The organism is Enterobacter cloacae complex sp. CARB60 (genome assembly GCF_036487345.1).
GTDB lineage: Bacteria > Pseudomonadota > Gammaproteobacteria > Enterobacterales > Enterobacteriaceae > Enterobacter > Enterobacter asburiae_D.
Genome location: NZ_JAZKLC010000002.1, coordinates 2644710 through 2757133 on the forward strand (window position 1 = coordinate 2644710; position 112424 = coordinate 2757133).

Annotated in this window: 117 protein-coding genes, 2 tRNA genes, 1 other RNA gene and 1 other annotated feature (2 of these 121 cut by a window edge); of the genes, 62 read left to right on the top strand and 58 right to left on the bottom strand. The window is 55.9% G+C overall.

The window, feature by feature from the left end; all coding sequences use genetic code 11:
* Positions 1-290, bottom strand: partial view of an anhydro-N-acetylmuramic acid kinase gene (gene anmK, locus V4835_RS13545; RefSeq protein ID WP_331412480.1) — the start only. Its footprint begins 835 nt before the window's first position; the window shows 290 of its 1125 coding nt (coding positions 1-290); it begins with the start codon at positions 288-290; the stop codon falls past the left edge of the window.
* A gap of 255 nt (positions 291-545) precedes the next feature.
* Between anmK and slyB the strand changes: the two genes are divergently transcribed.
* Both slyB and V4835_RS13555 read left to right on the top strand, forming a co-directional pair.
* The gene (slyB, locus tag V4835_RS13550) at positions 546-1013 is read left to right on the top strand and encodes an outer membrane lipoprotein SlyB (RefSeq protein WP_063142969.1); all 468 of its coding nucleotides are present in this window, start codon (positions 546-548) and stop codon (positions 1011-1013) included.
* A 198-nt stretch (positions 1014-1211) separates the two neighbouring features.
* A complete protein-coding gene (locus tag V4835_RS13555; RefSeq protein ID WP_331412481.1) occupies positions 1212-2573 on the top strand; it encodes a GGDEF domain-containing protein in 1362 nt (453 codons plus the stop codon).
* Between the two features lie 36 nt (positions 2574-2609).
* Here V4835_RS13555 and slyA read toward each other — a convergent pair whose 3' ends face one another.
* A complete protein-coding gene (slyA, locus tag V4835_RS13560; RefSeq protein WP_063142967.1) occupies positions 2610-3050 on the bottom strand; it encodes a transcriptional regulator SlyA in 441 nt (146 codons plus the stop codon).
* 186 nt (positions 3051-3236) lie between these two features.
* Between slyA and V4835_RS13565 the strand changes: the two genes are divergently transcribed.
* Genes V4835_RS13565 through V4835_RS13575 form a run of 3 tightly spaced genes read left to right on the top strand, consistent with a single transcriptional unit; the run spans position 3237 to position 6369 of the window.
* On the top strand, positions 3237-3473 hold the full coding sequence (locus V4835_RS13565; RefSeq protein WP_023335444.1) for a DUF1656 domain-containing protein: 237 nt from the start codon (positions 3237-3239) through the stop codon (positions 3471-3473).
* A 2-nt stretch (positions 3474-3475) separates the two neighbouring features.
* Positions 3476-4336, top strand: a complete 861-nt coding sequence (locus V4835_RS13570) for an efflux RND transporter periplasmic adaptor subunit (RefSeq protein ID WP_063142966.1) — start codon at positions 3476-3478, stop codon at positions 4334-4336.
* Entirely contained in the window at positions 4336-6369 is a 2034-nt protein-coding gene (locus V4835_RS13575; RefSeq protein WP_331412482.1) for an FUSC family protein, read from the top strand. The genes V4835_RS13570 and V4835_RS13575 overlap by 1 nt, the downstream gene beginning before the upstream one ends.
* Here the strand turns inward: V4835_RS13575 and sodC are convergent.
* The 3 genes from sodC to V4835_RS13590 form a co-directional block, all read right to left on the bottom strand.
* Positions 6348-6866, bottom strand: coding sequence for a superoxide dismutase [Cu-Zn] SodC (gene sodC, locus V4835_RS13580; protein WP_331412483.1), 519 nt, complete (start codon positions 6864-6866; stop codon positions 6348-6350). The genes V4835_RS13575 and sodC overlap by 22 nt on opposite strands.
* An 81-nt stretch (positions 6867-6947) precedes the next feature.
* Positions 6948-7844, bottom strand: coding sequence for an aldo/keto reductase (locus V4835_RS13585; protein WP_331412484.1), 897 nt, complete (start codon positions 7842-7844; stop codon positions 6948-6950).
* Between the two features lie 48 nt (positions 7845-7892).
* A complete protein-coding gene (locus V4835_RS13590) occupies positions 7893-8132 on the bottom strand; it encodes a DUF1289 domain-containing protein (protein ID WP_023335439.1) in 240 nt (79 codons plus the stop codon).
* A gap of 149 nt (positions 8133-8281) precedes the next feature.
* Here V4835_RS13590 and eptA point away from each other — a divergent pair, with 149 nt between their 5' ends.
* The 5 genes from eptA (at position 8282) to rnt (ending at position 12953) form a co-directional block, all read left to right on the top strand.
* Complete coding sequence (eptA, locus tag V4835_RS13595; RefSeq protein WP_331412485.1) at positions 8282-9907, top strand: phosphoethanolamine transferase EptA; 1626 nt, start codon at positions 8282-8284, stop codon at positions 9905-9907.
* Between the two features lie 41 nt (positions 9908-9948).
* Positions 9949-10548: a TetR/AcrR family transcriptional regulator gene (locus V4835_RS13600; protein WP_331412486.1), complete on the top strand. Its 600-nt coding sequence runs from the start codon at positions 9949-9951 to the stop codon at positions 10546-10548.
* Positions 10549-10601: 53 nt separating this feature from the next.
* On the top strand, positions 10602-11699 hold the full coding sequence (locus tag V4835_RS13605) for an alkene reductase (protein ID WP_331412487.1): 1098 nt from the start codon (positions 10602-10604) through the stop codon (positions 11697-11699).
* A 100-nt stretch (positions 11700-11799) separates the two neighbouring features.
* Positions 11800-12207, top strand: a complete 408-nt coding sequence (gene gloA, locus V4835_RS13610) for a lactoylglutathione lyase (protein WP_063142959.1) — start codon at positions 11800-11802, stop codon at positions 12205-12207.
* 95 nt (positions 12208-12302) lie between these two features.
* Positions 12303-12953 carry a ribonuclease T gene (rnt, locus tag V4835_RS13615; RefSeq protein WP_331412488.1) on the top strand — a complete coding sequence of 217 codons (651 nt, stop codon included), beginning with the start codon at positions 12303-12305 and terminating at the stop codon, positions 12951-12953.
* A gap of 44 nt (positions 12954-12997) precedes the next feature.
* On the opposite strand, the gene grxD is transcribed toward rnt, so the two are convergent.
* Entirely contained in the window at positions 12998-13345 is a 348-nt protein-coding gene (grxD, locus tag V4835_RS13620; protein WP_003832760.1) for a monothiol glutaredoxin 4, read from the bottom strand.
* A 338-nt stretch (positions 13346-13683) separates the two neighbouring features.
* Between grxD and V4835_RS13625 the strand changes: the two genes are divergently transcribed.
* Positions 13684-14457, top strand: a complete 774-nt coding sequence (locus tag V4835_RS13625; protein ID WP_331412489.1) for a C40 family peptidase — start codon at positions 13684-13686, stop codon at positions 14455-14457.
* Between the two features lie 122 nt (positions 14458-14579).
* On the top strand, positions 14580-15161 hold the full coding sequence (gene sodB, locus V4835_RS13630) for a superoxide dismutase [Fe] (RefSeq protein WP_023311353.1): 582 nt from the start codon (positions 14580-14582) through the stop codon (positions 15159-15161).
* Between the two features lie 38 nt (positions 15162-15199).
* Here the strand turns inward: sodB and V4835_RS13635 are convergent, their stop codons facing one another.
* A complete protein-coding gene (locus V4835_RS13635) occupies positions 15200-16366 on the bottom strand; it encodes an MFS transporter (protein ID WP_121423486.1) in 1167 nt (388 codons plus the stop codon).
* A gap of 163 nt (positions 16367-16529) precedes the next feature.
* A complete protein-coding gene (gene cydH, locus V4835_RS13640; RefSeq protein WP_008500596.1) occupies positions 16530-16619 on the bottom strand; it encodes a cytochrome bd-I oxidase subunit CydH in 90 nt (29 codons plus the stop codon).
* A 297-nt stretch (positions 16620-16916) separates the two neighbouring features.
* Here cydH and purR point away from each other — a divergent pair, with 297 nt between their 5' ends.
* Entirely contained in the window at positions 16917-17942 is a 1026-nt protein-coding gene (purR, locus tag V4835_RS13645; protein WP_023335431.1) for an HTH-type transcriptional repressor PurR, read from the top strand.
* A 17-nt stretch (positions 17943-17959) separates the two neighbouring features.
* Here purR and punR read toward each other — a convergent pair whose 3' ends face one another.
* On the bottom strand, positions 17960-18871 hold the full coding sequence (punR, locus tag V4835_RS13650) for a DNA-binding transcriptional activator PunR (RefSeq protein WP_023311350.1): 912 nt from the start codon (positions 18869-18871) through the stop codon (positions 17960-17962).
* A 114-nt stretch (positions 18872-18985) separates the two neighbouring features.
* Here punR and punC point away from each other — a divergent pair, with 114 nt between their 5' ends.
* The gene (punC, locus tag V4835_RS13655; RefSeq protein WP_331412490.1) at positions 18986-20185 is read left to right on the top strand and encodes a purine nucleoside transporter PunC; all 1200 of its coding nucleotides are present in this window, start codon (positions 18986-18988) and stop codon (positions 20183-20185) included.
* Between the two features lie 297 nt (positions 20186-20482).
* Complete coding sequence (gene cfa / locus V4835_RS13660; protein WP_331412491.1) at positions 20483-21631, top strand: cyclopropane fatty acyl phospholipid synthase; 1149 nt, start codon at positions 20483-20485, stop codon at positions 21629-21631.
* Between the two features lie 30 nt (positions 21632-21661).
* On the opposite strand, the gene V4835_RS13665 is transcribed toward cfa, so the two are convergent.
* Entirely contained in the window at positions 21662-22306 is a 645-nt protein-coding gene (locus V4835_RS13665; RefSeq protein ID WP_331412492.1) for a riboflavin synthase subunit alpha, read from the bottom strand.
* 225 nt (positions 22307-22531) lie between these two features.
* On the opposite strand from V4835_RS13665, the gene mdtK reads away from it, so the two are divergent.
* The 4 genes from mdtK (at position 22532) to V4835_RS13685 (ending at position 25930) form a co-directional block, all read left to right on the top strand.
* Positions 22532-23905 carry an MdtK family multidrug efflux MATE transporter gene (gene mdtK, locus V4835_RS13670; protein WP_331412493.1) on the top strand — a complete coding sequence of 458 codons (1374 nt, stop codon included), beginning with the start codon at positions 22532-22534 and terminating at the stop codon, positions 23903-23905.
* A 153-nt stretch (positions 23906-24058) separates the two neighbouring features.
* Positions 24059-24135, top strand: a tRNA-Val gene (locus V4835_RS13675).
* Positions 24136-24139: 4 nt separating this feature from the next.
* Positions 24140-24216 (top strand) — tRNA-Val (locus V4835_RS13680).
* 118 nt (positions 24217-24334) lie between these two features.
* Positions 24335-25930: an FAD-NAD(P)-binding protein gene (locus V4835_RS13685; protein WP_331412494.1), complete on the top strand. Its 1596-nt coding sequence runs from the start codon at positions 24335-24337 to the stop codon at positions 25928-25930.
* A gap of 28 nt (positions 25931-25958) precedes the next feature.
* Here the strand turns inward: V4835_RS13685 and V4835_RS13690 are convergent, their stop codons facing one another.
* Together V4835_RS13690 and V4835_RS13695 are read right to left on the bottom strand one after the other, a co-directional pair.
* Positions 25959-26594, bottom strand: a complete 636-nt coding sequence (locus tag V4835_RS13690; RefSeq protein ID WP_023335425.1) for a carbonic anhydrase — start codon at positions 26592-26594, stop codon at positions 25959-25961.
* A gap of 72 nt (positions 26595-26666) precedes the next feature.
* Complete coding sequence (locus tag V4835_RS13695) at positions 26667-27449, bottom strand: MBL fold metallo-hydrolase (protein ID WP_331412495.1); 783 nt, start codon at positions 27447-27449, stop codon at positions 26667-26669.
* A gap of 125 nt (positions 27450-27574) precedes the next feature.
* Here V4835_RS13695 and V4835_RS13700 point away from each other — a divergent pair, with 125 nt between their 5' ends.
* Positions 27575-27715, top strand: a complete 141-nt coding sequence (locus tag V4835_RS13700; protein WP_003857665.1) for a hypothetical protein — start codon at positions 27575-27577, stop codon at positions 27713-27715.
* 46 nt (positions 27716-27761) lie between these two features.
* On the opposite strand, the gene V4835_RS13705 is transcribed toward V4835_RS13700, so the two are convergent.
* Both V4835_RS13705 and V4835_RS13710 read right to left on the bottom strand, forming a co-directional pair.
* Positions 27762-29168, bottom strand: coding sequence for a DUF1996 domain-containing protein (locus V4835_RS13705; protein WP_331412496.1), 1407 nt, complete (start codon positions 29166-29168; stop codon positions 27762-27764).
* A 144-nt stretch (positions 29169-29312) separates the two neighbouring features.
* Positions 29313-29480, bottom strand: coding sequence for a hypothetical protein (locus V4835_RS13710; protein WP_331412497.1), 168 nt, complete (start codon positions 29478-29480; stop codon positions 29313-29315).
* A 245-nt stretch (positions 29481-29725) separates the two neighbouring features.
* On the opposite strand from V4835_RS13710, the gene V4835_RS13715 reads away from it, so the two are divergent.
* From V4835_RS13715 to V4835_RS13730, 4 genes are read left to right on the top strand one after another with little or no spacing between them, the layout of a single operon-like run.
* Positions 29726-30556, top strand: a complete 831-nt coding sequence (locus tag V4835_RS13715) for an ABC transporter substrate-binding protein (RefSeq protein WP_331414129.1) — start codon at positions 29726-29728, stop codon at positions 30554-30556.
* Between the two features lies 1 nt (position 30557).
* The gene (locus V4835_RS13720; protein ID WP_331412498.1) at positions 30558-31373 is read left to right on the top strand and encodes an amino acid ABC transporter ATP-binding protein; all 816 of its coding nucleotides are present in this window, start codon (positions 30558-30560) and stop codon (positions 31371-31373) included.
* Positions 31373-32149: an amino acid ABC transporter permease gene (locus V4835_RS13725; RefSeq protein ID WP_063142947.1), complete on the top strand. Its 777-nt coding sequence runs from the start codon at positions 31373-31375 to the stop codon at positions 32147-32149. Before V4835_RS13720 ends, V4835_RS13725 begins: the two co-directional genes overlap by 1 nt.
* Entirely contained in the window at positions 32133-32819 is a 687-nt protein-coding gene (locus V4835_RS13730) for an amino acid ABC transporter permease (protein WP_063142946.1), read from the top strand. The genes V4835_RS13725 and V4835_RS13730 overlap by 17 nt, the downstream gene beginning before the upstream one ends.
* Here V4835_RS13730 and fumD read toward each other — a convergent pair.
* From fumD to V4835_RS13750, 4 genes are all read right to left on the bottom strand, one after another.
* Positions 32800-33009: a fumarate hydratase FumD gene (gene fumD, locus V4835_RS13735; RefSeq protein ID WP_008500615.1), complete on the bottom strand. Its 210-nt coding sequence runs from the start codon at positions 33007-33009 to the stop codon at positions 32800-32802. The genes V4835_RS13730 and fumD overlap by 20 nt on opposite strands.
* Positions 33010-33119: 110 nt before the next feature.
* Positions 33120-33932 (bottom strand): MetQ/NlpA family ABC transporter substrate-binding protein, encoded by an 813-nt coding sequence (locus V4835_RS13740; RefSeq protein WP_063142945.1) that lies wholly within the window; start codon positions 33930-33932, stop codon positions 33120-33122.
* A gap of 23 nt (positions 33933-33955) precedes the next feature.
* Entirely contained in the window at positions 33956-34624 is a 669-nt protein-coding gene (locus V4835_RS13745; protein WP_063142944.1) for a methionine ABC transporter permease, read from the bottom strand.
* A complete protein-coding gene (locus V4835_RS13750; protein ID WP_331412499.1) occupies positions 34617-35639 on the bottom strand; it encodes a methionine ABC transporter ATP-binding protein in 1023 nt (340 codons plus the stop codon). Before V4835_RS13750 ends, V4835_RS13745 begins: the two co-directional genes overlap by 8 nt.
* 400 nt (positions 35640-36039) lie before the next feature.
* On the opposite strand from V4835_RS13750, the gene V4835_RS13755 reads away from it, so the two are divergent.
* The 5 genes from V4835_RS13755 (at position 36040) to lpp (ending at position 40911) form a co-directional block, all read left to right on the top strand.
* Positions 36040-37410 carry a cystathionine beta-synthase gene (locus V4835_RS13755; RefSeq protein ID WP_331412500.1) on the top strand — a complete coding sequence of 457 codons (1371 nt, stop codon included), beginning with the start codon at positions 36040-36042 and terminating at the stop codon, positions 37408-37410.
* A gap of 11 nt (positions 37411-37421) precedes the next feature.
* Positions 37422-38567: a trans-sulfuration enzyme family protein gene (locus V4835_RS13760; protein WP_331412501.1), complete on the top strand. Its 1146-nt coding sequence runs from the start codon at positions 37422-37424 to the stop codon at positions 38565-38567.
* A 73-nt stretch (positions 38568-38640) separates the two neighbouring features.
* Complete coding sequence (gene ynhH / locus V4835_RS24425) at positions 38641-38937, top strand: protein YnhH (RefSeq protein WP_418921897.1); 297 nt, start codon at positions 38641-38643, stop codon at positions 38935-38937.
* 7 nt (positions 38938-38944) lie between these two features.
* Positions 38945-40366: a pyruvate kinase PykF gene (gene pykF / locus V4835_RS13765; protein ID WP_023335415.1), complete on the top strand. Its 1422-nt coding sequence runs from the start codon at positions 38945-38947 to the stop codon at positions 40364-40366.
* Between the two features lie 308 nt (positions 40367-40674).
* Positions 40675-40911, top strand: a complete 237-nt coding sequence (gene lpp / locus V4835_RS13770) for a murein lipoprotein Lpp (protein ID WP_010430241.1) — start codon at positions 40675-40677, stop codon at positions 40909-40911.
* Between the two features lie 60 nt (positions 40912-40971).
* Here lpp and ldtE read toward each other — a convergent pair whose 3' ends face one another.
* From ldtE to sufA, 7 genes are all read right to left on the bottom strand, one after another.
* The gene (gene ldtE / locus V4835_RS13775; RefSeq protein ID WP_063142940.1) at positions 40972-41985 is read right to left on the bottom strand and encodes a L,D-transpeptidase LdtE; all 1014 of its coding nucleotides are present in this window, start codon (positions 41983-41985) and stop codon (positions 40972-40974) included.
* Positions 41986-42082: 97 nt separating this feature from the next.
* Positions 42083-42499 (bottom strand): cysteine desulfuration protein SufE, encoded by a 417-nt coding sequence (gene sufE / locus V4835_RS13780; RefSeq protein WP_196365924.1) that lies wholly within the window; start codon positions 42497-42499, stop codon positions 42083-42085.
* Between the two features lie 14 nt (positions 42500-42513).
* A complete protein-coding gene (gene sufS, locus V4835_RS13785; protein WP_331412502.1) occupies positions 42514-43734 on the bottom strand; it encodes a cysteine desulfurase SufS in 1221 nt (406 codons plus the stop codon).
* Positions 43731-45002 carry a Fe-S cluster assembly protein SufD gene (sufD, locus tag V4835_RS13790; RefSeq protein ID WP_331412503.1) on the bottom strand — a complete coding sequence of 424 codons (1272 nt, stop codon included), beginning with the start codon at positions 45000-45002 and terminating at the stop codon, positions 43731-43733. The genes sufS and sufD overlap by 4 nt, the downstream gene beginning before the upstream one ends.
* Positions 44977-45723, bottom strand: coding sequence for a Fe-S cluster assembly ATPase SufC (gene sufC / locus V4835_RS13795; protein WP_063142936.1), 747 nt, complete (start codon positions 45721-45723; stop codon positions 44977-44979). Before sufC ends, sufD begins: the two co-directional genes overlap by 26 nt.
* Before the next feature lie 9 nt (positions 45724-45732).
* Positions 45733-47223: a Fe-S cluster assembly protein SufB gene (gene sufB, locus V4835_RS13800; RefSeq protein ID WP_331412504.1), complete on the bottom strand. Its 1491-nt coding sequence runs from the start codon at positions 47221-47223 to the stop codon at positions 45733-45735.
* Positions 47224-47231: 8 nt separating this feature from the next.
* Positions 47232-47600, bottom strand: coding sequence for a Fe-S cluster assembly scaffold SufA (sufA, locus tag V4835_RS13805; RefSeq protein WP_008500631.1), 369 nt, complete (start codon positions 47598-47600; stop codon positions 47232-47234).
* A gap of 470 nt (positions 47601-48070) precedes the next feature.
* On the opposite strand from sufA, the gene V4835_RS13810 reads away from it, so the two are divergent.
* Genes V4835_RS13810 through V4835_RS13820 form a run of 3 tightly spaced genes read left to right on the top strand, consistent with a single transcriptional unit; the run spans position 48071 to position 49328 of the window.
* Positions 48071-48595, top strand: coding sequence for a DUF2778 domain-containing protein (locus V4835_RS13810; RefSeq protein WP_331412505.1), 525 nt, complete (start codon positions 48071-48073; stop codon positions 48593-48595).
* Positions 48567-48836, top strand: a complete 270-nt coding sequence (locus tag V4835_RS13815) for a hypothetical protein (protein WP_331412506.1) — start codon at positions 48567-48569, stop codon at positions 48834-48836. The genes V4835_RS13810 and V4835_RS13815 overlap by 29 nt, the downstream gene beginning before the upstream one ends.
* The gene (locus V4835_RS13820) at positions 48837-49328 is read left to right on the top strand and encodes an Hcp family type VI secretion system effector (protein ID WP_331412507.1); all 492 of its coding nucleotides are present in this window, start codon (positions 48837-48839) and stop codon (positions 49326-49328) included.
* A gap of 161 nt (positions 49329-49489) precedes the next feature.
* Here V4835_RS13820 and V4835_RS13825 read toward each other — a convergent pair whose 3' ends face one another.
* On the bottom strand, positions 49490-50218 hold the full coding sequence (locus V4835_RS13825) for a MerR family transcriptional regulator (RefSeq protein ID WP_331412508.1): 729 nt from the start codon (positions 50216-50218) through the stop codon (positions 49490-49492).
* Between the two features lie 188 nt (positions 50219-50406).
* Entirely contained in the window at positions 50407-51627 is a 1221-nt protein-coding gene (locus V4835_RS13830; protein ID WP_063142932.1) for a diguanylate phosphodiesterase, read from the bottom strand.
* A gap of 338 nt (positions 51628-51965) precedes the next feature.
* Between V4835_RS13830 and ycgZ the strand changes: the two genes are divergently transcribed.
* From ycgZ to fdhF, 4 genes are all read left to right on the top strand, one after another.
* Entirely contained in the window at positions 51966-52205 is a 240-nt protein-coding gene (gene ycgZ, locus V4835_RS13835; RefSeq protein WP_029739771.1) for a regulatory protein YcgZ, read from the top strand.
* Between the two features lie 4 nt (positions 52206-52209).
* Positions 52210-52530 carry a hypothetical protein gene (locus V4835_RS13840; RefSeq protein WP_063142931.1) on the top strand — a complete coding sequence of 107 codons (321 nt, stop codon included), beginning with the start codon at positions 52210-52212 and terminating at the stop codon, positions 52528-52530.
* Between the two features lie 29 nt (positions 52531-52559).
* Positions 52560-52838 carry a biofilm/acid-resistance regulator YmgB/AriR gene (locus tag V4835_RS13845; protein ID WP_045327084.1) on the top strand — a complete coding sequence of 93 codons (279 nt, stop codon included), beginning with the start codon at positions 52560-52562 and terminating at the stop codon, positions 52836-52838.
* Between the two features lie 191 nt (positions 52839-53029).
* Positions 53030-55180, top strand: a complete 2151-nt coding sequence (gene fdhF / locus V4835_RS13850; protein WP_331412509.1) for a formate dehydrogenase subunit alpha — start codon at positions 53030-53032, stop codon at positions 55178-55180.
* 65 nt (positions 55181-55245) lie between these two features.
* Here the strand turns inward: fdhF and V4835_RS13855 are convergent, their stop codons facing one another.
* The 6 genes from V4835_RS13855 to V4835_RS13880 all read right to left on the bottom strand — a co-directional run bounded on the left by V4835_RS13855 (position 55246) and on the right by V4835_RS13880 (position 61284).
* Positions 55246-55887: a helix-turn-helix transcriptional regulator gene (locus V4835_RS13855; protein ID WP_331412510.1), complete on the bottom strand. Its 642-nt coding sequence runs from the start codon at positions 55885-55887 to the stop codon at positions 55246-55248.
* Positions 55888-55938: 51 nt separating this feature from the next.
* Positions 55939-56445, bottom strand: a complete 507-nt coding sequence (locus V4835_RS13860) for a fimbrial protein (RefSeq protein WP_331414131.1) — start codon at positions 56443-56445, stop codon at positions 55939-55941.
* Between the two features lie 20 nt (positions 56446-56465).
* Positions 56466-57413, bottom strand: a complete 948-nt coding sequence (locus V4835_RS13865) for a fimbrial protein (RefSeq protein ID WP_331412511.1) — start codon at positions 57411-57413, stop codon at positions 56466-56468.
* Positions 57414-57423: 10 nt separating this feature from the next.
* Positions 57424-59952: a fimbria/pilus outer membrane usher protein gene (locus tag V4835_RS13870; RefSeq protein ID WP_331412512.1), complete on the bottom strand. Its 2529-nt coding sequence runs from the start codon at positions 59950-59952 to the stop codon at positions 57424-57426.
* 44 nt (positions 59953-59996) lie between these two features.
* The gene (locus tag V4835_RS13875) at positions 59997-60674 is read right to left on the bottom strand and encodes a fimbrial biogenesis chaperone (RefSeq protein WP_331412513.1); all 678 of its coding nucleotides are present in this window, start codon (positions 60672-60674) and stop codon (positions 59997-59999) included.
* A gap of 79 nt (positions 60675-60753) precedes the next feature.
* Positions 60754-61284 (bottom strand): fimbrial protein, encoded by a 531-nt coding sequence (locus V4835_RS13880; protein WP_063143053.1) that lies wholly within the window; start codon positions 61282-61284, stop codon positions 60754-60756.
* A 417-nt stretch (positions 61285-61701) separates the two neighbouring features.
* On the opposite strand from V4835_RS13880, the gene V4835_RS13885 reads away from it, so the two are divergent.
* Together V4835_RS13885 and V4835_RS13890 are read left to right on the top strand one after the other, a co-directional pair.
* Positions 61702-62361: a helix-turn-helix domain-containing protein gene (locus V4835_RS13885; RefSeq protein WP_331412514.1), complete on the top strand. Its 660-nt coding sequence runs from the start codon at positions 61702-61704 to the stop codon at positions 62359-62361.
* A 69-nt stretch (positions 62362-62430) separates the two neighbouring features.
* Positions 62431-63060, top strand: coding sequence for a helix-turn-helix domain-containing protein (locus V4835_RS13890; protein ID WP_063930406.1), 630 nt, complete (start codon positions 62431-62433; stop codon positions 63058-63060).
* Positions 63061-63110: 50 nt separating this feature from the next.
* On the opposite strand, the gene V4835_RS13895 is transcribed toward V4835_RS13890, so the two are convergent.
* From V4835_RS13895 to ydiJ, 3 genes are all read right to left on the bottom strand, one after another.
* The gene (locus tag V4835_RS13895; protein WP_003857766.1) at positions 63111-63305 is read right to left on the bottom strand and encodes a YdiH family protein; all 195 of its coding nucleotides are present in this window, start codon (positions 63303-63305) and stop codon (positions 63111-63113) included.
* 85 nt (positions 63306-63390) lie between these two features.
* The gene (gene menI, locus V4835_RS13900) at positions 63391-63801 is read right to left on the bottom strand and encodes a 1,4-dihydroxy-2-naphthoyl-CoA hydrolase (protein WP_023311321.1); all 411 of its coding nucleotides are present in this window, start codon (positions 63799-63801) and stop codon (positions 63391-63393) included.
* On the bottom strand, positions 63798-66854 hold the full coding sequence (gene ydiJ, locus V4835_RS13905) for a D-2-hydroxyglutarate dehydrogenase YdiJ (protein WP_331412515.1): 3057 nt from the start codon (positions 66852-66854) through the stop codon (positions 63798-63800). The genes menI and ydiJ overlap by 4 nt, the downstream gene beginning before the upstream one ends.
* Before the next feature lie 199 nt (positions 66855-67053).
* Here ydiJ and ydiK point away from each other — a divergent pair, with 199 nt between their 5' ends.
* Entirely contained in the window at positions 67054-68169 is a 1116-nt protein-coding gene (gene ydiK / locus V4835_RS13910; protein WP_063142924.1) for an AI-2E family transporter YdiK, read from the top strand.
* A 210-nt stretch (positions 68170-68379) separates the two neighbouring features.
* An RNA gene (gene rprA, locus V4835_RS13915) (antisense sRNA RprA) lies at positions 68380-68487 on the top strand.
* A 5-nt stretch (positions 68488-68492) separates the two neighbouring features.
* Here rprA and V4835_RS13920 read toward each other — a convergent pair.
* The 3 genes from V4835_RS13920 to ppsA all read right to left on the bottom strand — a co-directional run bounded on the left by V4835_RS13920 (position 68493) and on the right by ppsA (position 74884).
* A complete protein-coding gene (locus V4835_RS13920; protein ID WP_331412516.1) occupies positions 68493-70868 on the bottom strand; it encodes a glycoside hydrolase family 3 N-terminal domain-containing protein in 2376 nt (791 codons plus the stop codon).
* Positions 70869-70871: 3 nt separating this feature from the next.
* A complete protein-coding gene (locus V4835_RS13925) occupies positions 70872-72272 on the bottom strand; it encodes an MFS transporter (protein ID WP_331412517.1) in 1401 nt (466 codons plus the stop codon).
* Positions 72273-72505: 233 nt separating this feature from the next.
* Positions 72506-74884 (bottom strand): phosphoenolpyruvate synthase, encoded by a 2379-nt coding sequence (gene ppsA, locus V4835_RS13930; protein WP_063142921.1) that lies wholly within the window; start codon positions 74882-74884, stop codon positions 72506-72508.
* Between the two features lie 335 nt (positions 74885-75219).
* Between ppsA and ppsR the strand changes: the two genes are divergently transcribed.
* The 8 genes from ppsR to V4835_RS13970 all read left to right on the top strand — a co-directional run bounded on the left by ppsR (position 75220) and on the right by V4835_RS13970 (position 83351).
* Positions 75220-76053 carry a posphoenolpyruvate synthetase regulatory kinase/phosphorylase PpsR gene (gene ppsR / locus V4835_RS13935; RefSeq protein ID WP_063142920.1) on the top strand — a complete coding sequence of 278 codons (834 nt, stop codon included), beginning with the start codon at positions 75220-75222 and terminating at the stop codon, positions 76051-76053.
* A gap of 152 nt (positions 76054-76205) precedes the next feature.
* Complete coding sequence (gene aroH, locus V4835_RS13940) at positions 76206-77252, top strand: 3-deoxy-7-phosphoheptulonate synthase AroH (RefSeq protein WP_023311314.1); 1047 nt, start codon at positions 76206-76208, stop codon at positions 77250-77252.
* Positions 77253-77462: 210 nt separating this feature from the next.
* A complete protein-coding gene (hemP, locus tag V4835_RS13945; RefSeq protein WP_032638304.1) occupies positions 77463-77645 on the top strand; it encodes a hemin uptake protein HemP in 183 nt (60 codons plus the stop codon).
* Positions 77646-77722: 77 nt separating this feature from the next.
* The gene (locus V4835_RS13950; protein ID WP_331412518.1) at positions 77723-79705 is read left to right on the top strand and encodes a TonB-dependent hemoglobin/transferrin/lactoferrin family receptor; all 1983 of its coding nucleotides are present in this window, start codon (positions 77723-77725) and stop codon (positions 79703-79705) included.
* Between the two features lie 35 nt (positions 79706-79740).
* Positions 79741-80769 (top strand): hematinate-forming heme oxygenase ChuS, encoded by a 1029-nt coding sequence (chuS, locus tag V4835_RS13955; RefSeq protein WP_331412519.1) that lies wholly within the window; start codon positions 79741-79743, stop codon positions 80767-80769.
* A complete protein-coding gene (locus tag V4835_RS13960) occupies positions 80766-81587 on the top strand; it encodes a heme/hemin ABC transporter substrate-binding protein (RefSeq protein ID WP_331412520.1) in 822 nt (273 codons plus the stop codon). Before chuS ends, V4835_RS13960 begins: the two co-directional genes overlap by 4 nt.
* On the top strand, positions 81587-82579 hold the full coding sequence (locus V4835_RS13965) for a FecCD family ABC transporter permease (protein WP_331412521.1): 993 nt from the start codon (positions 81587-81589) through the stop codon (positions 82577-82579). The genes V4835_RS13960 and V4835_RS13965 overlap by 1 nt, the downstream gene beginning before the upstream one ends.
* Entirely contained in the window at positions 82572-83351 is a 780-nt protein-coding gene (locus tag V4835_RS13970; RefSeq protein ID WP_331412522.1) for a heme ABC transporter ATP-binding protein, read from the top strand. Before V4835_RS13965 ends, V4835_RS13970 begins: the two co-directional genes overlap by 8 nt.
* On the opposite strand, the gene V4835_RS13975 is transcribed toward V4835_RS13970, so the two are convergent.
* Entirely contained in the window at positions 83318-84241 is a 924-nt protein-coding gene (locus V4835_RS13975) for a LysR family transcriptional regulator (protein ID WP_331412523.1), read from the bottom strand. The two genes, V4835_RS13970 and V4835_RS13975, sit on opposite strands and share 34 nt — an antisense overlap.
* Positions 84242-84381: 140 nt before the next feature.
* Here V4835_RS13975 and V4835_RS13980 point away from each other — a divergent pair, with 140 nt between their 5' ends.
* The 5 genes from V4835_RS13980 to V4835_RS14000 are packed head-to-tail and all read left to right on the top strand — an operon-like array spanning position 84382 to position 89156.
* Positions 84382-85089 carry a CoA transferase subunit A gene (locus V4835_RS13980; protein ID WP_063142912.1) on the top strand — a complete coding sequence of 236 codons (708 nt, stop codon included), beginning with the start codon at positions 84382-84384 and terminating at the stop codon, positions 85087-85089.
* Between the two features lie 2 nt (positions 85090-85091).
* On the top strand, positions 85092-85748 hold the full coding sequence (locus tag V4835_RS13985; protein WP_331412524.1) for a CoA transferase subunit B: 657 nt from the start codon (positions 85092-85094) through the stop codon (positions 85746-85748).
* A 9-nt stretch (positions 85749-85757) separates the two neighbouring features.
* Positions 85758-86939 (top strand): acetyl-CoA C-acetyltransferase, encoded by a 1182-nt coding sequence (locus V4835_RS13990; RefSeq protein ID WP_331412525.1) that lies wholly within the window; start codon positions 85758-85760, stop codon positions 86937-86939.
* A gap of 44 nt (positions 86940-86983) precedes the next feature.
* On the top strand, positions 86984-88375 hold the full coding sequence (locus tag V4835_RS13995) for a GntP family permease (protein ID WP_063142909.1): 1392 nt from the start codon (positions 86984-86986) through the stop codon (positions 88373-88375).
* 10 nt (positions 88376-88385) lie between these two features.
* Positions 88386-89156, top strand: coding sequence for a 3-hydroxybutyrate dehydrogenase (locus tag V4835_RS14000; protein ID WP_063142908.1), 771 nt, complete (start codon positions 88386-88388; stop codon positions 89154-89156).
* 43 nt (positions 89157-89199) lie between these two features.
* Here V4835_RS14000 and selO read toward each other — a convergent pair whose 3' ends face one another.
* From selO to thrS, 14 genes are all read right to left on the bottom strand, one after another.
* Entirely contained in the window at positions 89200-90642 is a 1443-nt protein-coding gene (selO, locus tag V4835_RS14005) for a protein adenylyltransferase SelO (RefSeq protein ID WP_331412526.1), read from the bottom strand.
* A gap of 61 nt (positions 90643-90703) precedes the next feature.
* The gene (locus V4835_RS14010; protein WP_023335378.1) at positions 90704-91420 is read right to left on the bottom strand and encodes an EAL domain-containing protein; all 717 of its coding nucleotides are present in this window, start codon (positions 91418-91420) and stop codon (positions 90704-90706) included.
* A gap of 292 nt (positions 91421-91712) precedes the next feature.
* Positions 91713-92177, bottom strand: a complete 465-nt coding sequence (locus V4835_RS14015; RefSeq protein WP_063142906.1) for a C40 family peptidase — start codon at positions 92175-92177, stop codon at positions 91713-91715.
* A 74-nt stretch (positions 92178-92251) separates the two neighbouring features.
* Entirely contained in the window at positions 92252-93007 is a 756-nt protein-coding gene (btuD, locus tag V4835_RS14020; protein ID WP_331412527.1) for a vitamin B12 ABC transporter ATP-binding protein BtuD, read from the bottom strand.
* The gene (locus V4835_RS14025) at positions 93007-93558 is read right to left on the bottom strand and encodes a glutathione peroxidase (protein ID WP_331412528.1); all 552 of its coding nucleotides are present in this window, start codon (positions 93556-93558) and stop codon (positions 93007-93009) included. The genes btuD and V4835_RS14025 overlap by 1 nt, the downstream gene beginning before the upstream one ends.
* Before the next feature lie 34 nt (positions 93559-93592).
* Positions 93593-94573 (bottom strand): vitamin B12 ABC transporter permease BtuC, encoded by a 981-nt coding sequence (gene btuC, locus V4835_RS14030; RefSeq protein ID WP_331412529.1) that lies wholly within the window; start codon positions 94571-94573, stop codon positions 93593-93595.
* 103 nt (positions 94574-94676) lie between these two features.
* A complete protein-coding gene (gene ihfA / locus V4835_RS14035) occupies positions 94677-94976 on the bottom strand; it encodes an integration host factor subunit alpha (RefSeq protein WP_003857805.1) in 300 nt (99 codons plus the stop codon).
* A 4-nt stretch (positions 94977-94980) separates the two neighbouring features.
* Positions 94981-97368, bottom strand: coding sequence for a phenylalanine--tRNA ligase subunit beta (gene pheT / locus V4835_RS14040; protein ID WP_331412530.1), 2388 nt, complete (start codon positions 97366-97368; stop codon positions 94981-94983).
* Between the two features lie 15 nt (positions 97369-97383).
* A complete protein-coding gene (pheS, locus tag V4835_RS14045; protein ID WP_063142901.1) occupies positions 97384-98367 on the bottom strand; it encodes a phenylalanine--tRNA ligase subunit alpha in 984 nt (327 codons plus the stop codon).
* A gap of 62 nt (positions 98368-98429) precedes the next feature.
* Positions 98430-98554 (bottom strand) — a sequence feature (Phe leader region).
* A complete protein-coding gene (gene pheM / locus V4835_RS14050; protein ID WP_001386830.1) occupies positions 98505-98549 on the bottom strand; it encodes a pheST operon leader peptide PheM in 45 nt (14 codons plus the stop codon). (Overlaps the previous feature by 45 nt.)
* 116 nt (positions 98555-98670) lie before the next feature.
* Complete coding sequence (gene rplT / locus V4835_RS14055) at positions 98671-99027, bottom strand: 50S ribosomal protein L20 (protein ID WP_000124850.1); 357 nt, start codon at positions 99025-99027, stop codon at positions 98671-98673.
* 51 nt (positions 99028-99078) lie between these two features.
* The gene (gene rpmI, locus V4835_RS14060) at positions 99079-99276 is read right to left on the bottom strand and encodes a 50S ribosomal protein L35 (protein WP_003030583.1); all 198 of its coding nucleotides are present in this window, start codon (positions 99274-99276) and stop codon (positions 99079-99081) included.
* A gap of 97 nt (positions 99277-99373) precedes the next feature.
* On the bottom strand, positions 99374-99916 hold the full coding sequence (infC, locus tag V4835_RS14065; protein WP_014069901.1) for a translation initiation factor IF-3: 543 nt from the start codon (positions 99914-99916) through the stop codon (positions 99374-99376).
* Between the two features lie 3 nt (positions 99917-99919).
* Entirely contained in the window at positions 99920-101848 is a 1929-nt protein-coding gene (gene thrS, locus V4835_RS14070) for a threonine--tRNA ligase (protein WP_008500657.1), read from the bottom strand.
* 322 nt (positions 101849-102170) lie between these two features.
* Here thrS and yncL point away from each other — a divergent pair, with 322 nt between their 5' ends.
* Together yncL and yniD are read left to right on the top strand one after the other, a co-directional pair.
* Positions 102171-102263, top strand: coding sequence for a stress response membrane protein YncL (gene yncL, locus V4835_RS14075; RefSeq protein WP_071886547.1), 93 nt, complete (start codon positions 102171-102173; stop codon positions 102261-102263).
* Positions 102264-102361: 98 nt separating this feature from the next.
* Entirely contained in the window at positions 102362-102469 is a 108-nt protein-coding gene (gene yniD / locus V4835_RS14080) for a small membrane protein YniD (protein ID WP_008500658.1), read from the top strand.
* Between the two features lie 80 nt (positions 102470-102549).
* Here yniD and V4835_RS14085 read toward each other — a convergent pair whose 3' ends face one another.
* Complete coding sequence (locus tag V4835_RS14085; RefSeq protein WP_029740435.1) at positions 102550-103308, bottom strand: DUF481 domain-containing protein; 759 nt, start codon at positions 103306-103308, stop codon at positions 102550-102552.
* A gap of 295 nt (positions 103309-103603) precedes the next feature.
* Here V4835_RS14085 and pfkB point away from each other — a divergent pair, with 295 nt between their 5' ends.
* From pfkB to V4835_RS14100, 3 genes are all read left to right on the top strand, one after another.
* On the top strand, positions 103604-104536 hold the full coding sequence (pfkB, locus tag V4835_RS14090; RefSeq protein ID WP_331412531.1) for a 6-phosphofructokinase II: 933 nt from the start codon (positions 103604-103606) through the stop codon (positions 104534-104536).
* Between the two features lie 106 nt (positions 104537-104642).
* On the top strand, positions 104643-104933 hold the full coding sequence (ghoS, locus tag V4835_RS14095; protein ID WP_047648044.1) for a type V toxin-antitoxin system endoribonuclease antitoxin GhoS: 291 nt from the start codon (positions 104643-104645) through the stop codon (positions 104931-104933).
* A gap of 105 nt (positions 104934-105038) precedes the next feature.
* Positions 105039-105899: a fructosamine kinase family protein gene (locus V4835_RS14100; protein ID WP_024909435.1), complete on the top strand. Its 861-nt coding sequence runs from the start codon at positions 105039-105041 to the stop codon at positions 105897-105899.
* 36 nt (positions 105900-105935) lie between these two features.
* Here the strand turns inward: V4835_RS14100 and V4835_RS14105 are convergent, their stop codons facing one another.
* On the bottom strand, positions 105936-106472 hold the full coding sequence (locus tag V4835_RS14105) for a YniB family protein (RefSeq protein ID WP_023311291.1): 537 nt from the start codon (positions 106470-106472) through the stop codon (positions 105936-105938).
* A gap of 148 nt (positions 106473-106620) precedes the next feature.
* On the opposite strand from V4835_RS14105, the gene hxpB reads away from it, so the two are divergent.
* The 3 genes from hxpB (at position 106621) to V4835_RS14120 (ending at position 109503) form a co-directional block, all read left to right on the top strand.
* Positions 106621-107292, top strand: a complete 672-nt coding sequence (gene hxpB, locus V4835_RS14110) for a hexitol phosphatase HxpB (RefSeq protein WP_159513931.1) — start codon at positions 106621-106623, stop codon at positions 107290-107292.
* A 101-nt stretch (positions 107293-107393) separates the two neighbouring features.
* Positions 107394-107984 carry a metal-dependent hydrolase gene (locus V4835_RS14115; RefSeq protein WP_023335366.1) on the top strand — a complete coding sequence of 197 codons (591 nt, stop codon included), beginning with the start codon at positions 107394-107396 and terminating at the stop codon, positions 107982-107984.
* Positions 107985-108111: 127 nt separating this feature from the next.
* The gene (locus tag V4835_RS14120) at positions 108112-109503 is read left to right on the top strand and encodes an L-cystine transporter (protein ID WP_029740442.1); all 1392 of its coding nucleotides are present in this window, start codon (positions 108112-108114) and stop codon (positions 109501-109503) included.
* A gap of 48 nt (positions 109504-109551) precedes the next feature.
* Here V4835_RS14120 and cedA read toward each other — a convergent pair whose 3' ends face one another.
* Positions 109552-109944, bottom strand: a complete 393-nt coding sequence (gene cedA / locus V4835_RS14125) for a cell division activator CedA (protein ID WP_331412532.1) — start codon at positions 109942-109944, stop codon at positions 109552-109554.
* A 50-nt stretch (positions 109945-109994) separates the two neighbouring features.
* Between cedA and katE the strand changes: the two genes are divergently transcribed.
* Complete coding sequence (gene katE, locus V4835_RS14130; protein ID WP_331412533.1) at positions 109995-112244, top strand: catalase HPII; 2250 nt, start codon at positions 109995-109997, stop codon at positions 112242-112244.
* A gap of 89 nt (positions 112245-112333) precedes the next feature.
* Here katE and chbG read toward each other — a convergent pair whose 3' ends face one another.
* A protein-coding gene (gene chbG / locus V4835_RS14135) for a chitin disaccharide deacetylase (protein ID WP_063142896.1) crosses the window boundary here: on the bottom strand, positions 112334-112424 show its 3' end. 659 nt of this gene lie beyond the right edge of the window; 91 of the gene's 750 nt are visible here — the last part of the coding sequence; the start codon falls outside the window, past its right edge; its stop codon occupies positions 112334-112336.

Genomic DNA, 112424 nt, shown 5'->3' on the forward strand with positions numbered 1-112424 from the left:
TGACAGCCGATGGCCACCACGTCCTGCGGGCGAAGATGTTCTTTTTGCATCAAAGCCTGTACCGCATCCGCAAACAGCGCCCCCAGGCGAACATCAAGTTGTCCAAGCTGGGAAAGGGTCAGCTGCTGCCCCTGACAGATACTCAGAATATCCTCTTTCAGTGAAATGGGGATTGGCCAGGTCAGGCTCGCCTGCTGTGCCACCATGTTTTCGTCAATGGCGGCCAGAACTACATCTACCCCATCCAGACTGGTGCCTGACATCACACCAATGTAGCGACCCGATTTCATGCGCTTTCCTTACGTTGCGTGGGCTAAGGATATCCACTCAACCATAAACGGCGCAGCTTTGCCATCCGGCAATAATATTTTTTAACAATGTCAGACGGGTAACACAGGCGGTCCCTGTTTATGTCTCGTTAAGTCAAATTCAAGTACAATTTTCTTATTGTTAGTGCAAAGATATGAACTATGGCTCCTTATGCCATATAATTTAGCCATAACGGATGCCCCCAATCGGGCGTTTTTGGTGAACAGGAGATTCAAATGATTTTACGTGTACTGGGCGTTTCGCTGATTGGTTTAACTCTGGCTGGCTGTGTGAATGACAGTTCACTTTCTGGCGACGTTTACAGCGCTTCTGAAGCGAAACAGGTTCAGAACGTGACTTACGGTACCGTTGTTAACGCACGTCCTGTACAGATCCAGGGTGGTGATGAAAGCAACGTAATGGGTGCAATCGGCGGTGCCGTTCTGGGTGGTTTCCTCGGTAATACCGTCGGTGGCGGTACAGGTCGCTCGCTGGCAACGGCCGCAGGCGCCGTTGCGGGTGGCGTAGCCGGCCAGGGCGTTCAGGGTGCGATGAACAAAACCCAGGGCGTAGAGCTGGAAATCCGTAAAGACGACGGCAGCACTATCATGGTTGTACAGAAACAAGGCAACACCCGCTTCTCTGCAGGCCAGCGCGTTGTTCTGGCAAGCAACGGACGTCAGGTGACCGTTTCCCCACGTTAATTAAAAATGGATGTGGCCATCGGGCCACATCCATTTACAATATACATCACCCTCACAAATATATTTACAAATTATATTCACCCAATCAATTATTAACCACGTCATATATTGTTTCCGCGCAAAGTATTTAGCGCGCTAATTGATTAGACTCTTCGCAATACCCCACCTTAATTCATTATAAAGTCGTTAAAAACGTATATGCTTGCGAATCGTCGTTCACTAAAGAGTCGTTATATCGCGTTCTGCCTCGGTTGCATTGCTGTCATCGGGATATTACAAACTCTGTTTTTAAAACTCGTTGAATGGGTACCTTCCTTTTCACCGCTTTTATTCCCTACGCTCACCATTTTTCTGCTGGTGTTCCACCTGTTTATTGCCTGTTTCATGACGATGAAATACTGGTGTGACAGAAAACGGCTGTATCTGGTGGCAATCGCCTTTGCCTTTGCCGGGTCGGCATTGCTGATGGTCGGAACGCTGTCCAGCTTTCCCGCCTGGCTGGACCTCTATCAGTTCAACGTCGTGAACTACAACGATGCGATGATCTACTATATGTTTCGCCATCTTTTAATGGCGGTGCTCATCATCGTTGCGGCAATACTTTATACCACGCGCAATTATCCCCTTTCACGATTGGCACATATCGCGATTGTGAGCGGCGAATTTCTCTTTACGGCCTGTGCGGTGGGATTAGCCTGGATCTATTCCAGTCATTCACCACTCTTATCAATTGACCTGGTTGATAATGAAACCCGTCAGTTTATGGTTCTCTGGAGCCAGTTCATTAATGTTTCATTAATTGCCCTGTGGGTAGTGACATTAGCAGCGCTGATGTTTATTACGCGCGTACGCAATTTATTCTGGGTGGGCGGTAATTTTTTGTGCGTCTGTTATATCGTCACGCTCTCAATGCTTTTGGTGGGTGGACATGCCGAAGATATCTCCTGGTATCGCGCCCGCTTATTTGAAACCGTCGCCACGCTGCTGCTCATTTTTGTTTTGCTCTACGATGTCTTCAGGCTGTATCGCGACTCGCACGTTAAATACCAGCAGTCTTACCAGAACTCGATTCGCGACCCGCTCACGCGCCTGTATAACCGCAGTTATTTTTATGAATCATTAAAGCAGGCACTGGATATCGCCAACCCCGGCCGCCCTGTTTCCGTCATCGTCAGCGATCTCGATCGCTTCAAGCGTATCAACGACACCTACGGGCATCTTCAGGGCGACAAAGTCCTGCAGTTTGTCGCCAACCTGCTGATGGATTCCGTGCGCCCGCAGGATATCGCGGCCCGCATCGGCGGCGAGGAGTTTGTTCTGATGCTGACCAATACCCCATCAGACGCGGCGTACCATGTGGCTGAACGCATACGGTTACATCTGAGCAGCTTTGATAAGACTAGCAGCGACGGTCAGTTACCGGAGCCGATAACCATCAGCATGGGGGTGTTCACCGCGACGTCACCGACGATAACCGCAGAAGTTTGCGTGGAAAGTGCCGACAAGGCGATGTATGAAGCGAAGGAGACGGGCCGTAACCGTGTGGTCGTCTTTAAGTAAAAAAAAGGCCTTGCTGCTGCAAGGCCTTGTTGTTTGTCAGTCTCGCGACTGCAGCTCATGGATGTTTTGCTCGAGGCGTCCAATGAGGCTGATGAGCATTTCCAGTTCCGCCGGTGAAACACCTGACAGGATTTCACCGCGCGTCTTGGCGATCACGGCTTCCATTTCCGTGATGATAGGCGCCGCTTTCTCGGTGAGTTTAATCCGTTTCGCACGACGATCGCTGGCGCAGGTTTGCCGCGAGATCAACCCCTTCTCTTCCAGCTGGTCAAGCGTCCGCACCAGCGAGGGTTGCTCAATCCCTATCGCTTTTGCCAGTTGAATTTGCGACTGATCGGGCGGCAGCTGATGAATGTTGTGCAGCGTGACCCAATGCGTCTGTGTGAGTTCCAGAGGTTTCAGGCGATGGTCAATCAGAGCACGCCAGACGCGTACCAACCTTGCCAGATCAGAACCTAATGGCGATTCCAATTTCATCTCCTTATAATTAGCTTGCTAAGTTATTATACTGATTTTAGAATAGTGTGCAGCATTTGTATTGCCAAAACAAATGCAATACTGCATTCATCGAACTTAAAAGTATGACTTACACTGAATTGTGATGCTTCATCATACTAAGACAAGCCAACGCGGCATTCTGTTCACTGCAAAGGATTTCTGCCCGTGACGTTTTTTCATCGCTCAGAGGGTTTACCCCTTCAGGACCTGATCTTCGGTGCGTCAGTCTACTTTCCTCCCCTGTTTAAGGCCGTTCTGGTGGGCTTTATACTCTGGCTCATCGCGCATCGTCTGCTTCGCGACTGGATGTATTCCGGCGAAATCTGGCACCCCATGCTGATGGATCTTTCCCTGTTTGCCCTCTCCGTAAGCCTGGGCCTTGCCGTTTTGACTGCGTGGTGAATATGTCCCTGAAAACGCTAAAATACTTTTCCACCCTGTTTGTCCTTGCCCTCGCGCTGGTTGCGGGCTGGTGGATGTGGAATTTTTATATGCAGTCGCCCTGGACGCGTGACGGCAAAGTTCGTGCTGAACAGGTCAGCATTACCCCTCAGGTGTCGGGAAGTATCACGACGCTGTTGGTTAAGGATAACCAGTTCGTCAAAAAGGGTGATGTTTTATTCCGAATCGACGACACCCCATACCACATTGCGATTCTGAACGCCCAGGCACAGCTGGCGAAAGCCCAGTCTGACCTGGCAAAGGCCAACAACGAGGCCAACCGCCGCCGCCACCTGTCGCAAAACTACATCTCAGCGGAAGATTTAGACACCGCGAATATTAACGTTAAGGCCATGCAGGCGAGCGTCAACGTGGCAGAGGCGACGCTTAAGCAGGCGCAGTGGCAACTGACCCAAACCGTGATTACGGCACCGGTCGATGGATGGGTGACCAACCTCTCCGCCCGCGTGGGTAACTACGCCACCACCGGCCAGCCGGTTTTTGCCCTCGTCGACAGCCACTCCTTCTACGTGGTGGGCTATTTCGAAGAGACCAAGCTTCGGCATATTCGCGAGGGATCGCCAGCCGCGATTACGCTTTACAGCGGCTCGCAAAAGTTACAGGGTCACGTATCCAGCATTGGCCGGGCCATTTACGATCAAAGCGTTGAAACGGATTCAGGACTGGTGCCGGACATTAAGCCGAACGTTCCCTGGGTGCGCCTGGCCCAGCGCGTTCCGGTTCGCGTAGAATTTGACCGTTTGCCGGAGGACATTACCCTGGTATCCGGCACCACCTGCACCGTCTCCATCGGAACCCGCTAATGAAGCTGCAGGGGCTCACCTGGCACAACACGCCGTGGATGAAAGCGACGCGTCCCCAGTGGCGTTATGCGCTGCGTAACGGCATTGCCATGTGCCTTGCGCTGACCGTCGCCTACTACCTGAACCTGGATGAACCCTACTGGGCGATGACGTCGGCAGCGGTGGTCAGTTTCCCAACGGTCGGCGGGGTGATCAGTAAAAGCCTTGGCCGTATCGCAGGCAGCCTGCTCGGCGCCACCGCGGCGTTAATTATCGCGGGCCATACGCTGAACGATCCGTGGCTGTTCCTGCTGAGCATGGCGGCATGGCTGGGATGCTGTACCTGGGCCTGCGCCCATTTTACCAATAACGTCGCCTACGCGTTCCAGCTGGCGGGGTATACCGCCGCCATTATCGCCTTTCCGGTGGTTAACGTGCTCGACACCACCGAGCTGTGGGATATCGCGCAGGCGCGCGTCTGCGAGGTGATTGTCGGGATCCTCAGCGGCGGCTTTATGATGATGATCCTTCCCAGCACGTCCGACGGCACCGCGCTCATCACCGCCCTGAGAACCATGCATACCCGATTGCTGGAGCACGCGAGCCTGCTGTGGCAACCGGATACCAGCGATGACATCCGCCTCGCGCATGAAAAGGTTATCGGACAGATCCTGACCATGAATCTGTTGCGCATTCAGGCGTTCTGGAGCCACTACCGCTTTCGCCGTCAGAATACTCTGCTTAACTATTTGCTGCACCAGCAGCTGCGCATGACCAGTGCCATCTCCAGCCTGCGCCGGATGCTGCTCAACTGGCCGACGCCGCCTGAAAACACCCGTGCCGTGATTGAAGCGCTACTCGCGGCCCTTGCGCGCCCGGATGCGGACATTTATACCGTGGCGCGGATTATCGCCCCGCTCGCCCCGATTGATGAGTACGACTATCGCCATCGCGCCTTCTGGCAGCGCCTGAATTACTTTTGTCGGCTGTACCTGCGCAGCAGCCGCTGGATCGCGTCCATCGAAAATGCGACCCCGTTAACGGAGTTCAACGTCCCCGGCAGCCCGGCACTCGCACGCCATACCGACTACCTGGAAGCGCTGTGGAGCGGTTTTCGCACCTTCTGCGCGCTGATGCTGGTAGGGGCATGGAGCATTACCACGCAGTGGGAGTCCGGCACGGCGGCCCTGACGCTTGCCGCCATCAGCTGCGTGCTTTACTCCGTCGCGGCCTCGCCGTTCAATTCGCTTACGCTCCTGCTGCGCACGCTGGTGCTGCTGTCGCTGTTCAGCTTCGTGGTGAAGTTTGGCCTGATGGTGCAGATAAGCGATCTGTGGCAGTTCCTGCTGTTTCTGTTTCCCCTGTTGACCACCATGCAGCTTCTGAAGCTGCAAATACCCAAACTGGCGGGCCTCTGGGGGCAGCTGATTGTCTTTATGGGCTCGTTTATCTCCGTGACGAATCCGCCGGTTTATGATTACGCCGACTTTCTCAATGACAACCTGGCGAAGATCCTGGGCGTGGGGCTGGCGTGGCTGGCTTTCGCGGTGCTGCGTCCCGGCTCCGATGCCCGCAAGAGCCGCAGGCATATTCGGGAGTTACGCAGAGGGTTTGTCGACCAGCTCAGCCGTAAACCGCATCTGGGTGAAAACGAGTATGAATCGCTGGTATATCACCACGTCAGCCAGCTGAATAACAGCCAGGACGCGCTGTCGCGGCGCTGGCTGCTGCGCTGGGGCGTGGTGCTATTGAACTGCTCGCACGTGGTCTGGCAGCTTCGCGCGTGGGAAACGCGTTCCGATCCGCTGTCGCAGGTTCGTGATGTTTGCATCTCCCTGCTGCGCGATGTAATGAGCGAGCGCGGCGTCCAGCAGCGGCCGCTGGAAACCACGCTGAATGAACTGCAGCGGATCTGCGATACGCTGGCACGGCATCATCTGCCCGCAGCCCGCGATTTGGCCTCGATAATCTGGCGCCTGCACTGCTCGCTATCACAGCTGGAACAGGCACCGCCGCCGGGAACGATTGGGGATCAGATCACGCCGCACGCATAGCGTGCCCCGCCGCCACCGAGCGGTTTAGGCCGATCGGACATATTGTCGCCGCCGACATGAATCATCAGCGCTTTGCCTTTCACCTCATCCAGCTTTTTCAGCCGGGGCGCGACGACGGGATCGGTGGCTTTACCGTCGTTATTCACCACCAGCACAGGCAGATCGCCTAAATGCCCCATGCCATCCGGGCCTTCATGCTTGCCGGAATGCTGCGGATCGAGGTGACCCCCTGCCGCTTCCGCCGCCGACGGTTTGCCCTCTTTTAACGCGGGCTGACAGCTGCCTTTGGCGTGGACATGGAAACCATGTTCACCGGGAGGGAGGGCTTTGAGGTTGGGGGCAAACTCCAGTCCTTTATCGGTTTCCGTGATTTTCACCGTTCCGATGGACTGACCCACACCCTGTGGGGTGACGAGATTCATTTCCACTTCGTCGCTGGCTGCCTGCGCCCCTGCGCAAACAGCCAGCGTGACCAGTGCCAGAGCAAAACGCTTCATAATGACCTCCGCGGGTTATTTTTTGCCCCTTAAGTGTATACCAGGGGCAAAGATTTCACCGGAAAGTCACCTTCAGGCGGTTTATGGTACGTCGTAACCCAGCGCGGCCTTACGGATGCGGAACCACTGCTGACGGGTCATCTGCAGCTCTTCAGCTGCCAGCGCAGACCGCACGCGTTCAATTTTGCCGGAACCGATAATCGGCAGCGGTTTTGACGGCAGGCGCAGGATCCACGCGTAAACCACCTGCTCGATGCTCTCGGCGTTCAGCTCGCGAGCGATGGTTTCAAGCTCGTTGCGCAGCGGCTGGAATTCATCATCATTGAACAGACGTCCTCCCCCCAGGCACGACCAGGCCATTGGGCGAATGCGCAGCTGCTGCAGTTGATCGAGGGTACCGTCCAGCAGCAGCGGCTGGTGTACCGGGGAGATCTCAACCTGGTTGGTGGCCAGGGTAAACGGCAGACGAGACTGAAGCAGCGCAAACTGTGCCGGGGTAAAGTTAGAAACGCCGAAGTGACGCACTTTCCCACTCTGATGCAGGTTCAGGAAGGCTTCCGCCACCTCATCGGCATCCATCAGCGGGTCGGGGCGGTGGATTAACAGCAGGTCGAGACGATCGGTCGCCAGATTGACCAGCGACTGCTCGGCGCTCTTGATGATATGCGCGCTGTCTGTGATGTAATGACCGAGGGCGTGTTCAGGTTTTGCCGTGGTGGCAATCCCACATTTCGTGACGATCTCCATGCGATCGCGGAGTGCCGGAACCAGCTTGAGCGCCTCGCCGAACGCGGCCTCGCACTGGTAGCCACCGTAAATATCCGCATGATCGACCGTGGTGATGCCTAAATCAAGATGCTCTTCAATAAAGCTCGCCAACTGGAGGGGGGACATATTCCAGTCCATCAGGCGCCAGTAGCCCATGACAAAACGGGAGAATTCTGGCCCCTGGGGGGCAAGGGTAATTCGCTGAACCATAACATTTTCCTCAAGGACGTAATGTCATGAGTATACGCAATTACCGTGTTAAAAAAGTGAAGGTTGCTGCGGTTCTTCGGTCTCACCGGCTTTGTTTGCGCGTATTTTGCGCAGAAAACGCTGTCGGCAGAGGCGTAGCACCTCCTGCTTCTGCGTGTCGCTAAAGTTTTGCCAGTTAAAACGCTCATCACGGGTACGCATGCACCCGCGGCAATATCCGCGCTCATCGACCTGACAAATACCCCGGCACGGGCTCTGGATGGGGAAAAACTCCAGCTGCTCTGCCACACTCACCTCCCGATAGCCACTCTCACCTACAGTGAAGACGCTAAACGCGCGGCGTGCAAGGCCTATATCACAGATTTATGGCATTAAGGTTTCACTAATCTTCCGTCTCTATACTCGGCCCATCATGACAATGACAGGTTTACCGATCGATGTGGTTAATCAAAAAGTTACAATGTAACGACATAAAATTTACTCTGGGCTGTGCACTCTTCTTTACTCTGCTTAACGGGCTGTTTATCCAGCGCAGCTGGGCCATTATCGCCCCTGCCCATCTGCACGACATCCTCTTTGCCGCGTCCGTACCGCTGGTGCTGTTCTGCGGCTGGGTGATTGTTTTTAGCCTGCTTAATATCCCGTATCTCCGTAAGCCTCTGCTGATTGTATTGACGATTGGATGCGCTGCGGCAACCTACTTTATGTACACCTATGGCGCGGTGATCGATCAGAACATGATTGTGAACGTGTTCGAAACCAACTCTCAGGAAGCGACCGCCCTGGTGACCCCGCAGATGATCCTGTGGATTGTCATTGCCGGCCTCGTGCCTTCCGTGGTGGTGGCGTTGACCCGCATTCGTACCGGGAAATGGTGGTATGCCCTGCTGACGCGGGTTGCCGCGATGCTCGGCGCCCTGCTGGTGATTATCCTGATTGCCGCACTGTTTTATAAAGACTACGCGTCGCTGTTCCGCAATAACAAAAGCATCGTCAAAATGGTCACCCCGGCGAACTATGTCAGCGCCGTGGTGAAGTACAGCAAAATGCGCTGGTTTGCCGGCGATCAAACGCTGGTGCGCATTGGTGAAGATGCCCATAAAGGGCCACTGATTACCGGTCAACAAAAGAAAACCGTTCTGGTGCTTGTCGTCGGCGAAGCCTCGCGCGCGTCAAACTACTCCCTGAACGGTTACGGGCGCGAAACAAACCCGGAGCTGAAAAAGCAGGATGTGATTAACTTCCCGCAGGCCTCCTCGTGTGGGACTGAAACCGCGGTTTCCGTTCCCTGCATGTTCTCCGGCATGACGCGCAGCAAATACGATGCCGACCTGGCTCACCATCGCGAAGGACTGCTCGACGTGCTCAAGCATGCGGGTATCAACCTGCTGTGGCGCGACAACGACGGCGGCTGTAAAGGTGCCTGCGATCGCGTGCCCCATACCGACATGACGCAGTGGAATCTGGATCAGTTCTGCAAAGACAAATCCTGCATTGACGACGTGAATTTCTACCGTCTGGACAACGTGCTGGATGGCGTGAAGCAAGACACGGTGCTGGTTATCCACCTGATGGGGAGCCACGGTCCGGCATACTATCGCCGTTACCCGGACAACTTCCGTAAATTCACCCCAACCTGCGACACCAACGAAATACAGAATTGCGATCATCAGGCGCTGATGAATACCTATGACAACACTATCCTTTATACCGATAGCATGGTCAGCAAAACCATTGATGCGCTGAAAGCCCGCCAGGCGAGCATGAACACCGCGCTGATTTATCTCTCAGATCACGGTGAATCGCTGGGTGAAAGCGGTATTTATCTGCACGGTACGCCGTACATGCTGGCACCGGAGCAGCAAACGCATATTCCGTTTATGTTCTGGCTGTCACCGGATTACGCGAAAAACTTTGGCGTCAACGAGCAGTGTTTGCGTGACCATGCAGCAAAAAATGCGGTTTCTCAGGACAATTTGTTCTCGACCGTGCTGGGTATGATGGATGTGAAATCAACGGTTTATCAACAGCAGCTGGATATCCTGAGCGCATGTCGTCAGTAAACTGGCTTGCATTAGACCGAACGGTCTATTAGAGTGCGGCCATGAGCAGAAATACTGAACACGATACCCGCGAACATTTACTGGCGACCGGCGAGCGACTTTGCATGCATCGCGGGTTTACCGGTATGGGGTTGAGCGAGCTGTTAAAAACCGCTGAGGTACCGAAAGGATCGTTTTACCACTACTTTCGGTCCAAAGAGGCCTTCGGCGTGGCGATGCTGGAGCGACATTATGCTGGCTACCACCAGCGTCTGGCGACCCACTTTGCATCGGGTGAAGGCAACTACCGGGATCGTGTTCTGAACTACTATCAGGAAACGCTGAACCAGTTCTGTCAGCAGGGCATTATCAGCGGTTGCCTGACCGTTAAGCTGTCTGCAGAAGTGTGCGATCTTTCTGAAGATATGCGCACGGCGATGGATAAAGGTGCCCGCGGCGTTATCGCTCTGCTGGCCCAGGCGCTGGAGAAAGGCCGCGATGAAAAAACGCTGGCCTTTTCCGGCGAGCCGCTAACCCAGGCGCAGGTGTTATATGCGCTCTGGCTAGGTGCTAACCTGCAGGCAAAAATTTCGCGCAGTGCCGTGCCGCTGGAAAGCGCGCTGGCACATGTGAAAAACAGTATTACTGCGCCTCGCGTATAGCAGGCGTTTTTATTTACCTCATCACTAGTCGACTGGTCTACTCAGGAGTCTTTATGTCAGCTGAAAAATTATTTACCCCCTTAAAAGTGGGTGCCGTCACTGCGCCAAACCGCGTGTTTATGGCTCCGCTTACCCGTCTGCGCAGCATTGAGCCGGGTGACATCCCAACCCCACTGATGGGTGAATACTATCGTCAGCGCGCAAGCTCTGGCCTGATCATCACCGAAGCCACGCAGATTTCTGCTCAGGCTAAGGGTTATGCGGGTGCGCCAGGCCTTCACAGCCCGGAACAGATCGCCGCGTGGAAGAAAATCACCGCGGGCGTTCACGCTGAAGAGGGTCGCATTGCGGTCCAGCTGTGGCATACCGGTCGTATCTCTCACAGCAGCATTCAGCCCGGCGGCCAGGCACCAGTCTCCGCTTCGGCCCTGAGCGCCAATACCCGTACTTCACTGCGTGATGAAAACGGCAATGCGATCCGCGTGGATACCTCTATGCCGCGCGCGCTTGAGCTGGACGAGATCCCGGGTATCGTGAACGACTTCCGCCAGGCCGTGGCCAACGCTCGTGAAGCCGGTTTTGACCTGATTGAGCTGCACTCCGCCCATGGCTACCTGCTGCACCAGTTCCTGTCACCGTCGTCTAACCATCGCACCGACCAGTACGGCGGCAGCGTCGAAAACCGCGCTCGCCTGGTGCTGGAAGTGGTTGACGCCGTATGCCAGGAGTGGAGCCCAGAGCGTATCGGGATCCGCGTCTCCCCAATCGGTTCTTTCCAGAACGTCGACAACGGTCCTAACGAAGAAGCCGACGCCCTGTACCTGATCGAAGAGCTGGCTAAACGTGGCATCGCCTATCTGCACATGTCCGAGCCGGACTGGGCTGGCGGTAAGCCTTACACGGACGCTTTCCGTCAGAAAGTGCGCGAGCGTTTCCACGGGGTGATCATCGGTGCAGGGGCTTATACCCCGGAGAAAGCCGAAGACCTGATCGGCAAAGGGCTGATTGATGCCGTCGCGTTTGGCCGTGACTACATCGCCAACCCGGATCTGGTTGTCCGCCTGCAGAAAAAAGCGGCCCTGAACCCGCAGCGCCCGGAAAGCTTCTACGGCGGCGGCGCGGAAGGCTACACCGACTACCCTTCTCTGTAATCTCGCCGTTGTTCATTGATAGCGGCGATACTTCGCCGCTATACTAAAACATCGTTTCTGTTCAAAAAGACAGTCTATTTCATTGGTTAATGAGGAAATTATGCGCCTACTTCACACCATGCTGCGCGTTGGCGATCTGCAACGTTCCATTGATTTCTACACTAACGTACTGGGCATGAAGCTGCTGCGCACCAGCGAAAACCCGGAATACAAATACTCGCTGGCGTTCGTGGGTTACGGCCCGGAAACGGATGAAGCGGTGATCGAGCTGACCTACAACTGGGGCGTAGACAGCTATGAGCTGGGCACTGCCTACGGCCACATCGCGCTGGAAGTGGACAACGCGGCCGAAGCGTGTGAGCGCATTCGCAGCAGCGGCGGTAACGTTACGCGCGAAGCGGGCCCGGTAAAAGGCGGCACGACCGTGATTGCGTTCGTGGAAGATCCGGACGGTTACAAAATCGAGCTGATTGAAGCCAAAGACGCGGGTCGCGGTCTGGGCAACTGATCCCTCAGGGCGCAACTTGCGCCCGTAGTTTTACTGCATCACCCTGCAAAATTTGCCATAATGCGCTCTGCTTTTTCCCCTTGTAAGAGACCCTGATGTCCGATAACGCTCAATTTAGCGGTCTGTGCGACCGTTTTCGTGGTTTTTATCCCGTTGTCATTGATGTAGAAACAGCCGGATTTAACGCTAAAACCGATGCGCTGCTCGAAATTGCCGCCATCACGCTGAAGATGGATGAACAGGGCTGGCTTATCCCGGACACCACGCTGCATTTCCACGTTGAACCTTTCGAAGGGGCAAACTTACAGCCGGAAGCGCTGGCGTTTAACGGTATCGATCCGCATAACCCGCTGCGTGGTGCAGTGAGTGAATATGATGCGCTGCACGCCATTTTTAAAATGGTGCGTAAAGGCATGAAAGATAGTAACTGCAGCCGCGCCATCATGGTGGCCCATAACGCCACCTTCGATCACAGCTTTACCATGGCCGCCGCCGAGCGCGCCGCGCTCAAGCGCAACCCCTTCCATCCGTTTGTGACCTTCGACACCGCCGCACTGAGCGGCCTGGCCCTGGGACAAACGGTGTTATCAAAGGCCTGCATCACGGCAGGAATTGAGTTTGACGGCACGCAGGCGCATTCCGCTTTATACGACACGGAGCGCACCGCAGAGCTGTTCTGTGAGATCGTCAACCGCTGGAAGCGTCTGGGCGGCTGGCCGCTGCCGATGGGTGACAGCGAAGAATAAAAAAAAGCGACCTTATCAGGTCGCTTTTTTATTTGCGCAGAAAATTACTCTGCGTCCGGCTCTTCAGTTTTGTACTTGGCCGCCGTCTCTTTGATCAGCTGCTGCAGTTCGCCGCGCTGATACATTTCAATCAGGATATCGCAGCCGCCAACCAGTTCGCCGTCAACCCACAGCTGTGGGAAAGTCGGCCAGTTAGCGTACTTAGGCAGCTCTGCGCGGATGTCCGGGTTCTGCAGGATATCAACGTAAGCAAAACGCTCACCACAGGCTGACAGCGCCTGAACCGCTTGCGCGGAGAAGCCGCAGCTTGGCAGCTTCGGAGAACCTTTCATATACAGCAGAATCGGGTTTTCAGCGATCTGGCGCTGGATTTTTTCAATAGTGGTGCTCATGTCTTGCTTCCTTTAACTTCTGTTACGGCATTCGTCTGACATTGTAGCGGGTCAGACTGGCATCGGAAAATAACATTTTTGTCACGTTTATACATTCTACCCCGAGTCACGAAAAGTTGCATTGCAAATGGTGTTTACCCCTGCGGCGGTCAGGGTTTTGCTTAGGGAGTGGGCAAATGTGCGACAGAACGATGAATTTTTTTGCACTTGCTAACGAAACACGATTGTAGATTGAAAAATGCTATTAACTTTCTGGGTTTTTATAGATTAGAATCGACGGGCTTTGTAAATCACACGCGGGTATTATTGATGACCTGCATTTATCAGGGGACTGCCCAGTGGCGCGGATAAATAAAATCTCGATCACGCTCTGTGCTTTACTGTTTACTTCACTCACTTTCACGCCAGTGGCTAACGCCTCTCAGCAGGCGCGGCAGTCTGCTGAACAAAAAAACCATCTGGTGAAAGCCACAGAACGTAAGAAAAAAACCACCGCTAAGAACGACAAGAAAAAAACACCGGCTCAGACGAAACAGACAGCTTCCAGCAAGACGAAAACAAAACCTTCCCGCACTGCCCACTCCGCCAAAAGTAAAGCTTCGCAAACCGCCGCTAACCTCGTCACCGAAAAATGCATCACGCGCAAAGGCCACAAGGCGAAATGCACGAAGGTCACGAAAATAGCGGAAGTGCATAAAGTGCGTGTACAGAAAGCGCAAAAAACCGCGATGAACAAACTGATGGGGCAGATTGGCAAACCTTATCACTGGGGTGGCAGCTCGCCGCGTACCGGGTTTGACTGCAGCGGCCTCGTCTATTACGCCTATAAAGATCTGGTCAAATTCCGCATTCCTCGTACCGCCAATGAGATGTACCACCTGCGTGATGCCTCACCGGTTGACCGCGGTGAACTGGAAAACGGCGATCTGGTGTTCTTCCGTACTCAGGGTCGCGGCACGGCTGACCACGTCGGCGTCTATGTCGGCAACGGGAAATTCATCCAGTCACCGCGTAGCGGCCAGGATATTCAGATCACCTCTCTCAGTGAAGACTACTGGGTACGCCACTACGTCGGCGCGCGTCGCGTGATGACGCCGAAAACCATTCGCTAACCCCTGCCCTGCCACATCCGTGGCGGGGTAAGTTCCTCTTTTGCATACCCTTTCAATTTGCTATTCTGTCCATGTTGTCTGTGTGGTTATTGGCAACGCAAAATACAATAAGGAGAGAAGCAATGTCGTTCGAATTACCTGCACTACCGTATGCAAAAGACGCCCTGGCACCGCACATTTCTGCGGAAACCCTGGAATATCATTACGGCAAGCATCACCAGACGTACGTCACCAACCTGAACAACCTCATCAAAGGCACCGATTTTGAAGGCAAAACGCTGGAAGAGATCGTCCGCAGCTCAGAGGGTGGCGTATTTAACAACGCGGCTCAGGTGTGGAACCACACCTTCTACTGGCACTGCCTGGCGCCGAATGCCGGCGGTGAACCTGCCGGTGAACTGGCTACCGCTATCAATGCCGCATTTGGCAGCTTCGCGGATTTCAAAGCGAAATTTACCGATGCAGCCATCAAGAACTTCGGTTCTGGCTGGACGTGGCTGGTTAAAGAGGCGGATGGCAAACTGGCTATCGTGTCCACCTCTAACGCGGGCACCCCGCTGACCACCAGCGCTAAGCCGCTGATGACCGTGGACGTATGGGAACACGCTTACTATATTGATTACCGCAACGCGCGCCCGAACTACCTGGAGCACTTCTGGGCACTGGTTAACTGGGACTTTGTCGCGAAGAACTTCGCCGCGTAAGAGACACGCAGAAGGGTTCGCCCTTCTGCGTTTTTGGTTTATTCCGCAGCGCAGGCTGCTTCAGGCTGTTTACGACCCGACATCATCACCAGCAGCAGGCCGAGCGCGGCAATAATCGCCCCCATCACCGGCACAAAGCTGTACCCCAGCCCCCCCGAAATCACGGCCCCACCGGCCGCCGCGCCCAGGGCATTACCCAGGTTAAACGCACCGATATTCACGGAAGATGAGAGTCCCGGCGCTTCATGCGCGACACGCATCACGCGCATCTGCAGCGGCGGCACCACGGCAAAGGTGGCAGCACCCCAGACAACCATCGCGATCGCGGCCCCAAACTCATTACGCGCCAGCCACGGAATGGCAATCATGATGACAATCAGCAGGGTTAAGAAGCCCTTCAGCGTCCCGCTCACGGAACGGTCGGCAAATTTCCCGCCGAGATAGTTACCGATCGAGAAGCCCACGCCAATCAGCACCAGCATCGCGGTCACAAAGAGAGGCGTTGCGTGGGTGATGTCATGCAATACCGGCGAAATATAGGTGTAGAGGGTAAACATCGCCCCTGCCCCCAGCACGGTGGTGAGCAGCGCGGAGAGCACCTGCGGGCGCATCAGCACCGACAGCTCTCTGCGCACGTCAGGACGTTCCCCCGCGCTGCCTTTCGGCAAGGAGAAGAACAGCGCCACCATCGCAACCACGCCCAGCCCGGCAGTTGCCAGGAAAGACATACGCCAGCCGATCGCTTCCCCCAGCCAGGTTGCCGCAGGCACCCCGCCGATGTTGGCAATCGTTAGCCCCATAAACATGGTTGCCACGGCGCTCGCCTGCTTATGTTTTGGCACCACGCTGGCAGCCACGACCGACCCCAGCCCAAAGAACGCGCCGTGGTTAAGGCTGGTCAGAATGCGGGACAGCATCAATGTGGTGTAGTCCGGCGCAATGGCCGAGAGCACGTTGCCCAGGGTGAAAATCGCCATCAGGAAAATCAGCGCATTGCGGCGCGCGCGGTGCGAAAGCAGAAGCGTCATCAGCGGCGCCCCTACCATCACGCCGATAGCATAGGCGCTGATTAACATCCCTGCGGCAGGGATCGAGACGTCTACGCCCCGGGCAATAACAGGCAGTAACCCCATCGGGGAGAATTCAGTGGTGCCAATCCCAAAAGCGCCAATCGCCAGGGCCAGCAGGGGAAAATTGATTTTCATGCGTCAACTCCGGATGCCGTGTCATGTGGTGACACAGAACAAAGAAGCGGAAAGCATGACATCAATCACAAAAAATGAGAAGTTAACAAAATGGCAAAAGATTTTTGCCTGAGAAGTAACAATCCGGGGAGTCGGGAGGGAGAAGACTCTCCCTCCGCGTAAATCAGTGCAGCGCAGCCGTCAGACCGGCCGCGACAATCAGAGCCAGCACAACAACGGTGGTGAACAGCGAAAACTTAAGATCGGAACTCATCAATTTTTCTCCTTTTAATCCCCACACGAAAAGTGAGCTTGCTCATTTTTGCACAGATTACGTCAAAAATCTTCCTGGATTTATACTGATAACCACTTTACCTCTTCCCCTTTTCATCAAGATAGGACAAAATTCCACGCTAAATTTATTAGCGTACCGGCCATTGACCCCCTCCTGACGTCCCGTGTCGTTTTCCCGGCGTGCCGCAATTCAACATTGCGAGATAAGGGTGAGAGAAGGCAAACGTTTACCTTCAAGTTTTTCAGGAGTTTAGGATATGGTCTGGAGTGACATTTAATGGCAACAATTAAAGACGTAGCAAAACGCGCAAACGTTTCCACTACAACCGTATCACATGTAATTAACAAAACCCGCTTCGTGGCGGAAGAGACGCGCAACGCCGTCTGGGCAGCGATCAAAGAGCTGCACTATTCGCCAAGCGCGGTTGCGCGTAGCCTCAAGGTTAACCACACCAAGTCTATTGGATTGCTGGCGACCAGCAGTGAAGCGGCCTATTTTGCCGAGATCATTGAAGCGGTTGAAAAAAACTGCTTCCAGAAAGGCTATACCCTGATTCTGGGTAACGCGTGGAACAGCATTGAAAAACAGCGTGCCTACCTGTCGATGATGGCGCAAAAGCGCGTCGATGGCCTGCTGGTGATGTGTTCCGAGTACCCGGAATCCGTACTGTCGATGCTCGAAGAGTATCGCCACATTCCTATGGTGGTGATGGACTGGGGCGAAGCGCGCGCGGATTTCACCGATTCCGTTATCGATAACGCCTTTGAAGGCGGCTATATGGCCGGTCGTTATCTGATCGAACGCGGCCACCGCGAGATTGGCGTGATCCCCGGTCCGCTGGAGCGCAACACCGGCGCGGGCCGTCTGGCCGGTTTTATGAAAGCGATGGAAGAAGCGCTGATCAACGTGCCGGAAAACTGGATTGTGCAGGGCGACTTTGAGCCGGAGTCGGGCTACCGCGCAATGCAGCAGATTGTCTCCCAGCCGCACCGTCCGACCGCCGTTTTCTGCGGGGGTGACATCATGGCAATGGGCGCGCTGTGCGCTGCCGATGAGCTGGGTCTGCGCGTCCCGCAGGATATTTCCGTGATCGGGTATGACAACGTGCGTAACGCGCGTTTCTTCACGCCAGCGCTGACCACCATTCACCAGCCGAAAGATTCGCTGGGCGAAACGGCCTTCAATATGCTGATGGACAGGATCGTCAACAAACGTGAAGAGTCGCAGTCGATTGAAGTTCACCCACGTCTTATCGAACGCCGTTCCGTTGCGGATGGTCCGTTCCGCGACTACCGCCGTTAATCGCTTTACGGGGCCAGCTATGCTGGCTCCCGTAACCATTCCCGGTTTAGCGTTTCGCTGTCTCCCAGATAATCCAGCAGCCAGGCCATCGCAGGCGAGACATCATTTTGCTGCCAGGTGAGGCAGCAGGCCGCATCCGGGAACGGATTCTCCAGCGTCAGCTCCACCCACTCTCCGGTATCAATGCGCGGACGCGCGAAATGAACGGGCACCATCGCGACGCACAGTCCGGCACTGAGGCACGTCGCCGACGATTCCCAGTCAGGTGCCACCACCCGCCGCTGGTTGTCCAGAAGCCAGGTGATACGCTTGGGCAATGAACGGGACGTATCCTCCAGCACCAGCGACGGCCAGTTGCGCAGCGTATCATCGCTCAGCGGCCCTTCCATCGCCGCCAGCGGATGATCGCTTGCCACCACGCACTTCCAGCTCAGCATCCCCATGTCGCGAAAGGCGTAACGACCCCCGACCGGGATCGCCTGCGTGGCCCCGATCGCCATCTCTGCCCTGCCGTCCGCCAGCGCATCCCAGACGCCGTTAAACACCTCCTGCGAGACCCGCAGTTCGACATCAGAAAAATGACGATAGAAGTCGACGATCATCTGCCGGGTCCGTTCCGGCTTCACGATGTTATCCACCGCGATAGAAAGATGACCCCGCCAGCCGTTAGCGATCTGCTGACACTGTTCGCGGGTGATCTGCATTTTTTTGATAACAGAACGCCCTTCCTTCAAAAACCACGCCCCTGCGGGCGTTAATTCCACATCACGATGCCGCCGTTCAAACAGCGGAACCGCCAGCCACTCCTCCAGCTGACGCACCGTGTAGCTGATTGCCGAAGGGACGCGGTGCAACTCCTGCGCCGCACCGCTAAAGCTGCCGTTACGCGCAACAGCATCGACCACTTCAAGAGAATAATCTGACCACATTTTCTGCCTGCAAAAAATTTGAATGCACCCGCCAAATATTAGCGTTTCACAAGCGGCTTTGCACTCCCTACACTCAGCGCCAATGTATACCTGCCTCCTCAGGAGAATAAAATAATGCAACCCAGGAACGGTTTTTTAGTCTGGCTCGGCGGCTTAAGCGTGCTGGGCTTTTTGGCCACCGATATGTACCTGCCGGCGTTTGCCGCCATGCAGGAAGATTTGCAAACCCCTGCTGCCGCCATCAGCGCCAGCCTGAGTTTATTCCTCGCCGGTTTTGCTTTCGCGCAGCTTCTCTGGGGACCGCTCTCGGATCGCTTTGGTCGTAAACCGGTACTGTTGCTGGGCCTGGCCATTTTTGCCATGGGCTGCCTGGGGATGTTATGGGTACGCGATGCTACCTGGCTGCTGGTGCTGCGTTTTATTCAGGCCGTGGGCGTTTGTGCCGCGGCCGTGACCTGGCAGGCGCTGGTCACCGACTATTACCCGGCTAACCGCACTAACCGTATTTTCGCCACCATTATGCCGCTGGTGGGTCTCTCGCCTGCCCTCGCCCCCCTTCTGGGCAGCTGGATCCTCGCGCATTTCGACTGGCAGGCCATCTTCGCCACGCTGTTTGCCATTACCCTGGTACTGATGCTGCCGGCGTTCGCCCTCAAGCCCGCGCATAAAAAAGAAGCGCACGCTGACGCGAAGCCGATTACCTTCACTTCCCTGCTCAGCACCAAAGCGTATCGCGGTAATGTCCTGATCTATGCCGCCTGCTCGGCAAGCTTCTTCGCGTGGCTCACCGGTTCGCCGTTCATTCTGCACGATATGGGCTACAGCCCGGCGGCCATCGGTCTGAGCTATGTTCCGCAGACTATCGCGTTCCTGGTGGGCGGGTACGGCTGTCGCGCGGCGCTGCAAAAGTGGGAAGGTCAGCAGATGCTGCCCTGGCTGCTGGTGCTGTATGCGCTGAGCGTCATCGGGACCTGGGCCGTTGGCTTTATTCCGGGTGCCGGTCTGGCTGAAATTTTGATCCCATTCTGCGTGATGGCCGTTGCGAACGGGGCGATTTACCCGATTGTTGTGGCGCAGGCGCTGCGTCCGTTCCCGCAGGCGACAGGCCGCGCCGCCGCGCTGCAGAACACCCTGCAGCTGGGGCTGTGCTTCCTGGCAAGCCTGGTGGTCTCGGCGCTGATTGCTACGCCGCTCCTGACCACCACCAGCGTGATGCTGGTGACCGTTGCGCTGGCGGTGATGGGCTATCGCATGCAGGCAGCCGCGCAGCGTGAGCAGGACAACCGCACTCAGGTTGAAACGTCACATGCATAATCGCGCCGGAAATCATGTTAATTTTCAGTGATTAGGTTGCTAAGAATTTTCTATTGAATCACCAAATTTTGAGGCCTATACTAAATTTGGTTCGATTAAATACGATAAATATTAAGTGTTAACGGGAGCCGGAGCGCTCCCGTTTTACCATGGAAGGCATTTCGGCAAGGGTTATCTCCCTTCCTCTGTTCTACGTCGGATACTAGCCTCGCGGTATTTACCGTGAGATTTCTCACAAACCAAAAAAGCGTCTACGCTGTTTTAAGGTTCTGATCACAGTAGGGTGATGGAGAAGCTATGAGTTCATCGTGTATAGAAGAAGTCAGCGTTCCGGACGATAACTGGTCCCGGATCGTCAGTGAACTGTTAGGTCGAGCAGGCATCACTATCAATGGATCATCGCCATCCGATCCTCAGGTTAAACATCCCGACTTTTTTAAACGCGTGTTGCGAGAGGGATCGTTAGGCCTGGGAGAAAGCTATATGGACGGCTGGTGGGAGTGCGAACGTCTGGATATCTTTTTCTCCAGCGTTTTGCGTGCCGGTCTGGAAAATCAACTCCCTCGCAATCTGAAAGACACCCTGCGTGTCGCCTCTGCCCGACTGTTCAATCTGCAAAGTAAAAAACGCGCGTGGATCGTTGGCAAAGAACACTACGATCTTGGCAATGACCTGTTCAGCCGTATGCTGGACCCTTTCATGCAGTACTCCTGCGCCTACTGGAAAGAGGCGTCGACGCTTGAAGAGGCCCAGCAGGCCAAGCTGCGTCTGATTAGCGAGAAGCTGCAGCTGCAGCCCGGTATGCGCGTGCTGGATATCGGCTGCGGCTGGGGCGGGCTGGCGTATTTTATGGCGAAGCACTATGGCGTCAGCGTTGTCGGCGTCACGATTTCAGCGGAACAGCAAAAAATGGCGCGGGAGCGCTGCCAGGGTCTCGATGTGGATATCCGGCTGCAGGATTACCGTGACCTGAACGAGCAGTTCGACCGGATCGTTTCCGTCGGCATGTTCGAGCACGTCGGGCCGAAAAACTACGATACCTATTTTGAGGTGGTGGATCGTAATCTGAAACCAGACGGCATCTTCCTGCTGCACACCATCGGCTCTAAGCGGACCGACAATAACGTTGACCCGTGGATCAACAAATACATCTTTCCGAATGGCTGTTTACCGTCCGTTCGCCAGATTGCCAACGCCAGTGAACCCCATTTCGTGATGGAAGACTGGCATAACTTTGGCGCGGATTACGACACCACGTTGATGGCATGGCATGCGCGTTTTCAGGAGACCTGGCCTGAGATTGCGGACAACTATTCTGAACGATTTAAACGGATGTTTAGCTATTATCTGAATGCCTGCGCGGGGGCGTTTCGCGCACGGGATATTCAGCTCTGGCAGGTGGTATTCAGCCGTGGGATTGAACACGGACTCCGTGTCGCACGCTAAAAAATAACCCCGGAAGCCCGGGGTTATTTTTTATTCTTCTTCTGCGGCGGTCTTCATTATTGCCGCTTCTTTTGCGGCCAGCACGCGCTCAACCGTATCCACCACCGCCTGGGTTTGCGGATCGATTTCGATATTCACGCGATGCCCCAGTTTTTTCGCACCCAGCGTGGTGCGCTGCAGCGTTTCAGGAATTAAATGCACGCAAAAACGCGTTGGCGTTACTTCACCCACCGTCAGGCTAATCCCATCGATGCCAATAAATCCTTTATAGAGGATGTATTTCATTAATGAAGGATCCTGCATTTTAAACCAGATTTGACGGTTATTTTCCGAGGTCACGATTTTCGCCACTTCAGCGGTGGTCATGATGTGCCCGGACATCAGGTGGCCGCCAATCTCATCGCTGAACTTCGCCGCCCGCTCAACGTTGACGGTATCTCCCACCGCCAGCTCGCCCAGGTTGGTGATGCGCAGCGTCTCTTTCATTAAATCAAAGCTAATCTGATTGCCGTTAATTTCGGTAACGGTCAGGCAGCAGCCGTTATGGGCAATCGACGCGCCGGTTTCAATGCCCTCAAGCATATATTCCGGCAGCTCAACAACATGAGTACGGAAATTAGGTTTTTCATCAATGGACACCACTTTGGCGGTGCCCTGCACAATACCAGTAAACATGCTTACAACTCCTGTTTTTTCCGGACGGTGGTGACACCGTTTAATCCCACCACAATAACAGTTGGAAAAACAGGTTGCCAGCGGAGCGCATTTTCTGGCGATTTTTTCACTAGATAAATAGCTAAAGCCCGCTACAATAGCTGGCACCCCCCTGCATTTTCTTCTTGCTGCCCGTTTCGGCGGCTTTTTTAGTCTCTCAAATAACTACAAAATAAAGGTGTTCACGTGCAGAAGTACATGAATGAAGCGCGCCAGTTATTGGCACTGGCTATACCAGTGATCGTCGCGCAAGTGGCCCAGACCGCAATGGGATTTGTGGATACGGTAATGGCGGGTGGCTACAGCGCCACCGATATGGCGGCCGTGGCTATCGGCACGTCAATCTGGCTTCCGGCCATCCTGTTCGGCCACGGTCTGCTGCTCGCGCTCACGCCTGTTATCGCTCAGCTCAATGGCTCGGGTCGCCGCGAGCGCATTGCCCATCAGGTTCGTCAGGGTTTCTGGCTGGCAGGGTTTGTCTCCGTGCTGATCATGGTCGTGCTCTGGAACGCGGGCCATATCATTCGCGCTATGCATAACATTGACTCGGCACTGGCTGATAAAGCCGTGGGCTATCTGCGCGCCCTGCTGTGGGGTGCGCCTGGCTACCTCTTTTTCCAGGTCGCGCGTAACCAGTGTGAGGGCCTGGCGAAAACCAAGCCCGGGATGGTGATGGGCTTTATCGGTTTGCTGGTCAATATTCCGGTGAACTATATCTTTATTTACGGTCACTTCGGGATGCCAGAGCTGGGCGGCGTCGGCTGCGGCGTGGCGACGGCGGCCGTTTACTGGGTGATGTTCTTCTCGATGATCGTCTTTGTAAAACGCGCCCGTTCCATGCGCGATATTCGCAACGAGAAAAGATTTAGCACGCCGGACTGGAACATCATGACGCGTCTGGTGCAGTTAGGGTTGCCGATTGCCCTGGCGCTGTTCTTTGAGGTAACCCTGTTTGCCGTGGTCGCCCTGCTGGTCTCCCCGCTGGGTATTGTGAACGTGGCCGGGCACCAGATTGCGCTGAACTTCAGCTCCCTGATGTTCGTCCTGCCGATGTCGCTGGCCGCGGCGGTGACGATTCGCGTGGGCTTCCGCCTGGGCCAGGGCTCAACCCTGGATGCGCAAACGGCCGCCCGGACCGGGTTAGGCGTGGGTGTTTGCATGGCTGCCTGTACGGCACTTTTTACCGTTGCATTACGCGAGCAGATTGCCCTGCTCTATAACGACAGTCCGGAAGTGGTCACGCTGGCATCGCACCTGATGCTGCTGGCCGCGATTTACCAGATTTCTGACTCCATCCAGGTGATTGGCAGCGGCGTGCTGCGCGGATATAAAGACACGCGCTCCATCTTCTTTATCACCTTCATCGCCTACTGGGTGCTGGGACTGCCGGCTGGCTACATCCTGGCGCTTACCGATCTGGTGGTGGATCGCATGGGTCCGGCAGGGTTCTGGATGGGCTTTATCATCGGCCTGACGTCGGCGGCAATTATGATGATGATGCGTATGCGCTTCCTGCAACGCCAGCCGTCAACGGTCATTTTGCAACGCGCTGCACGTTAACGACGCAGTAGCCGCCACCTGGCGGCTACTTTCTCTTCACTTTGCGCGGTAATGAAGCAATCGCGTGAAATCAGAGAGAAAAATGCATTTTCCCTCTTGCCACCTTGGTGCTGTGCCGCTAATATTCGTCCCCGTTGTCACCGACAACACGTTGCGTTCATAGCTCAGTTGGTTAGAGCACCACCTTGACATGGTGGGGGTCGTTGGTTCGAGTCCAATTGAACGCACCATTCTGCGTCCGTAGCTCAGTTGGTTAGAGCACCACCTTGACATGGTGGGGGTCGGTGGTTCGAGTCCACTCGGACGCACCATTTCAGTCCTGAAATGGTGCAAATCCTCTTCTGATATCCTGAATTTTCCTAATCCCTTATTTTCATCATTATTCCCCTGCTACGCTTTTCTTATGGAAAAAAAACAGGAAGACCGTCGATGAAGAAAATCGCGATTATCGGCTCCGGCCCCACAGGGATTTATACTTTTTATCATCTCCTTAAAAACAGCACGCCGCTCTCAGTTTCCATCTTTGAACAGTCCGAAGACGCTGGCGTGGGTATGCCCTATAACGACGACGATAATTCCCGGCTGATGCTGGCGAACATTGCGAGCATTGAAATCCCGCCCATTTTTATGACCTACCTCGACTGGCTCAAGGAACAAAGTGACGCCCATCTTGCGCACTTTAAGGTTGATAAAGCCCGCCTGCATGACCGACAGTTCCTGCCCCGGCTCCTGCTGGGTGAGTATTTCCGCGACAGCTTTCGGTCAATAGTAAAAGAGGCAAAAAAACGGGGATTTCAGGTTGATGTCCATGAATCCGCCCAGGTCACCGATATCGTGCCCGCGAAAGAAGGCGTCACGCTTTCCGTCAACGACAGCGCCTTTCCTGAACGCTTCGACCTTGCGGTTATCGCCACCGGCCACGTCTGGCCAGAAGAGGATGAAGCCACGCGCACGTTCTTCCCAAGCCCGTGGTCCGGTCTGATGGACGCCAGTATTCCTCCCTGCCGCGTCGGTATTTTGGGGACATCGTTAAGCGGTCTCGACGCGGCCATGGCGGTGGTGATGCAGCACGGTGCGTTTCGCGACGATACATTCGTGCTGGATAAGGGCAGCGAGGCATTAAACATTGTCCTGATGTCCCGGACGGGCATTCTGCCGGAAGCCGATTTTTACTGCCCTATCCCTTACGAACCGTTATCGGTATTGACCGAACGTGCGGCTGAAAGCGAGATTGCCAAAGGATCGGATGGCCTGCTCGACCGCATCTTTACCCTGATGGTCAAAGAGCTTCAGCTCGCTGACCCGATATGGTGCGAGAAAATATCGCTGCATAAGCAGAATGCGGACAGCATCCGTGAGGCCTGGTTTGAGGATCGTAAACGGCACGGCCCCTTTACCTGGGCGGAAGATAACCTGAAAGAAGTTGAGAAAAATAAACGCGAGCGCCGTACCGTGGCCTGGCGCTATGCCGTCCTTCGGCTGCATGAGGTGGTTCAGGAGATTGTCCCCCACCTCAATGAAGAGGACAAAGAGCGCTTTAAGCAGGGGCTGGCCCGGGTATTTATCGACAACTATGCGGCCATTCCTCCGCAGTCGATCCGCAGGCTGCTCGCGCTTCGCGAAGCCGGCATCATTAGCGTGGCTACGCTCGGTGACGATTACACGCTGGATGTTGGCAGCGATCGAACGGTGATAACCACAAAAGAGACCGTTTACCAATTCGACGTTTTTATTGATGCGCGCGGGCAAAAGCCGCTCAAAACGAAAGATCTGCCCTTCCCGACGCTGCGCAAACAGCTGGAAGCCACGGGTGAAGAGATACCCGACATCGGCGAGGATTACACCTTAAAAGCGCCTGACACCGTTCGCGGGCGCATCGCCTTCGGCGCGATACCGTGGCTGATGCACGACCGTCCCTTCGTTCAGGGGCTGGCGGAGTGTGCAGAGATTGCGGAAGCGATGGCGAAGGCAGCGGAAAAAACCGCGTCGCGTTCACGGCGGAGATTACCGTATATTGAGAGCTGACAGGGCTTCCATGCCCTGCTGTTGCTGATTACTCGAAGAAGACTTCCGGGTTTTCAGACAGCGAAACGAAGGTTTTCGTCTCTTTATCCAGGGCAAGAATTTTGCCGCTTTCAATGTCGTACACCCAGCCGTGCAGTCGGATGGAGTTATTACGCAGGCCCACCGCGACGGACGGGTGGGTCTTAATGTTGCTCAGCTGCGCAAACACGTTCTCCTGCACCATCGCATTGACTTTATCGATCGGCTTATCCCAGGTTTTCTTCTCAACCACGGCTTTCGCCGCGTCGGAATAGCGCAGCCAGTGTGATACAGCAGGCATCGGCTCCAGGTTCGCGTTATCGGCAATTGCCTTCATCGCGCCACAGTTGGAGTGACCACAAATCACGATATCCGTGACGCCCAGCGCCACCACGGCGTATTCGATGGTGGCGGACACGCCGCCAGGCTCAGGTCCGAACGGCGGCACGATGTTGCCAGCATTACGAATGACAAAGAGTTGTCCCGGCTCTTGCTGGGTGACCAGTTCCGGGACCAGACGGCTGTCGGAGCATGAGATGAACAGCGCTTTGGGATTCTGGCTGGACGCTAAACTGCGGAAGAGTTCTTTACGTTGCGGGAAAATCTCTTTTTGAAAGCTGAGAAAACCTTCAATGATATGTTGCATAGCAATGTCTCTTTTATCTGTTTTAGTTTAGGTATGATCGCGATCACACTCGTAAAGTTTACCCATCGTGGTTTACTTCAGACAAGCAATATATTTCTGGCCTGACCGCTGCACAATCTCGTGCGCAAAGGCCAGGATGTTCTGCCCTTCAAACGCGCCGTAAAGACGTGCAAACGTTCTGCCTTCCAGATGACTGACAACCGACGCCACGGCACGGGCCGGCAGCGGGAGATAATTCGGGTAGCTCCACATAAACGAGACGGCGTCTTTACCCGGCGTGACCTGCAGAATATCGCCCGCCAGCAATACCCCGTCCCCCTCCTGCCAGTGCAGCACCGTTCCACCGGCAAAATGCCCGCCCAGACGCAGCAAGGTGACCGACGGAAAAACGTCCAGCGCATCCCCCTCCCAGAAACGAATGGCCGGGCTGTCGCGCATAACCCACTCTCTGTCGCTGGCGTGCAGGTACACCGGCGCATCAAACGCCGCCGCCCACTCCTGCATCGTGGTGTAATAGTGCGGATGTGAAATCGCAATCGCGCTGAGGCCGCCGAGGGCGGTGATGAGCGTTTTGGTTGTTGGGTCGAGGTTGGCGATGCAGTCCCAGAGAAGATTGCCGTGAGGCGTTTGCAGGAGCAGCGCCCGCTGGTTGATCGCAAACGCAGGCACCGTTTTGATCCCAAACAGCCGCGGCTCCAGCTGCTGCCATTTGTTGGTATGCGTGGCGGTGACGGTGTCGAAATCGGTCCACGCCTGACCCGTGGCGGGTACATACTGGCGCTCATCCTCACAAATCGGACATCGGTCCGGCTGCATATCGTAGGCGGTTCCACAGGTTTTACAGAGTGTAATCATGTGCTCTCCTCAGCGATAAAGCACTGAGTATGGCAGGGATTATCGTTATGTGCTGCGAGGTACATTGCTGGCTTTTTTTGCCCTATACTGTGCCAGAATCACATACTGAACAGAGCAGGTGCCACATGGAAATTGATCTCGATAACTTAGTCTTTAACGGTCTGGATGAAGCCGAAGAGCGTAATGCGGAACGTCTGGACGATGCGGACAAAAAAGCGCAGGCGATTGTCGCCGACGACGACTGCGGCGATGCCTGCAAGATCTAATAAAAAAGCACCGGGAAACCGGTGCTTTTTTTCTCTGCGGGGAGCATTACAGCTCGGGCGTCTTTTTAAACCCCGTCAGCATCAGAACCAGGCTTTCTGATGAAGAAGCCGGTTCGAACTGGTAGTGATTCCCCTGGCGGTCACCGCCGATATACCACGAAATGTCGGTTTTCCCTTCAGCCAGCGCCTTGCGCACGGCTTTATCCACGTCCACCATCCGGTATTCACGAGAATGGTTCAGATAGAGCACGGCGTCTGAGCGATAGTTACAGGCCGGACGCGAGGTCCATTTCACGGTAGCAGGATCCCAGTCATTGCTGGCCGGATAGAAGAAGATCTGATCGGCACCATTTTTTTCTACCTTCCCCCCGAAAATACGTACGCGGTATTTAAACATGGAAGGATCCTGCCCGACGGGCAGCGGAGGAATATGGAATTTTACCAGGCTCAGCGTCTCATTGTTTTTCGTGCGTCCGCCGTTCTGCCAGTTATCCTCAACCAGTAAAACCTGCGGTGAAGGTTGGGTAATGTTCGGTTCAAGACTGCTGAGCCAGACGTTGGCTTTCGCCAGCGAATAGCCGTATGGCACCGTTGAACCACAGTCCATACCCCGGTTCATACAGCGTTCGGTCATAAAGCGGGCGGCATCTTCCGTCCAGCCGTTCATGAAATCGGCATGCGCCGTATAGAGGCTGCCCCAGCGCTCTTCACGTTCATCGCCATGCATGACCGGATCAAGCGACAGCTGCGCCTTACTGGTGTCCAGGCTGGTGATGCCGTGCAGCACGTAAGCCACATTCATGTTCACCGTCGGGATTTTTACCGGGAACGCGCTCGGGCACTGGCCGTTAACGTCATATGCCGCGTTGGCATGACCGTGACCTGGCTTCAGATTCACGCCGTCCCAGCAGTTCGGAAACTGAATGCCAATATTAAACTGGACGGCATCATTGGCCTTACGTAGCCCGCAAACCTCCCCAATTTTGCTGCTGTACCCTTTACCGTTCGCGCACAGAAAGCTGATATGGGGATTTGGCGCGCTGCCGTGGTGATCCCCTGCGAGCAGAGACAGCCCCGCCGGGAACGGCTGTAAAGGGTAAATATCAACCTTTGCGGCCTGATAATAGGTTTTTTGATAGGCCGGTTTGACCACCGTCCCGTCAGGCAATCTCATAGAAGGCGCCCAGTAGGCCGAGCTGTCTGCTTTGTTATCACAGGTCGTCTCTTCGTGCTGGCGCAAGGTTTCCCGGCTCGAAAAGGCATCGGTATGGGTATTGCCAAAGAAATCGTGCCACATGGCCTGGTTGGGCATACCAAACATCATGATGGCATCATCGCCGAGGGTGTGGGTGTAGCTGCAAACGACATGCGCCTGTGGCCCGGCATGCGCCGCCTGCATGGCAATCAGTGACGCGGTGGCTAACAGGGCGGGTGTGAATACGGTCCGTTTCATTATCATCTCCATTTGAGAAAGGAGATAGTGGTAACAAAACGGCTATGTTTAACCGAGGATTTCCCTGCGTACTTTTCCGCTCATCCTCGCTTTACAGAACTCACGCACAGCTCGTTCCAGTACATTTCGCGCGTGCGGCGCAGTTCAGCGTGACGTTTTATCATGGAACCTCTCCGGGTCAATGTTGGCAACGTCCACGCCATACAGGCTGGCGACAGGCAGTATTGACTCAAGAACACGTTGCGCGCTGTTCTCCGCATTCACTGGTCGGGTCGCAAAAAACCGCCGTAACGTGCTGATCCACTTTTTCATCGTCTTACCCTCTCTCGCCGTGTCTGAACTCAGTTAAACACTCAAATGCCGCGTGGGGGAAATACCAAAATCCACTGTCGATGTGCAGGATTTGCAAATAGCACCCCGTTCTTTTCACTCTTCATTAACACCTTGTTCACTAATGCTTTTTTGCTCATAGCAAAGAACGATTTCTTATTTGGCGATAGCTTTCGCTTATGGGAGCGTAGCGGGGAAAAACAAAAACAACGGGATGGCGAATGACTATGGCAGCAAAAATGAAAGGGTTTAACAAACGGACACTGGTTCTGGGATTACTGGCGGCGGGGAGCCTGCTTTCAGCGCAGGCGCAGGCCGATCAGCTGGCGGATATTAAGGCCGCAGGGGTGGTGAAAGTGGCCACGTTTGACGCCAACCCGCCGTTTGGCTCTATTGATGCAAAAACGCACGAGATCGTGGGCTACGACGTGGACTTCGCCAAAGCGCTGGCAAAATCGCTCGGCGTGAAGCTTGAACTGGTTGCCACCAATCCGGCTAACCGTATTCCGCTGCTGCAGTCCGGGAAAGCAGACCTGATCGTGGCGGATATCACTATCACCCCGGAACGCGCGCAGGTGATTGATTTCTCGACGCCTTACTTTGTTACCGGCCAGCAGTTCCTGGTTCCGGCAAAATCACCGGACAAGCTTGATGACTATAGCCGGGCGCGCATTGGCGCGGTCAAAGGAACGACGGGCGAGCAGGCGCTGCACCAGCGTTTCCCGCAGTCACGCGTGCTCTCTTATGACGATATTCCCCTGGCGCTGACGGCACTGCGCAATGGAAACGTGCAGGCCATTACCCAGGACAGCACCATTCTGGCCGGTCTGCTGGCGCAGGCGCCGGATAAAGCGAACTTCAAAATCCTGCCCGATCTGCTGAGCAAAGAAGAGATTGGCGTAGGGGTGAAAAAAGGTGAAACGGCGCTGCTGAAAGCCGTCAATGACGAGCTGGTCAATCTCGAGAAGAACGGCCAGGCGGCAAAAATCTACGACGTCTGGTTTGGTCCAGGCACCCCAGCTCCACAGCCTCGCGGCTTTAAAATAGAAGCCAAGTAATATGCTCTCAGGTTTATTTTCACACTCCGCGGCCGGTGCCGCGGATTTTTCACATCTGGAACAGGCCAGCGTCGAGTTTCGTCATGTGGACAAACGCTACGGTGACCATCAGGTTTTAAACGACATAAATCTGACCATCACGCCCGGTGAAGTCGTCGCCATCCTCGGCCCCTCGGGTTCCGGTAAATCCACCCTGATTCGTCTCATCAACCAGCTTGAAACCCTGAGCGGCGGGGAGATTCTGGTCGACAACAAGCCTACCGCAAAGCTCTCCGGTAGCGGGCTGCGCCAGCTGCGCAGCCGCGTGGGCTTTGTGTTCCAGCAGTTCAATCTTTACGCCCACCTCACCGCCAGCCAGAACATCACCCTGGCCCTGGAGCACGTTCACGGCTGGAAGCCGCAGCCTGCCCAGGAGCGCGCGCTGGCCCTGCTGGAGAAGGTCGGGATGCTGGAAAAAGCCCACCATTTCCCGGCAGAGCTTTCCGGTGGACAGCAGCAGCGCGTCGCGATTGCCCGCGCCCTCGCCTCTTCACCGCAAATCATTCTGTTCGATGAACCCACCTCCGCGCTGGATCCGGAGATGATTGGTGAAGTGCTGTACGTGATGAAAGCCCTCGCCCACAGCGGGATCACGATGATCGTAGTGACCCACGAGATGCAGTTTGCCCGGGAAATTGCCGACCGGATTGTCTTTATCGACGGCTGGCAAATTCTGGAAACCGCGCCGCCGGCACAGTTTTTCAGCCGGCCGTCGCATCCGCGCGCGCAGCGGTTCCTGCAAAAGGTGCTCAACCCGCTGCATCAGGAGCATCTGTAATGCCCGCGCTCGACTGGCAGGGGGTACTGACCGGACAGCCTCTGCAGTGGATACTCTCCGGATTCCTCACCACCCTGTGGGTAACGCTTGCCGGGATGCTGCTGGCCAGCCTGCTCGCACTGCTCTTTATGCTTCTGCGCCTTTCCGGCGGACGCCTCGGGAACGCGGTCGTCAGCGGCTGGGTGTCGCTGTTTCGCAATACGCCGCTGCTGGTGCAACTGCTGTTCTGGTATTTTGCCGCCTGGAACGGATTACCGCAGGCGTTCCGCGACGCGGTGAACGCGGATCACAGCTGGTCAATTCTGCCCGGCGACGTCTGGTGGTTTACGCCCGAATTTTTATGTTCTGCCTGGGGGTTGGGCGTCTTTACCTCGGCGTTTTTAATCGAAGAGGTGGAATCGGGCTTACGTTCCGTGCCTGCCGGACAGCGGGAGGCGGCGCTCGCTCAGGGATTCTCCGCGTGGCGTCTGTTTCGTTACATCCTTCTGCCGCAGGGCCTGGCCAACGCCTGGCAGCCGGTAGTGGGCCAGTACCTGAATCTGATGAAGCTCTCCTCGCTCGCGAGCGGAATTGGCTTTGCCGAGCTGACCTACCAGGTCAGGCAGATCGAGAGCTATAACGCGCACGCGCTGGAGGCATTTACCCTCGGTACCGCACTCTATCTTCTGACCGGCCTGATCATGGGGATGGTGCTGGTTCGCATTGGACCGGAAGCGAAACGTAAACGCCCAAACGTCGCCACCTCAGGGAGTGAAAAACATGATTGCCGGACTTAATGTCATCACCGACAACCTCGATTATCTGCTGTGGGGACGCGCGGCAACGGGTGAACCGGGGGGCGTATTGCTCTCGTTGATGATGGCGGTTGGGGCTGCCGTTATCGCTTTACCCGGCGGGATAGTGCTCGCGTGTCTGGCCTGGCGCTTTACCGGGCTTGTGCGAAAGGCCCTCTTTTTATGGGCAGAGCTGATTCGCGGTATCCCGCTCATCTTCGTGATTTTCTGGATGTGGTATCTCCTGCCGCTTATGACCGGGGGCGATCTGCCGGGGGCGCTTACCGTCACGCTGGCCCTGGCCTGGTTTACCGCGGCAACCGTAATGCACTCGGTGCTGGCCGGGCTTAACGCGCTACCGTCCGGGCAGTACGAGGCCGCACTGTCTCAGGGCTTCAGCACGCAGCAAACCCTCCTGCGCGTGCTGCTGCCGCAGGCGCTAAGGAATATTCTGCCGTCGCTGGTGGGGATTTTTATCAGCCTGCTGAAGGATACGTCGCTGGCGTTTATCGTGAACGTACCGGAACTGACCACGGTGGCGGGACAGGTCAACAACCGGGTGCAAATCTACCCGGCGGCCATTTTTATCTTTACAGGCGTGGTCTACTACCTGCTCTGCTGCTCGCTCGAGCAGCTTGCAAAACGCTGGCGCTTTACCCGGCCAGCGCTTTAACCACCGTTTCCATCGCTTCGGTTGTCAATTCACTGCGCTTAACGCGCTGGTTCGCCAGCGCGGTACGCAGGACTCCGGCAATGACAATATGCTTTGGCTCCTGCCCTAAATCACGCATCTCGAGCACCACCTTCCCGACCACCCGGCACATCTCCTGATACAGCGCTTCATCTTTGGTCACGTTACCCATCGTCATCACTCCATTGCCTTTTAAACGTTGAGCTTAAATGATTCTCCTGCCGGATACAAAAAAGAAGCCCGGCGAGAGACTCGCCGGGCTTCATCTGTAAAATCAGTAAATTAGTTGTTTACTGGAATAACCGCGCCTTTGTACTTGGTGCGGATCCAGTCCTGAATCTCTTTCGAGTGCAGCACGTTCACCAGCGCGACGATATCTTTCTTCTTCTCGTCACCGCGGTGCACGGTAATGATGTTGGCGTACGGGTTGTTTTCACCGCTCTCTACCGCAATCGGGTCGTGAACCGGGTCCAGACCCGCGTCAATCGCGTAGTTGGCGTTGATCACCACCGCAGCACCTTCGTCGTTGTTGTACATCTGCGGCAGCAGAGAGGCTTCAACGTTAGGCGTGAACTTCAGCTTTTTCGGGTTCTCGACGATGTCGCTGATGCGCGCGGTCACTTTATCGATGCCCGGCTTCAGCTTGATCACGCCCTCTTTCTCGAAGATGGAGAGAATGCGCCCTTCTTCAGAAACCGCGTCACGCATGATGATCTTGCCACCTTCCGGCAGGTCCTTCAGCGACTTGTATTTTTTGGAGTAGATGCCGATTGGCTCAATGTGGATCGCGCCCGCACTGACAAAATCGTAGTCTTTATCGCCCGCATGATCTTTCAGCACGCTGTTCAGGTAAGGAATGTGCTGGAAATAGTTCGCGTCGATGTCATGACCCGCCAGCGCGGTGTTCGGCAGAATGTAGTCCTGGAACGGTTTAATCTCCAGGTCGATACCCTGCTTCGCCAGAATCGGCTTTGCCTGCTCCAGAATTTCGGCGTGCGGCGTGTTGGATGCGCCCACGGTCAGGGTGTCGGCCCAGGAGGCGAAGCTCAGGGCGCTCAGGGTTGCGGCGGCGATCAGTGTCAGTGTCTTTTTCATGATGTGGTTCCTGTGTGTATTTATTAGCGTTTATCTAACAGTGAAGTAATGACATCGCCGCAGAACTGGATAATGAAAACGATGATCAGAATGGTCACCGTTGCCACCAGCGTGACGTCACCATGGTTGCGCTGGAATCCTTCCAGATAAGCCAGATTTCCCAAACCACCGGCGCCAATCACCCCCGCCATTGCGCTGTAGCTCACCAGCGCAATTAGCGTCACCGTAATACCTGATACCAGTGCAGGTGATGATTCCGGCAGTAAAACCCGAAACACTAACGTGCTCAGTCGTGCGCCCATCGAGCGCGTTGCTTCTATGACGCCTTTATCCACTTCACGCAGGGCGATCTCCACCAGGCGTGCGTAGAACGGTGCGGCGCCCACAATCAGCGCCGGCAGCGCCGCGTTGGCGCCAAGAATGGTGCCGACGACGGTCTTGGTGAACGGGATCAGCAGGACGATCAGAATGATGAACGGAATAGAGCGGAACACGTTCACCACAATCGAAATGACGCTGTAGACCGTGCGGTTGTGGAACAGCCCGCCGCGCGCGGTTAAAAACAGCGCCAGCCCCAGCACGAGACCCAGCACAAACGTCGCCACGCCGGACAGTGCGGTCATGTACAGCGTCTCCAGCGTCGCCGCCCAGAGCTGATCCCACTTGAGATGCGGAAAGAGATTCTCAGCCATGTTTAATCACCTCGCCTTCAATATCGCTGTGCTGCAGGTCGGCGAGGATATTGTTCAGTTGTTCATCGGATGCCACTACATGTACCCAGAGCTGACCAAACACGCCGTGGGCGGTTTGCGTCATTTTGCCGTGCAGGATGTTAAACGGCAGGCCGTAGCGCAGGGTCAGTTCACCCACGATCGGCTTATGGGTGCTGTGCCCGGTAAAGGTCAGCCTGATGACCGTGCCTTCCAGATCCTTTGCCAGTTCGGTATTGAAGGTTTCCTCTTCGGCGTACTGGCTCACCTGGCGGACAAACTGCTGCGTAATCGGCTGCTGCGGATGGGTAAAGACGCTCAGCACGTCGCCCTCTTCCACGACTTTACCGTTCTCCATCACCGCCACGCGGTCGCAGATTTTGCGCACCACGTGCATCTCGTGCGTGATCAGCACGATGGTCAGCTTGAAACGACGGTTAATATCCAGCAGCAGATCGAGTATCTGATCGGTGGTCTGCGGATCGAGCGCGGAGGTGGCCTCATCGCAGAGCAGCACGTCAGGGCTGTTAGCCAGCGCACGCGCAATACCGACGCGCTGCTTTTGCCCGCCGCTCAGCTGGGACGGGTAGGCGTTCTCACGCCCCTTCAGGCCAACCAGCGCCACCAGCTCGGCGACGCGCGCCTTGATATTGGCTTTTGGCACACCGGCGATTTGCATCGAGAAAGCGATATTCTCGCTCACCGTGCGTGACCACAGCAGGTTGAAGTGCTGGAACACCATGCTGATTTTCAGACGCGCCTGGCGCAGCGCTTCACCCTTCGCAGCAGAGATGTCCTGCCCGTTAATGGTGACGCTTCCGGCGCTGGGTTTTTCCAGTCCGTTCAGCAGACGAATCAGCGTGCTTTTCCCGGCTCCGCTGTAGCCGATAATTCCGTAAATCTGTCCCTGCTCTATCGTCAAATTGACGTTATCAACGGCAGTCAGCGCAACCTTTCCGTTGTCAAAAATTTTCGAGATATTCCTGAGTACAATCATTCTTATTCTTTATCCGCTTCGCGCATGGCTGTTTAGCAGTATGGATGTCCAAACGATAGTAAACAGGCGTTATCAGGTTTTAAATGACCAAAAAAGAATTTGTTATAACTTTCAGAAATAAACAGCGGATTAAGCGGGTGGGAAGCATTTAGACCAATTTCAGCAATGATTTTCTGCCGGATGCATATCTGCCGGTAGATGCCCGCGAAAAACGGTCATTTTTGCAGCATTTCATGCCGATATAGCCATCCTCACATCCAGACAACTTTACGTCTTGCTGTCCTGACTTCCAAAAATGGCATATATATTCTTTTCTGTTCTAAAGAGCAGTGAATGGTTCTTTATTGAGAAAATTTCACCGCCCTATCATCCCGTCATGACATCCAGAAAGGAAAACATCATGACGATTTATCACTCCGTCACTGAACTGATTGGTCGTACCCCGCTTATCCAGCTGCACAAGCTTGATACCGGTCCCTGCTCGCTGTTTCTGAAGCTGGAAAACCAGAATCCGGGCGGTTCCATTAAGGATCGCGTTGCGCTGTCGATGATTAACGAAGCGGAGCGTACCGGGCAGCTGCAGCCGGGCGGCACGATTATTGAGGCAACTGCGGGGAATACCGGTCTCGGCCTGGCGCTGATCGCCGCCCAGAAAGGCTACTCGCTGATCCTGGTGGTGCCGGACAAAATGAGCCGCGAGAAGATTTTCCACCTGCGCGCGCTGGGTGCCCAGGTGGTGCTGACCCGCTCCGACGTCAACAAAGGCCACCCCGCCTATTACCAGGATTACGCCCAGCGCCTGGCCAACGAGCTGCCCGGCGCGTTTTACATCGACCAGTTCAATAACGAAGCCAACCCGCTGGCGCACCGCACCACCACGGCACCGGAGCTGTTCGAGCAGCTTGACGGCAGGATCGACGCCATCGTGGTGGGCGTCGGCTCAGGCTGTACGCTGGGCGGCCTGCAGGCGTGGTTCGCCGAGCACTCTCCGCACACGGAGTTTGTCCTGGCTGACCCGGCCGGTTCCGTTCTGGCCGACCAGGTGGAGACCGGACGTTACCACGACGCGGGCTCATGGCTGGTCGAGGGTATTGGCGAAGACTTTATTCCGCCGCTGGCCCACATTGAAGGGGTGAATCGCGCCTGGCGCATTACCGACCGCGAAGCCTTCACCACCGCGCGCGATCTGCTGAAAACGGAAGGCATTCTGGCGGGTTCCTCCAGCGGCACGTTGCTGGCGGCCGCGCTGAAATATTGCCAGGCGCAGACCGCGCCGAAACGCGTGGTGACCTTCGCCTGCGACAGCGGCAATAAGTACCTCTCGAAGATGTTCAACGATGACTGGATGCGTCAGCAAGGGCTCATCACGCGCCCTCAGGCTGGCGATCTCTCTGACTACATCGCCCTGCGCCATGATGAAGGCGCCACCGTCACCGCCGCCCCGGACGACACGCTCTCCACCGTACTGGCACGCATGCGCCTGTATGACATCTCCCAGCTGCCGGTGCTGGAGAACGGCAAGGTGGTGGGCATTATCGACGAGTGGGATCTCCTGCGGCATATCGGCGGCGACGGCGATCGCTTCGCGCTTCCGGTGACGGCAGCCATGACGCGTCAGGTGGAGTTCCTGGATAAACACGCCCCGGAAAGCGCCCTGAACGCCATCTTCGACCGCGGTCTGGTGGCCGTGATTAATGACAACGACCGTTTTCTCGGTCTGATTACGCGCAGCGACGTTCTGACCGCCTGGCGCAACCGTCTTCAGCAATAAAGGAATAGATGATGAAAAACCTGGCTACCCTGAGCGTACACAGCGGCGAGTTCAACGACCAGCACGGCGCCGTCATGCCGCCGATTTACGCCACATCAACGTTTGCGCAACCGTCACCCGGCGAGCATACCGGCTATGAGTATTCCCGCAGCGGCAACCCCACCCGCCACGCGCTGGAAACCGCCATCGCCGAACTGGAAGGCGGCACGCGCGGCTACGCCTTCGCCTCCGGTCTGGCGGCCATCTCCACGGTGCTCGAACTGCTGGATAAAGACAGCCATATTGTCGCCATTGATGACGTTTACGGTGGGACGTACCGCCTGATTGAAAACGTGCGCAAGCGCAGCACCGGCCTGCAGGTCAGCTGGGTTAAACCGGACGACCTGGCCGGTCTTGAGGCCGCCATTCGCCCGGATACCCGCATGGTATGGGTCGAAACGCCGACCAACCCGCTGCTGAAGCTGGCCGATCTGGCGGCGATTGCGGCGATCGCCCGTCGTCATAACGTCATCAGCGTGGCGGATAACACCTTCGCGTCGCCGGTGATCCACCGTCCGCTGGAGTCGGGTTTCGATATCGTGGTGCACTCCGCCACCAAATACCTGAACGGCCATTCTGACGTGGTGGCCGGGCTGGCGATTGTCGGGGATAACAAGGAACTGGCGGATAAGCTGGGCTATCTGCAAAACGCGGTGGGCGGCATCCTGGATCCGTTCAGCAGCTTCCTGACGCTGCGCGGTATTCGCACGCTTGCGTTGAGGGTAGAAAAGCACAGCACCAACGCGCTGACGATTGCGCAATGGCTCGATCAGCATCCTCTGGTCGAAAAAGTTTTCTATCCCGGCCTGGAATCACATCCGCAATATCAGCTTGCCCGCACGCAGATGGCGCTGCCCGGCGGCATGATTTCCGTCGTGGTAAAAGGCGATGCGCAACGCGCCACCGAGGTGATTCGCAACCTGAAGCTGTTCACTCTCGCGGAAAGCCTCGGCGGCGTGGAAAGTCTGGTGAGCCAGCCTTACAGCATGACGCACGCCTCGATACCGCTGGAGCAACGCCTCGCAAACGGCATTGTGCCGCAGCTGATCCGTTTGTCAGTTGGGATTGAAGATCCCAAAGACCTGATTGCCGACCTCAGCCGGGCGCTGCAAAAATAAGCAAAACGCGGCAGGTCAATCATCTGCCGCCATAAGTTGTCATCATGGCTTAACGCCTTGATAACAATATTATGTGAAACTGCATAGATTATTTCTGAAACACCGTTTCCATTTTCCTTTTATCTTAAAATCAGCGTATAATGCGCGCCTAATCCCTGGTGAATGGTTTCAGCGCTTGGAATACAAAAAACAACGTACAACTTCTCCTCTCCTTCGTTGGGCTGTCACTCAGGCACACTTTCTTCTGCACGCTCATTTGATGTCTCCTATCCTTAGTGCGTGTCATATACTCTTTTGCAACACAGGTTTGACTCCGCGGCGGTGCGCCCCCGGAGCGAGATTTCCATATCCTTCCCAACTTAAAGACTAAGACTGTCATGAAAAAGACGAAAATTGTTTGTACTATCGGCCCGAAAACCGAATCTGAAGAGATGCTGACCAAGATGCTGGACGCCGGCATGAACGTGATGCGTCTGAACTTCTCCCACGGTGACTATGCAGAACACGGTCAGCGTATCCAGAACTTGCGCAACGTGATGAGCAAGACCGGTAAAAAAGCGGCCATCCTGCTGGATACCAAAGGTCCAGAAATCCGTACCATCAAACTGGAAGGCGGTAACGACGTTTCCCTGAAAGCGGGCCAGACCTTCACCTTCACCACCGACAAATCCGTTGTCGGCAACAGCGAAATCGTTGCAGTGACCTACGAAGGCTTCACCAGCGATCTGTCCGTCGGTAACACCGTGCTGGTGGACGATGGCCTGATCGGTATGGAAGTCACCGCGATCGAAGGTAACAAGGTTATCTGTAAAGTGCTGAACAACGGCGACCTGGGCGAAAACAAAGGCGTTAACCTGCCGGGCGTTTCCATCGCGCTGCCAGCCCTGGCTGAAAAAGACAAACAGGACCTGATCTTCGGCTGCGAACAAGGCGTTGACTTTGTTGCCGCATCCTTCATCCGTAAGCGTTCCGACGTGGTTGAAATCCGTGAGCACCTGAAAGCGCACGGCGGCGAGAAGATCCAGATCATCTCCAAAATTGAAAACCAGGAAGGCCTGAACAACTTCGACGAAATCCTCGAAGCGTCTGACGGTATCATGGTTGCACGTGGCGACCTGGGCGTAGAAATCCCGGTTGAAGAAGTGATCTTCGCGCAGAAGATGATGATCGAGAAATGTGTTCGCGCGCGTAAAGTGGTTATCACCGCAACGCAGATGCTGGACTCCATGATCAAAAACCCACGCCCAACCCGCGCAGAAGCAGGCGACGTGGCAAACGCCATCCTCGACGGTACTGATGCCGTTATGCTGTCAGGCGAATCCGCGAAAGGTAAATATCCGCTGGAAGCGGTGTCCATCATGGCCACCATCTGCGAACGTACCGACCGCGTAATGAAAAGCCGTCTGGACTACAACAACGACAGCCGCAAGCTGCGCATCACCGAAGCAGTATGCCGCGGTGCTGTAGAAACGGCTGAGAAACTGGAAGCGCCGCTGATCGTGGTTGCCACCCAGGGCGGTAAATCTGCTCGCGCGGTGCGTAAATACTTCCCGGACGCGACTATCCTGGCGCTGACCACCAACGAAACCACTGCCCGTCAGCTGGTGCTGAGCAAAGGCGTGATCCCTCACCTGGTGAAAGAGATCGCGTCTACGGATGATTTCTACCGTCTGGGTAAAGAAGTGGCGCTGGAACTGGTTGATCGCGGTCTGGCACAGAAAGGTGACGTTGTGGTCATGGTTTCTGGCGCGCTGGTACCAAGCGGAACCACCAATACCGCATCTGTTCACGTGCTGTAATAATTCCCGAACGAATTAATTTTGATAAAAAGCGCCTCCGGGCGCTTTTTTTATTCCTGGCATTAGCCAAAGTCATTCAAATTGCAAATCGGGTTTCTCTATTTAATTGCGAATTATCTAAGATGAATCCGATGATAAATGCCTTTTTTTACATAGATTTTTGCCCAAAAAGGGCTGATTCGATGCTTCTTTGAGCGAACGATCAAAAATAGGTGTATTCCCATCAAAAAAATATTCTCAACCCAAAAAACTTTGTGTAATACTTGTAACGCTACATGGAGATTAACTCAATCTAGAGGGTATTAATAATGAATCGTACTAAACTGGTACTGGGCGCGGTAATCCTGGGTTCTACTCTGCTGGCTGGTTGCTCCAGCAACGCTAAAATCGATCAGCTGTCTTCTGACGTTCAGACTCTGAACGCTAAAGTTGACCAGCTGAGCAACGACGTGAACGCAATCCGTTCCGACGTTCAGGCTGCTAAAGATGACGCAGCTCGCGCTAACCAGCGTCTGGACAACCAGGCTACTAAATACCGTAAGTAATAGTACCTGTTAATAAAATGGCGCACATTGTGCGCCATTTTTTTTGCCTGCGTCAAACGGCTACTGCGTCACCTTCTCCCCTTCATCTTCCGCTACCGCTGCGGACACCCGACTGTTCTGCACCGACAGCACGCTATTGCTGGCTGACGGACCGCTACCTGACGACACGATAACCGGGATCCCGGCACGGCGTGACAGGGCGCGATCGATCAGCGCTTTATCGCTTCCCGCCTGAGAAACAAAGGTCGCAAAGTCTGCGGAATGGGTAATAGGAGAGACCTGCGGGTTTTCTCCCTCAGCCTGCGCCAGCGGGCGGTGGACTTCGATATAGCGTTTACCATCCGGCTCCACGGCGAACTTCACCGGTTCATTGATAATCTGTACCCGCGTGCCCACCCGCACCTGTTCGAACAGGGCTTTAATGTCCGGGGCATTCATCCGCATACAGCCGGAGCTGACCCGCAGGCCGACGCTGTCCGGCGCGCTGGTGCCGTGGATGAGATATTCCCCATTACCCACGCCTAAACGCAGTGCGAAGCGTCCCAGAGGGTTATTTGGCCCAGCAGGCACCACAGGCGGTAATTTAATTCCCTGCTCCAGAGAGCGTGCTCTGATGCCCGGCGTAGGTGTCCAGGTGGGATTCGGGATTTTCTGGCTCACGCGGGTGGTCGTGACCGGCGTTTCCAGCCCCAGCTGTCCGATGCCGAGCGGGAAGACCTGAACGATATTTTCTCCCGGCGGGAAGTAGTAGAGCCGAAGCTCTGCGAGGTTCACCACAATGCCCTCGCGCGGCGTGTCCGGCAGCAGCATCTGCGACGGGATGGTAATGACGGTTCCCGGCGCAGGGTTTACCGGCGCAATGGTATTGTTCGTTTCCAGGATCACCTGCGCCGCCGTATTAAACCGGCGGGCGATGGTCTGAAGCTTATTATCACCTTCCTGTATCGTGTAGGTTTGATTTTGCCCAATCAGACGACTGCCTGCGGGCGGCAATGGATAGTCCATCGCGCGGGCCGAATTAAGGGCGCCGAGCGAACTGAGGAGTAATAGAGTTATTAGAGACGCGCGCTTCATGCTGAGATTCCTTATTCACTGGCAGAACGCCAGAAAGCTGAAAAACCAGCGAGGCGGGAACCACCTCGCGAAACAGAATGAATGCTGTTCTGTAAGTCTAGCTAAGGATTGCAGCTTTGGCGCGAATGGCGCGAATCATCGCTTCCAGTCCCTGGGAACGAGACGGGGTGAGGTGTTGGGTCAGGGCCATTTTTTCAAACCACGGACGGACGTCGAACGCGACAATATCCTGCGCCGACATCCGGTGATAAAGAATAAAGACGACCGCAATAAGCCCTTTTACAATTGCCGCATCGCTGTCGCCGTGCAGTTCGATAGTGCCGTCGTCCGACTGCGCCATCACAATCCACACCTGGCTCTGACAGCCCTGAATACTGTTCTCCGGGGTATGCGCCTCTTCGCTGAGTGGCGATAAACGCTGTCCCAGCTCAATGATATAGAGATACTTCTCTTCCCAGTTTGCGCAACGCGAGAAGTTGCGCAGTAATTTATCTTTGTCCGGCAGTTCCGCCATCTTTCGCCTCTCCGTTAGCCCAGCAGCTGATGAATGCGCTTAAGCCCCGCCACCAGCCTGTCGACCTCTTCCGTTGTGTTGTACATCACCAGCGACGCGCGGCACATTGCCGGTACCTGGTAAAACGCCATCAGCGGCATCGCGCAGTGGTGCCCGGTACGGACCGCCACGCCGTAGTTATCGAGGAAACTGCCCACGTCATAGGCGTGATGTTTCCCGAGATTGAACGCAATCACCCCTTGCCGGTCGGAAGGCCCGTAGAGGGTCAGATCCGGCACGCTGGAAAGCTCCGCAAGCGCATAGTGCATCAGCAGCTGTTCGTACTCCTGAATGCTATCAAGGCCGATTGCGGAGACATAAGAAACCGCCGCCCCCAAACCGATAATCCCGCCGGTGTTGGGCGTGCCCGCCTCAAAACGCCACGGCGCTCGGGCATAGGTAGTGCCTTCCGTCAGGCTAACGGTGGCGATCATCGACCCGCCCCCTTCCCACGGCGGCATCGCCTGCAGGATTGCCTCTTTAACGTACAGCACGCCAATCCCGGTCGGCCCATAGAGCTTGTGGCCTGAAAAGACGTAGAAATCGCAGTCCAGCGCCTGGACGTCAACCGCGTGGTGCATCACCGCCTGAGCGCCGTCAATCAGCACCTTCGCGCCCGCCCGATGGGCCTTTTCGACAATCTCTGCCACCGGGTTTTCCGTCCCCAGCACGTTGGAGACCTGGGTGACCGCCACCAGCCGCGTTTTATCGTCAAGCAGTGCGTCAAGCTGCTCGAGCTGCAGCGTCCCGTCGGCGTTCAGCGGGATCACCCGCAGCTGCGCGCCAACGCGCTCGCAAAGCATCTGCCACGGCACGATATTGGCGTGGTGCTCCATCTGGGTGATGATGATGTTATCCCCCGCGTGGACCTGCGCGTTGCCCCAGCTGTTAGCGACAAGGTTGATCCCCTCGGTGGTTCCGCGCACGAAGACCAGCTCTTCAGGCGAACCTGCATTGAGGAAGGCGGCCAGCTGCGTACGCACGTTTTCCATACGCTGGGTCGCCTCGGCGCTCAGGGTATGGATACCGCGATGCACGGCGGCGTAGCCGTGGCGATAAAACTCGGCTTCCGCATCCACCACCTGATTCGGCTTCTGGGCGCTGGCCGCACTGTCCAGATAGGCCAGAGGAAGACCGTTTACTTCACGGGTCAGAACCGGGAAATCTGCCCGCACTTTCTCGACGGGAAAACTCATGCTTCGCCTCCAGGCAGACGCTGGCCGATACGCGCCAGCACCTGCTGTTTTAACTGACCATCGGGCAGCGCTTCCGTCAGTTCGGCGGCAAACGCATAGATAATCATTTTCTGCGCCGCCTGCTCGTCGATGCCGCGGGAACGCAGGTAGAACATCTGCTCATCGTCGATCCGCCCGACCGTCGCACCGTGGCTGCACTTCACGTCGTCGGCGTAGATCTCCAGCTGCGGTTTGGTGTCCACCTCCGCCAGGCGGCCTAACAGCAGGTTGTTGTTGGTCATCTGCCCGTCGGTTTTAATGGCGTGCTGCGCCACGTTAATCAGTCCGTTAAACACCGCGCGACCTCTGTCGCTGACGATGGTTTTATGCAGCTGGCGGCTGTTGCAGTAGCCCTTGTTGTGCTCCAGCCAGGTGCGCGTGTCGCACACCTCTGATTTAACCGGCATCGCCAGGCTGTTGATGCGCAGCGTGGTGTTTTCACCGTTAAGCTGCGTGCTGGTGTTGTGGCGCAGCACCGCCCCGCCGAGCAGGAAGCTATGGCTGTACGCCGCGGCATCCTGACCCAGCACAATGTCGTTGTGGGCAAAGTGGTGGCTCTGCGCATTTTCAAACGCCAGCTTGACGTGGTGAAGCTGCGCATTGGCGGCAACGTTCATCGTCAGACGCGAACCGGTAAAATGGCGCGTCTCGTTGAGGCTTACGTAATGTTCGATTACCGTGGCCTCCGCCCCCTCCGCCAGCTCAAGATGGTGGCGATAGTGCGCGGTATTGATTTCATCGCCGTCCAGCCCCTGGGTGATGTGCATCAGCAGCAGCGGTTTTGCCGGACGCTGGTTACGCTTCACGCGGATGTGCGTCACGCCGCGGGCCAGACTCTCGGTCAGGTGCAGGAAAACCTCAGGCTGAACCGGGGCGCTCAGGGACTGGCGATCGTCGTTTATCTCAATCTCAAATCCGCTCGCCTGAAGCGCGTCGCTCAGCTCCGGACGGAACGCGCCATCGACAAACACCAGGCGCACGGCATCCACGCGCACTGCCAGCGCGTCACGCTGCGCAGGCGTGAGATCCGCCAGTCGGGTCACAAACTCGGCGTTCAGCAGGCCATCAAGCGGGGTGTACTTCCAGTTCTCATGCTTACGCGTCGGCAGGCCGAGACGCAGCATCTGCTGCAGATGCTGCTGCGCCTGCTCAGAACGCGTGCCGCCCTGGGCTTCAAACAGCCTGTGCCACTGCTGGAGCGCATTACTGCTGTTCGGTAAGCCAGCCATAACCCTGCTCCTCCAGTTGTTTAACCAGCGTGAAATCACCGGATTTCACAATGCGCCCCTGGTAAAGCACGTGAACGTAATCCGGCTTGATGTAGTCCAGAATGCGCTGGTAGTGGGTGACGATAATGAACGAACGCTTGCCGTCGCGCAGGGAGTTCACCCCGTCAGCGACAATCTTCAGGGCGTCGATATCCAGACCGGAGTCGGTCTCATCCAGAATGCACAGCTCGGGCTCCAGCACCGCCATCTGCAGAATGTCGTTACGCTTTTTCTCGCCGCCGGAAAAGCCAACGTTCACCGAACGGGTCAGCAGATCCTCCGGCATTTTCAGCAGCTTGATCTTCTCTTCCATCAGGTCCTGGAAGTCGAAGCGGTCCAGCGCCTCCAGGCCGCGATACTTGCGCACCGCATTCAGCGCCGTCTGCAGGAAGAACTGGTTGCTGACGCCCGGAATTTCGACCGGGTACTGGAAGGCCATAAAGATGCCCTCTCCCGCGCGGTCTTCCGGTGACATCTCCAGCAGATCTTTGCCGTTAAACTCGACCGAGCCGTTGGTTACCTCATAATCTTCGCGGCCCGCCAGCGTCGCAGAAAGCGTACTTTTCCCGGAACCGTTCGGCCCCATGATGGCGTGGACTTCACCCGGCTTGACGTCAAAATTGAGGCCACGCAGGATGGCTTTGTCTTCTACGCTAACCTGTAAATCTTTAATACGTAACATGTGCTTTCCTTAACCGACGCTGTGTTCAAGACTAATGGCGAGGAGTTTCTGGGCTTCAACGGCAAATTCCAGCGGCAGTTCAGAGAACACATCCTTACAGAAGCCGTTAACGATCATCGAGATGGCGTCTTCTTCGCTGATCCCGCGCTGCAGGCAGTAGAAGAGCTGATCTTCCCCAATCCGCGACGTCGTCGCCTCGTGCTCAAGCTGGGCCGTGTTGTTACGGCACTCGACGTACGGGAAGGTGTGCGCCCCGCAGTCTGCGCCAATCAGCATCGAGTCACACTGGGTAAAGTTTCGCGCATTGGTGGCGGTCGGCATGATTTTCACCAGCCCGCGATAGCTGTTCTGGCTATGCCCGGCGGAGATCCCTTTCGAGATGATGGTGGATTTGGTGTTTTTACCAATGTGGATCATCTTGGTGCCGGTATCGGCCTGCTGATGGCCGCTGGTCAGCGCCACCGAGTAAAACTCTCCGATGGAGTTATCCCCGCGCAGGATGCAGCTCGGGTATTTCCAGGTGATGGCAGAGCCGGTTTCAGACTGGGTCCACGACATCTTGCTGTTTTCGCCTTCGCACAGCGCGCGCTTGGTGACGAAGTTCAGGATGCCGCCGGTATTGCCGTCGCCCGGGAACCAGTTTTGCACCGTGGAGTATTTCACCTCGGCATCTTTGTGGATGATGACCTCCACCACCGCCGCGTGCAGCTGGTAGCTGTCGCGGACCGGGGCAGAGCATCCTTCGATGTAGCTGACGTAGCTGCCTTCATCCGCGACCAGAATCGTGCGTTCGAACTGGCCGGTTTTTTCGGCATTGATGCGGAAATAGGTGGAAAGCTCCATCGGACAGCGCACGCCTTTCGGCACATAGATAAAGGTGCCGTCAGAGGCTACCGCCGCGTTGAGCGCTGCAAAGAAGTTGTCGTTAGAGGGCACCACTGTCCCAATGTACTTTTTCACCAGCTCCGGATGATCGTGAATCGCTTCGCCGAAGGAGCAGAAAATGATCCCCTGCTCTGCCAGCTTCTCGCGGTAGGTGGTCGCCACCGAGACGGAGTCGAAAATGGCGTCCACCGCCACCTCTCTCCCCTCACGCACGGGCACGCCCAGCTGGTTAAAGGCTTCTTCCACCTCTTTGCTGAGGAAGCTGTTCTCCGCACCGGTTTGCTGCACCGCGCCGGGCTGCGAGGCGCAGGTGTCATCACAGCTGCCGCAGGACGGCGCAGAGTAGTAGCTGTAATCCTGATAGTTCAGCTTGTCATAATGCGCTTTCAGCCAGTGCGGCTCTTCCATCTCCAGCCAGGCGCGGAAGGCGCTCAGGCGGAACTCCAGCATCCACTCCGGCTCGTTACGTTTCGCCGAGATCGCCCGCACGACATCTTCGTTGATGCCTTTCGCCAGCTCGTCGGTCTGCAGCTGGGTGAAGAACCCCTCTTTATAGTTGAGGTGCCCACCGCTCCAGGTATTTACTTCACTCGTTGCTTCAGTATTACGAGACATAGTACCGCCTATACCCCAAAGCTTTCGCCGCAGCCGCATTCGTTCTGGGCTTTCGGGTTATGAAATTTGAATAACTGGTTTAAGCCTTCGCGGACGTAGTCCACTTCGGTGCCGTCAATAAACGGCATGGCCTGCAGCGCGACGTACAGCTTCGCGCCGTCAGTCTCGAACACCAGGTCATCTTTCTCGGGTTCGGTGACGGTATCGAGCACGTAGCCAAAACCTGCGCAGCCGGTCTGTTTGACGCCCAAACGCACGCCGAGGATCTCGGGCTTTTTCGCCACCAGCTCGTGAATATGTGCCGCCGCTGCAGGCGTGAGCGTTAAACCGCGCCAGGCAAAATCGGCAGGATTAAAGGTTTCTGAATGCAGTTCCATAGGTCCACCTCATCTGATAAGCCATCAGGGCATAACACCATGTTAGTGATAACGATTATCACTTCAACCCTCTGTCAGCAGGGGCATTCGGCTAAACCGCCCTTTTTGCCTACTTTTATTAAGCATAGACCTTATGGCAGGATGCAGTCAGGATGGATGTATTTGTTCAATGCATTGATTAATAATGCATTTTGTCACGGTATTTATGACAGAGAGGAGAAAAGTAAAATATGCATCGGAAATGCCTATTTTTGAGATAGCTACCTTGATTGCCGCAAACTCAATTTAACAGATGCGATTTGGCACGCTGTAAGAAGGCCTACGCTTCAGTTGCGCAGCAGAAAAATGCTTCTCAGCAATAGATAACCTGATAATGCGAGTCTTTTTCTGAAAATCATACACTCACTCTGGATCACATTATTAATCGCTGTAGCATTAACCATACATACTTAAGGGAAATTAGGTGTCATATGGCGTTACAGGGAAAGATGATTCTGAACGGCGCAGATTACTCGCCTTTCGATCTGTATGGGGTGGGCGTGTTCATGGCGCACTCCGGGTTGGGGGCCAACAGAAACAATGCCAGTTGCGGACATATCGCAAATACTGGCCCTATTCCCCCAGGGAAATACTGGATTGTAGATCGCAGGGAGGGAAACTGGTTTTCGCAAAAAAAAGAGGAGATTCACGATGAAGCTAACAGAATTATTGGCCGAAATGCTTTTGGAAAATCTGACTGGTTTGCTTTGTGGCGTGATGACTGGAGTATTGATGATTACACATGGATAGAAAGCGTAAAACGTGGAAATTTCCGACTACATCCCGGTACAGTTTCAAAAGGATGCATAACTATCGCCAACATGTCTGATTTTGCGATGATTCATAACGCGCTAATGAGTACATCGCTTATTCAGGTTCCATGCATGCGATCACTAATGGCGCGGGGATGGGTGGAGGTAGTTGCTGGTGGCTACATTAAAAAACCTTGCTCGTAGGGCAAGTAGAATTATTTATTTTCTCATTTTATTATTCATTGTCGGTCATATGCTACCAGGCCCTGAGCTATATATTAACTATGATTTAGCCAGAACAACAGCAATGATTATCATCGGAAATGAGAATGCAGAATCAATGTATGACGCCTACTCATTTATTGACTGGCTTACAATACTAATTATCATCATCCCTATTTACATTTTAACGATGAATTTAATCAAAAAAATAAGGAACATATAAATGCCTATACCTCCCTATATGTGGCTTAAAGACGATGGCGGTGCAGATATCAAAGGTTCTGTTGACGTACAAGATCGTGAAGGAAGTATTGAAATTATCGGTCTGAGCCACGGTATCAACTTGCCTGTTGATAGCGCAAACGGCAAAATCACCGGCACCCGCCAGCACTCATCCATGATGATTGAAAAAGAAGTTGATAGCTCTACACCATATCTTTACAAGGCTGCAGCAACCGGGCAGACGCTGAAAAGTGCAGAAATAAGGTTTTATCACATTAATGATGCAGGCCAGGAGGTTTGCTACTATACCGTTATTATGGAGAATGTGAAATTAACAGGCGTCCACTGCAGCGTTCCGAATGTTAAGCTGGCGGGAAACGATAAAATGAATCACATTGAAAGTGTCAGCATTCAATATGAAAAAATCACCTGGAGAATTCTTGACGGTAATATTCAATTTTCAGATGCATGGAATGAGCGCCGTACAAGCTGAGTAATAATAAGGAGCACCGCTTCCTATTCTTTTTTGAATTATCTGGGAATGGTGCTCATGCTTTCACGCTCCTGATGAAGCCTCTGCCCATTAAACATGCACAGTTAACTTTTGCTCCGGAAGTGACAAAAACAAAAAAAGGCCCTTAAGGCCTATGGCGATCAGTGATGAAATGAAACAGCAAACCCCTGTTCACGCCAGTGGTCGAGCTGTTCCTGCTGGCGAGGCGTTGGGGATTTCCCCGTCCAGACGAAGATTTTTTGCCCAGGGAAGAGTTCAGGACGCGGCGAATCAATCGGTTCCGCCAGGACGTCAATGTGCCAGCCCTTCTGCGATAGGCGCGCGGCTTCCAGCCACAGGTGGGTGCGGTCATCGCATTCCCAGCCAATCAGGAGCGCGTCTTTACCGGCTTTTTTGCGGGACTCCGCCAGGCTTGCAATGGCGAATTCGATCAGTACGCCGTCAAACAGGCTCGCCATGTGACGCACGGTATTTTGATCCTGATTCATTCGCTGACGGACGGGAGAGATAATATTGTCAATCAGCGCGTCTATCGCGTGATCGCGACGGAATTCACTGATTTTGGCGCGCAGCTTTGCCGGGTTGGCGTAACGGAGAACGGTCATCATCTCTTCCTGGAACGAGACCCAGTTGCCCTGAGTCAATACTTCTTTGTTTTCCAGCAAGGCTTTGACTTTTCCGACCGAAACGCCGCTTTTCATCAGGCGCTTGATCTCTTCAATGCGCAGGATATCTTCATCGTCAAACTGACGATGACCCCCTTCGCTGCGCTGCGGTTTCAACAATCCATAACGGCGCTGCCAGGCACGCAGCGTAACGGGGTTGATACCGCATCGTTCGGCCACTTCGCCGATACTGTAATAGGCCATTAACTCCCTCACGCTCAGAACTTCCATACCTAACTGCACCAACCTTATCAGATTGTACACACCATTTGTATAACTAAGACCGCATTTTGAACGGGTGAACGGGGTTCTTTCCCATCCACCTGTTAATACATTGTTGTATAAAATTTGTCATTCGTACAGTTAAGTCTGCCGGAATGTGTACAGCTTTATCAGAAGTCGAACTTTTTCTCCGGCCATGCAATCGCGGGAATACCGCCGTGTCGCGGGCTGGCAAAAAGATGCCCCTGGAACTGGGAAATCCCCGCGGACTCCAGCCACATCCACTCTTCCGCCTTCTCTACCCCCACCGCGCAGAACTGGATCTCAAGCGAGGAGCAGCATTTGATAATCGCCTGAATAATGGCCTGCCGGGGGCCACTTTTATGCACGTTCGCGACAAGATCGCGATTAATCTTAATTCTGTCCGGCTGGAACTGGGCCAGCAGCTGTAGCCCGGCAAAACCGGCGCCAAAGTGATCGATCGTCACGCTGATGCCCGCGCTTTTTAACTGCCTGACCGAATCCGTGAATTCATCAAAACGGGAAATGGCTTCGCTTTCTGTAAACTCCACCACAATTTGCTCGGGCACAAACCCATTTGCTTCAATCGCGGTGAGCAGGAAATCCACGGCGTTGGGAATGTTGACCAGCGTCATGGGCAGCAGGTTAAGGGATAACGTCTGGTCCTGTAGCCCCAGCGCGCTGGCCATGGAAAGCGCCACCTGCTTGCTCTGCAAATCAGACGCATATACCTCGTCACGCGGCCGGTTAGCGAAATAGACGCCAGGCGAGCCGCCGTCAGGGGTGCGGATAAGCGCCTCCCAGGAGACCACCTGCTGCATAAACGGATCGACTATCGGCTGGAACGCAAAGCTGCAATCCGCCCCTTTCGCGACCACCTCGGGCTGCGCGGACAGGCGCGTTTCTTCGCGAACAAACTCCCAGGAATCCGCAGGCGGCAGTTCAAAATAGTTCGCTTTTTCCGTGGCTTCGACAAAGGTGCGGAAAAACTGCAGCGGGCGGTCGTTATACGTCAGCTGATAGCGCGTCGTCCCCCTGTTAAGCACCTGCTGCAGCACCTCGTCCCTGTCGAAGTGGCGCAAGTCAAAAAGCTCCATGCCCACGTTGCCAAACCGTCGGACGGGCCCGTGGTCGCGCATCAGCTCCACCACGTTATGGTGCCGCGCGTCGCTGCAGATCTGCTCATAGATGGCAGAAACGTGTTCCGCTGGCCCTTCAAGCAGCTGGAAAAAATGTGTGCCGTTAAACAGCAGGATCCCCGTGACGTTGGATTGCCGGTTTTTACTATTTGCAGCAGCGACCATTGCTTCCAGCGCCTTCACCGGAACGTCCTCGCAGATATGACTGCGGTAAATGATGGTTGTGAGCATGCGATTCCTGGCGGTTAGGGTTTTGGCCACAAAAAAGGTGGATAAGGATCATTTATAGCACATTAATTGCCTGACAAATAATTTACATCTCAATCATTTACGGTGGTTAATGAAACATTTTTCTGTGCTGTACAACTTACCCGTACCAGACCTTTTTGTACAATATATCCTGTAACGTTACCGATTCATGACACACCAGCAACACTATGAAAATAAAGTAATTTATAAAATACATCATAAAAATATTAAAAATCTGTACATTTTATATGTACAGATTTAGCAATTGTGTATACCTTAATTGTAACGTTAGTGATTACAAAATTTTACAGGAGCGAAACATGCAGCAGAAAGGTTACGCCACAGATTCCGCAGCAGCGATCGCACAGTACTTCGAAAAGGCCGCGCTTCCTACCCAGCAGGAGACGCTGGGCCAGGTGGTTGTCGAAATTCTCAGCGACGGGCGGAACCTGAATCGCAAATCGCTCTGTACCAAACTGCTCAGCCGCCTCGAAAGAGCCGATGGGCCAGAAGAGGAAGAGCATTACCACATGCTGCTTGGTCTGCTCTTCGAACGGTAACGTGATGAATAGCAGTGACGCAGACCGACTGATCGACACGCTTATCGGTGAAGCCGTTCTTTCTCTTCTGAAAGAGCGGGGGCCAGTGACAACCGAAGGATTGCTACAGCGTCTGCGGAGCATGAAAGAACATGAAAAGGATCCCCGGCGGCGGGAGACACTTGCGGTGGTGATTGCCGACATCGGCTCAAACAGCATCGCCTTTACACGTCGCAGAACCGCGCAAGGACGAACGAACAGAGAGGGACCTCTCAACGATAACAGAGACAATGTAGTGCCGTTATTTGGAAGTGGAAAACCGTCCGACCCCAAAAAAATACATTGACTGCAATTTAACAGCTACGGTGAGAACAAATGAGACAAAATATTCAGCTTCAACCCGAATTCCACTCTGCTTTTTTAGACAGTGCGCTGTCGGAGTATTTCCGTCACGCAGGCGATCGTTTTGCTGAAGAGTCCGCTGTTTTTTCTACTGCAGTACGCTGTGTTCTGGCTTCTGAAGGCCATCTGTCCAACAAAGCGATCATCCTCTGGCTCATTCAGACGCTGGAAGCCACCCACGACGTGGTTCAGGCGGATGTGATTCGTAAGACTCTGGAAATCGTGGTGGGTTACACGATGGACGATCTGTAAGCTCCTGCGCTTAACGCCCCCTAACGTGTCATCGTCAAAACTGACGAACAGCCTGACGATGACACGCGCCTTTCCCGCGTAACACCCTGTAAAACCAGCAAAGACAACCTGGCACGGTTCCTGCTTACCTCTGCTTACGGGACTGGGTTTTCCAGTCAACTTTGCTTCATTTCTTAACAGGTCTGTTATTGATGAAAAAGATCGCCAGCGTCTGCCCCTACTGCGGTGCAGGCTGCAAATTAAACCTTGTCGTTGAAAATAACCGTATCATCCGTGCCGAAGCGGCAGAGGGCGTCACAAACCAGGGCACCCTGTGTCTGAAAGGCTTTTACGGCTGGGACTTCCTCAACGATACCCGTCTGCTCACACCGCGCCTGACTCAGCCAATGATCCGCTACCACAAAGGCGAGGCGTTCACCCCCGTTACCTGGGAAGAGGCTATCCGCTACACCGCCCACAGGCTCAGCAGCATTAAAGCGCAGCACGGGCCTCGGTCGATCATGACCACCGGCTCCTCCCGCGGAACCGGCAATGAAACAAACTATGTGATGCAAAAATTTGCCCGCGCGGTGCTGAACACCAACAACGTGGACTGCTGCGCGCGCGTCTGTCATGGCCCTTCCGTGGCCGGTTTACAGGAAACCCTCGGCAACGGCGCGATGAGCAACTCAATCAACGATATTGAAAACTCAAAATACCTGCTGGTGTTTGGCTATAACTGCGCGGACTCCCACCCTATCGTCGCCCGCCGGGTGCTGAAAGCGCGTGAAAACGGCGCAAAAATTATCGTCTGCGATCCGCGGCGCATTGAAACGGCGCGCATCGCCGACCAGCATCTGCAATTGAAAAACGGCAGTAACATGGCGCTGGTGAACGCCTTTGGCTACGTGCTGCTGGAAGAGGAGCTCTACGACAAAAGCTACGTGGCGCGGTTTACGGAGGGGCTGGAGGCCTACCGCCAGACGGTGAAAGACTATGCGCCAGAGAAGGTTGAGCATCTTACCGGCATTCCCGCCCGCGACGTTCGTCAGGCGATGCGCACCTTCGCGGCGGCCCCTTCCGCCACCGTGATGTGGGGGATGGGCGTGACACAGTTTGGTCAGGCTGTGGATGTGGTCAAAGGGCTTTCCAGCCTGGCGCTGCTGACCGGTAACCTGGGCCGACCCGCCGTCGGCGTCGGGCCCGTGCGCGGTCAGAATAACGTACAGGGCGCCTGCGATATGGGCGTTCTGCCGAATATGTTCCCCGGCTATCAGGATGTGACCGATCCGGCGGTCAGGCAGAAGTTCGCCGAGGCCTGGGGGATTGACGTCAATAAAATGGACGATCGGGTCGGGACGCGGATTACCGAGGTGCCTCATCTGGCGCTGGAAGGCAAGGTCAAGGCCTACTACATCATGGGGGAAGATCCGCTTCAGACCGAAGCCGATCTTGGTCTCGTCCGCAGCGGTTTTGAGGCGCTCGACTTTGTGGTGGTTCAGGACATCTTTATGACCAAAACGGCAGAAGTGGCGGACGTTCTGCTCCCTGCCACCTCCTGGGGTGAACACGGCGGCGTCTTTACCTGTGCCGATCGCGGGTTCCAGCGTTTTGGCAAAGCCATTGAGGCCAGCGGCAACGTGAAGCGCGACTGGGAGATTATCAGCCTGCTCGCCACCGAGATGGGCTACCCGATGCATTATGACTCCAACCAGCAGATCTGGGATGAGATGCGCGAGCTGTGCCCTCTCTTCTACGGCGTGACGTATGAAAAAATGGGCGAGATGGGCCACGTGCAGTGGCCGTGCCCGACGCTGGATCATCCGGGAACGCCGTACCTGTACAAAGACAATCAGTTCGACACCCCAACCGGTAAAGGGCAGCTCTTTGCCGCACCGTGGCGCGCGCCGGCGGAAACCCCGGATGCGGACTTCCCGCTGGTGCTGTGTACGGTACGTGAAGTGGGGCACTACTCCTGCCGCTCGATGACCGGGAACTGCGCCGCGCTGCAAAGCCTGGCCGATGAGCCGGGTCGGGTGCAAATGCACCCTGCCGATGCGGAAAAACTGGGCATTACTGACGGACAGCTGGTCTGGGTGCGTTCGCGTCGCGGCAAAGTGATTACCCGCGCCAGCATTAGCGAGCGTATCAACGCCGGGGCCGTCTATATGACCTATCAGTGGTGGATTGGCGCCTGCAACGAGCTGACCCAGGACAATCTCGATCCCATCTCCAAAACGCCGGAAACGAAGTACTGCGCGGTGCAGCTGGAGGCGATTGAGGACCAGCGCTGGGCGGAGGATTTTGCGGCGTCGGCGTATCAGTCCATGAAGTCGCGGCTGATTAGCGCCGTGAATGTCTAAAGAAAATGTCGGGTGGCGTAACCGCCACCCCACAACTAAACGACGTCCCCCACCGCCTCTTCCGCTTATCCGTCGTAACCGATCAGATGGTCACGCAATTTGTTCGGGTAGGCATTTTTTTCGACCATCCTGTGAATGAGCGCCATAAGCTCATAATCACTGCGCAGATCGAATTTTTGCATCAGCAAATACTTATGCGTGAATATGGTTTTATCACTCGTCCTGAGCACATCGGCAATTTGCCCTACCGATAACCCTCTGTAAAAATTCACCGTGACGCGGATCTGCTGCGGCGAAAGTATTTTATGCTCGCACTCGAAACAGCCTTTATGCTGCCAGCGATATCCCGGCAGTTGCGTACGGTACCAGGCAATAAAGAGCATCTCGCTAACCTGGCCAAGCGGGGCGCGGCGGGAGATGAACATCATATCCTGAAAACAGGATGAAAATGCGGAAAAACGCCGCTCATCGTCCACCAGCCCAATCACAATCCCTTTTTTTCGCGCTTTTAATTCAGGAATACAGGTCAGCGTTTCCCCAGGGCATAAAGCGAGAATAATAATATCCGCGCCACTGACGCTGTCATAAGTAAGCTCAGTATCAAAATGAATATGGTGCCTGAAATTATGCAGGAAGAAATCCACAAGAAAATATTGCAGGCCATTTTTAAAAAAAGAATCCGGTTCTTTAATCAGAATATTCAACATAACAATTACCGACATCTGCATATCAATAAGGACAACCAACGCGCATGCCGCTCAGTTGTATTGCATCGTCATGACCACGACGGCACTGATGCTCCCCGGCGTCGCACCGCCTGTGACAGACTTGACTAACGCCTGCATGGCCATCGTCGCGGTTCTGTCTGCCGCAATAGTCTGCGTAATGGTTGTCCCCGTGCCTTTTAACGCACCGGTTGCGGCCTCGCTCATCGCAATCGCGACGTTTGTGGCCGAGCCGCTGTTCATGTAGTAACTCGTCCCCGCGACGGGATCGGGGTTGCCGGTAAAGGAGACCGTAACGCTGCGCGTGCCTGCCGGACACTGGGTAAACAGCAGGCTAAAAGGCACAGGCTCGGAGGTCGACCCCGGCGTGGCCATATTGGATGCCTGAATATTGCCGAGATTAATATCCAGACTGGTATTGCCCCCATTAAATACGCAGGGAGAGGCAACAATATTGCCGGTAACGCTGACGTTAACGCTATCCGCGGCAATAACATTGCCGCTTATTACTGCCGCCGCGATGAACGCTGCCGTGCGCATTATATTCATCGTCATCCCCTTTACTGGTAGGTCAAATTTAGGGTTGCTGACGCATTTGCGGTGCCGGGTTCAACCGTCGTTTGCGTCTGGTAATAACGCGCCGTTAAAGGGAATGCTTCCTGGCCGCCCGCCGCGAGTTTTAACGGCAGACGCGTGTTGAGAGTGAGAGGTGTACCGTTATAGAGCAACTGAACGCCAACCCCTTTCGCCGTGCCGGTATTACCCTGCCCCGTCAGCGCGAGCACGCTCGTTGTTGCTACGTCCGGGTTCTGAATGCCGCTGAGTGACACGTTGACGTTAGCTCCCGCATCGCAGTTCAGCCCCAGATTCTGCGTATTTTGGGCACCCGCCGGTGTGGTGCCTACCGTTGAGCCAAAAACTGCGGCAGAAATATCACCTATCGGAAATGTCAGCTGCGGTGTTGTAATATTGCAGGCCAGTACGTTAATGGTTCCGCCCAACAGGGTGGTCGTCAGGCCATCACGATAAACGCCGTCACTGCCCTGCAGCATCACCACGCCCAGCACGCCCGGCGTCAGCGACCCCGACGCAACCGGCCCGGTAACGATAAGTTCTATCTTACCGCCCCACCATTCGACATAATCCGACTGCGCGTTATAGGAGAAGGTATTGGTCGGATTTTCAAAATAATTACCCGATGAAAAGCGCACGCCTATTCCGTTTACATTGGTGTTATATACATGATTACCGTAGGTGCTTAGTGTCGCATTAAGGTAGCGCATGCTAAAGCCCAGCATTAATGGATTGGCACACCCCGTTAAATAGGAACCGGTTAACGTTGCGTTTCGCGAAAATAATACGGTCCCAACGGCAACGTCGCGCTGAACCGTAATCGTGCCGATGGACAAGGTTGATTCCTGTGGCGTAATCGTCGTGCAGGTTCCTGCATGAGCACTGTTCCAGCCTGCGGCGATACACAGCAGGAATATGATGTTAATTAAGCGCATTTTAAAAACCCTAAAGACAATTGACGTTAATTTCGGTAATTCCGCCTGCCGAAGGCTGCGGGGAAAGCACGTACGGTGCGCGGCATTGCCGATCGCTTTCCGCTCCCCACGAGACGAAGACGATTCCCTGAGTGTCCAGACCGGTGAGATAAGCCTGACCTCTATCGCCAACAATAACGCTGCTGCCGTCGGCGTCTTTCAGGCTTGCCGTTGCGCCAAAGGGAACAACCTGGCCGTTATGCAGTAAATTAAATAACGCCCGTCGCCCCACCTTCGCCTTATAGTCGGCTAAAACGATCGCGCCGCGCGTCGGCGTCACCGTCCGGGTATTAATATCCAGCTCAACATCATCCGGCAGGCTTTCCGGAGCAAGGGTGATGTCATTTTTACGGTATACGGAGAGATTGCTGACCACCGTATATCCGCGGTAATCCGTTCTGACCCCCGGCTGATTGCGAATATCGACGCCGCGCGCGCCCGGCGCGCTAATCAGAACATTGGTCTCACCCAGAGGCTGTGAAAGCGTTAGCCCCTCTCTGTGAGCGAGAATGCCCCCCTGTAAGCCATAGTTAAGACGCTCGCTGTTTTTGTCGTAGCTATAGCCCGCCGTCGCTTCGCCGTAGGTTCCCTTATAATCAGCATTCATATTGCCCGTGTAGCCAACGCCGTCCGACCCGTATCCCTGCTGCACGTTCCAGTTCAGGGCGTGGTTTTCCAGCGCCACGCCGTTGAGACCGAGGTTGTGGGTGGTGCCGTTATTCTTGCTGGTGCTCACGCCATAGTTAGCCCAGGTCTGCGGCAAAAACTTCTCCAGAGGAATGCTGACGTTAAAGGCCAGCAGCCGATCTTTGTCGTACCGTTTATTGTCATCGTATGAACCCGCACTGCCGTTTTTACTGTAGGTCCAGGTGAGACCGTAACTGATGTTGTGCCAGTAGTTGTTGTAACCCAGGCTGTATGACGCCATCGTTTTACCCGAATTCCAGTAGTCTTCACGGGCCGCGCTCAGCGTCAGCGAGCCAAGATTACCGCCCAGCGTCTGGCTCATCGTCAGCTCGGCCCGGTTGCGGCGTCGGTCCTGAAGCGCGGAGCTGTCGCCGTACGAATCAAGGATCTCCTGCATGCCGTAGTAACCGCTGGTCGAGTAGCGGTAGCCCGCAATCGAAAAATGGGTTCCGGTCCCCACAATGCTCTTGCTGTATCGCGCCCGCCAGGACTGGCCGTTGGATTTCTCACCGCCCTGCGGGGTGGACCAGGCCTGGGTCATGTCCGCAGAAATCGCGCCGAAATCCCCCATGTTTTTCCCAAGCCCGGTAGCGATCGACTGATATTTACTCGACTCCTGCAGCCCGCCATAGAGCGTGAGGCCATACGGCAACCCATAAATCCCGGTGATTTGCCCAAACGGGGTCTTATCAACGCTGCTGCTATAAGAACGATACTGCCCTCCGGTCACCGCATATTTCAGACGCCCTTCACGCTGCAAAACCGGTAATGAGGCATAAGGCAGAGTGAAATGCTGCTCGCTGCCGTCAGCTTCCTTAACGGTGACGTCCAGATCCCCCGCGCCGCCCGTAGGGTACATATCGGTAATCTCAAAAGCGCCCGGCGCCACGTAGGTCTGATAAATCTGGTAGCCATTCTGGCGAACAATTACCTGCGCATTGGTACGCGCGATGCCCCGCACCACGGGCGCATAGCCTTTCAGCGAATCCGCGAGCATGTCATCATCCGAAGCCAGCTGTCCGCCGCGAAACGGCATACTGTCGAATACGTCGGCTGGCGCGGGGCTATCCCCCAGGGTGAGCTGCGCTTTGAGCGGAATAATAGCCCGCTGCGCATAGGTATAGACGGTATCCCATTTGTCCTGACCGCTCTCATCCCGCGACCAGGTGGTGTAATTTCGCAGTCGCCACGGCCCAACGTTAAGACCCGGGCGCAGGTTGGCATATTGACTGTTGGTGTTTTTACTCTCGTTCTGTTTCGCCCAAGTGTTTGCGCCACTCAGGCTGTAGTTCAGCATCGCGGCGGCGATCCCCTCATCCCATTGTTCTGGCGGGACATACCCTCTGGCAGGCAGGTCAATCGCGGCCTGAGGAATACTGATAACCAGCCGCTGCGCGGCAAACTGAAAATCCGTGCTGGCGTGAGGGATCGCCTGCAGGTTGACGCAGGACGCTCCCTGGCTGGCTAAGTCGGGAAAAAGCGCGGTTTTAACGCCCCATTTGTTGAGCTGCTCAATACTCAGGCACGGCTGGAGGCTATCGCCCTCTTCCCCACCTTTTACTGAGGTAAAATCAATATCGCTTGTCTCGATGAGTTGGTCGTCAAGGATGATGTCAACGTGGTATTTCCTTGGTGCCTGCGAACCTGATTCAAAAGCGGATAAATCAGCTTTACCCGTGCCCGGGTTGTCCAGTTCAACCAGTTCGGCATTGAACGAATCACGGGCATCAACAGTCTGCATTGCATTAATCAGCGCAAAGGCGATACAGAGCGCCAAACGCGCAGGCTGCATTTTTTTAGTTTTCGTCGCCATCATCATTAACCTGACCTGATATGAGGATCGCCGCTTTTGATAAATTAAAAGCTGGCCTGATGTATTATTCCGGGGCTGCCGTAATCATTAATGACTTTGAATGAAATATGGTTGCCATTGGCACCTGCGGGTAAGGGAAATGCTGCCATTGCACCAGGTGCCACCCAGGAGACCTCATCCAGTTTTTTTTCACCGACGCTTATTTCATTAAAGTTGATGACATATTGCGTTGGATTGGTAACCATTAGCTTATTCCCGCTACGCGACCAGGTTAATTTATTCGCTTGTTCTTCCGGTGTTGATGCCTTCAGACTCGCCGGGCGATAAATAAGCTTGATGCGCGTTTTGACGGCAATTTGCAGCGAGTTTTCCTGTTTTGAGGCAGACGGTATCGCTTTAATATTCAGCCAAAAAAGACTTTCCTTATCCGGGGGTAGCGAACCCGAGAGTAAAATACGCTCAATGTTTTGCTGACCACCATCCAGTCGATATAAAGGCGGAGTAACAATGAACGGCGCTTTATTAGCATTACCCTCTGGCATTTCAACCCAGGACTGGATTAAATAAGGCACGCTATCGGCATTATTGATGCTAATTGATGCCTCTTTTTTCCCACCCTCAAAAATAACGCGGGTACCGCCGATAATGACCCCGGCATAAGCGTTCGAAAACGATGCGGTCAGAGCGGCAGCGATGAGCAGGGTCTTGCTAATAAAATTCATGTTACACCTCTTGAAACACGGGGGCAGTGGCTGCCCCCCCGCAGAACGTCGTGGAACCGACTTGGGTTCTGCTTAATGACTAGTTATAAACAACGGAGAAATTTGCCACGGAGTTTGCGGGACCGGCAGTCACCGATGCCGCCGTTGAAATATACTGCGCGTAGAAATTCAGCGTATTATCGGCGGTGCTGCTTAACGCATAGCTATAGCTGTTACTGCCGTGCAGCGGCAGATCCGCTTTATCCGCGGTCATCAAATTGATAGCTACACCCGTTGCCGCACCAGCGACGGAGGTATCAATAGCCAGCAGATCGGCGTTAGTCAGGTCAGGCGTACCGTCAAAACGCACTTTGGCACCGGTGACCGTCACCGGGCAGTTCTTCAGGACAATATCGAATTTCGTTGCCGCAGTTCTGGAGCCTGTTGCCGGAAATTCTGTTTTATTATAATCGCCTAATACCACCACCTGATTTTGAGAAGCAACCGCGACATCGCAGGCGGAATCCAGGATGTTACCGTTAAAATTAACGGTTCCTGCAGCAGCGAGTGCATTACCTATCATTAAGGCGGAACCTGTCGCAACCATCGCTAAAATAATGTTCTTATTCATAATCTTCATTTTCCTGTTTACGGAATAACTTTATTTATTATTGAAACGCATGCAGCAGAAAGTTGATAAATGAATCGCTTTGGGTTCATTTATTTTTTAATTAACGCTATAAGGTCTTTCTGACTGACTGGGTTAAATTTATATAATCATTTTGGCGAATACAACTTTTTGCTGGTCTAGCTGTAGACTCTGATTTAACGTAAATTCAACATTTCTTCAGGATACGCTTATACCTTATTTCCCTGGTCTATTAGTAGACTTGACCGTCTTTCTGTTTTCATTCAACACGTTAGATATCATGCACTCAACGGTCTACTTTTAGACCTTGTCGAAACATTCCCTGCCCCCTTCATTTTTAAGATAATTCTCTGCGCAGATCAAAAAACGATCGAACCCGTAGTCGCTGTGAGGTATCTTATGAATACACGTTTAACCACGCCATTGAATAACCACGACTCAACCGTTCTTGGTTTAAAACCGTTTATCCATATCGATACCCTAATTAAATCAGTGCTGCCAGCTGCGAACAGAATGATCATCTGTCGGGGAGAAACCGTACATTATTATAAAGATGATGTGCGCCAGTGTTTTTTACTTCTTCAGGGAAGCGTGGCGCTTCATCGTCGCGGCGACGGTATTGTATTAAACTCTGAATCAGCGCCGTTTATTCTGGGCGTCAGCAGTCAATTTTCTTCGGAACATCTCTACGTCAGGGCCCTGGAGACGGCAGAAATCGCCCGCGTGTCGCTGGAGACGTTTAATCAGATTGTTTCACAGCAGGATTTATGGGAGCACTTTTCAAAGCTGCTTATTTATACGGCCTCACGGGTGTATGAGCATTGCGCGCAAATATCGCAAATGTCTGCCTACGACATTATTCGCTTCCAGCTTGTTGAGCTCATGCAGGAGCCCGATGCCATACGGAAAAATACGACGGCGGCCGCGTACATCAAAAGCCGGACGTATCTTTCACGGAGCGGAATTATGCGTATTCTGGCAGAACTGCGGACCGGGAAGTACATCACCATGGAGCGTGGGGTGCTGCTTGACATTCACCATCTACCGCGAAAATATTGACAGCCCGCGTGCCTGTACCCAGGAGAAGCGCTATAATTAGCCAGGTTATTTTTAAGGTTGTCGGCTACCATGTCCCTTCCAGAAAAGTCTCAACGGGGTTCTCCCTACGCGCAAGAGCTTATTTCACACCTGTTGCCGGATTGCACAACGCATCACGCCGCCCGCGGCGAGCGGCTGGACCTGCAGGTCAACGGTCAGGGCATGTGCTATTTAATTCTTGAAGGCACCGTCGCCGTCTACAGAAGAAGCGATGACATGATGCTGTCTACGGCTCGCAGCCCCGCTATATTCGGCCTCGCTAACCTCACCGATATCTATTTTAATGATTATATTAAGACCGTCAGCCCTTGTCTGATAGGGACGCTTACCGCCGAGCGGGTGAATGAAATTATTAAAGAGAAGGCGCTATGGGGACTGCTCTCTCAACAGCTCATCTTTGTGTACAGCCGCCTTTATAACAACGTGATGCCGCAGGGCGCGCCGACGGCGTATGAGATGATTCGCCAGCAGCTGGTAAAGCTGATGGAGGAAGATGAGAGCTATCGGCTCAGCGTGACGGCGGAAAGGTATATCAGGGAGAAAACCCAGCTTTCCCGCAGCGGCGTGATGCGCATTCTGGCGGATTTAAAAACCGGCGGGTTTATCGAAATGGAAGAAGGCAGGCTCATTAAAATCAATAAACTTCCCGCCCGATACTGAATTTCAGACACAAAAAAGGCCGCACTCGCGGCCCTTTTATTCTCATGTACTCAATGGACGTGAACGCCCAACCGCCAGGCAAAGTAGATCTCTTCTTTCAGTTCATTCGAAGAGAGCGCCAGCAAATCTGTAAATTCCAGCTCAAGCTGTTTCAGCTTTTTCAGGTACTGCGCCGGAGACAGGTTGCTTTTATCACGACGTAAATATTCAATTGCCAGCTGTGTTGGGGTTATTTCAGTATCCATGATGTCCTCGCTTATGTACAAAACCTGACCAGTATACCACAACGCACTGGCTAGTTTTTGACCAAAGGCAAAACATCTGAAAACTTTACACAACCGCCGTGGTTAGCCGCGACGAGCAGCACAGGCGATCCTGCTCATCGAGAATATCTATTTGCCACACCTGATGGCGGCTTCCGGCGTGCAGCGCGCGGCAAACACCGCGCACGCGCCCGCTGCGCACCGAGCGAATGTGGTTAGCATTCACCTCGAGTCCGACAACCTTCTGCTCCCCTTCGGTACAGAGATACCCCGCCACCGAGCCCAGCGTTTCGGCCAGCACGACGGACGCTCCGCCGTGCAATAAACCAAACGGCTGGTGGGTGCGACTATCGACGGGCATGGTGGCCTCAATCTCGTCGTCGCCAATGCGGATGAACTGGATATCCAGCAGCCCCACCATATTCCCCTCGCCCATGGCGTTCAGCGCCTGCAGCGTCACGGCACGTTTCCAGATCATCCAATTATCTCCAGTAAAGCCTGCAATGGGTGACGTACACCGTTACCTTCTACCCGTTTTACCTGGCTGCGGCAGGAGTAACCCGTCGCCAGACAGCGGTTTCGCGGCAAACGCTGCATCGCCTGATGCCAGGACAGCTCATAGATGCCGAGCGAGTTGGCGTGGTTTTTCACTTCGTGTCCGTAGGTTCCGGCCATCCCGCAGCAGCCAACGTTGACGCTCTCCAGCTTTGCACCGAAGCGGGCAAAAACAGACGCCCACTGCGCGGGGGCACCCGGCAGCGCGGTCACTTCCGTGCAGTGGCCGAACAGATACCACGGTTCACCGCTGACATCCTGAACAGCCTTATCTTCCAGCGCCATCGGCAGCCACTCGTGCACCAGCATCACGTTGAAATCGCCGCGCTTATCGCCCAGCGTCTGCTTATATTCATCGCGATAGCAAAGCACCAGCGCCGGATCAACGCCGACCATCGGTATCCCGAGCTGCGCCACGCGGTTTAAGAAGTCAGACGTTTTCTGCGCGGTCTTCGCAAAGCGGTTCAGGAAACCCTTAATGTGCTGCGCCTTGCCATTCGGAGAGAACGGCAGCACAACCGGCTGGTAACCCACTTTCTCCGCCAGACGGACGAAATCGGCCACGACCTGCGCATCGTAGTAGCTGGTGAACGGATCCTGCACCACCAGCACCACCTGGGCTTTCTGCTCAGGGCTTAGCGCCTCCAGCTGTTCCAGGGTCATGTTTGCGGAACGGTGACCGACGAGCTGGCGCTGCAGTGACGGGACCGACAGCAGCGGCAGATCGACCATGCCGATGTGTTTTTCGGAGAGCTTGCGCACCAGCGGCTGGTTGATAAAGAAGTTGAAGGTCTTTGGCGCACGCGCCATCAGCGGCGCGTAGCTTTCCACCGTCGCCACCAGATGGTCGCGCACCGGGCGGAGGTATCGGGTGTGATAAAGCTGCAGGAAACGCGAGCGAAATTCCGGCACGTCGATTTTAATCGGGCACTGGGTGGAGCAGGCTTTGCAGGCCAGACAGCCGGACATCGCCTCTTTCACCTCATGGGAGAAATCGTACTCGCCCTTGTTGGCATGCCAGCTGTTGCGGGTGCGCTCAATCAGCGAGCGCAGGCTGGCCCGTTTTTCCGGCAGCTCCTGCTCCAGCTTGAGCGGATCCACCCCGCGGTCGGCCAGCAGACGCAGCCACTCGCGCACCAGCGTCGCCCGCCCTTTCGGCGAGTGGATACGGTTGCTGGTGATTTTCATCGACGGACACATCGGGCTTTTCACATCAAAGTTAAAGCACAGGCCGTTGCCGTTGCACTCCATCGCGCCGCGCCAGGACGCGCGCACCGCAATCGGGATCTGTCTGTCGTACGTGCCGCGCTTGACGGCATCCACCTGCAGCATCGGGGCATCAATACCCTCAGGCGGGCAGATTTTACCCGGGTTGAGGCGGTTATGCGGGTCGAATGCCGCTTTCACCTTACGCAGCTCTGCGTAGAGCTGTTCCCCGAAGAATGCCGGGCTGTACTCTGCGCGGAACCCTTTCCCGTGCTCTCCCCACAGCAGACCGCCGTATTTGGCGGTTAGGGCCACCACGTCGTCGGAGATCTGCTTCATCAGGATCTCCTGCTGCGGGTCGCACATATCCAGCGCCGGACGCACGTGCAGTACCCCGGCATCGACGTGGCCGAACATGCCGTAGCTCAGGCCGTGGCTGTCCAGCAGGGCGCGAAACTCAACGATATAATCAGCCAGATGCTCAGGCGGCACGCAGGTATCTTCGGCAAAGGGAATGGGCTTCGCCGCCCCTTTCGCATTGCCGAGCAGGCCCACGGCTTTTTTACGCATCGCATAGATACGCTCAATCCCGGCCAGATCGTTACAGAGCTGCCAGCCGATCACGCCGCCTTCACCCTGCGCAATCAGCTCATCCAGCCGCTGGCAGAGCGTGGTGACCTGGCGCTCAATCAGCTCTGCATCATCGCCGGCAAACTCCACGATATTGAGACCGAGCATCTCTTTATCCGGCACGTCGGTAATGAGGTCACTCACGGAGTGCCAGACAATATCCTCCCGGGCCAGATTGAGCACCTTAGAGTCGACGGTCTCCACCGACAGCGCCTGCGCTTTCACCATAAACGGCGCATTGCGCAGCGCGGAGTCGAAGGAGTCATATTTGACGTTCACCAGACGACGCACTTTCGGCAAGCGGGTAATATCCAGCCGCGCTTCGGTAATAAACGCCAGCGTCCCTTCGGAACCGGTCAGCACGCGGGTTAAATCAAACTGGGTCAGGTCATCGTTAAAGACGTGACGCAGATCGTACCCGGTCAGGAAGCGGTTCAGTTTGGGGAATTTATCGAGAATAAGCTGGCGGTTGTCGCGGCAGCGTTCCAGCACGGTGCGATAGATGCGCCCGCTGGCGGTGTTATCTTTGCCCAGCGTTTCCGCCAGTTCGACCGGCATCGGCTGGGTATCGAGGATATCGCCACCCAGCAGCACCGCACGCACGCCCAGCACGTGATCGGAGGTTTTACCGTAGACCAGCGAGCCCTGCCCGGAGGCATCCGTGTTAATCATCCCGCCAAGGGTCGCGCGGTTGCTGGTGGAGAGCTCAGGGGCAAAAAAGTAGCCGTAAGGCTTGAGATACTGATTAAGCTGATCTTTGATGACGCCCGCTTCGACCCGCACCCACCCCTCTTCCGGGTTGATTTCAATGATGCGGTTCATATAGCGCGACATATCAACAATGATGCCCTGGTTCAGCGCCTGACCATTGGTCCCGGTGCCGCCGCCGCGCGGCGTAAAGACCAGCGAGGCAAACCGCTCCTGCGTGGCCAGCCGGGCGATAAGTGCGACGTCAGCCGTTGAACGCGGGAAAACGACGGCATCGGGAAGAAGCTGGTAGATACTGTTATCGGTCGCCATCGTCAGCCTGTCGGCATAGTTCGTGGCGGTATCACCTGTAAAACCCTGTTGCTCCAGTGCTTGCAAAAAATTAAGCACCAGCTGAACGACGCCAGGTGCCTGAGAAATCTGTGGGATCATGACTGTCGACCCTAATTAGAGTTGTATGAAATCGTTTGCGTGTATCTTAAAAGTTTTATCACATTTTTTTCTTATAATCTCTGCTGAATTACAGGCAAAATCCGCCTGTCAAAAACCGCTGAGATCATTAATGATTAAAGAGACGCGGTTTTCCGTTCCCGCCAGTGGTACTGGCGTTCTTTTAAGGAAAGTTTCATTTATGGTCAATCTTCGCCAGCCCAGGGATGTTGCGCAAATTTTGCTGTCGGTGCTGTTTCTGGCCCTCATGATTATTGCGTGTCTGTGGATTGTTCAACCCTTTATTCTCGGCTTCGCGTGGGCTGGGACCGTTGTCGTCGCCACGTGGCCTTTGCTGCTGCGCTTGCAGAAGCTGCTGTTTGGCCGTCGCGGGTTAGCCGTGCTGGTCATGACGCTCCTGTTGTTCCTGCTGTTTATTATTCCTATTGCCCTGCTGGTGAATAGCCTGGTGGATTCCAGTGGCCCCGTTATTCGCGCCATTAGCAGCGGTGACCTGACGCTGCCGGATCTCGCCTGGCTGAACAGCATTCCGGTGGTGGGCGCCAAGCTCTACAGCGGCTGGCATAGCCTGCTGGAGATGGGCGGCAGCGCGCTGATGGCAAAAGTCCGCCCGTACATAGGCACCACCACCACCTGGTTTGTCGGTCAGGCGGCGCATATCGGCCGCTTTATGATGCACTGTACCCTGATGCTGCTCTTCAGCGCCCTGCTCTACTGGCGCGGCGAGCAGGTGGCTTTAGGCGTTCGTCACTTTGCCACCCGCCTGGCGGGCAAACGCGGTGACGCGGCGGTACTGCTGGCTGCGCAGGCCGTGCGCGCAGTTGCGCTGGGCGTGGTGGTCACCGCGCTGGTGCAGGCGGTGCTGGGCGGTATCGGTCTGGCGATTTCCGGCGTACCGTACGCCACCGTATTTACCGTTGTCATGCTGATGACCTGTCTTGCGCAACTGGGACCGCTGCTGGTGCTGGTTCCCTGCATTATCTGGCTCTACTGGACGGGCGATACCACGTGGGGAACGGTGCTGCTGGTCTGGAGCTGCGTGGTCGGCACCATGGATAACGTCATTCGTCCAATTCTCATCCGCATGGGTGCAGACCTGCCGCTGATCCTGATCCTCTCCGGAGTCATTGGCGGTCTGATTGCCTTTGGCATGATTGGCCTGTTTATCGGCCCGGTGCTGCTCGCAGTCACCTGGCGTCTGTTCTCCGCCTGGGTGCATGAAATTCCGCCGCCGGGAACTGACCCGGACGTGATTTTGAGCGAACTGGAAGAGCTGGAAGAGAAAAACACGCATTAAGTTTTTTTTGCCGGGTGGCGCTAACGCTTACCCGGCCTACATTCCCCCTCACAATACTTTAACGTCGCTAACGTATTTATTCGTTACTCACTGGTCAGACCCGCCATTTCAGCAGCAAGTTCGCTGCTAACCTCAAGAAATCTTTACGTCTCTTTAACTATTGAGACGAATCTGATCGACGCTAAAAGCCGACATGCCTACTATTAGGACACGGTTATAAATCAACACCTTGATTTATAAGCATGGAAATCCCCTGAGTGAAACAACGAATTGCTGTGTGTAGTCTTTGCCCATCTCCCACGATGGGCTTTTTTTTATCCTGACTACGCGCGCTTAACCTCACAGGTACTGAGCATCCGCCACTCGGCAGGCAGCATCCGCGTTTCCCCCGTCACATTGACCGTCACCGCCTGGCGGATATCCGCCGACGATGCGCCAATCTGTAGCTCAAACTCGCCCGGTTCAACGATGCGTTTCCCGTCGCGACGGGTAAAGTTGAACATCTCAACCGGCAGCGTAAAGGCGAGCGTGGCGGTTTCGCCCGGCGAGAGCGTGACGCGCTGGAAGGCCTTCAGCTCCTGAAGCGGCCGCACCTGCGTGGCGACCTTATCCCTGACGTAAACCTGCACCACCTCGCTGCCGCTGCGCTCTCCGGTATTGGTGATATCCACGCTCAGCGTCACCTTGCCGTCGACCAGCACGCGGCTTTCAGCTACGCGGGCAGCCCCCCAGCTAAACTGCGTCCAGCCGAGGCCGAAGCCAAACGGGTAACGCGAACCGAAATGGAACGCAAACGGCGTGCCCCCGCTTTTGAGCTTGTGATTGTAGTAATACGGCATTGCCCCGGCGCTTTTCGGCACGCTCACCACCAGACGCCCCTGCGGCTCGGCACGCCCCGTCAGCACGTCCGCAATCGCCCAGCCCCCTTCCTGCCCCGGCGCCCACGCCACGATCAGCGCCGCGACCTTATCCTCCAGCCCCTGAAGGTTGTACGGACGCCCACCGGTCATCACGACGATCACCGGCTTGCCCGTCGCCACCAGCGCATCCAGCAGCTGTTGCTGCACGCCCGGCAGGTTCAGGGAGTCGGTATCGGAACCTTCCCCCACGGTGCCGCTCTGGAACAGCCCGGCGAGATCGCCCACGCAGGCCACCACCACGTCACTCTCCCGCGCGGCGTTTACCGCCTCGAGGATGAGTGCGGTGCTCAGCGAAACCGGCGACTGCTGCATCGGTTTACCACCACTGTCCCCGGGGAAGACCGGCGCGCCCGCCATCCGTTTTTCGATAATGTGGCACCCTTTGGCATAGCGGACGTTCGATGCGCCGAGATACTGCTCCAGCGCCGCGCGCGGGGTCGTGACCTGCGAGGTCTCTTCCACCATATCGCTGATGATCAAATGCACCGGGAAGCTGTAGCCGCTCAGTAACGCCAGCGGGTCGTCTGCCGTCGGCCCCACTACCGCCACGCGGGGTTTGCCGCCGAGCGGCAGAATGCCGTTGTTTTCCAGCAGCGTGATAGATTTCGTCGCCACCTCCCGCGCGACCTGGCGGGTTAAATTGTTTTGCAGATCGATACCGTTTTCATCCGCGTACGGTTTTTCAAACAGCCCCAGGCGGAATTTTTCGGTCAGCACGCGCTCCACGATCTCATCGACCTTCGCCATAGAGATCAGCCCGCGCTCTACCGCTTCCGCCAGATGCCGCGCGCAGTCGTCTTTCGGCAGCTCAACGTCCAGCCCGGCGTTGAACGCCAGCGCGGCAGATTCGGCCGCGTCGTGGGAAATCCCATGATGCTGGTGCAACAGGCTGACGCCGCCGTAATCCGCCACAATAATCCCGTCGAATCCCCACTGTTCGCGCAGGACGGTGGTCAGCAGGAAGCTGTCGCTGTGCCCCGGCTGGTTATCAATATCGTGATAGGCGGGCATCACCGAACCGGCGTTTGCCAGCTTGACCGCCATTTCAAACGGCAGCAGGAAGGTGTCGCTCAGCTCGCTAAAGCCCAGGTGGACCGGCGCGTGGTTACGCGCCCCCTCGCTGAACGAGTGACCCACGTAATGTTTCAGGGTCGCCAGCAGGTCGCGTTTATCGCCCTGTAAGCCCTTAACGTAGGCGGTTGCCATCACGCCCACCAGCCAGGGATCTTCCCCGAAGGTCTCTTCGGTACGCCCCCAGCGCACGTCGCGGGACACGTCCAGCACCGGCGCAAGCCCCTGCTGGCAGCCAACGGAGCGCGCCTCTTTGCCAATCTGCTCTGCCGCCCGCTGCACAAGCTCCGGCTCCCAGGTCGATCCGTAGTTCAATGACGACGGGAACAGGGTGGCGTCTTTGCAGAGCAGCCCCACCAGACACTCTTCATGGAACAGCGCCGGGATGCCAAGACGCGTCTCTTCCATCATCATCCGCTGCAGGCGGTTCGCGGCGCGCACGCCGGTTTTCGCGTCAACGATGTGGGTGCCGAGCGGACGCGTGATCTGCCCGACGCCCAGCTTCAGCCGTTCGCTAAGCGACGCCTGCTCGCTCACGCCGGCGAATTCGTCGCTGAGGTCGCTGCGCTCGCGGTGGTTACCGTTTTCATCGAGGATCAGCCAGTACGCGTGCATCTGGGCGAACTTCTCTTCCGGGGTCATACGCGCCAGTAAATCGGCGACGCGCTCGTGCACGGGACGTCCCGCGTCCTTATAGATAGCTGTCATGTTTTACTCCTGTAGTGCGGAAGGGGTTGCCGGGCTAAGCTGCCCCGCTTCGGATCTGACTTCACGCTTGCTGGCCAACTCCCGGGCGATGGAATCCACCAGCCGGCTGTTGAGCTTGTAGATGGCAAGCAGCGCGACCATGCAGAGGAACAGCGCGCACGGGATAAGGGTGAACAGCGCGCTGATGGTCGAGAGAACGTTCGGCGCCTGGGTTGCCTGCCCCGGGGCGTAATCCACCATGCCAAGCACCCAGCCGACCACCGCCCCGCCCAGCGCCAGGCCAAACTTGATGGCAAACAGCGCGGTGGAGAAGACCAGCCCGTCCAGGCGGCGGCCGCTGCGATGCTCCTCGTAGTCGACCACATCGGAGAACATGGTCCACTGCAGCGGCGTGGTGAGGTTTTGAATAAAGCTAAAGACGATGTTCAGGCCAAAGATAGGCCACACCTGTGACGGCGGCAGAAAGAAAATCAGCGCGCCGAAAATCACGAAGGAAATAATGGTCCACTGATAGGCGCGTACGCGGTCAAATTTCCCCAGCAGCCGTTCAGATAATAATGCGCCGCTTAAGGAGGCCACCATTCCCGAAACAATAAAGGCAAAAACCAGATCCGGGCGCAACAGCACGTAGTTCACGTAATACATAGTGGCGGAACCGCGCGTCACCACCGCCGTTAACAGCAAAATATTAAACAGGAACACAATCCGCCACTGGCTGTTCCCGGCCAGCAGTTTTAAATCGGTGAGCATGGAGCCGGAGGTATCATTGCGCGGAGAATAACGCTCGCGGGTCATCAGGAAACAGCAGAAGAACAGCACAATTCCCAGCAGCCCCATCAGGCTCATGGCATAGAAATAGCCTTTCTGCACGTTGCCCTGGCCTAACAATGAGACCAGCGGCAGGGCGATAACCGTCACAATCAGCCCGCCGATAAACGACAGGCCAAAGCGCCACGACTGTAGAGAGTGGCGCTCGCGCGGATCCAGCGTCAGCGCGCCGGGCATGGCGCAGTAAGGCACGTTAATCGCGGAGTAAATCAGGCTTAAAATCGCGTAGGTCACGCAGGCATAAACGATTTTCCCCGTCGGCCCAGCGTCCGGCACATAGAAGGTGATCAGGCAGCTCACGCCAAACGGAATAGCGAACCACAGCAGCCAGGGACGGAAACGGCCGTGACGCGTCCGGGTACGATCGACCAGCGCGCCAATACACGGGTCGACAAACGCATCGACCACGCGCACCACTAAAAACATGGTGCCCATAATCGCGGCGGGCAGACCAAACACGTCTGTATAAAAATATGCGAGAAATAACGTTGCCGTTTGCCAGACCAGCGCGCTGGCCATATCACCTAAGCCATAGCCTATTTTATCTTTGGTACGCAATACAGAGGAGAGTGTCATTGTTATTTGCCTTTTTATCAGGTTAAAACGTATTTCAACCAGTTGCGCATCTTCTTAAGGGAAATGCGCAGTAAGGCTCAAGTATTAGCAACGGTTTGCGCGCTAACAATTGTCTAAATTGACAGACAAATTATGATATTTGGTTTTTTACTTTATTTGTGATGGGGAGCATATTCGGGCGGAAATAAAAAAGGCGAGGAGATATCTCCTCGCCTTTATCCGTTTTTAAGCGGTTACTTGTTCAGTTCCGCCAGGCTCAGCCAGGTTTGCACCACGGTGTCCGGGTTCAGGGAGAGGCTATCAATCCCCTCTTCCATCAGCCATGCGGCAAAGTCTTCATGGTCAGATGGACCCTGACCACAAATCCCGACGTATTTACCCTGCTTCTTCGCTGCGCGGATGGACATGGAGAGCAGCGCTTTCACCGCCTCGTTGCGCTCGTCGAACAGCTCGGAAACCACGCCGGAGTCGCGGTCCAGACCCAGCGTCAGCTGCGTCATGTCGTTCGAGCCAATAGAGAAACCGTCGAAGTGCTCGAGGAACTGCTCGGCCAGCAGGGCGTTAGACGGGATTTCGCACATCATGATGATCTTCAGCCCGTTCTCGCCGCGCTTCAGGCCCTGACGCGCCAGCTCGTCCACAACGGCTTTCGCCTGATCCACGGTACGCACGAACGGGATCATGATTTCGACGTTGGTCAGCCCCATGTCGTTGCGCACGCGTTTCACCGCGTCGCACTCCAGCGCGAAGCAGTCGCGGAAGCTGTCGGCAACGTAACGTCCGGCCCCGCGGAAGCCCAGCATCGGGTTCTCTTCTTCAGGCTCGTAGCGCTCGCCGCCTACCAGGTTGGCGTATTCGTTAGACTTAAAGTCAGACAGACGCACGATCACGCGTTTCGGATAGAAGGCGGCGCCCAGCGTCGCGATCCCTTCGGTCAGACGGCCGACGTAGAACTCTTTCGGCGAGTCGTAGCCTTTCATCATCTCGCGGATTTCGTTCTGCAGCTTCGGATCCTGATCGTCAAACTCCAGCAGCGCGCGCGGGTGAACGCCAATCATACGGTTGATGATGAACTCCAGACGCGCCAGGCCAACGCCTTCGTTCGGCAGGCAGGCGAAGTCAAACGCACGGTCCGGGTTGCCGACGTTCATCATGATCTTCAGCGGCAGGTCCGGCATGGTGTCTACGCTGGAGCTCTTCACGCTGAAATCGAGAATATCGGCGTAGACGTAGCCGGTATCGCCTTCGGCACAGGAGACGGTCACGTTCTGCCCGTCCTTCATGCGCTCGGTGGCGTCACCGCAGCCGACAACCGCAGGGATACCCAGCTCGCGGGCAATGATCGCCGCGTGACAGGTACGACCGCCGCGGTTGGTGACGATAGCCGCCGCTTTCTTCATGATCGGTTCCCAGTCCGGGTCGGTCATGTCGGTTACCAGCACGTCGCCTGGCTCAATGCGGTTCATCTCGCTGATGTCGTGGATCACTTTGACCGGACCGGCACCGATGCGGTGGCCGATGGCACGGCCTTCCGCCACGATTTTGCCCTGCGCGTGCAGCGTATAACGCTCCATCACCTGACCGCGAGAGCGGACGGTTTCCGGACGCGCCTGAACGATAAACAGCTTGCCGGTGTTACCGTCTTTCGCCCATTCGATATCCATCGGACGGCCGTAGTGTTTTTCGATCTGCACCGCCTGCTTCGCCAGTTCTTCAACTTCGGCGTCGGTCAGAGAGAAGCGGTCACGCTGCTCCTGCGGGACATCTTCAATTTTAACCTGCTTGCCATGCTCCTGGGTTGGGGCATAGATCATGCGGATTTTTTTCGAGCCCATGGTGCGACGCACCACCGCCGGGCGGCCAGCGGCCAGCGTTGGCTTGTGAACGTAGAATTCGTCAGGGTTTACCGCGCCCTGCACGACCATCTCACCCAGCCCCCACGCGGAGGTGATAAACACCACCTGGTCGAAGCCGGATTCGGTATCAATGGAGAACATCACGCCGGATGAGCCCACGTCCGAGCGCACCATGCGCTGCACGCCAGCGGAGAGCGCCACGCCGCGATGGTCGTAGCCCTGGTGCACGCGATAGGAGATGGCGCGGTCGTTGAACAGGGAAGCAAACACGTGCTTCACCGCCACCAGCACCGCATCGTAACCCTGAACGTTCAGGAAGGTTTCCTGCTGCCCGGCAAACGAGGCGTCCGGCATATCTTCTGCAGTTGCAGAGGAACGCACGGCAAAGGAGGCCTGCGCATCGTCAGCAGAGAGCTGGTTGTACGCGTCGTGAATGGCTTTTTCCAGTTCCGGCTGGAAAGGTGTGTCGATGATCCACTGGCGGATCTGCGCCCCGGCTTTGGCAAGCTCGGTAACGTCATCAATATCCGTTTTATCCAGCAGGTCGTAAATGCGCTGGTTTACACCGCTCTGGTCTAAAAACAGGTTAAACGCATCGGCGGTCGTGGCAAACCCGTTCGGTACGGAAACACCCATACCCGACAGATTTGTAATCATTTCACCCAGGGAGGCATTTTTGCCCCCAACTCTGTCTACATCATTCATGCCGAGTTGGTTATACCAAAGCACCAGCGGTGACGAGCCATTGTTGGACATCGAAACAATCCTTTTGTGATATTTGATCGGAGTAAGTAACACCTGACTACGTATTTATACTGGCATAATTATTTCCGCTAAAAAAACGGTGAATCGTGTAAGCAATTTAAAATTTCAACTTTTCGGATACTTTCCCACCAGCCAATAACCCGATGATTCCTATATATTCAGCCAGAAACCCCAAAAATAAAGTCGCTATTTGAAAAATGAAATCCGCTTTTCAGGAAAATCAAAAACATCGTTTCATTTATAATTAGGACAAGTTCTTTGCTGTGTAATTTACTTTTTTAATTTATGCTTTCAGACAATTAGGTCTGATATTCAGGGTGAGTAAAATGGATAGTGCTGTCGATCGCCACGTTTTTTATATTTCTGATGGTACGGCGATCACCGCCGAGGTGCTGGGCCACGCGGTGATGTCGCAGTTTCCCGTTTCGATTAACAGCATCACGCTACCGTTTGTCGAAAACGAGAGCCGCGCCAAAGCGGTGAAGGACCAGATTGACGCCATCTACCAGCAGACCGGCGTCCGCCCGCTGGTGTTCTACTCTATCGTGATCCCCGAGATTCGCGCCATCATTCTGCAAAGTGAGGGCTTCTGCCAGGATATCGTGCAGGCGCTGGTGGCTCCGCTCCAGAGCGAGTTGAAGCTCGACCCGACCCCTATCGCCCACCGTACCCACGGGCTTAACCCCGGCAACCTGATTAAGTACGACGCGCGTATCGCCGCCATTGACTACACCCTTGCCCACGACGACGGTATCTCTCTGCGTAATCTCGACCAGGCGCAGGTGATCCTGCTCGGCGTGTCGCGCTGCGGCAAAACCCCAACCAGCCTCTATCTGGCGATGCAGTTTGGCATTCGCGCCGCAAACTACCCGTTTATCGCTGATGACATGGATAACCTGGTCCTGCCCGCCGCCCTGAAGCCGCTGCAGCACAAGCTGTTCGGCCTGACGATCAACCCGGAACGCCTTGCGGCCATCCGCGAAGAGCGACGCGAGAACAGCCGCTACGCCTCCATGCGCCAGTGCCGGATGGAGGTCTCCGAAGTGGAAGCGCTGTACCGCAAAAACCAGATCCCGTGGCTGAACAGCACCAACTATTCGGTTGAAGAAATTGCCACCAAAATTCTCGACATCATGGGGCTTAATCGCCGAATGTACTAATACGCTAGTACATTAGCTCAGATTCAGGTATCATCATCGGCAACAACGGGGCGGTGTCGCCCCGAACTTGAAATCAGCAGGGATTGGTTTAAGGTGATGGCCATCACTTCCCGGTAGTCTGCCGATGAAGCAAAAATTTTCTGAGACATTCCATGAATAAAACCGATGAACTCCGCACTGCGCGCATTGACAGCCTGGTCACGCCGGCTGAACTGGCACAGCGGCACCCTGTTTCCGCCGCCGTCGCGGAACACGTGACGGCTTCCCGTCGCCGCATTGAAAAAATCCTGAATGGTGAAGACAAACGTCTTCTGGTGGTGATTGGGCCTTGCTCCATCCACGATCTGGATGCCGCGATGGATTATGCAAAACGGCTCCAGGGACTGCGGGATAAGTACCAGCATCGCCTTGAGATTGTGATGCGCACCTACTTTGAAAAACCGCGCACCGTGGTGGGCTGGAAGGGACTGATTTCCGACCCAGACCTCAACGGCAGCTATCGCGTTAACCACGGTATCGAGCTGGCGCGGAAGCTGCTTTTACAGGTCAACGAGCTGGGCGTTCCGACGGCGACCGAGTTTCTCGATATGGTGACCGGGCAGTTTATCGCCGATCTGATCAGCTGGGGCGCGATTGGCGCGCGCACGACCGAAAGCCAGATCCACCGTGAGATGGCCTCCGCCCTTTCCTGTCCGGTCGGCTTTAAAAACGGGACCGACGGCAACACCCGCATCGCGGTTGATGCCATCCGCGCTGCCCGTGCCAGCCACATGTTCCTGTCGCCGGATAAGAGCGGTCATATGACCATCTACCAGACCAGCGGCAACCCGTACGGGCATATCATTATGCGCGGCGGGAAGAAACCCAATTACCATGCACAAGATATTGCGGCGGCCTGCGAAACGCTGGCCGAATTCGACCTGCCGGAACATCTGGTGGTCGATTTCAGCCACGGCAACTGCCAGAAGCAGCATCGCCGCCAGCTGGACGTCTGCGATGAGATCTGCCAGCAGATCCGCAGCGGTTCAACCGCCGTTGCAGGGATTATGGCCGAGAGCTTCATCAAGGAAGGCACGCAGAAAATCGTTGCCGGACAGCAGATGGTTTACGGCCAGTCAATCACCGACCCGTGCCTGAGCTGGGAAGACAGCGAACTGCTGCTGGAGAAGCTGGCTTCAGCCGTGGACACGCGCTTTTAAAATCCTGCCGGGTGGCGCTGCGCTTACCCGGCCTACGGTTCTTGCCCTTCTCCCTCTCCCTGTGGGGAGAGGGTCGGGGTGAGGGCATCAGACCGCACCTCACCCCCAAATTTGATCCCCTCACCCTTTTTTCACAAAAACGCTTGCCGTGAATTTGCAGTTTATTGATAATGATTATCATTGTTACATTGATTGTTATTTATAAACATTATGTCACGTACGGATAACAGCGCGGCAACGCCAGCAAAAACACACACAGCGCCAGCCCCCGCCGAGCGTCGGATTGACAGCAAAACCCTCCTCGGCGATGAGGGACGGGTCATTATCGAGCATGACGGACAGCGCTATCTTCTGCGCCAGACCCATGCTGGAAAACTGATCCTCACAAAATAAACAACACCTAAAAATACGCCAGCCACCCAGGTGACCCCCAGGCAGCCAGCGCTTTTCACTTCTTATGGAGAGTTGCTATGCCACACCTGCCTTCCGCATCTTTACGTCCGTCACTTCTGGCGCTGACGATTGCCAGTACCCTGCCGGGCGTCGCGTTCGCCGCCGCAGACGACATTACCGTCACCGCCACGGGCAACGCCCGCAGCGCCTTTGAAGCGCCCATGATGGTGAGCGTGATTGACGCCAGCGCGCCGGAGAAACAGACCGCCAGCTCGGCGGCCGACCTGCTGCGTAACGTCCCCGGCCTGACGCTGGACGGCACCGGGCGCACCAACGGGCAGGACGTAAACCTGCGCGGCTATGACCGTCGGGGCGTGCTGGTGCTGGTTGACGGCGTGCGCCAGGGAACCGATACCGGCCACCTGAACAGCACCTTCCTCGATCCCGCGCTAATCAAACGTATCGAGGTGGTGCGCGGCCCGTCGGCCCTGCTGTACGGCAGCGGCGCGCTGGGCGGCGTGATTTCCTATGACACCGCCGATGCCAACGATCTGCTCGAACCGGGTAAAAACAGCGGCTACCGCGTGTTTGGAACGGGCGCGACGGGCGATCGCAGCCTCGGGATGGGGGCCAGCGCCTACGGCCGCACCGATACGCTGGACGGTCTGGTCTCCTGGTCCAGCCGGGATCGCGGTGATATCCGCCAGAGTGACGGTGCAACCGCGCCTAACGACGAATCCATCAACAACATGCTGGCGAAAGGCAGCTGGAAAATCGACCCGGCCCAGACCCTGAGCGGCTCCCTGCGCTACTACAACAACGCCGCTCAGGAGCCGAAAAACCCGCAAACCACCGGGGCGGACAGCAGTAACCCGATGACCGACCGCTCCACCATCCAGCGCGATGCGCAGGTTGGCTACCACATTGCGCCGGAAGGGTACGACTGGCTGGACGCCGACGCGAAGGTCTACTGGTCCGAAGCGCGCATTAATGCCCAGAACATCGACGGCAGCGGTGAGTTTCGCAAGCAGACCACCAAAGGCGGCAAGGTGGAAAACCGCACCCGCCTGTTCACCGACACCTTTGCAGCACACCTCCTGACCTACGGCGGGGAATACTATCGTCAGGAGCAACATCCGGGCGGGGCAACCACCGGCTTCCCGGACGCGAAAATCGACTTCAGCTCCGGCTGGCTGCAGGATGAGATCACCCTGCGCGATCTGCCTGTTACCCTGCTGGGCGGCACGCGCTATGACAACTACCGCGGCAGCAGCAACGGCTACAACGATGTGGATGCCGATAAGTGGTCATCCCGCGCCGGGTTAACCGTCAGCCCGACCGACTGGCTGATGCTGTTTGGCTCTTACGCGCAGGCCTTCCGCGCGCCGACCATGGGCGAGATGTATAACGACGCCAAACACTTCTCCATTGGCCGCTTCTATACCAACTACTGGGTGCCAAACCCTAACCTGCGCCCGGAAACCAACGAAACGCAGGAGTTTGGTTTTGGCCTGCGCTTTGACGATCTGATGCTTGCCAACGATGCGCTGGAGTTTAAAGCCAGCTATTTCGACACCAAAGCCAAAGACTATATCTCCACCACCGTCGATTTTGCCGCCGCGACCACCATGTCGTACAACGTCCCGAACGCCAAAATCTGGGGCTGGGACATGATGGCAAAATACTCGGCCGACCTCTTCAGCCTCGACCTGGCCTATAACCGCACGCGCGGGAAAGACACCGATACGGGCGAGTACATCTCCAGCATCAACCCGGACACCGTCACCAGCAAGCTGGACGTTCCGGTGGCGCAAAGCGGGTTCTCCGTCGGCTGGATTGGCACCTTTGTCGATCGCTCAACGCATATCAGCAGCAGCTACAGCAAGCAGCCGGGCTATGCGGTCAACGATTTCTACGTGAGCTACAAAGGCCAGGAGCGGCTCAAAGGCGTGACCACCACGCTGGTGCTGGGCAACGCTTTCGACAAAGCCTACTGGTCACCTCAGGGCATTCCGCAGGACGGCCGTAACGGCAAGATTTTCGTAAGCTATCAGTGGTAATTCCCTTCGGGGCAACTATTCAGAAGGAAGAGACAATGAATCACTACACGCGCTGGCTTGAGCTAAAAGAAGCCAATCCGGGTAAGTACGCGCGCGACGTCGCGGGGTTAATGAACATCAGTGAAGCAGAGCTGACCTTTGCCCGCGTGGGTCACGACGCCTGGCGACTGCGCGGTGAAATCCGCGAGATCCTGGGCGCGCTGGAGGCGGTGGGCGAAACTAAATGTATCTGCCGCAACGAATACGCCGTTCACGAACAGGTCGGGAGATTTACCAACCAGCACCTGAACGGCCACGCCGGGCTGGTGCTGAACCCGCGCGCGCTGGATCTGCGCCTGTTCCTCAACCAGTGGGCGAGCGCGTTTCACATCAGCGAAACCACCGCCCGCGGCGAGCGGCAGAGCATTCAGTTCTTCGACCATCAGGGCGATGCCCTGCTGAAGGTCTACGCCACGGATAACACCGACGTTTCCGCCTGGGGCGACGTGCTGACCCGCTTTATCTTTGCCGACAACCCGCCGCTGGCGTTGAGGATGGCCGATGCCCCGGCTCATGCAGAAAACGCAAATGCTGCTCTCGTGGACAACGAGTGGCGCGCTATGACCGACGTTCATCAATTCTTCAGCCTGCTCAAGCGCCATAACCTCAGCCGCCAGCAGGCGTTTCGCCTGGTGGGAGACGATCTGGCCTGCCGGGTAGAAAACACCGCGCTGGCGCAGCTCCTGGAGACGGCGCGCAGGGACGGTAACGAAATCATGGTCTTCGTCGGCAACCGCGGCTGCGTGCAGATCTTCACCGGCGCGGTGGAAAAGCTGGTGCCGATGAAAGGCTGGCTGAACGTCTTTAACCCAACCTTTACCCTGCATCTGCTTGAAGGATCCATTGCGGAAACGTGGGTCACGCGCAAGCCGACGGCTGACGGGCATGTCACCAGCCTGGAGCTGTTTGCCGCCGACGGAACCCAAATCGCCCAGCTGTACGGCCAGCGTACGGAAGGCGAACCGGAGCAGAGCCAGTGGCGCAGCCAGATTGACGCCTTAACGGCGAAAGGGCTGGCCGCATGAAGCGGTGGCTTGCCCTGCTCAGCGCCCTGCCCCTGCTGGCGTTTGCAGCGCCGCAGGAGAAAATCGTCACGCTCGGCGGCGACGTCACCGAGATTGTCTACGCTCTCGGCGCGGCGTCCTCGCTGGTGGCACGCGACAGCACCAGCCAGTGGCCGCAGGCGGCGAATTCGCTGCCTGACGTGGGCTATCTGCGCCAGCTCAATGCGGAAGGGATCTTATCCATGCGCCCCACGCTGGTGCTGGCCAGCGCTCAGGCGCAGCCGTCTCTGGCGCTAAAGCAGGTTGAGCAAAGCCACGTCAGGGTGATCGCTGTTCCTGCCGGTAACGACCTGAACGTCATTGACGAAAAGGTGCGGATCGTCGCTGAAGCGACGCACCGCGAGGCCGAGGGGGAGGTCCTGCGCAGCACGCTGCGTCAGGCGCTGTCGGCGCTGCCCGCGTCACCGCTCAACAAGCGGGTGCTGTTTATTCTCAACCACGGCGGGATGACCGCCATGGCCGCCGGACAGCAGACCGGCGCGGATGCTGCCATTCGTGCGGCGGGGCTGCAGAACGCGATGCAGGGGTTCACCCGCTATCAGCCGCTGTATCAGGAAGGCACGATCGCCAGCCGACCCGACCTGGTGGTGATTTCACAGGACGGTCTCAACGCCCTGGGCGGTGAAGCAAATCTGTGGACGCTGCCCGGCCTGGCGCAAACCCCGGCGGGACGGAATAAGCAGGTGCTGGCGATTGACGATATGGCGCTGCTGGGCTTCAGCGTGCGAACGCCGGAAGCCATCCAGCAGCTGCGTGCCAAAGCGGAGCAGCTGCCCTGATGTCCCGGCGGATAGTCTTATCGTTATGGATGCTGACCGCGATCCTGATCATCATGACGCTCGCAGCGACCGGGGTTGGGGCATTACGCCTGCCGGTAAGCCTGCTGTGGAACGGTACCGATGAGGCGCTGCGTCAAATCTGGCTGACGATCCGCCTGCCTCGCGTGCTGCTGGCGCTGGCGATCGGCGGTTCACTGGCGCTGGCGGGCTGCGTGATGCAGGGGCTGTTTCGCAATCCGCTGGCGGACCCGGGACTGCTCGGCATCAGCAGCGGCGCGGCGCTCGCCGTTGCGCTGTGGGTAGTACTTCCGCTCTCGCTGCCTGCACTGGTGATGCTGTATGCCCCGATGCTGGCGGCGTTTCTCGGCGCGCTGGCCGCCACCTTCGTGATTTTCCTGCTCAGCCGGCAGCGTGACGCTTCCCTGTCGCGCCTTCTGCTGGTGGGGATTGCCATCAACGCCCTGTGCGGCGCGGCCGTCGGCGTGCTGTCATGGCTCAGCAATGATGCCCAGCTTCGCCAGCTTTCGCTCTGGGGAATGGGCAGCCTCGGCCAGGCGCAGTGGTCAACCCTGCTGGCCGTCGCGTCGCTGATGGTCCCCACCGCGCTGGCTATCTGGCGTCTGGCAGGCGCCCTCAACCTGCTGCAGCTGGGCGACGAAGAGGCGCATTACCTCGGCGTGGAGGTTGCCGCCGTGCAGCGGATCCTGCTGCTGTGCAGCGCCCTGCTGGTGGCCGCCGCCGTTGCGGTCAGCGGCGTGATCGGCTTTGTCGGTCTGGTGGTGCCGCACCTGGTGCGCATGTGGCTGGGAGCCGACCACCGGGCCGTGCTCCCCGGCTCGGTGCTGGCCGGCGCGCTGCTCCTGCTGGTTGCCGATACGCTGGCGCGCAGCCTGGTCGCCCCGGCGGAAATGCCGGTCGGCTTATTGACCAGCCTTCTCGGCGCGCCGTGGTTTCTGTGGCTTATCTTTCGTCGCGGAGGTGCGCATGGCTGAACGCTACTGTGCAGAAAACCTTGTTTTTCGCGCCGGACAACGCACGCTGATTAACGACGTGTCGCTGACCTTATCTCAGGGCGAGCTGGTGGCGCTGATTGGCCCCAACGGCGCCGGGAAATCAACGCTGCTGCGGCTGCTGACCGGCTATCTTAAACCTGCGGGGGGACGGTGCAGCCTGGCGGGCACACCGCTTTTAGCCTGGCACCCGGACAGGCTCTCCCGTTATCGGGCGGTAATGCGCCAGAACACGCAGCTCGGATTTGACTGGCCTGCTGAGGCGGTCGTCGGTATGGGGCGAGCGCCCTGGACCCGCACGCCTGAAGCGTCGGTTATTGAGGAGGTCATGGCCGTCACCGGCTGTTTACCGCTGGCGGGCAGGCAGTTTGCCGCACTCTCCGGCGGCGAGCAGCAGCGCATCCAGCTCGCCCGCGCGCTGGCTCAGCTCTGGTGCGACGGCGCGCCGCGCGGCTGGCTGTTCCTTGATGAACCCACCTCTGCGCTGGATCTCTATCACCAGCAGCATCTGCTGCGCCTGCTGAAATCCCTGACCCGTCGGGGTCATCTGCACGTGTGCGCGGTGCTGCACGACCTTAATCTGGCGGCGCTGTGGGCGGACCGCATCCTGCTGCTGCATGGCGGCAGGATCGTGTCCCAGGGAGAACCGGAAACCGTTTTGCAGGCCGATGCGCTGGCGCGCTGGTACGGCGCGCAGGTGATCGTCGGCAGGCATCCGGCTCACGCCGCGCCGCAGGTGTTTCTTGCCCCCTGATCGGGCTGGTAAAAATCTTTCAGGGTTTCCAGCAGGGCATGCGCCGCCTTAGAGAGCTGCGTGTGCCCTGGATGGATGACCCCGATACACTTTTCAATGGGCGGGCTGTCCAGTGGAATACAGACCGCCCCCAGCGACGCCATCTGCGTCTCGCACAGCGCCGGGACGGCGCTGCCGCCCAGGCCACTTGCAACCATTCGTCCGACCGTCACCAGCTGGTGACTTTCCAGCGCGACGTCCAGCTTTCTGCCGCTTCGCGCCAGCTCCTCTTCCATCATCAGACGCACCGCAGAGGGGCGCTGCAGGGTGATGAAATCCAGCGTCAGCAGCTCTTCCCACGTCAGGCGCTTTTTGCCCGCCAGCGAGGAGTCTTTCGGCACAATGGCAACAAACCTGTCGAGGCCCAGCGGGGTAAACAGCAGGTTGTGCGTCGGCGCGGGCTCAAAGGCGATGCCCATCTCGACCCGCCCTTCGCGCACCATCTCGATCACCTGCTCGTTAATAACGTCATGCACGGTGACGTTGACCCCGGCATGACGATCGCGAAACGCTTTTAGCACCTCGGGCAGGACATTCGCGGCAAACGACGGCATGGCGGCGACCGAGATTTTACCGCGCTGCAGGGTAAAGCACTGGTGCATCGCCTCTTCGACGTTATCCCAGTCGGCAAGCAGCTGGCGCGCCATGGGCAAAAACGTCTCTCCCTCCTGCGTCAGCGCGACCTTGCGCGTGCTCCGCTGCAGCAGCGGTCCGCCGAGCGTGTCCTCCAGCGCTTTAATGGTCAGGCTCAGGGCCGGCTGGGAAAGATTCAGCCGTTCGCTGGCGTGCGCGAAATTCAGAGTGTGAGCTACCGCTAAAAACGCGCGTAACTGTTTGACACTCATTCTCATTTTTCATCCTGTTAACTAATTGAAAAAATTTAGTTAACAGGAAATTAATAAAAAAACCAAATGAGTGGGTCACAAATTCAAAATTAACAAATGAGTCGCCGCCCCTAATGATACCGGCACGGTTAACGGGAGGGATGACTATGGCGGGACTGGATAAGCGCGTCGGCAGCTATGCGCAGGCGCTGGATGGGCTGACGGACGGGATGACCTTGCTGGCGGGCGGCTTTGGCCTGTGCGGTATTCCGGAGAACCTGATTGCAGAGGTCAGACGCCGTCAGGTGAAAGACCTGACGGTGGTATCAAACAACTGCGGCGTGGACGGTTTCGGTCTCGGGCTACTGCTCGAAACGCGTCAGGTTCGCAAAGTGGTGGCCTCTTACGTCGGCGAGAACGCGCTGTTCGAGCGGCAGGTGCTGAGCGGCGAACTGGAGATTGAACTCACGCCTCAGGGCACGCTGGCGGAAAAGGTGCGCGCGGGCGGCGCGGGCATTCCAGCATTTTACACCGCCACCGGCTACGGCACGCCCGTGGCTGCCGGCAAAGACGTGCGCCAGTTTGCGGGGAAGCACTACATCCTTGAAGAGGCCATTACCGGGGATTTCGCGCTCATTAAGGGCTGGAAAGCGGACTGGTACGGCAACGTTGTCTATCGGCATACCGCGCAAAATTTTAATCCGCTGATGGCAACGGCGGGCCGGATAACGGTCGTCGAGGTGGAAGAGATTGTTCCCCCGGGCGAGCTGCCCCCGTCGGCCATTCATACCCCGGGAATTTACGTCGACAGGCTGATTGTCGGCCAGTTTGAAAAACGCATTGAACAGCGCACGCTGCGCGCGGAAGGAGTGTGACGATGTTAACCCGTGAACAGATGGCCATGCGCGTCGCCCGCGAGCTGCGCGACGGTTACTACGTCAACCTGGGGATCGGCATCCCTACCCTGGTAGCGAACTACATTCCGGAGGGAATGGACGTGATGCTCCAGTCGGAAAACGGACTGCTGGGGATGGGGGCTTTTCCTGACGAGCAGAGCCTTGACGCCGACATGATCAACGCCGGTAAACAGACCGTGACCGCGCGCACCGGCGCGGCCATTTTCGACTCGGCCCAGTCGTTTGCCATGATCCGCGGCGGTCATGTCGACCTGACCGTGCTGGGCGCGTTTGAAGTGGACGTCGAGGGCAATATCGCCTCGTGGATGATCCCCGGAAAGATGGTGAAGGGCATGGGCGGCGCGATGGATCTCGTCGCCGGGGCGCAGAACATCATTGTGGTGATGACCCACGCCTCGAAAAGCGGTGAGTCAAAGCTGCTGCCGCGCTGCACGCTGCCGCTCACGGGCGCGGGCTGCATCCGTCGGGTCTTAACCGACCTCGCGTTGCTTGAGATCGAGAACGGCGCATTCATCCTGCGCGAATACGCCCCCGGCGTCAGCATCGACGAAATTGCGGCTAAAACGGCCGGGAAAATGACCGTGGCGGACGACGTTCGCGAGATGCGCTTCAACTGAGGATTCACGATGAAAGAGGTCATGATTGTCGGGGCAACGCGAACCCCCATTGGCAGTTTTCGCGGATCGCTATCGTCCCTTTCGGCGGTTGAGCTGGGGGCCGCCGCGGTGCGGCATCTGCTGGAGAACAGCGGTTTTAGCGCAGAACAGGTGAATGAACTGATTTTCGGTCAGGTGCTGACGGCGGGATGCGGGCAAAACCCTGCGCGCCAGACGGCCATCACCGCCGGATTGCCCGTCAGCACACCGGCGACAACGGTCAACCTGGTGTGCGGTGCGGGTCTAAAAGCGGTGCAGCTCGCCGCGCAGGCGATCCGCTGCGGCGACGCGGATGTGGTTATCGCTGGCGGTCAGGAGAGCATGAGCAACGCCCCCTATCTTCTGGACGGCGCGCGTTCAGGGCTGCGTTTTGGCCATACGGGCCTGCAGGACAGCATGATTACCGACGGCCTGTGGGACGCGTTCAACGATTACCACATGGGGATCACCGCTGAAAACGTCGCCCGTGAGAATGACATTTCCCGCGCGCAGCAGGACGCATTTGCCGCCCGGTCGCAGCACAAAGCGGCCTCCGCCATCGAAGCGGGTCGCTTTGATGCCGAGATAGCGCCGGTGACGGTGAAACAGGGTAAAAAACCGCCGCTTATTGTCCGCGGTGACGAACAGCCCCGGCCAGGCACTACCGCTGAGCAGCTGGCGCAGCTGCGCCCCGCTTTTTTGCAGGAGGAAGGCACGGTCACGGCCGGAAATGCGTCCACGCTCAACGACGGTGCCGCTGCGGTGCTGCTGATGAGCGGCGAAAAGGCGCGGGAGAGCGGTTTGCCCATTCTCGGTCGCATCGTGAGCTACGCCGTGACGGGCGTTGACCCGTCGGTGATGGGCATCGGTCCGGTCAGCGCCTGCCGGACGGCGCTGTCGCGGGCGGGCTGGACGCTGGATGACGTGGACCTCATTGAAGCCAATGAAGCCTTTGCCGCCCAGGCGCTGGCGGTGGGCAAGCAGCTCGGCTGGGATGAACGCAAGGTGAACGTTAACGGCGGCGCTATCGCCCTGGGTCATCCGATTGGCGCCTCCGGCTGCCGCATCCTCGTGACGCTGCTGTACGAAATGCAGCGCCGTGACGTTAAAAAAGGGCTCGTCACCCTGTGCGTAGGCGGCGGGCAAGGCATTGCTCTCACCGTCGAGCGTTAAGCCTCTCGTTGGTACCCGAATAATAATTAAAGTGAGGAGTCGTAATGAGTGTGTTAATTGCCCTGGCGGCGCTGGCGCTGCTGATGCTGGCGGCCTATCGCGGATACAGCGTTATTTTGTTTGCGCCGATTGCGGCGCTCGGCGCCGTGCTGCTGACCGATCCGGGTGCCGTCGGCCCGACGTTTACCGGCCTGTTTATGGAAAAGATGGTGGGCTTCGTCAAGCTCTACTTCCCGGTGTTCCTGCTGGGAGCCGTTTTTGGCAAGCTGATTGAGCTTTCCGGTTTCTCACGCTCTATCGTCGCCGCCGCGATTCAGATCCTCGGTCGTCGCCACGCCATTCCGGTGATTGTCCTGGTGTGCGCGTTGTTAACCTACGGCGGCGTGTCGCTGTTCGTGGTGGCGTTTGCGGTTTACCCTTTCGCCGCGGAGCTGTTCCGCCAGAGCGGCATCCCCAAGCGGCTGATCCCGGCCACCGTGGCGCTGGGGGCATTCTCGTTTACCATGGACGCCCTGCCCGGCACGCCGCAGATCCAGAACATCATCCCCACCAGCTTTTTTGGTACGAACGCCTGGGCCGCGCCGTGGCTGGGGCTTATCGGCTCTCTGTTCATTATCGTCTTTGGCCTGCTCTGGCTGGAGCGCCAGCGTCGTAAGGCGTTCAATAACAACGAAGGCTACGGCACGGATCTGAAAAATGAACCCGAAACGCCGGATAATATTAACCTTCCGCATCCGCTGATTGCTATCTCCCCTCTGCTGGTGGTGGGCATACTGAACCTGCTGTTTACCCGCTGGATCCCAGGCTGGTACGGCACGACACACGAGCTTACTCTGCCAGGCCTGGCGAAACCGATTGTGACCGAGGTGGGCAAGATCACCGCCATCTGGGCCGTGGAAGCGGCGCTGATCTCAGGTATTGTGCTGGTGCTGATTTTTGGCTTTCGCAATATCCGGGGGCGACTGGCTGAAGGCAGCCGGACCGCGGTGAGCGGTGCCATTCTGGCGGCGATGAATACCGCCTCGGAATACGGTTTCGGCGCGGTTATCGCCGCCCTGCCCGGGTTCCTGGTGTTATCCAAAGCGCTGGCGGCCATCCCTAATCCGCTGCTTAATGAGGCCATCAGCGTGACCGTCCTCGCGGGGATCACCGGCTCGGCGTCCGGCGGGATGAGTATTGCGCTCGCCGCCATGTCCGACTCGTTTGTCGCCGCCGCCCACGCCGCCAATATCCCGCTTGAGGTACTGCACCGCGTGGCTTCAATGGCGAGCGGGGGGATGGATACGCTGCCCCATAACGGCGCGGTGATTACCCTGCTGGCGATTACCGGCCTGAGCCATCGTCAGGCCTACGGCGGCATTTTTGCTATCACCATCATTAAAAGCCTGGCAGTGCTTTTTGTCATTGCCGTGTTCTATCTGACCGGCATTGTGTAAGGAGAGAAAGATGAATCTGAACGGTAAGACCGCACTGGTGACAGGCTCGACCAGCGGCATTGGGCTGGGGATCGCCCGCGTACTGGCGAAGGCCGGGGCACAGCTGATCCTCAACGGTTTCGGCGACAGCGGGTCAGCAAGAGAAGAGATTGCGCAACTGGGAAAAAAGCCGGGCTATCACGATGCGGACCTGCGTGACGTGCTGCAAATTGAAGCCATGATGCGCTACGCCGAATCGCAGTTTGGCGGCGTGGACATTCTTGTCAACAACGCCGGGATACAGCATGTCGCCCCGGTTGACGCGTTTCCGGTGGAGAAATGGAACGACATTATCGCCATTAATCTCTCTTCGGTATTTCACACCAGCCGGCTGGCGCTCCCCGCCATGCGCGAGAAAAACTGGGGGCGCATCATCAATATCGCCTCCGTTCACGGGCTGGTCGCGTCAAAAGAGAAGTCAGCCTACGTGGCCGCCAAGCATGGCGTAGTGGGCTTTACGAAATCGCTGGCGCTGGAAACCGCCCGCACCGGTATTACCGCCAATACCATCTGCCCCGGCTGGGTACTGACGCCGCTGGTGCAACAGCAAATTGATAAGCGTATCGCTGAGGGCGTGCCGCCGGAGCAGGCGCGCGATCTGCTCCTTGCAGAGAAACAGCCTTCGGGCGAGTTTGTCACCCCGGAGCAGCTGGGTGAACTGGCGCTGTTTTTGTGCAGCGACAGCGCCGTGAACGTTCGCGGCGCCGCGTGGAATATGGATGGCGGATGGGTTGCGCAGTGATGTCCAGGCCGGGTGAAGCGACGCCGCCACCCGGCAAACAGGGTTAGCTTGAGCAGCTGACCTCCAGCCGCTTGCCCCAGTCAGGCGGGCGGCTGACGTAGTCATCATCCCGGTCGGCAAACGGCGCGCGCAGCGCCAGATGCAAACGGTGTAGCTCGTCATATTCCCCCTCCTCTGCCTGCTCAATCGCCCGCTGCGCCAGCCAGTTGCGCAACACCATCGCCGGGTTAGTGGCGTTCATCTGCGTCTGGCGGACAGCGTCATCCACCTGCTCCTGCTGCAGCCGCGAGCGGTACTGGGCAAACCAGTCGTCAAACGCCTGCCTGTCAATAAACTCGTCGCGCAGCGGCGAGGCCGCGCTGTGCTGCTCCGTCTGGCCCAGCATCCGGAAGGTACGGGTATAATCGCTGCCCTCACGCGCCATCAGGGCAAACAGGCCATTGAGGATGTCGTTATCGCCCCTCTCCTGCGTCACCAGCCCCAGCTTGTTGCGCATCAGCGTGCCATATTCCCGCAGCAAAATGTCCTGATAGCTGTCGAGCGCATCGTTGAGGGCATCAACGTCAATAAACGGCGACAGGGTTTGCGCAAGCCGCTGCAGGTTCCACAGGCCAACCGCCGGCTGATTGTCAAAGCTGTAACGTCCCTGATAGTCGGAATGGTTGCAGATATAGCCGGGCTGGTAATCGTCCAGGAAACCAAACGGACCGTAATCAAAGGTCAGCCCGAGGATCGACATGTTGTCCGTATTCATCACGCCATGGGCAAAGCCTACCGTTTGCCAGCGGGCAATCAGGGCTGCGGTACGGGCAACCACATCCCTGAACCAGAGAACGTATTTATCCGCCTCGTCCTGCAAATGCCCCCAGTGGTGACGAATGGCAAAGTCCGCAAGCTGGCGAACCTTGTCAGGCTCGCGGCGATAGTAAAAGTGCTCAAAATGGCCGAAGCGCAAATGGCTTTGCGCAATGCGCATCAGCATTGCCCCTTTTTCCATCGTTTCGCGCGCAACCGGCGTATCGCTGGTAACAATCGACAGCGCGCGGGTGGTGGGGATACCCAGGGCATGCATCGCTTCTGACCCCAGGCTCTCGCGAAGAGTTGAACGCAGTACCGCACGCCCGTCGCCCATTCGCGAATAGGGAGTAAGGCCTGCGCCTTTCAGGTGCCAGTCAACCGTCTCCCCGTTGGGAAGCTGTTGTTCACCGAGCAGGATGCCCCTGCCGTCGCCTAGCTGCCCCGCCCAGACGCCAAACTGATGTCCGCTATAGACCTGAGCCAGAGGTTGCATACCGGCGAGAAGCGTTTCACCGCCCCAGACGCCTGCGCCCTCTGAATGCTGAAACAGCTCAGGCGGAATGGCCAGTTCTTCTGCCAGCAAATCGTTATGCCAGATAAGGCGTGAATTTTGTAACGGTGTTGGTTTGAGTGCGGTGTAAAAGCCAGGCAACTCGTCATGCCAGTGAGCAGTAAAAGACAGGGTCATAGGTCCTCCTGCTTTTAGTGTAGAGGGTTTACCGGCACTTAAACACGGGCGAAAGCAAGGGTTATCGCTGCTGAACCAGCGTAGTGACGTGTTCTGCAGAGACGGCTGGCCAGAGTGCCCCCTGCATTGCGCCAAAATTGAAGGACAAAACGCGTTGCAACAGGCCGTGGTCGTCAATGCCTGAGACAATCACTGACTGGCAGTGCGGCGTGATTTGCCAGAGGATGGCGCGCATAAATGGCTCAAAAGAGAGTTCCGGGGCACGCTGCTGAATGAAGCCTTTATCAAGGATTACCCGTTTAAATAATCCATCATAGACCGCTTTGAGCGATGCAGCGCCTGCGCCAAAGTTTGCCAGAACCAACGGGAAATGGATCGCCATTCTCGCCAGCTGCAGATCGTCCTTCCCGTTATTTAAACCTGGATAGTTCTCATTAACAGTAAACTCAAGGAACGGATAACGCTCAAGGATTGAAACAGCGTTTCCATTACTTAATAAAAACTCAACTATTGCAGGTGTAATATTGATCCATGCAATTAACTGATGCTGAATAAAAAACAGTTTACAGGTATCAAGCAATTGCAGTTTTTCGTTAAACAGCGCTAACTCTTCAGCCGCTGAAAGTCGAGGGATAACAAGCTCAGTGGGGATCCGCACATCGCTGCCGACGCCAGTAAAGTTAACCAGAATTTCTAAACCTTTAAGCTCACCCGCGCTATTACGGGCAGGTAAAAGCAGCAGTTCAGACTGGTAAGCATTATCTAGCGTAATAATCATTGCACTCGCCCCGCATTAAAGATGAGAGAGGACATCCTGGAGCAATTGCCGACACAATTCCACTGTCTTGATTTTAATAAGATTAATTTCATTAGTTCCGTATTAATTTTCAGATTTATCCCTGAATCTAAAATAATTTTATCCTGGTTGCAGAATAATAGCCAGTTTTAGATAAAACAGACACATGCAGGATTCGCTAATTTTAGGCAAATTTAACTTTAAGCATCTTATTTGGGAAAAACGGCATGATTTATTACTACCATGCCGTCATAAGAGAAGTATCCGACAAAGGCTATATACGTCGTGCCTGCCAGAAATTTTTACGCCAGTAAACATTATCAAGAGAAGAGCGCATCACGCCGCGGCTGGTCGAGGCGTGAATGAACTTATTGTCTGTATCATATATGCCCACATGAAGACCGCTTTCACCCGATCCGGTTTTGAAGAAAACCAGGTCACCGGGCAGAAGATCGTCTTTATCAATTTCAGTGCCAATTTCAGCCTGCTTACGCGTTTCGCGCGGAAGCTGTAAATCAAACTTATCGCGAAACGTCATCAGAACGAAGCCGGAGCAATCAACCCCGCCGCGGCTCATTCCGCCGTAGCGATAAGGCGTGCCGCGCCAGTTGCTCAGCTGATCGTTAAGGCTGGCAATGACGGTGATCGAATCTGAAAGCCGTGGGTTAGGCGGCGGCGCACGATGGCTACTGCATCCCGCAAGAAAGAGTGTGGCCATCAGGAGAAACCAGAATCGCATTTTCAGACGAATCCTCTGCTTTTTTTGTTCTTTTCGTAATTTAGCGTGCAATTGTGCTAAGAGGCAAGAAACGGTTACGACTGCCCGGTAGAAATCAGCATCTTATGTCCCTCTATATCCAGCCTGCGGAACGACATGTTGTACGCGCGGGCAAGATGGGGCGGCGTAAGAACCCGATCACGCGCACCGCTGGCGATCATCTTTCCCTTCGACAGCAGCCACACCCGATGGGCATGACGCAGGGTGTGGTTGAGGTCATGACTGCTCATCACCACGGCGATGCCTTTTCGGCTCAGGGCGCTTAGCAGCGTATCCAGTGCCGCCTGCTGCGCCACGTCCAGACCGCTCATGGGCTCATCGAGAAGCAGCATCCGCCCGTGAGGATTGCCTACCGGGTGGATCTGAAGGATGACGGCCGCCAGGCGCACCCGCTGCCACTCTCCGCCGGAAAGCTGGCTGGCGTGCCGGGAGAGTTTATCTTCCAGTCCGAGGGCCGCAGCCACGTCCGTCAGCAGTGCCGTTTGTTGTTTGTCGTGCAAATGCAGCATCAGATAGTGCCAGACCGGCATCGCAAAGGGCGGCATCTGCTGCTGTACGAGGTAGCTGCGCCGATGCGCCAGCGAGACCGGCGACCAGTCGGCGAGCGTATGCTCCAGCAGCGTTATCTGCCCTTCTCCGTCGGTCATGCCTGCCATCCGTGCCAGCAGCGTGCTCTTCCCCGCACCGTTTGGCCCGACGAGATGCAGGATTTCACCCGCATTGACGGTACCGGTTATCGGCTCCAGACGTCCCTTCTCGGCAACGTCCGTGAGCTGCATCAGCAACGACATTATTTCGCCAGCGCCAGCTTGATCGATTCCATGACGATCGGATCCTCAGGGGTCATATCCGGCGAAAAGCGCTGAACCACCTGGCCGTCGCGACCAATCAGGAACTTTTCAAAATTCCACAGGATGTCGTCCGGGTAAAGCGGCGCGCGACCTTTACTGGCCATGCGCTCATAAAAACCGCTTCCTTCCGGCGCAACGGCCTTCGGCGCGGCAGCGATCAGCTTCGCATACAGCGGATGGCGGTCTTCACCGTTAACATCGATTTTGCTGAACATCGGGAACGTCACGCCATAGGTGGTGCTGCAGAAGGTTTTAATCTCCTCTTCGCTGCCCGGCTCCTGGCCGAGGAACTGGTTGCACGGGAAGCCCAGCACGGTGAAGCCGTCTTTCTCCCAGGCCTTCTGAATGTTTTCCAACTGCTCGTACTGCGGCGTCAGGCCACATTTGGATGCCACGTTGACGATAAGCAACACGTTGCCTTTGTAGCCTTCCAGCGTGGTTTTCTCGCCGTCAATGGTGGTCACTTCGGTACTCAGGATTTCTGACTGCATAGCATTCCCTCAGGTTGTCTTACGGCTAGTTGATTTAACGTCCAGCTTTTAATAGTAGCCAGATAAATACCGGCGCGCCCAGCGTGGCGGTCACCACGCCAATCGGCAGCTCTGCGGCCGTCAGGGCAAGCCGGGCGATGATATCGGCCACCAGCAGTGTGACGGCCCCGGCAACCGCCGAGGCCGGAAGCAGGGTCCGATGGTCCGTGAGGCCACACAGGCGCAGCATGTGCGGAATAACCAGCCCGATAAAACCGATCGCGCCCGCCAGAGCCACGCTGACGCCGACCAGCCAGCCAATGACGATCACCAGCACATTACGCCAGAACCCAATCGGCATGCCGAGCTGGCGGGCAGAGGTTTCACCCAGCGCGAGCATATTCAGCGGCTGCGCCTGCAGGGCAGCCCACACGATGACCGGTACCAGCAGCGCCATCAGCCAGCCCTGGTGCCAGTCAACGCCCCCAAAGCCGCCCATCATCCAGTACATCAGCTGACGCAGGTCAAAGGATGTTGAGAAGTAGACCGCCCAGGTCATCAACGCGCTGCAGATGATCCCCAGCGCCACGCCGGCAAGCAGCAGGCGGCTGGTCGATAAGTGCCGTCTGGCAAAGCGAAGAAGGATCGCGGTTATCACTAATGCACCGAGAATAGCGCTCAGGCTAATACTCCATCCGGAGAGTTCTCCCCCGCCCAGCATCACCGCCGCAATCAGACCCACGCCAGCCCCGTTCGACACGCCGAGCAGGCCGGACTCCGCCAGCGGGTTATCAAACAACGCCTGCATAATGGTGCCGCACAGCGCCAGCGCGGCGCCCACCAGAACCACCGCGACGGTGCGCGGCAGGCGAATTTGCCAGACGAAGAGCTGCCCGTCCGGCCCCCACCAGCTTTCAGGCCCTATCCATCTGTCTCCGGCGCAGAGGCTCACGCCCGCGGCGACAATGAGCAACAGCACCAGCAAAAGCAGGCGACGCTTATCGGAACGGTGCTGGCGATGGGCATAATCAAGCATGGGTACGGTTTTAGTAGCGTGTGATGTAATTGATTTTACGGCGGGTTTGCCGGAGAGCGCAAAGAAAAAAGGCCGCGTGGGCGGCCTTTTTAGTTAGTTCATATTACTCTGCTTTGGGCGTTGCGTTTTCGACACGGCTTTTTAACTTCTGGCCGGGTCTGAAGGTCACCACGCGGCGGGCTGTAATGGGAATATCTTCCCCCGTCTTCGGGTTACGGCCCGGACGTTGGTTTTTGTCTCGCAAATCAAAATTGCCAAAACCGGAGAGTTTTACCTGCTCACCATTTTCCAGAGCACGACGGATCTCTTCGAAAAACAGCTCTACCAGCTCTTTGGCATCCCGTTTGCTAAGCCCAAGCTTATCAAACAGATATTCTGACATTTCAGCTTTTGTAAGCGCCATAGGTTCAATCCCTCAATGATGCCTGGAATCGCTCTTTTAATGCCTCTACACATTTGGCGACGGTAGCGGCAATCTCCTCTTCTTCGAGTGTACGGCTGGTATCCTGAAGGATAAGGCTAATAGCGAGGCTCTTGAAACCTTCTGCTACGCCCTTGCCGCGGTACACGTCAAATAAGTTTACGCCAACTACCTGATTTACGCCAACTTTCTTACATTCGGCCAAAATATCTGCTGCGGGTACATTTTCCGCGACCACAACCGCGATATCACGGCGGTTTGCCGGGAAGCGGGAGACGTCCTGAGCCTGAGGAATAACGCGGTCAGCCACCGGGGTCCATTCCAGTTCGAACACGATGGTACGGCCGTTCAGGTCCAGCTTGCGCTCCAGCTCAGGGTGAACAACCCCAATAAAACCAACGCGTTTGCCGTCTAAATAGATGGCTGCACTCTGGCCCGGATGCAGTGCCGGGATGGCTTCTGCGCGGAATTCAATTTCAGATAATTTACCGGTCAGATCCAGAATCGCTTCCAGATCGCCCTTCATATCGTAGAAATCAACCGTGCCTTTTGCCAGGTCCCAGTGCTCTTCATAGCGGTTGCCGCTGATGGCGCCAGCCAGCATGAGATCCTGACGGATGCCTAAATTTGCCTGATTATCCGGTACAAAGCGCAAACCGCTTTCGAAAATTCGCACGCGGTTTTGCTGACGATTCTGGTTATAAACGACAGTGCCCAGCAGGCCCGTCCACAGAGACAGACGCATCGCGGACATTTCGCTGGAGATTGGGCTTGGCAGGATCAGCGCCTCCTGGCCCGGGTGGATCAGCTGCTGCAGCTTTGGATCAACAAAGCTGTAGGTGATCACTTCCTGGTAGCCTTTGTCGTTCAGCATGGTTTTCACACGCTTCAGGGACAGGTCGGCTTCACGGTGGGTGCCCATCACCAGACCTGCCTGGACAGGCTCGTCAGGGATGTTGTTGTAGCCGTAAACGCGGGCCACTTCTTCCACCAGATCTTCTTCAATTTCCATGTCGAAACGCCATGATGGCGCAACGGCTTTCCACTCGTCCTGGCCTTCGGTCACTTCGCAGCCCAGACGCGTCAGGATGTCGGTCACCTGCGCATCGGCAACGTGGTGGCCAATCAGGCGATCCAGCTTGCTGCGGCGCAGGGTGATGGTGGCACGCTTCGGCAGGGTCGCTTCGTTGGTGACGTCGATAACCGGGCCCGCTTCACCGCCGCAGATGTCGATCAGCAGGCGGGTCGCACGTTCCATCGCTTTGTACTGCAGCGCCGGGTCAACGCCGCGCTCGTAGCGGTGAGAGGCATCGGTATGCAGGCCGTGACGGCGTGCGCGACCGGTGATGGAGAGCGGGCTGAAGAACGCGCATTCCAGCAGGACGTTTTGCGTCTCGTCGTTCACGCCTGAGTGCTCGCCCCCGAAGATACCGCCCATTGCCAGCGCTTTGCTGTGGTCAGCAATCACCAGGGTGTCGGCGTTCAGTTTCGCTTCGCTGCCGTCCAGCAGAACCAGGGTTTCGCCCTCTTTCGCCATGCGCACAACGATGCCGCCGTCAATACGATCTTTATCGAACGCGTGCATTGGCTGGCCCAGCTCCAGCAGAACGTAGTTAGTCACGTCAACCACGGCGTCGATAGAGCGGATACCGCAGCGGCGCAGCTTCTCTTTCATCCACAGCGGGGTTGGCGCTTTCACGTTGATGCCTTTCACCACGCGACCGAGGTAGCGCGGGCAAGCATCCGCAGCCTCAACCTGAATTGGCAGCACGTCACTGATGGTCGCTTCAACCGGCGCAATGTCCGGCGCGTTCAGCTCGGTCTGGTTCAGCACGGCAACGTCGCGCGCCACGCCGATGATACCTAAGCAGTCGGCACGGTTTGGCGTGACGCTGATTTCGATGGTGTTGTCATCAAGCTTCAGGTATTCACGGATATCGGTGCCGACTGGCGCATCCAGCGGCAGCTCAATGATGCCGTTGTGGTCGTCGGAAATACCCAGCTCGGAGAAGGAGCACAGCATGCCTTCAGACGGCTCGCCGCGCAGCTTAGCCGCTTTAATTTTGAAATCGCCCGGCAGCACCGCACCGACGGTCGCCACGGCCACCTTCAGGCCCTGGCGGCAGTTTGGCGCACCGCAGACGATATCCAGCAGGCGGTCACCGCCCACGTTCACTTTTGTCACGCGCAGTTTGTCAGCGTTAGGGTGCTGGCCGCACTCTACCACTTCGCCGACGACCACGCCGTTGAAGGCACCGGAAACCGGCTCAACGCCGTCCACTTCCAGACCCGCCATGGTGATCTGGTTAGAAAGCGCGTCGCTGTCCAGCGTGGTGTTCACCCACTCGCGTAACCACAGTTCACTGAATTTCATTGTTCTGTCCTGCCCTTATTTAAACTGTTTGAGGAAACGCAGATCGTTTTCGAAGAATGCACGTAAGTCGGTCACGCCGTAGCGCAGCATGGTCAGACGCTCCATGCCCATGCCGAAGGCAAAGCCGGAGTAAACTTCCGGATCGATACCCACGTTGCGCAGCACGTTTGGATGCACCATGCCGCAGCCCAGCACTTCCAGCCATTTGCCGTTTTTACCCATCACGTCAACTTCTGCAGACGGTTCGGTGAACGGGAAGTAGGACGGACGGAAACGAACCTGCAGATCTTCCTCAAAGAAGTTGTTCAGGAAATCGTGCAGCGTGCCCTTCAGGTTGGTGAAGCTGATATTTTTATCAACGATCAGACCTTCCATCTGATGGAACATTGGGGTGTGGGTCTGATCGTAGTCGTTACGATAGACGCGGCCCGGCGCGATAATACGGATTGGCGGCTCCTGATCCTTCATGGTACGGATCTGAACGCCGGAGGTCTGAGTACGCAGCAGACGCGTAGCGTCGAACCAGAAAGTGTCGTGGTCAGCGCGTGCCGGATGATGGCCAGGAATGTTCAGGGCGTCGAAGTTATGGTAATCATCTTCGATTTCCGGGCCAGTCGCCACGGTAAAGCCGAGCTCACCGAAGAAACTTTCTATGCGATCGATGGTGCGGGTAACCGGATGCAGACCGCCGTTTTCGATACGGCGACCCGGCAGAGAAACGTCGATCGTCTCTGCGGCCAGACGCGCATTCAGCACCGCACTTTCCAGATCGGCTTTGCGCGCGTTCAGCGCCTGCTGTACCTGCTCTTTGGCTTCGTTAATCACCGCACCGGCTGCCGGGCGTTCTTCTGGCGGCAGCTCGCGCAGGGTTGTCATTTGAAGGGTCAAGTGCCCTTTCTTCCCAAGATATTCGACGCGGACATTGTCTAACGCGGCAACATCTGAGGCCTGATTAATGGCGGCTGTTGCACTGGCAACCAGCTCTGCGAGATGTGACATGATTTTCCTCATTATGTCGGTGCAGACACCGATTTGGTGGAGTTATTCTCTCAAATTCAGGCACAAAAAAAGCCTCCATCGGGAGGCTTATCTGGCGCTGTTTTTCGTTTCATCTTTCACGCGCTAGCCTCCTGAAATCAGGTGCTAAAGTAAAAGAAGAAGCGGAAAATAGCAGCATTCATGCTTGCGTTACCTTGTCTGGTAAAACCGTTAAGACCTTATTGAAAAGCCTGGACCGGTAAAAGTCAATGTTCTGATGATGTTAAAACAAAAGAGGGAGCAAAGCTCCCTCTCTCAACTGGCTTATGCCAGTGCTGCTTTCGCTTTTTCGACCAGAGCGGTGAACGCTACTTTGTCGAATACTGCGATGTCAGCCAGGATCTTACGGTCGATTTCAACAGAGGCTTTTTTCAGGCCGTTGATGAATTTGCTGTAAGAAATACCGTTCTGACGTGCTGCTGCGTTGATACGCGCAATCCACAGTTGACGGAACTGACGCTTACGCTGACGACGGTCACGGTAAGCGTACTGACCTGCTTTGATAACAGCCTGGAAGGCAACGCGGTAAACGCGTGAACGCGCACCGTAGTAGCCTTTAGCTTGTTTCAAAATTTTCTTGTGACGTGCACGTGCAATTACACCACGTTTTACGCGAGCCATATGTGCTCTCCTGTATCTATATTCTTAGTAAAAAAATTAAACGTTAACGGCTTATGCGTACGGCAGGCACGCGATAACCAGACCCAGATCGCCTTTAGAAACGAGGCCTTTTGGACGCAGGTGACGTTTACGCTTAGTAGATTTTTTGGTCAGAATATGACGCAGGTTTGCATGCTTACGCTTAAATCCACCACCACCGGTTTTTTTGAAGCGCTTAGCAGCACCGCGTACGGTCTTAATTTTTGGCATCTTAATAACTTCCACTTCGCATTGTTAAATAAACGAAACATAGGCGAACAAAACCTATGAAACCCGAAGGCTCCACAGATTTTGCTGCTTGAAGGCCTTACTGTTTCTTCTTAGGAGCGAGCACCATGATCATCTGGCGGCCTTCGATCTTCGTAGGGAAGGATTCGACTACTGCCAGTTCACTCAGATCGTCACGGACGCGGTTAAGCACTTCCATACCGATCTGTTGGTGGGCCATCTCACGACCGCGGAAACGCAGTGTGATCTTGGCCTTATCGCCATCTTCCAGAAAGCGAATCAGGCTGCGGAGTTTTACCTGATAATCGCCATCGTCGGTACCAGGACGGAATTTGATTTCCTTAACCTGGATAACTTTTTGCTTCTTCTTCTGTTCCTTAGAAGACTTACTCTTTTCATAAAGGAACTTGCCGTAGTCCATGATACGACAAACTGGCGGTTCGGCGTTAGGGCTGATTTCAACTAAATCTACTCCAGCTTCTTCAGCTTTTTCGATCGCTTCTCTCAGACTCACAATCCCCAGTGGTTCACCTTCAAGATCTGTTAAGCGAACTTCCTGGGCGCGAATCTCGCCATTGATACGATTCGGACGTGCCGTTTGAACTCGTTTTCCGCCTTTAATACCTTATTCCTCCAGTTGTTGAAGACTGCGGCTGCGAATCTCTTGTTGCAGCTTCTCAATCACTTCACTTACGTCCAGGCTCCCCAGGTCTTTACCACGGCGGGTGCGAACGGCAACTTTGCCTGCTTCCACCTCTTTATCACCACAGACCAACATATACGGGACACGACGTAAAGTGTGCTCGCGGATTTTAAAGCCAATCTTCTCATTTCTCAAGTCTGCTTTTACGCGAATGCCCGCATTTTGCAGTTTCTGCGTCAATTCTTTAACGTAATCCGCCTGAGAATCGGTAATGTTCATCACCACGACCTGCACTGGCGCAAGCCAGGTTGGGAAGAAGCCAGCGAACTCTTCGGTCAGGATGCCGATGAAGCGCTCCAGTGAACCGAGAATTGCACGGTGAATCATTACCGGTACCTGACGCTCGTTGTCTTCGCCAACATAAGAGGCGCTTAAACGCTGCGGCAGGGAGAAGTCCAGCTGTACAGTACCGCACTGCCATGCGCGATCGAGGCAGTCATACAGGGTAAATTCAATTTTCGGACCGTAGAATGCGCCCTCGCCCAGCTGGTATTCGAACGGAATACCGTTCTCTTCCAGCGCCACGGCGAGATCCGCTTCTGCGCGATCCCAGGTCTCATCGCTACCGATACGTTTTTCCGGACGCGTTGAGAGTTTGACGACGATCTTCTCGAAGCCAAAGGTGCTGTACATATCGTAGACCATACGAATACAGGCGTTAACTTCGTCACGAACCTGATCTTCAGTACAGAAGATATGTGCATCATCCTGAGTAAAGCCACGAACGCGCATCAGACCGTGCAGCGCACCTGATGGCTCGTTACGGTGGCAGCTACCGAACTCCGCCATACGCAGCGGCAGGTCGCGGTAGGATTTCAGACCCTGGTTAAAGATCTGAACGTGGCCCGGGCAGTTCATTGGCTTGATGCAGTATTCACGGTTCTCAGACGAGGTGGTGAACATCGCATCTTTGTAGTTGTCCCAGTGGCCGGTTTTTTCCCACAGCACACGGTCCATCATGAACGGGCCTTTCACTTCCTGATACTGGTACTCTTTCAGCTTGGAGCGTACGAATGTTTCCAGTTCACGGAAGATGGTCCAGCCGTCGTTATGCCAGAACACCATACCCGGCGCTTCTTCCTGCATGTGGTACAGGTCAAGCTGCTTACCGATTTTACGGTGGTCACGCTTCGCCGCTTCTTCCAGGCGCAGCAGGTACGCGTTCAGGGCTTTTTTATCGGCCCACGCGGTACCATAAATACGCTGCAACATCTTGTTGTTGCTGTCGCCACGCCAGTAGGCGCCCGCGATCTTCATCAGCTTAAAGTGATGACAGAAGCGCATGTTCGGCACGTGCGGTCCACGGCACATGTCGACGTATTCTTCGTGATGGTACAAGCCAGGCTTGTCATCATGCGAAATGTTTTCGTCAAGAATAGAGACCTTGTAGCTCTCGCCGCGCTTCACGAAGGTTTCACGCGCTTCGTGCCAGCTGACTTTCTTCTTGATGACGTCATAGTTCGTTTCGGCGAGCTCGTGCATGCGTTTTTCGAGCGCGTCGATATCTTCCTGAGTCAGGGTGTGGTCGAGGTCAACGTCGTAGTAGAAACCGTTGTCGATAACCGGACCGATCGCCATTTTGGTGTTTGGCCACAGCTGTTTGATGGCATGGCCTAACAGGTGCGCGCAGGAGTGACGAATGATCTCCAGACCTTCTTCGTCTTTCGCGGTGATGATTGCAAGCGTCGCATCGTTTTCGATCAGATCGGAAGCATCCACCAGCTCACCGTTAACACGGCCAGCGATAGTCGCTTTCGCGAGACCAGGACCAATGTCCAGGGCAACATCCATTGGGCTAACAGCACGGTCGAAATGGCGTTGACTGCCATCAGGAAGAGTAATTACAGGCATTTTATATCCTTATTTGCAGTGATGCCCCACACATAAGAGCATATACAAAGAAAATAATCGTGATTTGACAATAGATTACGACACCATCTGACCAACAATCGTCAAATTGGTTCGTCATCATTCACCTGCCGAATTCAGATTAATGCGGATTTACGGCAAGCGACGTAATGTTAACACTAACGCAAAGGAGATTGCACCCTCTGCGGCCAGATTGATGGGCTGGCACTTTCGTACGAATTTGCAGGTTGCTTCTCCCCTGCGCTCGCATTTCGAAGATGCTGGGCTACTCTTGAACAGGTCTTTAAACCCAAAGGTGCATACCATGAACGTATCCAGCAGAACGGTTGTGATATTGAATGTCCTTTCCGCCACAGGTTTATTGTTGATTCTCGCCGAACGATTCCACTGGTTCTGAGCCGAACCCTGCGCTGGCATAACCTAATCGATCCCGAGAAGGGGCATATTTCGGCCCTGTTTGGTAGACTGTGGGTATCAACGAACAAGGATTAGGTTATGCCAACAAAACGATTTGCCGTAAAACACTGGAAAATGGTGCTGGTGCTGATTGCCATCTGCGGCGCAATGCTGCTACTCCGTTGGGCGGCAATGATTTGGGGCTAGGGGCGAAGACAGGTCATCAGTAGGGACGTCAAAAAGCCACAGACAATAAACGGGCCGACATCATCGTCGGCCCGCTTTCATTACATTCTATAACCCAGTGATACCGTGGTTCTGCGGTCGGTATGATCCGGCGCAGATTCTGGTGGTGAAGAGTTCCAGGTCACGTTGTAGGCCACTTTCAGACCAAAGTGTTCGTTGATAGCCACGTTCAGCGCCGTCTCAGAGTTCAGCGTCGTGTCGTCGGCACCAAATACAGAAACACCCTGGGTAAATTTGGTGTTGTCAGTCATCTGCCAGGCATAGGTACCGGAAGCGTAACCGAGCGGTTGGGTTTTGGTATCGCCATTGGTGTACTCGTCATAACGCACACCCGGACCGAATTCAAAACGGAGGCTGTGTACCGGACCGTTCAGGAACTGGCGACCATAACCGGCGGTGAACACATCGCGCTGGCGATAACCGTTGTAACGGTCAGTTAACCAGCTTGCCTGTCCAAACAGGTAGTCATAGTCGGTCATGTTGTAACGGCTACGTCCGCCTACCGCATATTTCTCGGAAGAACGTTCGTCATTAGCGGAAGTGTTGCTGGCATTACCCCACAGAGACCAGGCGGTGGTGTTGCCGTACCAGGTGAGCGTACTGTCCGCCGTCAGAGAAGAGCTTTTCGTGTTACCGGATTGTGCCAGGTACCCGGCGTTCAGGTTACCTTCAAACGGTTTTTTCGCGGTGGAAGGATCGTCCATGACAGTAAAAACGGTATCATCAGCGGTCGCGTTCATAGCCGCAAACACGCCACCCGCCAGCATCAGTGCAGCGGGCACTGTCTTTAAAAGCTTCATTTTATTAAGGAGTCCGTACAACAAAAAAAGAGACCACACGGTCCCGGAATCTTTCTTGAGGATCAATGACAAGGCGTCCAGAGAAAGGTAACAAATTATAAAAAGCCGCAAATAACATAGCAATGTTTTCTTATTTCATTTTTTGAATAAGAACGATCTCAAAAAGCGTTTTATTTTATATATCCCCCGCCTCACTTTTTGTCAGTATTCATATTTAAAATCATACTGTTATTTACATTGCCTTCCTGACAAATGATGCCAGGCTAATAAGAACCCATGCTAAAAGGAGGTAATGATGGTTTCTATCTATACTCTGACGCTCTCCCCTTCCCTGGATTCCGCCACCCTGACGCCGCAGATTTACCCGGAAGGTAAATTGCGCTGTAGCGCCCCGGTCTTTGAGCCCGGCGGCGGCGGGATCAACGTGGCGCGCGCCATTACGCACCTCGGCGGCAAAGCCACGGCCATTTTCCCCACCGGCGGTGCCACCGGCGAACACCTTGTCTCTCTGCTGGCAGATGAACAGGTGGCCGTAGAGACCGTCGAGGCCAAAGACTGGACGCGGCAAAACCTGCATGTCCACGTGGGATCCAGCGGCGAGCAGTACCGTTTTGTCATGCCGGGCGCGAAACTGAGCGATGACGAGTTTCGTCAGCTTGAAGAGAAAGTGCTGACGATAGAAAGCGGCGCGCTGCTGGTGATAAGCGGCAGCCTGCCGCCCGGCGTAAGCACGGAAAAATTAACGGCGCTGATTCAGGCGGTACAGCAGCGCGGCATCCGCTGCATTGTCGACAGCAGCGGCGAGGCCCTGCAGGCGGCCCTGGTGCCGGGCAATCTGGAGCTGGTCAAACCCAACCAGAAAGAGTTAAGCGCGCTGGTCAACCGCGAACTGACGCAGCCTGATGATGTTCGCACCGCCGCGCAGGAGCTGGTACGCAGCGGCAAAGCGCGACGCGTAGTCGTCTCCCTTGGCCCTCAGGGGGCGCTGGCAGTCGATGAATCATCGTCCGTTCAGGTTGTCCCACCGCCGATGAAGAGCCAGAGCACGGTCGGCGCGGGCGATAGCATGGTGGGCGCGATGACGCTAAAACTGGCGCAGGGTGCGTCTCTGCTTGAAATGACGCGCTACGGCGTGGCGGCGGGTAGCGCCGCAACCATCAACCAGGGCACGCGTCTCTGTTCACTTGCCGATACGCAAAAAATCGTCGATTACCTGTCCCGATATTAACGCCTTTTCCCCTTCGTCTTTACGGAGGGGAATGTCCTCTCTGAGTCGCCAAACGCAAACTATCGACTATGCTAAGAAAACTTCCATGATAACAATGAGGTGAATTATGAGCAGTGGTGACATCACACGTTACGTCGTGACCATCAACCTTCATGAAGCATCGCTGACCGAGCTGAATGAGCTCAACAATGCTTTCACCCGGGCTAATTTTCTCCTCACCCTGACGGATGACGAGGGCAATATTCATGATTTAGGCACCCTGGCATTTGGTCTGATCGGCGCCCTGAGCCAGGAAGAGGTTCATGCGCTGGCCGCCAGTCTGGTGGAGAGCGTGACCGACAAGCCTGCCGAAATTGACGTGGATACCTGGGAAAGCTGGCGGAAAAAAGAACAATAAGTGCGCTGTATGAATTTAAACCGCTCAGGTGTGCGTTAGTTCGTATTTTTTTACCGCCGTTATGCGCTAACTTTATGATCTGGCAGACAACATGGGAGAGACAACATGTGGCAGGCTATCAGTCATCTTTTACGTGAGCAGCTGGGTGAAGGTGAAATTGAACTGCGTAACGAACTGCCAGGCGGTGAAATCCACGCCGCGTGGCATTTACGCTACGCAGGGCGCGATCTTTTCGTTAAGTGCGATGAGCGAGAGCTGCTTCCGATATTTACCGCCGAAGCCGACCAGCTGGAGCTGTTGTCGCGCAGTAAAACGGTGACGGTCCCGCAGGTTCTGGCCGTGGGGAGCGACCGCGACTACAGCTTCCTGGTGATGGAGTATCTCCCCGCCCGGCCGCTGGATGCCCATAATGCGTTCATCCTCGGCCAACAGCTAGCGCGCCTGCATCAATGGAGCGACCAGCCGCAGTTTGGTCTCGATTTTGACAACGATCTCTCTACCACGCCACAGCCCAATGCCTGGCAGCGTCGCTGGTCGACATTTTTTGCCGAGCAGCGCATTGGCTGGCAGCTTGAGCTGGCCGCCGAGAAAGGGCTGGAATTTGGCAATATTGATGCCATCGTCGAGCACGTTCAACAGCGTCTGGCCTCCCACCAGCCTCAGGCGTCGCTGCTTCACGGGGATTTGTGGTCAGATAACTGCGCGCTGGGTCCCAACGGCCCCTACATCTTTGACCCGGCCTGCTACTGGGGTGACAGAGAGTGCGACCTTGCCATGCTGCCGCTTCATCCGGAGCAGCCGCCGCAAATATACGACGGATACCAGTCTGTTTCCCCCCTGCCGCCCGGTTTCCTCGACCGCCAGCCGGTGTATCAGCTTTATACGCTGATGAACCGAGCCATTCTTTTTGGCGGAGAACACCTTGTTAACGCGCAGCGGGCACTCGAGCGTATGCTTGCCGCCTGAGAAGAGAACGGGTGGCCTTGCCGCCACCCTTATCGCTTACAGAAAACCGAGCAGTGAGAAGAAGAAGTATCCCGCCACAATGATGATGACGGGAAGGATATAGAGCGGGAAAATTTGCAGGAAAATGGTGTGACGCGGCACAACAATGCGGGATTCAATCTGCTCCCGACTCATTCCTTCCGGGCCTTTGGCCTGCTCCAGAATCAACTGATCCTCAACGCCTTCGCGTAAAAAGCGCGTCTGGCGACTCATTCTCGCGCCAGAGGCCTGCAGTGCCAGCGCGACAAAGATCAGGGCGTATATCACCCAAAAGCCGATGTTCAGCTGTTGATGAAAATCCGGGGTGGGTGAGTTAAACCAGAAAACATTCAAAAATGGCGTATTAAAACGCATCATCTCAATCATGACATGAGCGAAATCAAGCATTACCGCATTGATACCCGGCTGTTTTTCGCTGTGATCGTACATAAATTTGAGTACAGAAATCAGCGTAGAAATGACGGCAGGAATAAAAATCACCCAGCCAGCAATACGTTTTAAGACCGCAATGCGTCCAGCTTGTTGATACGTCATCAGTTCCTCTTCATAAAGACGCGTTATTTGTGCCTAAGTCTACCTGCTGGTCATCAATTTCGCCCGCTCTTTAAAAGCAATATGCTAAATTGCAGATTGTGCTTAGCACGTATCGTCTGTCGAACACCCTGGAAAAGGAGACGTTGTGATGTCGACACCGCGCCAAATTCTTGCCGCAATTTTTGATATGGATGGATTACTGATCGATTCCGAACCGCTGTGGGATCGCGCCGAACTGGATGTGATGGCCAGCCTGGGCGTGGATATCAGCCGTCGTAATGAACTACCCGATACGCTGGGCCTGCGCATTGATATGGTGGTTGACCTGTGGTTTGCCCAACAGCCGTGGGTGGGTCCCGATCGCGATGAGGTGACCGCGCGCATAATCAGCCGCGCCATTTCTCTGGTAGAAGAGAACAGGCCGCTGCTGCCCGGCGTACGTGAGGCCGTTGCGCTGTGTAAAGCCCAGGGGCTGAAGGTTGGCCTGGCCTCGGCTTCACCGCTGCATATGCTGGAAAAAGTGCTTACGATGTTTGAACTGCGCGACAGTTTCGACGCGCTGGCGTCCGCTGAAAAACTGCCTTACAGCAAGCCGCACCCGCAGGTGTATCTGGACTGTGCCGCAAAGCTGGGCCTGGATCCCCTCAACTGCGTTGCGCTGGAAGATTCCGTTAACGGTATGGTGGCGTCGAAGGCTGCGCGGATGCGCTCCATTGTGGTGCCCGCTGAAGAAGGCCGTCACGATCCCCGGTTTGCCCTTGCCGATGTGAAGCTTAATTCACTGGCAGAACTTACGGCGCATCACCTGCAGGGCGGTTAACGCCCTTCTCCGGTTTGTGACAAACAGTTACACCGTCACCTCTTCCGCCTACTGTATAAAAACCCTATACTGTATGAATTGACAGTTTTGTGGGTTTTATCATGACGGCGGAAGGCCACCTGCTTTTTTCTATTGCGTGCGCAGTATTTGCCAAAAACGCTGAACTCACCCCCGTGCTGGCACAGGGGGACTGGTGGCATATTGTCCCTTCCGCCGTACTGACCTGTCTGCTGCCCGATATTGACCACCCGAAATCCTTCCTCGGGCAGCGCCTGAAGTGGGTGTCGAAACCCATCGCCCGCGCGTTCGGCCACCGGGGGTTTACGCACAGCCTGCTGGCCGTGTTTGGCCTGCTGACGCTTTTCTATTTAAAGGTGCCCGAAAGCTGGATAGTCCCTGCCGATGCCATTCAGGGGATGGTGCTGGGCTATTTAAGCCATATTCTCGCCGATATGCTGACCCCTGCGGGCGTGCCGCTGCTGTGGCCCTGCCGCTGGCGTTTTCGCTTTCCCATCCTCGCCCCGCAGAAAGGTAACCAGCTTGAGCGTGCACTGTGCATGGCGCTGTTTGCTTACGCCGTCTGGATGCCGCAAACATTGCCCGAAAACAGTGCAGTTCGCTGGTCATCCCAGATGATTAATTCGCTGCAATTTCAGTTTAATCGCTTTATTCATCACCAGATTGAACAGTAAACCGACAAAATTATCCCATTTGTCATAAACCATTCCATTTGGATATAAGCGCTACATCACACTTCTGCTAACCTTCCGCCAACAGGATCGGTAAAAACCGACCCAATAATAAATCAGGAGAACGGGGATGAATTTTCCACTCATCGCGAACGTCGTTGTGTTCGTTGTATTGCTATTGCTTCTCGCGCAGGCGCGCCACAAACAGTGGAGCCTGGCGAAAAAAGTGCTGGTTGGTTTGGCCATGGGTGTCGTATTTGGTCTGGCATTACAGGCAATTTATGGCTCCGATAATCCAGTTCTGAAAGACTCTATTCAGTGGTTCAACATTGTCGGTAACGGCTATGTCCAGCTGCTGCAGATGATCGTGATGCCGCTGGTGTTCGCCTCTATTCTGAGCGCCGTTGCGCGCCTGCATAACGCAACCCAGCTGGGCAAAATCAGCTTCCTGACCATTGGTACGCTGCTGTTCACCACGCTGATTGCCGCGCTGGTGGGTGTGCTGGTCACCAACCTGTTTGGCCTGACCGCGGAAGGTCTGGTTCAGGGTACCGCTGAAACGGCGCGTCTTACCGCGATTCAAACCAACTACGTGGGTAAAGTGGCTGACCTGACCGTGCCGCAGATGGTGCTCTCCTTCATTCCGAAGAACCCGTTTGCTGACCTGACCGGTGCGAGCCCAACCTCGATCATCAGCGTAGTTATTTTCGCCGCGTTCCTGGGCGTAGCGGCGCTGAAGCTGCTGAAAGACGACGCGCCAAAAGGCGAACGCGTGCTAACCGCGATTGACACCCTGCAGAGCTGGGTGATGAAGCTGGTTCGTCTGGTGATGCAACTGACGCCTTACGGCGTGCTGGCGCTGATGACCAAAGTGGTTGCCGGCTCTAACCTGCAGGACATCATTAAGCTGGGCAGCTTCGTTGTCGCCTCTTATCTGGGTCTGGGCATTATGTTCGTGGTGCACGGCATCCTGCTGGGCGTAAACGGCGTCAGCCCGCTGAAGTACTTCCGTAAAGTCTGGCCGGTACTGACCTTTGCCTTCACCAGCCGTTCCAGCGCCGCGTCTATCCCGCTGAACGTGGAAGCGCAAACCCGTCGTCTGGGCGTGCCTGAATCCATTGCCAGCTTCTCTGCCTCCTTTGGTGCCACCATTGGTCAGAACGGCTGTGCGGGTCTGTACCCGGCGATGCTGGCCGTGATGGTCGCCCCGACGGTGGGTATCAACCCGCTGGATCCGGTTTGGATCGCCACGCTGGTCGGGATTGTTACCATCAGCTCCGCAGGCGTTGCGGGCGTTGGCGGCGGTGCAACCTTCGCCGCGCTGATTGTGCTGCCTGCTCTGGGTCTGCCCGTGACGCTGGTCGCGCTGCTGATCTCCGTTGAGCCGCTGATCGACATGGGTCGTACCGCGCTGAACGTGAGCGGCTCCATGACCGCCGGTACGCTGACCAGCCAGTGGCTGAAGCAGACCGACAAAGCGATTCTGGAAAGTGAAGACGACGCCGAGCTGGCGCATCGCTAATCACTTTAGAAATAAAAAAACCGCCTGATGGCGGTTTTTTTATGGCTGTTATTCTTCAACCTCTTCATCCTGGCGGATCTGCATCGCCCACCGTTGCGCTGACTCCGGCACCGTAAACGTGGGAGAGCGACGGAAGTGTTCGCCGATCAGCACAAAGGCCACGTATTTCCCCCGCAGCTGCCAGACATCGCGAAAACCCTCCACTTTCAGGGCATGGTCAGGCGGCGCGGGCTCAACGCGGGGCACATAGCTAATAACCTGGCGGTTTTGTTGACGAAGAGGTTTCATAAGCGACTGGTTCACTAAAGCAAATTCTTGAAGCAAGAAAATTCTATGATAGCCGATCCTGTTGCCTTCCGTCGCGCTCCGAGTGAGTGGGATGGCTCCTTTCGCTAATGACGGCATGTGAAAACTCTTAGTTCGCGAGCCATCTCGCGACATTGTTCTATCCTTAATAGGGTTTTTAGCAATGGATAAAGGAGAAGCGTGCAATGTCGAACAAAGATAAAACACATCAATCACCGATTCATGGCACTGAGGAATCTCAACCGGGTATGGACTCTCTCGCCCCTGCTGACGGATCTCACCGCCCCTCCCCTGGCCCTTCCGCGCCAGGCGAACAGCCTACCGCACCGGGAAGCGTGAAATCGCCGGACACGGGCAACGAGAAGCTCAAATCGCTTGAGCCACACCGTAAAGGCGGCGAAGGTTTTGCGCTCACCACCAATCAGGGCGTGCGCATTGCTGACGATCAGAACTCCCTTCGCGCAGGCGCGCGCGGGCCAACCCTGCTGGAAGACTTTATCCTGCGGGAAAAAATCACCCATTTCGACCATGAGCGAATTCCGGAACGCATCGTTCACGCGCGCGGTTCCGCTGCGCACGGCTACTTCCAGCCATACAAGAGCCTGAAAGCGATCACCAAAGCGGATTTCCTCTCTGACCCGGACAAAATCACTCCGGTATTTGTGCGCTTCTCCACGGTACAGGGCGGCGCCGGTTCGGCAGATACGGTTCGGGATATCCGCGGCTTTGCCACCAAGTTTTATACCGAAGAGGGTATTTTCGATCTGGTGGGCAATAACACCCCGGTGTTTTTCATTCAGGATGCGCATAAATTTCCTGACTTTGTCCATGCGGTAAAACCGGAGCCCCACTGGGCCATACCGCAGGGACAAAGTGCGCACGACACCTTCTGGGACTATGTCTCCCTGCAGCCTGAAACCTTACACAACGTGATGTGGGCGATGTCAGACCGCGGCATTCCGCGCAGCTATCGCACCATGGAGGGGTTTGGCATCCACACCTTCCGTCTGATCAACGCCGAGGGTAAAGCCACGTTTGTCCGTTTCCACTGGAAGCCGGTGTCGGGTAAAGCCTCGCTGGTTTGGGACGAGGCGCAGAAGCTGACCGGACGCGACCCGGACTTCCATCGCCGCGAGCTGTGGGAATCCATTGAAGCGGGCGACTTCCCGGAATACGAACTGGGCCTGCAGCTCATACCGGAAGAGGACGAATTTAAGTTTGATTTCGATCTTCTTGACCCGACGAAGCTGATCCCGGAAGAGCTGGTGCCGGTTCAGCTGGTGGGTAAAATGGTGCTCAACCGTAACCCGGATAACTTCTTTGCCGAAAACGAACAGGTTGCGTTCCACCCTGGGCATATCGTACCGGGGCTGGATTTCACCAACGATCCGCTTTTGCAGGGTCGTTTGTTCTCGTACACCGATACGCAGATCAGCCGTCTTGGCGGGCCGAACTTCCACGAAATTCCGATTAACCGCCCAACCTGCCCGTACCACAATTTCCAGCGCGACGGGATGCACCGTCAGGATATTGATACCAACCCGGCTAACTATGAGCCGAACTCCATCAACGATAACTGGCCGCGTGAAACGCCGCCGGCGCCGAAACGCGGTGGATTCGAATCGTACCAGGAGCGTATCGACGGCAACAAAATTCGCGAGCGCAGCCCGTCGTTCGGCGAGTATTACGCCCAGCCTCGGCTGTTCTGGAACAGCCAGACGCCGATTGAGCAGCAGCACATTATCGGCGGCTTCAGCTTTGAGCTGAGTAAAGTGGTGCGAACCTACATTCGCGAGCGGGTGGTCGATCAGCTGGCGCGCATTGATATTCAGCTCGCCCAGAGCGTTGCGGATAACCTGGGTATTACGCTGACCGATGAGCAGCGCAACCTTGCGCCGCCGAAAGAGGTTAACGGCGTGAAGAAAGATCCGTCCCTGAGCCTGTATGCCGTGCCGGGTGGCTCGATTAAAGGCCGCGTGGTCGCCATCCTGCTGAACGACAACACCCGCGCCAGCGACGTGCTGGGGATCATGCAGGCGCTGAAAACCCAGGGCGTACATGCGAAACTGCTTTATTCCCGCATGGGGGAAGTGACCGCCGATGACGGCTCCGTGCTGCCGGTGGCCGCAACCTTTGCCGGGGCGCCATCGCTGACCGTCGATGCGGTGATTGTGCCGTGCGGGGATATTGACAGCCTGCTGAATAACGGTGACGCCGTGTATTATCTGCTGGAAGCCTATAAGCACCTGAAACCGATCGCGCTTTCCGGCGACGCGCGACAGTTTAAGGCGCAGCTGAAGGTGGCCGATCAGGGTGAGGACGGTATTGTCGAAGGCGATAACGTTGACGATGCGTTTATGACGAAGCTGTTTGATTTGCTTGCCGCGCACCGCGTCTGGTCACGCAGCAGTAAGATTGACCAGATACCGGCGTAAAAAAAGCCGGGTGGCGCTTGCGCTGACCCGGCCTACATTTCGATTGGTTTTGTAGGCCCGGTAAGGCGAAGCCGCCACCGGGCTTTATCTCAAAGATCCCCAAACGTCCCCAACCGATACCCACGCTCGGCAATCGCATACTTCAGCGACGACGACGTCAGCACGTCCAGCTCCGCCAGG

Bases quoted from the DNA above. Each gene is read 5' to 3' on its own strand.
- V4835_RS13665 (WP_331412492.1), bottom strand. From the start codon at position 22,306: ATGTTTACTGGTATTGTGCAGGGCACCGCCAAAGTGGTGTCCATTGAT.
- V4835_RS14010 (WP_023335378.1), bottom strand. From the start codon at position 91,420: ATGATTATTACGCTAGATAATGCTTACCAGTCTGAACTGCTGCTTTTA.
- fumD (WP_008500615.1), bottom strand. From the start codon at position 33,009: ATGGGTAACGTGACCAAAGATGAAGCGCTGTATCAGGAGATGTGCCGG.
- btuC (WP_331412529.1), bottom strand. From the start codon at position 94,573: ATGCTTGATTATGCCCATCGCCAGCACCGTTCCGATAAGCGTCGCCTG.
- purR (WP_023335431.1), top strand. From the start codon at position 16,917: ATGGCAACAATTAAAGACGTAGCAAAACGCGCAAACGTTTCCACTACA.
- V4835_RS13605 (WP_331412487.1), top strand. From the start codon at position 10,602: ATGTCAGCTGAAAAATTATTTACCCCCTTAAAAGTGGGTGCCGTCACT.
- V4835_RS13715 (WP_331414129.1), top strand. From the start codon at position 29,726: ATGGCAGCAAAAATGAAAGGGTTTAACAAACGGACACTGGTTCTGGGA.
- V4835_RS13575 (WP_331412482.1), top strand. From the start codon at position 4,336: ATGAAGCTGCAGGGGCTCACCTGGCACAACACGCCGTGGATGAAAGCG.
- fdhF (WP_331412509.1), top strand. From the start codon at position 53,030: ATGAAAAAGATCGCCAGCGTCTGCCCCTACTGCGGTGCAGGCTGCAAA.
- slyB (WP_063142969.1), top strand. From the start codon at position 546: ATGATTTTACGTGTACTGGGCGTTTCGCTGATTGGTTTAACTCTGGCT.
- V4835_RS13840 (WP_063142931.1), top strand. From the start codon at position 52,210: ATGAATAGCAGTGACGCAGACCGACTGATCGACACGCTTATCGGTGAA.
- V4835_RS13865 (WP_331412511.1), bottom strand. From the start codon at position 57,413: ATGCGCTTAATTAACATCATATTCCTGCTGTGTATCGCCGCAGGCTGG.
- V4835_RS13825 (WP_331412508.1), bottom strand. From the start codon at position 50,218: ATGGCCTATTACAGTATCGGCGAAGTGGCCGAACGATGCGGTATCAAC.
- ppsR (WP_063142920.1), top strand. From the start codon at position 75,220: ATGGATAGTGCTGTCGATCGCCACGTTTTTTATATTTCTGATGGTACG.
- V4835_RS13710 (WP_331412497.1), bottom strand. From the start codon at position 29,480: ATGAAAAAGTGGATCAGCACGTTACGGCGGTTTTTTGCGACCCGACCA.
- V4835_RS13855 (WP_331412510.1), bottom strand. From the start codon at position 55,887: ATGTTGAATATTCTGATTAAAGAACCGGATTCTTTTTTTAAAAATGGC.
- sufB (WP_331412504.1), bottom strand. From the start codon at position 47,223: ATGTCTCGTAATACTGAAGCAACGAGTGAAGTAAATACCTGGAGCGGT.
- selO (WP_331412526.1), bottom strand. From the start codon at position 90,642: ATGACCCTGTCTTTTACTGCTCACTGGCATGACGAGTTGCCTGGCTTT.
- ghoS (WP_047648044.1), top strand. From the start codon at position 104,643: ATGAGCAGTGGTGACATCACACGTTACGTCGTGACCATCAACCTTCAT.
- katE (WP_331412533.1), top strand. From the start codon at position 109,995: ATGTCGAACAAAGATAAAACACATCAATCACCGATTCATGGCACTGAG.
- V4835_RS13925 (WP_331412517.1), bottom strand. From the start codon at position 72,272: ATGACACTCTCCTCTGTATTGCGTACCAAAGATAAAATAGGCTATGGC.
- ldtE (WP_063142940.1), bottom strand. From the start codon at position 41,985: ATGAAGCGCGCGTCTCTAATAACTCTATTACTCCTCAGTTCGCTCGGC.
- sodB (WP_023311353.1), top strand. From the start codon at position 14,580: ATGTCGTTCGAATTACCTGCACTACCGTATGCAAAAGACGCCCTGGCA.
- pfkB (WP_331412531.1), top strand. From the start codon at position 103,604: ATGGTTTCTATCTATACTCTGACGCTCTCCCCTTCCCTGGATTCCGCC.
- V4835_RS13700 (WP_003857665.1), top strand. From the start codon at position 27,575: ATGGAAATTGATCTCGATAACTTAGTCTTTAACGGTCTGGATGAAGCC.
- chuS (WP_331412519.1), top strand. From the start codon at position 79,741: ATGAATCACTACACGCGCTGGCTTGAGCTAAAAGAAGCCAATCCGGGT.
- V4835_RS13860 (WP_331414131.1), bottom strand. From the start codon at position 56,445: ATGCGCACGGCAGCGTTCATCGCGGCGGCAGTAATAAGCGGCAATGTT.
- cedA (WP_331412532.1), bottom strand. From the start codon at position 109,944: ATGTCGCGAGATGGCTCGCGAACTAAGAGTTTTCACATGCCGTCATTA.
- sufA (WP_008500631.1), bottom strand. From the start codon at position 47,600: ATGGAACTGCATTCAGAAACCTTTAATCCTGCCGATTTTGCCTGGCGC.
- sufD (WP_331412503.1), bottom strand. From the start codon at position 45,002: ATGGCTGGCTTACCGAACAGCAGTAATGCGCTCCAGCAGTGGCACAGG.
- cydH (WP_008500596.1), bottom strand. From the start codon at position 16,619: ATGAGTTCCGATCTTAAGTTTTCGCTGTTCACCACCGTTGTTGTGCTG.
- V4835_RS13585 (WP_331412484.1), bottom strand. From the start codon at position 7,844: ATGGTTCAGCGAATTACCCTTGCCCCCCAGGGGCCAGAATTCTCCCGT.
- grxD (WP_003832760.1), bottom strand. From the start codon at position 13,345: ATGAGCACCACTATTGAAAAAATCCAGCGCCAGATCGCTGAAAACCCG.
- cfa (WP_331412491.1), top strand. From the start codon at position 20,483: ATGAGTTCATCGTGTATAGAAGAAGTCAGCGTTCCGGACGATAACTGG.
- V4835_RS13760 (WP_331412501.1), top strand. From the start codon at position 37,422: ATGAAAAACCTGGCTACCCTGAGCGTACACAGCGGCGAGTTCAACGAC.
- V4835_RS13960 (WP_331412520.1), top strand. From the start codon at position 80,766: ATGAAGCGGTGGCTTGCCCTGCTCAGCGCCCTGCCCCTGCTGGCGTTT.
- thrS (WP_008500657.1), bottom strand. From the start codon at position 101,848: ATGCCTGTAATTACTCTTCCTGATGGCAGTCAACGCCATTTCGACCGT.
- sufE (WP_196365924.1), bottom strand. From the start codon at position 42,499: ATGGCGGAACTGCCGGACAAAGATAAATTACTGCGCAACTTCTCGCGT.
- V4835_RS14100 (WP_024909435.1), top strand. From the start codon at position 105,039: ATGTGGCAGGCTATCAGTCATCTTTTACGTGAGCAGCTGGGTGAAGGT.
- V4835_RS13885 (WP_331412514.1), top strand. From the start codon at position 61,702: ATGAATACACGTTTAACCACGCCATTGAATAACCACGACTCAACCGTT.
- V4835_RS13820 (WP_331412507.1), top strand. From the start codon at position 48,837: ATGCCTATACCTCCCTATATGTGGCTTAAAGACGATGGCGGTGCAGAT.
- ycgZ (WP_029739771.1), top strand. From the start codon at position 51,966: ATGCAGCAGAAAGGTTACGCCACAGATTCCGCAGCAGCGATCGCACAG.
- ydiK (WP_063142924.1), top strand. From the start codon at position 67,054: ATGGTCAATCTTCGCCAGCCCAGGGATGTTGCGCAAATTTTGCTGTCG.
- rplT (WP_000124850.1), bottom strand. From the start codon at position 99,027: ATGGCTCGCGTAAAACGTGGTGTAATTGCACGTGCACGTCACAAGAAA.
- V4835_RS13995 (WP_063142909.1), top strand. From the start codon at position 86,984: ATGAGTGTGTTAATTGCCCTGGCGGCGCTGGCGCTGCTGATGCTGGCG.
- V4835_RS13830 (WP_063142932.1), bottom strand. From the start codon at position 51,627: ATGCTCACAACCATCATTTACCGCAGTCATATCTGCGAGGACGTTCCG.
- V4835_RS13950 (WP_331412518.1), top strand. From the start codon at position 77,723: ATGCCACACCTGCCTTCCGCATCTTTACGTCCGTCACTTCTGGCGCTG.
- pykF (WP_023335415.1), top strand. From the start codon at position 38,945: ATGAAAAAGACGAAAATTGTTTGTACTATCGGCCCGAAAACCGAATCT.
- slyA (WP_063142967.1), bottom strand. From the start codon at position 3,050: ATGAAATTGGAATCGCCATTAGGTTCTGATCTGGCAAGGTTGGTACGC.
- V4835_RS14015 (WP_063142906.1), bottom strand. From the start codon at position 92,177: ATGCGATTCTGGTTTCTCCTGATGGCCACACTCTTTCTTGCGGGATGC.
- V4835_RS13895 (WP_003857766.1), bottom strand. From the start codon at position 63,305: ATGGATACTGAAATAACCCCAACACAGCTGGCAATTGAATATTTACGT.
- V4835_RS13965 (WP_331412521.1), top strand. From the start codon at position 81,587: ATGTCCCGGCGGATAGTCTTATCGTTATGGATGCTGACCGCGATCCTG.
- V4835_RS13980 (WP_063142912.1), top strand. From the start codon at position 84,382: ATGGCGGGACTGGATAAGCGCGTCGGCAGCTATGCGCAGGCGCTGGAT.
- aroH (WP_023311314.1), top strand. From the start codon at position 76,206: ATGAATAAAACCGATGAACTCCGCACTGCGCGCATTGACAGCCTGGTC.
- V4835_RS13745 (WP_063142944.1), bottom strand. From the start codon at position 34,624: ATGGCTGAGAATCTCTTTCCGCATCTCAAGTGGGATCAGCTCTGGGCG.
- ppsA (WP_063142921.1), bottom strand. From the start codon at position 74,884: ATGTCCAACAATGGCTCGTCACCGCTGGTGCTTTGGTATAACCAACTC.
- punC (WP_331412490.1), top strand. From the start codon at position 18,986: ATGCAACCCAGGAACGGTTTTTTAGTCTGGCTCGGCGGCTTAAGCGTG.
- V4835_RS14025 (WP_331412528.1), bottom strand. From the start codon at position 93,558: ATGCAGTCAGAAATCCTGAGTACCGAAGTGACCACCATTGACGGCGAG.
- V4835_RS13635 (WP_121423486.1), bottom strand. From the start codon at position 16,366: ATGAAAATCAATTTTCCCCTGCTGGCCCTGGCGATTGGCGCTTTTGGG.
- V4835_RS14120 (WP_029740442.1), top strand. From the start codon at position 108,112: ATGAATTTTCCACTCATCGCGAACGTCGTTGTGTTCGTTGTATTGCTA.
- lpp (WP_010430241.1), top strand. From the start codon at position 40,675: ATGAATCGTACTAAACTGGTACTGGGCGCGGTAATCCTGGGTTCTACT.
- pheT (WP_331412530.1), bottom strand. From the start codon at position 97,368: ATGAAATTCAGTGAACTGTGGTTACGCGAGTGGGTGAACACCACGCTG.
- eptA (WP_331412485.1), top strand. From the start codon at position 8,282: ATGTGGTTAATCAAAAAGTTACAATGTAACGACATAAAATTTACTCTG.
- V4835_RS13730 (WP_063142946.1), top strand. From the start codon at position 32,133: ATGATTGCCGGACTTAATGTCATCACCGACAACCTCGATTATCTGCTG.
- V4835_RS13870 (WP_331412512.1), bottom strand. From the start codon at position 59,952: ATGGCGACGAAAACTAAAAAAATGCAGCCTGCGCGTTTGGCGCTCTGT.
- V4835_RS13750 (WP_331412499.1), bottom strand. From the start codon at position 35,639: ATGATTGTACTCAGGAATATCTCGAAAATTTTTGACAACGGAAAGGTT.
- yncL (WP_071886547.1), top strand. From the start codon at position 102,171: ATGAACGTATCCAGCAGAACGGTTGTGATATTGAATGTCCTTTCCGCC.
- V4835_RS13755 (WP_331412500.1), top strand. From the start codon at position 36,040: ATGACGATTTATCACTCCGTCACTGAACTGATTGGTCGTACCCCGCTT.
- pheS (WP_063142901.1), bottom strand. From the start codon at position 98,367: ATGTCACATCTCGCAGAGCTGGTTGCCAGTGCAACAGCCGCCATTAAT.
- V4835_RS13985 (WP_331412524.1), top strand. From the start codon at position 85,092: ATGTTAACCCGTGAACAGATGGCCATGCGCGTCGCCCGCGAGCTGCGC.
- ihfA (WP_003857805.1), bottom strand. From the start codon at position 94,976: ATGGCGCTTACAAAAGCTGAAATGTCAGAATATCTGTTTGATAAGCTT.
- V4835_RS13920 (WP_331412516.1), bottom strand. From the start codon at position 70,868: ATGACAGCTATCTATAAGGACGCGGGACGTCCCGTGCACGAGCGCGTC.
- gloA (WP_063142959.1), top strand. From the start codon at position 11,800: ATGCGCCTACTTCACACCATGCTGCGCGTTGGCGATCTGCAACGTTCC.
- V4835_RS13875 (WP_331412513.1), bottom strand. From the start codon at position 60,674: ATGAATTTTATTAGCAAGACCCTGCTCATCGCTGCCGCTCTGACCGCA.
- V4835_RS13690 (WP_023335425.1), bottom strand. From the start codon at position 26,594: ATGCAACATATCATTGAAGGTTTTCTCAGCTTTCAAAAAGAGATTTTC.
- V4835_RS13705 (WP_331412496.1), bottom strand. From the start codon at position 29,168: ATGAAACGGACCGTATTCACACCCGCCCTGTTAGCCACCGCGTCACTG.
- hxpB (WP_159513931.1), top strand. From the start codon at position 106,621: ATGTCGACACCGCGCCAAATTCTTGCCGCAATTTTTGATATGGATGGA.
- V4835_RS13810 (WP_331412505.1), top strand. From the start codon at position 48,071: ATGGCGTTACAGGGAAAGATGATTCTGAACGGCGCAGATTACTCGCCT.
- punR (WP_023311350.1), bottom strand. From the start codon at position 18,871: ATGTGGTCAGATTATTCTCTTGAAGTGGTCGATGCTGTTGCGCGTAAC.
- V4835_RS13880 (WP_063143053.1), bottom strand. From the start codon at position 61,284: ATGAATAAGAACATTATTTTAGCGATGGTTGCGACAGGTTCCGCCTTA.
- V4835_RS13725 (WP_063142947.1), top strand. From the start codon at position 31,373: ATGCCCGCGCTCGACTGGCAGGGGGTACTGACCGGACAGCCTCTGCAG.
- sufC (WP_063142936.1), bottom strand. From the start codon at position 45,723: ATGTTACGTATTAAAGATTTACAGGTTAGCGTAGAAGACAAAGCCATC.
- V4835_RS14115 (WP_023335366.1), top strand. From the start codon at position 107,394: ATGACGGCGGAAGGCCACCTGCTTTTTTCTATTGCGTGCGCAGTATTT.
- V4835_RS13570 (WP_063142966.1), top strand. From the start codon at position 3,476: ATGTCCCTGAAAACGCTAAAATACTTTTCCACCCTGTTTGTCCTTGCC.
- menI (WP_023311321.1), bottom strand. From the start codon at position 63,801: ATGATCTGGAAACGTGCCGTGACGCTGCAGGCGCTGAACGCCATGGGC.
- V4835_RS13685 (WP_331412494.1), top strand. From the start codon at position 24,335: ATGAAGAAAATCGCGATTATCGGCTCCGGCCCCACAGGGATTTATACT.
- V4835_RS13555 (WP_331412481.1), top strand. From the start codon at position 1,212: ATGCTTGCGAATCGTCGTTCACTAAAGAGTCGTTATATCGCGTTCTGC.
- ydiJ (WP_331412515.1), bottom strand. From the start codon at position 66,854: ATGATCCCACAGATTTCTCAGGCACCTGGCGTCGTTCAGCTGGTGCTT.
- V4835_RS13600 (WP_331412486.1), top strand. From the start codon at position 9,949: ATGAGCAGAAATACTGAACACGATACCCGCGAACATTTACTGGCGACC.
- V4835_RS13970 (WP_331412522.1), top strand. From the start codon at position 82,572: ATGGCTGAACGCTACTGTGCAGAAAACCTTGTTTTTCGCGCCGGACAA.
- V4835_RS14105 (WP_023311291.1), bottom strand. From the start codon at position 106,472: ATGACGTATCAACAAGCTGGACGCATTGCGGTCTTAAAACGTATTGCT.
- hemP (WP_032638304.1), top strand. From the start codon at position 77,463: ATGTCACGTACGGATAACAGCGCGGCAACGCCAGCAAAAACACACACA.
- V4835_RS14000 (WP_063142908.1), top strand. From the start codon at position 88,386: ATGAATCTGAACGGTAAGACCGCACTGGTGACAGGCTCGACCAGCGGC.
- V4835_RS14085 (WP_029740435.1), bottom strand. From the start codon at position 103,308: ATGAAGCTTTTAAAGACAGTGCCCGCTGCACTGATGCTGGCGGGTGGC.
- V4835_RS13845 (WP_045327084.1), top strand. From the start codon at position 52,560: ATGAGACAAAATATTCAGCTTCAACCCGAATTCCACTCTGCTTTTTTA.
- V4835_RS13720 (WP_331412498.1), top strand. From the start codon at position 30,558: ATGCTCTCAGGTTTATTTTCACACTCCGCGGCCGGTGCCGCGGATTTT.
- V4835_RS13740 (WP_063142945.1), bottom strand. From the start codon at position 33,932: ATGAAAAAGACACTGACACTGATCGCCGCCGCAACCCTGAGCGCCCTG.
- V4835_RS13695 (WP_331412495.1), bottom strand. From the start codon at position 27,449: ATGATTACACTCTGTAAAACCTGTGGAACCGCCTACGATATGCAGCCG.
- V4835_RS13990 (WP_331412525.1), top strand. From the start codon at position 85,758: ATGAAAGAGGTCATGATTGTCGGGGCAACGCGAACCCCCATTGGCAGT.
- rnt (WP_331412488.1), top strand. From the start codon at position 12,303: ATGTCCGATAACGCTCAATTTAGCGGTCTGTGCGACCGTTTTCGTGGT.
- V4835_RS13975 (WP_331412523.1), bottom strand. From the start codon at position 84,241: ATGAGAATGAGTGTCAAACAGTTACGCGCGTTTTTAGCGGTAGCTCAC.
- V4835_RS13890 (WP_063930406.1), top strand. From the start codon at position 62,431: ATGTCCCTTCCAGAAAAGTCTCAACGGGGTTCTCCCTACGCGCAAGAG.
- btuD (WP_331412527.1), bottom strand. From the start codon at position 93,007: ATGTCGTTGCTGATGCAGCTCACGGACGTTGCCGAGAAGGGACGTCTG.
- sufS (WP_331412502.1), bottom strand. From the start codon at position 43,734: ATGAGTTTTCCCGTCGAGAAAGTGCGGGCAGATTTCCCGGTTCTGACC.
- rpmI (WP_003030583.1), bottom strand. From the start codon at position 99,276: ATGCCAAAAATTAAGACCGTACGCGGTGCTGCTAAGCGCTTCAAAAAA.
- sodC (WP_331412483.1), bottom strand. From the start codon at position 6,866: ATGAAGCGTTTTGCTCTGGCACTGGTCACGCTGGCTGTTTGCGCAGGG.
- yniD (WP_008500658.1), top strand. From the start codon at position 102,362: ATGCCAACAAAACGATTTGCCGTAAAACACTGGAAAATGGTGCTGGTG.